The sequence below is a fragment of the Thiobacter subterraneus genome, assembly GCF_055379455.1.
Window position 1 is genome coordinate 2,205,001 of the sequence record NZ_AP042402.1, and the last position, 113,450, is coordinate 2,318,450.

At 67.7% G+C, this 113,450-nt stretch carries 99 protein-coding genes, 1 tRNA gene, 2 rRNA genes, 1 other RNA gene, 1 pseudogene and 1 riboswitch (2 of these 105 only partly in view); of the genes and pseudogenes, 77 read left to right on the forward strand and 27 right to left on the reverse strand.

The window, feature by feature from the left end; genetic code table 11:
* The 5 genes from ACZ42P_RS10925 to ACZ42P_RS10945 form a co-directional block, all read left to right on the forward strand.
* A 23S ribosomal RNA gene (locus tag ACZ42P_RS10925) occupies positions 1–296 on the forward strand (it extends 3,320 nt beyond the left edge of the window).
* Positions 297–388: 92 nt separating this feature from the next.
* Positions 389–502 (forward strand): 5S ribosomal RNA (gene rrf / locus ACZ42P_RS10930).
* 120 nt (positions 503–622) lie between these two features.
* Positions 623–1,606: a biotin--[acetyl-CoA-carboxylase] ligase gene (locus ACZ42P_RS10935; protein WP_464897569.1), complete on the forward strand. Its 984-nt coding sequence runs from the start codon at positions 623–625 to the stop codon at positions 1,604–1,606.
* Positions 1,607–1,616: 10 nt separating this feature from the next.
* Entirely contained in the window at positions 1,617–2,345 is a 729-nt protein-coding gene (locus ACZ42P_RS10940; protein WP_464897570.1) for a type III pantothenate kinase, read from the forward strand.
* On the forward strand, positions 2,342–2,962 hold the full coding sequence (locus tag ACZ42P_RS10945; RefSeq protein WP_464897571.1) for an SPOR domain-containing protein: 621 nt from the start codon (positions 2,342–2,344) through the stop codon (positions 2,960–2,962). Before ACZ42P_RS10940 ends, ACZ42P_RS10945 begins: the two co-directional genes overlap by 4 nt.
* On the opposite strand, the gene ACZ42P_RS10950 is transcribed toward ACZ42P_RS10945, so the two are convergent.
* The 7 genes from ACZ42P_RS10950 to ACZ42P_RS10980 all read right to left on the reverse strand — a co-directional run bounded on the left by ACZ42P_RS10950 (position 2,934) and on the right by ACZ42P_RS10980 (position 9,254).
* On the reverse strand, positions 2,934–4,346 hold the full coding sequence (locus ACZ42P_RS10950) for an FAD-binding oxidoreductase (RefSeq protein ID WP_464897572.1): 1,413 nt from the start codon (positions 4,344–4,346) through the stop codon (positions 2,934–2,936). The genes ACZ42P_RS10945 and ACZ42P_RS10950 overlap by 29 nt on opposite strands.
* A gap of 111 nt (positions 4,347–4,457) precedes the next feature.
* A complete protein-coding gene (locus tag ACZ42P_RS10955) occupies positions 4,458–6,050 on the reverse strand; it encodes a SpoIIE family protein phosphatase (RefSeq protein ID WP_464897573.1) in 1,593 nt (530 codons plus the stop codon).
* Positions 6,051–6,163: 113 nt separating this feature from the next.
* Entirely contained in the window at positions 6,164–6,658 is a 495-nt protein-coding gene (gene rfaE2, locus ACZ42P_RS10960; protein WP_464897574.1) for a D-glycero-beta-D-manno-heptose 1-phosphate adenylyltransferase, read from the reverse strand.
* Positions 6,658–7,227 carry a BON domain-containing protein gene (locus tag ACZ42P_RS10965; RefSeq protein WP_464897575.1) on the reverse strand — a complete coding sequence of 190 codons (570 nt, stop codon included), beginning with the start codon at positions 7,225–7,227 and terminating at the stop codon, positions 6,658–6,660. The genes rfaE2 and ACZ42P_RS10965 overlap by 1 nt, the downstream gene beginning before the upstream one ends.
* On the reverse strand, positions 7,224–7,814 hold the full coding sequence (locus ACZ42P_RS10970; protein ID WP_464897576.1) for a phosphoheptose isomerase: 591 nt from the start codon (positions 7,812–7,814) through the stop codon (positions 7,224–7,226). The genes ACZ42P_RS10965 and ACZ42P_RS10970 overlap by 4 nt, the downstream gene beginning before the upstream one ends.
* A 25-nt stretch (positions 7,815–7,839) precedes the next feature.
* On the reverse strand, positions 7,840–8,196 hold the full coding sequence (locus ACZ42P_RS10975; protein WP_464897577.1) for a YraN family protein: 357 nt from the start codon (positions 8,194–8,196) through the stop codon (positions 7,840–7,842).
* Positions 8,193–9,254: a penicillin-binding protein activator gene (locus ACZ42P_RS10980; RefSeq protein WP_464897578.1), complete on the reverse strand. Its 1,062-nt coding sequence runs from the start codon at positions 9,252–9,254 to the stop codon at positions 8,193–8,195. Before ACZ42P_RS10980 ends, ACZ42P_RS10975 begins: the two co-directional genes overlap by 4 nt.
* Between ACZ42P_RS10980 and rsmI the strand changes: the two genes are divergently transcribed.
* Positions 9,240–10,106: a 16S rRNA (cytidine(1402)-2'-O)-methyltransferase gene (gene rsmI / locus ACZ42P_RS10985; RefSeq protein WP_464897579.1), complete on the forward strand. Its 867-nt coding sequence runs from the start codon at positions 9,240–9,242 to the stop codon at positions 10,104–10,106. The genes ACZ42P_RS10980 and rsmI overlap by 15 nt on opposite strands.
* An 8-nt stretch (positions 10,107–10,114) precedes the next feature.
* Here rsmI and ACZ42P_RS10990 read toward each other — a convergent pair whose 3' ends face one another.
* Positions 10,115–10,573, reverse strand: coding sequence for a DUF302 domain-containing protein (locus ACZ42P_RS10990; RefSeq protein WP_464897580.1), 459 nt, complete (start codon positions 10,571–10,573; stop codon positions 10,115–10,117).
* The gene (locus tag ACZ42P_RS10995) at positions 10,570–11,619 is read right to left on the reverse strand and encodes a c-type cytochrome (RefSeq protein ID WP_464897581.1); all 1,050 of its coding nucleotides are present in this window, start codon (positions 11,617–11,619) and stop codon (positions 10,570–10,572) included. Before ACZ42P_RS10995 ends, ACZ42P_RS10990 begins: the two co-directional genes overlap by 4 nt.
* 142 nt (positions 11,620–11,761) lie before the next feature.
* Between ACZ42P_RS10995 and pyrC the strand changes: the two genes are divergently transcribed.
* A complete protein-coding gene (pyrC, locus tag ACZ42P_RS11000; RefSeq protein ID WP_464897582.1) occupies positions 11,762–12,820 on the forward strand; it encodes a dihydroorotase in 1,059 nt (352 codons plus the stop codon).
* Complete coding sequence (locus ACZ42P_RS11005) at positions 12,817–15,216, forward strand: Lon protease family protein (RefSeq protein ID WP_464897583.1); 2,400 nt, start codon at positions 12,817–12,819, stop codon at positions 15,214–15,216. Before pyrC ends, ACZ42P_RS11005 begins: the two co-directional genes overlap by 4 nt.
* Before the next feature lie 470 nt (positions 15,217–15,686).
* Here the strand turns inward: ACZ42P_RS11005 and ACZ42P_RS11010 are convergent, their stop codons facing one another.
* The 3 genes from ACZ42P_RS11010 to ACZ42P_RS11020 form a co-directional block, all read right to left on the reverse strand.
* Positions 15,687–17,270, reverse strand: coding sequence for a methyl-accepting chemotaxis protein (locus ACZ42P_RS11010; RefSeq protein WP_464897584.1), 1,584 nt, complete (start codon positions 17,268–17,270; stop codon positions 15,687–15,689).
* 132 nt (positions 17,271–17,402) lie between these two features.
* A complete protein-coding gene (locus ACZ42P_RS11015; RefSeq protein ID WP_464897585.1) occupies positions 17,403–17,852 on the reverse strand; it encodes a CBS domain-containing protein in 450 nt (149 codons plus the stop codon).
* A gap of 128 nt (positions 17,853–17,980) precedes the next feature.
* Positions 17,981–18,493: a DUF1269 domain-containing protein gene (locus ACZ42P_RS11020; RefSeq protein WP_464897586.1), complete on the reverse strand. Its 513-nt coding sequence runs from the start codon at positions 18,491–18,493 to the stop codon at positions 17,981–17,983.
* 223 nt (positions 18,494–18,716) lie between these two features.
* Here ACZ42P_RS11020 and ppc point away from each other — a divergent pair, with 223 nt between their 5' ends.
* The 3 genes from ppc (at position 18,717) to hepT (ending at position 22,583) form a co-directional block, all read left to right on the forward strand.
* Complete coding sequence (gene ppc, locus ACZ42P_RS11025; RefSeq protein ID WP_464897587.1) at positions 18,717–21,506, forward strand: phosphoenolpyruvate carboxylase; 2,790 nt, start codon at positions 18,717–18,719, stop codon at positions 21,504–21,506.
* Positions 21,507–21,718: 212 nt separating this feature from the next.
* Positions 21,719–22,135 (forward strand): type VII toxin-antitoxin system MntA family adenylyltransferase antitoxin, encoded by a 417-nt coding sequence (gene mntA / locus ACZ42P_RS11030; protein ID WP_464897588.1) that lies wholly within the window; start codon positions 21,719–21,721, stop codon positions 22,133–22,135.
* A gap of 217 nt (positions 22,136–22,352) precedes the next feature.
* Positions 22,353–22,583 carry a type VII toxin-antitoxin system HepT family RNase toxin gene (hepT, locus tag ACZ42P_RS11035; RefSeq protein WP_464897589.1) on the forward strand — a complete coding sequence of 77 codons (231 nt, stop codon included), beginning with the start codon at positions 22,353–22,355 and terminating at the stop codon, positions 22,581–22,583.
* Between the two features lie 167 nt (positions 22,584–22,750).
* Here the strand turns inward: hepT and ACZ42P_RS11040 are convergent, their stop codons facing one another.
* Positions 22,751–25,114, reverse strand: coding sequence for a sensor domain-containing protein (locus tag ACZ42P_RS11040; protein WP_464897590.1), 2,364 nt, complete (start codon positions 25,112–25,114; stop codon positions 22,751–22,753).
* A gap of 92 nt (positions 25,115–25,206) precedes the next feature.
* Here ACZ42P_RS11040 and rnpB point away from each other — a divergent pair.
* From rnpB to ACZ42P_RS11135, 19 genes are all read left to right on the forward strand, one after another.
* An RNA gene (rnpB, locus tag ACZ42P_RS11045) (RNase P RNA component class A) lies at positions 25,207–25,864 on the forward strand.
* A gap of 297 nt (positions 25,865–26,161) precedes the next feature.
* Positions 26,162–26,608, forward strand: coding sequence for a division/cell wall cluster transcriptional repressor MraZ (mraZ, locus tag ACZ42P_RS11050; RefSeq protein WP_464897591.1), 447 nt, complete (start codon positions 26,162–26,164; stop codon positions 26,606–26,608).
* The gene (gene rsmH / locus ACZ42P_RS11055; RefSeq protein ID WP_464897592.1) at positions 26,605–27,549 is read left to right on the forward strand and encodes a 16S rRNA (cytosine(1402)-N(4))-methyltransferase RsmH; all 945 of its coding nucleotides are present in this window, start codon (positions 26,605–26,607) and stop codon (positions 27,547–27,549) included. Before mraZ ends, rsmH begins: the two co-directional genes overlap by 4 nt.
* Positions 27,546–27,824 carry a cell division protein FtsL gene (ftsL, locus tag ACZ42P_RS11060; RefSeq protein WP_464897593.1) on the forward strand — a complete coding sequence of 93 codons (279 nt, stop codon included), beginning with the start codon at positions 27,546–27,548 and terminating at the stop codon, positions 27,822–27,824. Before rsmH ends, ftsL begins: the two co-directional genes overlap by 4 nt.
* A complete protein-coding gene (locus ACZ42P_RS11065; RefSeq protein WP_464897594.1) occupies positions 27,821–29,551 on the forward strand; it encodes a peptidoglycan D,D-transpeptidase FtsI family protein in 1,731 nt (576 codons plus the stop codon). Before ftsL ends, ACZ42P_RS11065 begins: the two co-directional genes overlap by 4 nt.
* Positions 29,548–31,062: a UDP-N-acetylmuramoyl-L-alanyl-D-glutamate--2,6-diaminopimelate ligase gene (locus tag ACZ42P_RS11070; RefSeq protein WP_464897595.1), complete on the forward strand. Its 1,515-nt coding sequence runs from the start codon at positions 29,548–29,550 to the stop codon at positions 31,060–31,062. The genes ACZ42P_RS11065 and ACZ42P_RS11070 overlap by 4 nt, the downstream gene beginning before the upstream one ends.
* Complete coding sequence (locus ACZ42P_RS11075; protein WP_464897596.1) at positions 31,059–32,435, forward strand: UDP-N-acetylmuramoyl-tripeptide--D-alanyl-D-alanine ligase; 1,377 nt, start codon at positions 31,059–31,061, stop codon at positions 32,433–32,435. Before ACZ42P_RS11070 ends, ACZ42P_RS11075 begins: the two co-directional genes overlap by 4 nt.
* A gap of 1 nt (position 32,436) precedes the next feature.
* Entirely contained in the window at positions 32,437–33,528 is a 1,092-nt protein-coding gene (gene mraY / locus ACZ42P_RS11080; RefSeq protein ID WP_464897597.1) for a phospho-N-acetylmuramoyl-pentapeptide-transferase, read from the forward strand.
* A gap of 4 nt (positions 33,529–33,532) precedes the next feature.
* Positions 33,533–34,903 (forward strand): UDP-N-acetylmuramoyl-L-alanine--D-glutamate ligase, encoded by a 1,371-nt coding sequence (gene murD, locus ACZ42P_RS11085; RefSeq protein ID WP_464897598.1) that lies wholly within the window; start codon positions 33,533–33,535, stop codon positions 34,901–34,903.
* Positions 34,900–36,066: a putative lipid II flippase FtsW gene (gene ftsW / locus ACZ42P_RS11090; protein WP_464897599.1), complete on the forward strand. Its 1,167-nt coding sequence runs from the start codon at positions 34,900–34,902 to the stop codon at positions 36,064–36,066. Before murD ends, ftsW begins: the two co-directional genes overlap by 4 nt.
* Positions 36,063–37,169, forward strand: a complete 1,107-nt coding sequence (gene murG / locus ACZ42P_RS11095) for an undecaprenyldiphospho-muramoylpentapeptide beta-N-acetylglucosaminyltransferase (RefSeq protein WP_464897600.1) — start codon at positions 36,063–36,065, stop codon at positions 37,167–37,169. Before ftsW ends, murG begins: the two co-directional genes overlap by 4 nt.
* 536 nt (positions 37,170–37,705) lie before the next feature.
* The gene (murC, locus tag ACZ42P_RS11100) at positions 37,706–39,118 is read left to right on the forward strand and encodes a UDP-N-acetylmuramate--L-alanine ligase (protein ID WP_464897601.1); all 1,413 of its coding nucleotides are present in this window, start codon (positions 37,706–37,708) and stop codon (positions 39,116–39,118) included.
* Positions 39,115–39,999: a UDP-N-acetylmuramate dehydrogenase gene (gene murB / locus ACZ42P_RS11105; RefSeq protein ID WP_464897602.1), complete on the forward strand. Its 885-nt coding sequence runs from the start codon at positions 39,115–39,117 to the stop codon at positions 39,997–39,999. Before murC ends, murB begins: the two co-directional genes overlap by 4 nt.
* Positions 40,000–40,096: 97 nt before the next feature.
* Positions 40,097–41,023 carry a D-alanine--D-alanine ligase gene (locus ACZ42P_RS11110; protein ID WP_464897603.1) on the forward strand — a complete coding sequence of 309 codons (927 nt, stop codon included), beginning with the start codon at positions 40,097–40,099 and terminating at the stop codon, positions 41,021–41,023.
* Positions 41,013–41,804 (forward strand): cell division protein FtsQ/DivIB, encoded by a 792-nt coding sequence (locus ACZ42P_RS11115; RefSeq protein WP_464897604.1) that lies wholly within the window; start codon positions 41,013–41,015, stop codon positions 41,802–41,804. The genes ACZ42P_RS11110 and ACZ42P_RS11115 overlap by 11 nt, the downstream gene beginning before the upstream one ends.
* A gap of 34 nt (positions 41,805–41,838) precedes the next feature.
* Positions 41,839–43,074, forward strand: a complete 1,236-nt coding sequence (gene ftsA / locus ACZ42P_RS11120; protein ID WP_464897605.1) for a cell division protein FtsA — start codon at positions 41,839–41,841, stop codon at positions 43,072–43,074.
* Positions 43,075–43,178: 104 nt separating this feature from the next.
* Entirely contained in the window at positions 43,179–44,345 is a 1,167-nt protein-coding gene (gene ftsZ, locus ACZ42P_RS11125) for a cell division protein FtsZ (RefSeq protein ID WP_464897606.1), read from the forward strand.
* A gap of 98 nt (positions 44,346–44,443) precedes the next feature.
* Positions 44,444–45,355 carry a UDP-3-O-acyl-N-acetylglucosamine deacetylase gene (lpxC, locus tag ACZ42P_RS11130; protein WP_464897607.1) on the forward strand — a complete coding sequence of 304 codons (912 nt, stop codon included), beginning with the start codon at positions 44,444–44,446 and terminating at the stop codon, positions 45,353–45,355.
* Between the two features lie 15 nt (positions 45,356–45,370).
* Positions 45,371–45,553, forward strand: a complete 183-nt coding sequence (locus ACZ42P_RS11135; RefSeq protein WP_464897608.1) for a hypothetical protein — start codon at positions 45,371–45,373, stop codon at positions 45,551–45,553.
* Here ACZ42P_RS11135 and ACZ42P_RS11140 read toward each other — a convergent pair.
* Positions 45,500–46,069 (reverse strand): DciA family protein, encoded by a 570-nt coding sequence (locus ACZ42P_RS11140; protein WP_464897609.1) that lies wholly within the window; start codon positions 46,067–46,069, stop codon positions 45,500–45,502. The two genes, ACZ42P_RS11135 and ACZ42P_RS11140, sit on opposite strands and share 54 nt — an antisense overlap.
* Between ACZ42P_RS11140 and ACZ42P_RS11145 the strand changes: the two genes are divergently transcribed.
* The 5 genes from ACZ42P_RS11145 (at position 46,056) to ACZ42P_RS11165 (ending at position 53,476) form a co-directional block, all read left to right on the forward strand.
* Positions 46,056–46,973 (forward strand): M23 family metallopeptidase, encoded by a 918-nt coding sequence (locus tag ACZ42P_RS11145; RefSeq protein WP_464897610.1) that lies wholly within the window; start codon positions 46,056–46,058, stop codon positions 46,971–46,973. The genes ACZ42P_RS11140 and ACZ42P_RS11145 overlap by 14 nt on opposite strands.
* Positions 46,974–47,060: 87 nt before the next feature.
* A complete protein-coding gene (gene secA, locus ACZ42P_RS11150) occupies positions 47,061–49,778 on the forward strand; it encodes a preprotein translocase subunit SecA (protein WP_464897611.1) in 2,718 nt (905 codons plus the stop codon).
* A 327-nt stretch (positions 49,779–50,105) separates the two neighbouring features.
* On the forward strand, positions 50,106–50,693 hold the full coding sequence (locus ACZ42P_RS11155; RefSeq protein WP_464897612.1) for a superoxide dismutase: 588 nt from the start codon (positions 50,106–50,108) through the stop codon (positions 50,691–50,693).
* Positions 50,694–51,123: 430 nt separating this feature from the next.
* Positions 51,124–52,407, forward strand: coding sequence for an OmpP1/FadL family transporter (locus ACZ42P_RS11160; RefSeq protein ID WP_464897613.1), 1,284 nt, complete (start codon positions 51,124–51,126; stop codon positions 52,405–52,407).
* A 148-nt stretch (positions 52,408–52,555) separates the two neighbouring features.
* Entirely contained in the window at positions 52,556–53,476 is a 921-nt protein-coding gene (locus ACZ42P_RS11165; RefSeq protein WP_464897614.1) for a hypothetical protein, read from the forward strand.
* A gap of 493 nt (positions 53,477–53,969) precedes the next feature.
* Here ACZ42P_RS11165 and metF read toward each other — a convergent pair whose 3' ends face one another.
* The 4 genes from metF to metK form a co-directional block, all read right to left on the reverse strand.
* Positions 53,970–54,806 (reverse strand): methylenetetrahydrofolate reductase [NAD(P)H], encoded by an 837-nt coding sequence (metF, locus tag ACZ42P_RS11170; RefSeq protein ID WP_464897615.1) that lies wholly within the window; start codon positions 54,804–54,806, stop codon positions 53,970–53,972.
* A 58-nt stretch (positions 54,807–54,864) separates the two neighbouring features.
* Positions 54,865–56,274 (reverse strand): adenosylhomocysteinase, encoded by a 1,410-nt coding sequence (gene ahcY / locus ACZ42P_RS11175; protein ID WP_464897616.1) that lies wholly within the window; start codon positions 56,272–56,274, stop codon positions 54,865–54,867.
* 14 nt (positions 56,275–56,288) lie between these two features.
* Positions 56,289–56,369, reverse strand: a riboswitch (S-adenosyl-L-homocysteine riboswitch).
* Between the two features lie 59 nt (positions 56,370–56,428).
* The gene (locus ACZ42P_RS11180) at positions 56,429–57,001 is read right to left on the reverse strand and encodes a Uma2 family endonuclease (protein ID WP_464897617.1); all 573 of its coding nucleotides are present in this window, start codon (positions 56,999–57,001) and stop codon (positions 56,429–56,431) included.
* Between the two features lie 279 nt (positions 57,002–57,280).
* Positions 57,281–58,441: a methionine adenosyltransferase gene (gene metK / locus ACZ42P_RS11185; RefSeq protein WP_464897618.1), complete on the reverse strand. Its 1,161-nt coding sequence runs from the start codon at positions 58,439–58,441 to the stop codon at positions 57,281–57,283.
* A gap of 81 nt (positions 58,442–58,522) precedes the next feature.
* On the opposite strand from metK, the gene ACZ42P_RS11190 reads away from it, so the two are divergent.
* The 17 genes from ACZ42P_RS11190 (at position 58,523) to ACZ42P_RS11270 (ending at position 75,024) form a co-directional block, all read left to right on the forward strand.
* Complete coding sequence (locus tag ACZ42P_RS11190; protein WP_464897619.1) at positions 58,523–59,380, forward strand: lysophospholipid acyltransferase family protein; 858 nt, start codon at positions 58,523–58,525, stop codon at positions 59,378–59,380.
* Positions 59,377–60,246 carry an LpxL/LpxP family acyltransferase gene (locus ACZ42P_RS11195; protein WP_464897620.1) on the forward strand — a complete coding sequence of 290 codons (870 nt, stop codon included), beginning with the start codon at positions 59,377–59,379 and terminating at the stop codon, positions 60,244–60,246. Before ACZ42P_RS11190 ends, ACZ42P_RS11195 begins: the two co-directional genes overlap by 4 nt.
* 9 nt (positions 60,247–60,255) lie before the next feature.
* Positions 60,256–60,930 carry a class I SAM-dependent methyltransferase gene (locus ACZ42P_RS11200; RefSeq protein ID WP_464897621.1) on the forward strand — a complete coding sequence of 225 codons (675 nt, stop codon included), beginning with the start codon at positions 60,256–60,258 and terminating at the stop codon, positions 60,928–60,930.
* Positions 60,927–61,340: a CoA-binding protein gene (locus ACZ42P_RS11205; RefSeq protein WP_464897622.1), complete on the forward strand. Its 414-nt coding sequence runs from the start codon at positions 60,927–60,929 to the stop codon at positions 61,338–61,340. The genes ACZ42P_RS11200 and ACZ42P_RS11205 overlap by 4 nt, the downstream gene beginning before the upstream one ends.
* 31 nt (positions 61,341–61,371) lie before the next feature.
* Positions 61,372–62,337 carry a tetratricopeptide repeat protein gene (locus ACZ42P_RS11210; protein WP_464897623.1) on the forward strand — a complete coding sequence of 322 codons (966 nt, stop codon included), beginning with the start codon at positions 61,372–61,374 and terminating at the stop codon, positions 62,335–62,337.
* 2 nt (positions 62,338–62,339) lie between these two features.
* The gene (dapF, locus tag ACZ42P_RS11215; RefSeq protein WP_464897624.1) at positions 62,340–63,170 is read left to right on the forward strand and encodes a diaminopimelate epimerase; all 831 of its coding nucleotides are present in this window, start codon (positions 62,340–62,342) and stop codon (positions 63,168–63,170) included.
* A gap of 64 nt (positions 63,171–63,234) precedes the next feature.
* Positions 63,235–63,903, forward strand: coding sequence for a DUF484 family protein (locus ACZ42P_RS11220; protein ID WP_464897625.1), 669 nt, complete (start codon positions 63,235–63,237; stop codon positions 63,901–63,903).
* The gene (gene xerC, locus ACZ42P_RS11225; protein WP_464897626.1) at positions 63,890–64,798 is read left to right on the forward strand and encodes a tyrosine recombinase XerC; all 909 of its coding nucleotides are present in this window, start codon (positions 63,890–63,892) and stop codon (positions 64,796–64,798) included. The genes ACZ42P_RS11220 and xerC overlap by 14 nt, the downstream gene beginning before the upstream one ends.
* 27 nt (positions 64,799–64,825) lie before the next feature.
* The gene (locus ACZ42P_RS11230; protein WP_464897627.1) at positions 64,826–66,007 is read left to right on the forward strand and encodes a class I SAM-dependent rRNA methyltransferase; all 1,182 of its coding nucleotides are present in this window, start codon (positions 64,826–64,828) and stop codon (positions 66,005–66,007) included.
* On the forward strand, positions 65,992–66,345 hold the full coding sequence (locus ACZ42P_RS11235) for a hypothetical protein (RefSeq protein ID WP_464897628.1): 354 nt from the start codon (positions 65,992–65,994) through the stop codon (positions 66,343–66,345). Before ACZ42P_RS11230 ends, ACZ42P_RS11235 begins: the two co-directional genes overlap by 16 nt.
* A gap of 852 nt (positions 66,346–67,197) precedes the next feature.
* Positions 67,198–68,544 carry an esterase/lipase family protein gene (locus tag ACZ42P_RS11240; protein ID WP_464897629.1) on the forward strand — a complete coding sequence of 449 codons (1,347 nt, stop codon included), beginning with the start codon at positions 67,198–67,200 and terminating at the stop codon, positions 68,542–68,544.
* The gene (locus ACZ42P_RS11245) at positions 68,475–69,740 is read left to right on the forward strand and encodes a T6SS immunity protein Tli4 family protein (RefSeq protein ID WP_464897630.1); all 1,266 of its coding nucleotides are present in this window, start codon (positions 68,475–68,477) and stop codon (positions 69,738–69,740) included. The genes ACZ42P_RS11240 and ACZ42P_RS11245 overlap by 70 nt, the downstream gene beginning before the upstream one ends.
* Positions 69,741–69,949: 209 nt before the next feature.
* Entirely contained in the window at positions 69,950–70,252 is a 303-nt protein-coding gene (locus ACZ42P_RS11250) for a hypothetical protein (RefSeq protein ID WP_464897631.1), read from the forward strand.
* Positions 70,253–70,321: 69 nt separating this feature from the next.
* Positions 70,322–71,656, forward strand: coding sequence for a hypothetical protein (locus tag ACZ42P_RS11255; protein ID WP_464897632.1), 1,335 nt, complete (start codon positions 70,322–70,324; stop codon positions 71,654–71,656).
* Positions 71,657–71,686: 30 nt separating this feature from the next.
* Entirely contained in the window at positions 71,687–72,589 is a 903-nt protein-coding gene (locus ACZ42P_RS11260; RefSeq protein WP_464897633.1) for a metal ABC transporter substrate-binding protein, read from the forward strand.
* On the forward strand, positions 72,586–73,332 hold the full coding sequence (locus tag ACZ42P_RS11265) for a metal ABC transporter permease (protein WP_464897634.1): 747 nt from the start codon (positions 72,586–72,588) through the stop codon (positions 73,330–73,332). The genes ACZ42P_RS11260 and ACZ42P_RS11265 overlap by 4 nt, the downstream gene beginning before the upstream one ends.
* 102 nt (positions 73,333–73,434) lie before the next feature.
* Positions 73,435–75,024 carry a hypothetical protein gene (locus ACZ42P_RS11270; protein WP_464897635.1) on the forward strand — a complete coding sequence of 530 codons (1,590 nt, stop codon included), beginning with the start codon at positions 73,435–73,437 and terminating at the stop codon, positions 75,022–75,024.
* A 6-nt stretch (positions 75,025–75,030) separates the two neighbouring features.
* Here the strand turns inward: ACZ42P_RS11270 and ACZ42P_RS11275 are convergent, their stop codons facing one another.
* The gene (locus ACZ42P_RS11275) at positions 75,031–76,257 is read right to left on the reverse strand and encodes a YihY family inner membrane protein (protein WP_464897636.1); all 1,227 of its coding nucleotides are present in this window, start codon (positions 76,255–76,257) and stop codon (positions 75,031–75,033) included.
* Positions 76,258–76,386: 129 nt separating this feature from the next.
* Between ACZ42P_RS11275 and ACZ42P_RS11280 the strand changes: the two genes are divergently transcribed.
* The 3 genes from ACZ42P_RS11280 to ACZ42P_RS11290 are packed head-to-tail and all read left to right on the forward strand — an operon-like array spanning position 76,387 to position 77,958.
* Positions 76,387–77,094 carry a HugZ family pyridoxamine 5'-phosphate oxidase gene (locus tag ACZ42P_RS11280; RefSeq protein WP_464897637.1) on the forward strand — a complete coding sequence of 236 codons (708 nt, stop codon included), beginning with the start codon at positions 76,387–76,389 and terminating at the stop codon, positions 77,092–77,094.
* Positions 77,091–77,438: a DUF2069 domain-containing protein gene (locus ACZ42P_RS11285; RefSeq protein WP_464897638.1), complete on the forward strand. Its 348-nt coding sequence runs from the start codon at positions 77,091–77,093 to the stop codon at positions 77,436–77,438. Before ACZ42P_RS11280 ends, ACZ42P_RS11285 begins: the two co-directional genes overlap by 4 nt.
* A 31-nt stretch (positions 77,439–77,469) precedes the next feature.
* Positions 77,470–77,958 carry a Mut7-C RNAse domain-containing protein gene (locus tag ACZ42P_RS11290; protein WP_464897639.1) on the forward strand — a complete coding sequence of 163 codons (489 nt, stop codon included), beginning with the start codon at positions 77,470–77,472 and terminating at the stop codon, positions 77,956–77,958.
* Here ACZ42P_RS11290 and ACZ42P_RS11295 read toward each other — a convergent pair.
* From ACZ42P_RS11295 to fdxA, 3 genes are read right to left on the reverse strand one after another with little or no spacing between them, the layout of a single operon-like run.
* Positions 77,948–81,172, reverse strand: coding sequence for a UvrD-helicase domain-containing protein (locus ACZ42P_RS11295; protein WP_464897640.1), 3,225 nt, complete (start codon positions 81,170–81,172; stop codon positions 77,948–77,950). The two genes, ACZ42P_RS11290 and ACZ42P_RS11295, sit on opposite strands and share 11 nt — an antisense overlap.
* Complete coding sequence (locus ACZ42P_RS11300) at positions 81,169–83,880, reverse strand: PD-(D/E)XK nuclease family protein (protein WP_464897641.1); 2,712 nt, start codon at positions 83,878–83,880, stop codon at positions 81,169–81,171. The genes ACZ42P_RS11295 and ACZ42P_RS11300 overlap by 4 nt, the downstream gene beginning before the upstream one ends.
* Positions 83,881–83,902: 22 nt before the next feature.
* Positions 83,903–84,226, reverse strand: coding sequence for a ferredoxin FdxA (gene fdxA, locus ACZ42P_RS11305; RefSeq protein ID WP_464897642.1), 324 nt, complete (start codon positions 84,224–84,226; stop codon positions 83,903–83,905).
* Between the two features lie 201 nt (positions 84,227–84,427).
* Between fdxA and trxA the strand changes: the two genes are divergently transcribed.
* From trxA to hslU, 6 genes and pseudogenes are all read left to right on the forward strand, one after another.
* Positions 84,428–84,754 carry a thioredoxin TrxA gene (gene trxA / locus ACZ42P_RS11310; protein ID WP_464897643.1) on the forward strand — a complete coding sequence of 109 codons (327 nt, stop codon included), beginning with the start codon at positions 84,428–84,430 and terminating at the stop codon, positions 84,752–84,754.
* A gap of 152 nt (positions 84,755–84,906) precedes the next feature.
* Positions 84,907–86,166: a transcription termination factor Rho gene (gene rho, locus ACZ42P_RS11315; protein ID WP_464897644.1), complete on the forward strand. Its 1,260-nt coding sequence runs from the start codon at positions 84,907–84,909 to the stop codon at positions 86,164–86,166.
* A gap of 852 nt (positions 86,167–87,018) precedes the next feature.
* Positions 87,019–87,219, forward strand: a pseudogene (gene rpmE, locus ACZ42P_RS11320) (50S ribosomal protein L31); the annotation flags it as partial.
* A gap of 266 nt (positions 87,220–87,485) precedes the next feature.
* Complete coding sequence (locus tag ACZ42P_RS11325) at positions 87,486–88,691, forward strand: STAS domain-containing protein (RefSeq protein WP_464897645.1); 1,206 nt, start codon at positions 87,486–87,488, stop codon at positions 88,689–88,691.
* 29 nt (positions 88,692–88,720) lie between these two features.
* On the forward strand, positions 88,721–89,257 hold the full coding sequence (gene hslV, locus ACZ42P_RS11330) for an ATP-dependent protease subunit HslV (protein ID WP_464897646.1): 537 nt from the start codon (positions 88,721–88,723) through the stop codon (positions 89,255–89,257).
* A gap of 22 nt (positions 89,258–89,279) precedes the next feature.
* Positions 89,280–90,617 carry an ATP-dependent protease ATPase subunit HslU gene (hslU, locus tag ACZ42P_RS11335; protein ID WP_464897647.1) on the forward strand — a complete coding sequence of 446 codons (1,338 nt, stop codon included), beginning with the start codon at positions 89,280–89,282 and terminating at the stop codon, positions 90,615–90,617.
* Between the two features lie 51 nt (positions 90,618–90,668).
* Here the strand turns inward: hslU and ACZ42P_RS11340 are convergent, their stop codons facing one another.
* Both ACZ42P_RS11340 and ACZ42P_RS11345 read right to left on the reverse strand, forming a co-directional pair.
* The gene (locus ACZ42P_RS11340) at positions 90,669–91,532 is read right to left on the reverse strand and encodes a pirin family protein (RefSeq protein ID WP_464897648.1); all 864 of its coding nucleotides are present in this window, start codon (positions 91,530–91,532) and stop codon (positions 90,669–90,671) included.
* 113 nt (positions 91,533–91,645) lie between these two features.
* Positions 91,646–93,601: a transglycosylase SLT domain-containing protein gene (locus ACZ42P_RS11345; protein WP_464897649.1), complete on the reverse strand. Its 1,956-nt coding sequence runs from the start codon at positions 93,599–93,601 to the stop codon at positions 91,646–91,648.
* Positions 93,602–93,727: 126 nt separating this feature from the next.
* Here ACZ42P_RS11345 and ACZ42P_RS11350 point away from each other — a divergent pair, with 126 nt between their 5' ends.
* Positions 93,728–95,116: an NAD-dependent succinate-semialdehyde dehydrogenase gene (locus ACZ42P_RS11350; RefSeq protein ID WP_464897650.1), complete on the forward strand. Its 1,389-nt coding sequence runs from the start codon at positions 93,728–93,730 to the stop codon at positions 95,114–95,116.
* On the opposite strand, the gene ilvA is transcribed toward ACZ42P_RS11350, so the two are convergent.
* Complete coding sequence (ilvA, locus tag ACZ42P_RS11355) at positions 95,113–96,630, reverse strand: threonine ammonia-lyase, biosynthetic (RefSeq protein ID WP_464897651.1); 1,518 nt, start codon at positions 96,628–96,630, stop codon at positions 95,113–95,115. The genes ACZ42P_RS11350 and ilvA overlap by 4 nt on opposite strands.
* Positions 96,631–96,722: 92 nt before the next feature.
* Here ilvA and rpiA point away from each other — a divergent pair, with 92 nt between their 5' ends.
* The 3 genes from rpiA to ppx are packed head-to-tail and all read left to right on the forward strand — an operon-like array spanning position 96,723 to position 99,641.
* Positions 96,723–97,379: a ribose-5-phosphate isomerase RpiA gene (gene rpiA / locus ACZ42P_RS11360; protein ID WP_464897652.1), complete on the forward strand. Its 657-nt coding sequence runs from the start codon at positions 96,723–96,725 to the stop codon at positions 97,377–97,379.
* Between the two features lie 59 nt (positions 97,380–97,438).
* The gene (gene phoU / locus ACZ42P_RS11365; RefSeq protein ID WP_464897653.1) at positions 97,439–98,140 is read left to right on the forward strand and encodes a phosphate signaling complex protein PhoU; all 702 of its coding nucleotides are present in this window, start codon (positions 97,439–97,441) and stop codon (positions 98,138–98,140) included.
* Positions 98,141–98,156: 16 nt separating this feature from the next.
* Positions 98,157–99,641: an exopolyphosphatase gene (gene ppx / locus ACZ42P_RS11370; RefSeq protein WP_464897654.1), complete on the forward strand. Its 1,485-nt coding sequence runs from the start codon at positions 98,157–98,159 to the stop codon at positions 99,639–99,641.
* Between the two features lie 10 nt (positions 99,642–99,651).
* Here the strand turns inward: ppx and ACZ42P_RS11375 are convergent, their stop codons facing one another.
* Both ACZ42P_RS11375 and ACZ42P_RS11380 read right to left on the reverse strand, forming a co-directional pair.
* Complete coding sequence (locus ACZ42P_RS11375; RefSeq protein ID WP_464897655.1) at positions 99,652–101,358, reverse strand: hypothetical protein; 1,707 nt, start codon at positions 101,356–101,358, stop codon at positions 99,652–99,654.
* A gap of 121 nt (positions 101,359–101,479) precedes the next feature.
* A tRNA-Thr gene (locus ACZ42P_RS11380) sits at positions 101,480–101,555 on the reverse strand.
* Positions 101,556–101,980: 425 nt separating this feature from the next.
* Between ACZ42P_RS11380 and ACZ42P_RS11385 the strand changes: the two genes are divergently transcribed.
* The 12 genes from ACZ42P_RS11385 to ACZ42P_RS11440 form a co-directional block, all read left to right on the forward strand.
* Positions 101,981–104,848, forward strand: coding sequence for a molybdopterin oxidoreductase family protein (locus ACZ42P_RS11385; RefSeq protein WP_464897656.1), 2,868 nt, complete (start codon positions 101,981–101,983; stop codon positions 104,846–104,848).
* 117 nt (positions 104,849–104,965) lie between these two features.
* Positions 104,966–105,661: a 4Fe-4S dicluster domain-containing protein gene (locus ACZ42P_RS11390; protein ID WP_464897657.1), complete on the forward strand. Its 696-nt coding sequence runs from the start codon at positions 104,966–104,968 to the stop codon at positions 105,659–105,661.
* Between the two features lie 79 nt (positions 105,662–105,740).
* The gene (locus ACZ42P_RS11395; RefSeq protein ID WP_464897658.1) at positions 105,741–106,673 is read left to right on the forward strand and encodes a dimethyl sulfoxide reductase anchor subunit family protein; all 933 of its coding nucleotides are present in this window, start codon (positions 105,741–105,743) and stop codon (positions 106,671–106,673) included.
* Between the two features lie 63 nt (positions 106,674–106,736).
* Positions 106,737–107,066, forward strand: a complete 330-nt coding sequence (locus tag ACZ42P_RS11400; protein WP_464897659.1) for a rhodanese-like domain-containing protein — start codon at positions 106,737–106,739, stop codon at positions 107,064–107,066.
* Between the two features lie 122 nt (positions 107,067–107,188).
* Positions 107,189–107,416: a sulfurtransferase TusA family protein gene (locus tag ACZ42P_RS11405; RefSeq protein WP_464897660.1), complete on the forward strand. Its 228-nt coding sequence runs from the start codon at positions 107,189–107,191 to the stop codon at positions 107,414–107,416.
* An 86-nt stretch (positions 107,417–107,502) separates the two neighbouring features.
* Entirely contained in the window at positions 107,503–108,012 is a 510-nt protein-coding gene (gene dsrE2 / locus ACZ42P_RS11410) for a sulfur carrier protein DsrE2 (protein WP_464897661.1), read from the forward strand.
* 159 nt (positions 108,013–108,171) lie between these two features.
* A complete protein-coding gene (gene gcvH / locus ACZ42P_RS11415) occupies positions 108,172–108,612 on the forward strand; it encodes a glycine cleavage system protein GcvH (protein WP_464897662.1) in 441 nt (146 codons plus the stop codon).
* 37 nt (positions 108,613–108,649) lie between these two features.
* Complete coding sequence (locus tag ACZ42P_RS11420; protein WP_464897663.1) at positions 108,650–109,738, forward strand: radical SAM protein; 1,089 nt, start codon at positions 108,650–108,652, stop codon at positions 109,736–109,738.
* Complete coding sequence (locus ACZ42P_RS11425; protein WP_464897664.1) at positions 109,731–110,804, forward strand: lipoate--protein ligase family protein; 1,074 nt, start codon at positions 109,731–109,733, stop codon at positions 110,802–110,804. Before ACZ42P_RS11420 ends, ACZ42P_RS11425 begins: the two co-directional genes overlap by 8 nt.
* The gene (locus ACZ42P_RS11430) at positions 110,801–111,856 is read left to right on the forward strand and encodes a geranylgeranyl reductase family protein (protein WP_464897665.1); all 1,056 of its coding nucleotides are present in this window, start codon (positions 110,801–110,803) and stop codon (positions 111,854–111,856) included. Before ACZ42P_RS11425 ends, ACZ42P_RS11430 begins: the two co-directional genes overlap by 4 nt.
* 196 nt (positions 111,857–112,052) lie before the next feature.
* Entirely contained in the window at positions 112,053–113,147 is a 1,095-nt protein-coding gene (locus ACZ42P_RS11435; RefSeq protein WP_464897666.1) for a radical SAM protein, read from the forward strand.
* A 197-nt stretch (positions 113,148–113,344) separates the two neighbouring features.
* A protein-coding gene (locus ACZ42P_RS11440) for an ATP-binding protein (RefSeq protein ID WP_464897667.1) crosses the window boundary here: on the forward strand, positions 113,345–113,450 show its 5' end (the start). 1,217 nt of this gene lie beyond the right edge of the window; 106 of the gene's 1,323 nt are visible here — the first part of the coding sequence; it begins with the start codon at positions 113,345–113,347; its stop codon lies beyond the right edge, outside the window.

Below are 113,450 nucleotides of genomic sequence, written 5' to 3' on the forward strand. Positions count from 1 at the left end.
CGCCGGGTAGCTAAGTGCGGAAGAGATAAACGCTGAAAGCATCTAAGCGTGAAACTCGCCCGAAGATGAGATCTCCCCGGGGGCCGGCTTTATGCCTCCTGGAAGGATTGGGCAGGCTTCGCCGCCGCGTGCACCCGCACGCAGGGCAAAGCATCCCTACCACCACCAGGAGACAGGGGGCATAAAGCCGGACCCCCCTGAAGGGTCGTCGAAGACCACGACGTTGATAGGCTGGGTGTGGAAGCGTGGCAACACGTTAAGCTAACCAGTACTAATTGCCCGTGAGGCTTGACCCTATCCCCTCAGGCAGCTTGCGAAACCGCAATCAAACCCGACTTCTTCCAAATTGGCTGTGACGTCCCCAAAAACGCCACAGCAACAAGTTACGCTTGGCGGCCATAGCAGCCTGGACCCACCCCTTCCCATCCCGAACAGGACCGTGAAACGGGCTCGCGCCGATGATAGTAGAGATCCCCTCTGCGAAAGTAGGTCACCGCCAGGCACCCCCACACACCACAAAAAGCCCTGATACAACATCAGGGCTTTTTGCTTTCCAGGCACCGGAAGCCCCTGTGCCACCCCTGTGCTACCATCGGCGCGTTTCCCCTTCGACGCTGCGAGTATGTTGCCCCTCACCTTTTCCGTGCTGCGCCGGTTGAGCCACGAGGAATTTCGCTCGGGGGAGGCCATTGCCGGCGAGCTGGGGGTCTCTCGCGCCAGTGTGTGCAACGCCCTGGGCAATGTCCAGCAACTTGGGGTGGAGGTCCACCGGGTGCGGGGCCGCGGTTATCGGCTGGCGCAGCCCCTGGACTGGATCGATCCCCAGGCGCTGGCGGCGCGGCTGGCGGGCCGCTTCAGCCTGTCGGTGCGGGACGTGCTGGAATCCACCAACAGCACGCTGGCGCTGGAGGCCGCGCGGGGCGCGCCCCACCGCAGCTGCCTGGTGGCCGAGCTCCAGACCGCGGGACGGGGCCGCCGGGGCCGCCGCTGGGAGAGTGCGCTGGGAGGCAGTCTCACGTTCTCGCTGTTGTGGCGGTTCCCCCATGGGGTGGCGCAACTGTCGGGGCTCAGTCTCGCGGTTGGCCTGGCGCTGCAGCGCGCCCTGGTGGCCCTGGGCCTTGGCGACACGGCCCTCAAGTGGCCCAATGACCTGCTGCATGGGCATCGCAAGCTGGGGGGCATTCTGGTGGAACTGCAAGGCGATGCGCTGGGACCGACGGCGGCGGTGATTGGTGTGGGCATCAACGTGCGCCTGGGAGCGGTCAGGGAGCGCATCGATCAGGCGGTGACCGATCTGGCCACGCTGCAGCCGGAACTGCCCTCCCGAACGGAGCTGCTGGCGAGCCTGCTTGGCCACCTCGACGAAGTGCTCTCCCAATTCGAGGCGACGGGCTTTGCCCCCCTGCGCGAGGATTGGCAGGCCGCACACGCCTACCATGAGCGCCCGGTGGCGCTGCTGCTGCCCTCGGGCGCGCGTGTCGAAGGGACGGTGGCCGGGGTGGCCGAGGATGGGGCCCTGCTGCTGCGCACCGGGCGCGGCATGGAGCGTTTCGCCAGCGGGGAGATCAGCCTGCGTCCGCTGCGGGACGTGGCGCCGGCGGCCTGAGGGAGCATGCATGCTGCTTGCCATCGATGCCGGCAACAGTTTCGTGAAGCTCGGCTGGCACGACGGGCGCGCCTGGCGCAGCGTGGAGCGTATTCCCCTGGCGCAGTTCGACACCTTTGCCGCAGCCTGGCAGGGACCATTGCCGGAGCGGGTGGTGATCGCGGACGTGGCGGGAGACCGTTTCCGCCAGCCCATGGAACGCCTCATGGCCACCTGGTCGCGGCCCGTGCTGTGGGTGCGCGCCAGGGAGCGGGAGTGCGGCGTGACCAATCGCTACCGACAGCCTGAACAGCTGGGGGTGGACCGCTGGTGTGCCCTGGTGGCGGCCCACCTGCTCACACCGGGGCCCAAGCTGGTGGTGAGCGTGGGTACGGCAGTCACCGTGGATGCGCTCACTGGGGCGGGGGTGTTCGAAGGAGGACTGATCCTGCCCGGGGTGGAACTCATGAAACGGGCCCTCGCCGCCCACACCGCCGGGCTGGGTGAGCTGCCGGGCAGCTTCACGGCCTTTCCCCAGGATACCGGCAGCGCCATGCACACGGGGGCCCTGCTTGCCATCGCCGGTGCGGTGGAGCGCATGGCCGCGCTGGTCGCCGGGCGCGAAGGGCTGGTTGAGATCCTGCTGACGGGTGGGGGTGCCGAAGCGCTGGAACCGCTGCTCACGGGCCCGGTGCGGCGCGCGCCCAATCTGGTCCTTGACGGCCTGCTGCGCATCGCGCAGGAGAGAGGGTTCGCATGAGGGTGGTGTTCTTCATTCTGCTGCTCGCCAATGTGGCGCTGTTGGGCTATTTCCTGGTCAAACCCCAGGCTGCGGGGAGCAGCCCACGGCCGCCTCTGCATCCGGAGGCGATCCGCATTGCGACCGTGGCGTCTGCCCCAGTCCCGAACGAACCGGCGCAAGCCGGCCAATGTTTGGAATGGACGGGCCTTGATGCGGCGGCGCTGGCGCGGGCCCGTGGGGCACTGGAAGCGCTGGGCCTGAAAGACCGCCTGGTGCTGTCCCCGGCGACGGATTACTGGGTGCACGTTCCACCCTTCAAGACCCGGGCCGAAGCGGAGAAGAAGCTGACGGAACTGCGCGGGCTGGGCATCGACGAGGCCACGCTGGTGGAGGAGGAGGGCCCCTGGCGCCATGCCATCTCACTGGCAGCGTTTGCCAGCCGGGAGGAGGCCGACCTCTACCTTGCGCAATTGCGCGAAAAGGGCGTGAAATCGGCGCGCGTGCTGGAGCGACAGCCTCCCGCCGGCACCATCACCGTGATCCAGGTGGACGAGGCGCTGCGCGCCAGGCTGGAACAGCTCGCCGCGGGCTACGACGGGACCGAACTCAGGCGTGTTGCCTGCCGCCTGCCGTGACCGCCGCTTCTTCGTCGGTTGGGAAGATCTTGCCCGGATTGAGGATGCCCCGCGGGTCGAACACGCGTTTCACGTCCCGCATCACCCCCAGGGTCACGGGATCGATCTCGCGGCCCACGTAGGGCCGCTTTTCCCGGCCCACGCCGTGCTCGCCCGACAGGGTGCCACGCAGGCGCAGCACCAGGTCGAAGATCCGGTCCAGACAGGCCTCACCGCGCCGGAGTTCGTCCTCTTGCTCCGGATGCACCAGCAGATTGACGTGGATGTTGCCGTTGCCGGCGTGACCGAAATTCACGTTGGCCACCCGGTATTCCCGCGCGAGTGCCGCCACGCCGGTCAGGAACTCGGGCAGATGGGACACGGGCACCACCACGTCCTCGTTGATTTTCTTCGGCGCGACGTCCCGCAGCAAAGGGGAGAGGGCCTTGCGGGCCGCCCACAGGCTTTGCGTGTCCGCCACCGGCCGGGCCTCGATCAGCTCGGGGTCGGCGCAGGCAGCGACAATCGCTTGCTGGGCCGTTTCGATCTCAGCGGGGCTGCCGTCCACCTCGATCATGAGCATGGCGCGCGTTTCCTCCGGGACCAGCCCAGGGTAATGGGCGCGAATGAGATCCAGGGCGCCCGCGTCCAGGAATTCCAGTGCACTGGGCACCCGCGGCTGGGCCATGATGCGCGTGATGGCGCGGGCGCAGGCAGCGAGATCCCGGTAGTGGGCGGTCACGCCGGCGCTGGCCTCGGGCAGCGGCGTGAGTTTGAGCACGGCCTCGGTGATCACCGCGAGCGTGCCCTCGGAGCCCACGATGAGTCGGGTGAGGTCATAGCCCACCACACCCTTGGTGGTGTAGGTGCCCGTGCGGATGATCTCGCCCTTGCCGGTGACGGCGGTGAGGGCCAGCACGTGGTCCCGGGTCACACCGTACTTCACCGCATGGGGACCGGCGGCGCAGGTGGCGAGGTTGCCGCCCACGGTGCAGTAGGCGGCGCTGGAAGGATCGGGCGGCCAGAAGAAGCCATGGGGGCGCGCGGCGTCCTGCACCTGCTGGTTGAGCACACCCGGTTGCACCACCATCACCCGGTTGGCCGGATCCACGGCGAGGATGCGGTGCATGCGTTCCAGGGAGAGCACCAGCCCGCCCCGCTCCGGCACGCTGCCGCCGGCGGTGCCGGTGCCCCGTCCCCGGGGCGTGAGTGGCACGCCGTGTTCATGGCAGGCCGCCACGATGGCCTGCACTTCCCCGGTGGTAACGGGAAAGGCCACCGCCTCGGGGACGGCGGGCCTGCGGCTGTTGTCGTAGGCGTAGGCCAGGCAGTCGGCGGCGCTGGTCAGGAAACGCTCAGGGCCGAGGAGATGCGCAAGCCGGGCGGTGAAGGCGGCGGGTAGCATGGGCTTCTCGCGGGAAACCTGGAATGTTAGCACCGAAGCCCGGCTGTGCCGGCGCGGCGCGTCGTTCCGAGGCTGGGGAAACCACGGTTCCCACCATGCCGCGCCAGGTTTTCAGGGCAGGCGGATCACGGCGAGCAGGATATCGTCTTCCGGCGGCCGGCCGGCGAGGTGCTGTTCGAGGCGCGCGAGCAGGGCAGGGAAGGGATTGCCCGGTGTGGCAGTGATGGTCTCCTCCAGGGCTGCCGCGCCCAGGGCCGAGGCGTGGACGTGGCCGGCCTCGGACAGTCCGTCCGAATAGATCACCAGCCAGCCCGGCTCGGACCAGGCGAGTTCCTCGCAGCTGTCCTCCGGCGCTTCCCCTTCATCTGCCGCGATGCCCAGGGGCAGCCGGCACCCACCCAGCGGCACCGGAGGCTGGCCGGCGAAGCAGAGCAGGGGCCGCGGCATGCCGGCGGTCCACAGGGACAGGCGTTTCTGGGCCTCGTTGACTTCCACCAGACAGGCGGCCACGAAATGGCCGGTGGGCACCAGTTCGCGCAGGCGCCGGTTCATTTCCCGGGCGATGAGGCCGATGTCCAGTCCCTTGCCGGCCATGGCCTGGAAAATGCCCGCCACCGGCAACAGGCTCACCGCGGCGGGGAGCCCGTGGCCCATGGCGTCGGCAGCGAACACGAACAGCCGGCCATCGGGCGCGCGCTGGCTCAGGATGATGTCCCCGCTGAAAGTCTCCGCAGGAATCACCTTCCACTGGAGCAGGGGGTCGTCGAGCTGGGCACGCGCCACCATGCGTTCCACCAGTTCACGCGTGACGCGCCGCTCTTCCTCGATGCGCTCGCGGTAACCCTGCAGCTCGGCCAGGGTATTGGCCAGGCGCTGTTCCTGGCGCTTGCGTTCCGAGATGTCCTCGATCACCGCCACGAAATGCCGCCGTCCCAGCCATTCCATTTCCGTGAGGGTCACCGAGATGGGCACCAGGCTGCCATCCTTGCGCTTGCCGAAGATGTCCCGGCCGCGGCCCATGACCGTGGCTTCGCCGGTGGCGCGGTAGCGGGCCATGTAGGCGTCGTGGCGATGGGCATCCGGCAGGGGCATCAGCATGGAGACGTTGCGCCCCACCACCTCCGCGGCCTGATAGCCGAAGATGCGTTCCGCCGCCGGATTGAAGCTTTCCACGATGCCCTGGGCATCGGTGGCGACGATCCCGTCCAGCACGTGATCGAACAGCGTTTGCAGGCGGTGCATGTCCAGCAGGCGCCGCTGCAGCGCCAGGCTCTTGCCCACCAGCAGCAGGCGGCTTTCCAGCTGCGACGTCTCGACGGGCTTGGGCAGCCAGTCATCGATGCCGGCACGCAGGCAGTTGCCGGGATCGGGCGGCGTATCGGTGAGGAGAAGAAGGGGCACCCAGCGTTGTGCATCGGTGATTGCCCGCAGGCGCGCCGGCAGGGGTGAGGCGTCCGCGACACACAGGGGCTGGTCCAGCAGCACGACGTCCGGTGGTTTGGCCTGAAACTGGCTCAACAGTTCCTGCGCGTCTGCCACGAGGCGCAGGCGGTGCCCCGCCGGAGCCAGGAGGCGTTCCAGGCTCGTGCGTGTCTCGGCGCAGGGACTGGCGGCGAGCAGGTCGAGATGGGCCGGATATTCCAGTGTTTCGCCGGCGACGCCGAAATCCGGCCCGGGCAGGCGGGTCCAGCCCCAGGCATTCATCGGTCGAGTGTCCTCCTCCAGTGGGCCCAAGGCCCTGCCGCCTGTTGCGGGCGGCTCGTTATTAACCATGCCAACTATATGGAAATGGGCGGCGGGGTGCAAGCGTGCCGGAGTCAGCTACGGGCGCGGATGCGCTGCACCAGGGCGGTGGTGGAACGGCTGTGGAGGAAGGGAATGGAATGGACCTGGCCGCCCCAGCCCAGGACCTCGGCGGCGCCGACGATGCGTTCCACGGGCCAGTCGCCGCCTTTCACCAGGATGTCCGGGCGCACGCGCAGAATGAGTTCCAGGGGCGTGTCGGCATCGAACAGGGTGACGGCGGAGACGCTCTCCAGGGCGGCGAGCACCGCCTGCCGGTCGGCTTCGTCGTTGATGGGCCGGTCCGGCCCCTTGCCCTGCCGGCGCACCGAGGCGTCGCTGTTCACGGCCACCAGCAGGCTTGCACCCAGGGCGCGCGCCTGGGCGAGATAGGTGACGTGACCGCGGTGGAGGATGTCGAAGCAGCCGTTGGTGAACACCAGCGGCCGCGGCAGCTCTGCAACCCGTGCCGCCAGTGTGTCCGGGGCGATGATCTTGCGCTCGAAGGCGGGTGGCGGGTAGTCCGGCATCAATCCAGATATTCGAACAGGCGCACCACCCGCTTCACGCCGGGCGTGGTGGCGGCGAGGTCGGTGGCGGCCTCGGCTTCGGCGCGCTTGACCAGCCCCATGAGATAGACCACGCCCGCTTCCGTCACCACCTTGACGTGGTTGGCGTTGAATTTGCGGGCCTCCACCATGCGCGCCTTGACGCGGGTGGTGATGTAGGTGTCGTTGCTGCGCTCGGGAAAGGAGCTGGGCTGGCCGATCACGGTCTCATTGAAGACCTGGCGCACGTTGGGCACACCCTTGGCGATGTCCGCCACGGCCGCACGGGTGGCCTCGTCCGGCACCTCGCCCGTGAGCAGCACCGCGAGGTTGTAGCTCGTGACATTGACGTGGGTGTTGCTGCCGAAGCGTTCCGCGATGCGGTTGGCCACCTTGAGCTCGATGTTCTGGTCTTCGATGTAGATGCCCGAGGTGCGGCGGTCGTCCGCCATCAGCACACCGGCGCCCACGCCGGTGGCCACCACCGGAAAGCAGCCGGGCAGAGCGGGCAGGCAGGCGAGCAGGGCCAGCAGACAGAGCTTGCGCATCATTCGGCTCCCAGAAGCAGGTAATCGATGGCGTCGCACAGACAGTGCAGGGTGAGCAGATGCACTTCCTGAATACGGGCAGTGACGCTGGAAGGCACGCAAATGTGGATGTCGTCCGGCGTAAGCACCTCCGCGATTTGGCCGCCGCCGTTGCCGGTGAGAGCGATCACGGCGATCTCCCGCTCGTGGGCGGCGTGCACCGCCTCCAGCACATTGCGCGAATTGCCGCTGGTGGAGATGGCCAGCAGCAGGTCCCCCGGCTGGCCCAGGGCCCGCACCTGTTTGGCGAACACCTGTTCGTAGGCGTAATCGTTGGCGATGGAGGTGAGGGTCGAGGTATCGGTGGTGAGGGCGATGGCTGCCAGCCCCGGCCGCTCCCGCTCGAAGCGGTTGAGCAGTTCCGAGGAGAAATGCTGGGAATCCGCCGCCGAGCCGCCGTTGCCGCAGGCCATGATCTTGCCGTCGCGCATGAGGCAGGCCACCATGCGCTCGGCCGCCTGGCCGATGGGTTCGGCCAGCACCTCCATGGCCTGCAGCTTGAGGTGGGCGCTGTCTGTGAAATGCTGGTGGATGCGGCTGGCAAGATCCATGGCGAAGGGAGAGGAAGGGCCGGCATCAGTCGGCGCTGAAGGCATTGCGCAGCCATTCTATCGTGGGGGGTTGGCCGGTGCCAAGCAACACCACGTCGAAGCGGCAGGGCGGCAGCGGCTTCTGGCTGGCGAGGAACTGGCGCGCGGTGGCGATGATGCGGCCCTGCTTTGCGCGGGTGATGCTGGCGGCGGCGCTGCCGAAGCGCTGGCTTGAACGCAGGCGCACTTCCACGAACACCAGGGTGGCGCCGTCGCGCAGAATGAGGTCGATTTCGCCGAAACGGGAACGATAGTGGCGCGTGACCAGTGTGAGGCCCTGCTCCAGGAGATAGGCCAGCGCCGCCTGTTCCCCCGCTTCGCCGGTTCGGCGGCTGTCGGTCATGGGTTGGCCAGTTCCAGCACCACCACCGTGTCCTGCTGGAACTCGGCGGGCACGCCGGTACGGTGCACCATCTGGTCCCCACCGATAGAGAGCCGGCCGGTGACGCCATCCAGGCTCAGGCCCGGGTGCGCGCCGCCCCGCCACATCAGGCTGGCCAGACGTTGCGCGTCGATGCCCAGGGCGTAGAGCCGTTCCAGCTCCACGTTGAGCGCCGGCTGCGGGCGCGGATAGATCATCACCGCCGGATGATCCGGCTGCAGCAGCCAGGGCATGTCCACAAAGCGCACGCTGCCGAGATCCACGTTGCGGGCATCCTGCAGCCGCCCGCCGAAGGCCTGGGAGGTGGCATAGACGGGCAGGAGCGGCGAGAGATAGGGACGCACCGCGCGCGCTTCCGGTGCCGAGGCGGCGAGGAAGATCATGTCCGCACCGGCCGGCAGCGCAGCGGCCTTGAGCGCGGCTTCCCGTCCCGGCGTGAAGCGCAACTGGGCGGCGAGACTTCCGCCGAGGGCCTGCCAGCGGGTGCGGAAGGCGGCCTGCATGCGTTGCGCAAGGGGCGAGTCGGCCACCACGATCAGGGCCTGACGGCGGCCGTCGCGCCAGGCGAGATCCGCCACCTGGCGTGCTTCCTCTTCGGCGGACAGGCCAAACAGCAGCAGTTCAGCCGGCAGAGTAAGACCTTCGCGTTCCGGCAGCGCAAGGCTCAGGGTGGGCATGCTGACCTGACCGCTGCGCACCAGGGCGCCCACGGCAGGGCGGGTGAGAGGGCCCACCACCACCCGCGCCCCGGCGGCGAGCGCCTGGCCGTAGGCCGCCGTGACGTCTTCCGGGTCCTCGCCGGTGGCATAGACGCGCCAGGGCGGTGCGCCATCTTGCGCGGCAGCCGCGGCGAAGCCCTGGCGCACGGCCTCGGCGGGCGGGCGCAGCGCGGCGCTTTTCAATGGCAGCAGGAGCGCGATGTGGGGGCCATTCTCTGGTAGGCTCCCATCCAGCGCCCACGCGGCGGGCGCAAGGCCCGACAGCGAGCAGAGCAGGATGAGGAAATGACGCAGGCCCATGCGGGGAGGCAGGAGGCAGGACGGGGCTCATTATACGTGGTGGCCACGCCCATCGGTAACCTGAGGGACATCACCCTCCGGGCCATGGACGTGCTGGCCGCGGTGGACCGCGTGGCGGCCGAGGATACGCGCGTGACCGCGCACCTGCTGGCCCACTTGGGGCTGTCCAAGCCGCTGTTTTCCGTGCGCGAGCACAACGAGCAGGCCGGTGCCCGCACCATCATCGGGGCGCTGGAGCGGGGCGAGTCGGTGGCGCTGGTCACCGATGCCGGCACGCCCGGGGTGAGCGACCCGGGCGCGCGGGTGGTGGCGGCGGTGCGTGCCGCCGGGTTCAGAGTGGTGCCCGTGCCGGGACCCAGTGCGTTGACTGCGGCCTGGTCGGTGGCGGGACTGCCGGATGAGCATCTGCTGTGGTATGGCTTTCTGCCCACCAGGGCCGCGCAGCGGCGCGGGGTGCTGGAGTCCCTGCGGGCGCTGCCCTATGCGCTGGCGTTCTACGAATCTCCCCACCGCATTGGCGACACGCTCGCCGACTTCGCCGCGCTGTTCGAGCCGGGGCGGACCCTGGTCATCGCGCGGGAACTCACCAAGCTGTTCGAGGAGATCCACGTCTGCCCCGTGGCACAAGGGCCTGCCTGGCTGCAGGCGGACGCGAACCGCAGTCGCGGCGAGTTCGTGCTCATCGTCTCAGGTGCCCCACGGCAGGCGGCGGATGAAACCGAGGCACGCCGGGTGCTGCAGGTCCTGCTCCAGGAATTGCCGGCCAGCCAGGCTGCGCGGCTGGCCGCGGCTCTCACGGGCATGAAGCGTCAGGCCCTCTACGAGCTCGCCCTGCGGCTCAAGGAGCCGTGACGGCGGCTTCAGCGCGTGGCGCGCACCTCGTCGAAGATCTCCGTGAGGTCCTTCTCCCAGCGTTCGAACACGGGCGCAAGGGCCGGCTGGGGGAAGAATTCCCGGAGTACCGTGGGACGTGCCGCGGTGAGGATAGTCTGGCCCTCCTCCGCAAAGATGGCCACGTTGAGGGGAAGGTAAGGAATGAGCTCCGGATGTTCCGCGGCGAGCCGTTCCACCTCTCCCGGCCGGCCGTAGAACACCACGCGGTAGCGGTCGGTCTTGTAGCCCTTCATTTCCAGTCCCACGTCCACCCGCTGCACCTTGGCCACCTTGTAGCCCCGGGCTGCGATGGCCGCCTGCAGGGTGGCCATGGCTTCCTCGAAATTCTGCGTCGAGCGCACGATGAGCAGCTGGTCGGCCCATGCCGACGCACCCAGCCCCAGCCAAAGGAAGAGGGTGAAGAGGCCGGTGACGAGTTTTTTCATAGGGCGGCCTCCTCCATGATGGTCTGGTAGAGCTTGGTCATCTGATCGCACATCTCGTTGAGCTCGCTGTTGTTGAAGATCCGGGCCAGCCGCTTGGGGTTGATGCTCATCATGCGCACCTTGCCATCCTGTTCCACCACCGTGATGCGGCAGGGCAGGAACAGCCCCACGCGCGGATCGATGGCGAGCGCCTGGTTGAGCATGCCGAAGTTGCAGAAATAGACGATGTGCTGTTTGGGATTTTCCTGGCCCTCGGGCACGATGCCCGCGTCGAGTTTCTGCTCCCGGATGAACACGAAATTGTTGGAAGTCGCCGCGCGCTTGACGTTCTCCACCGTGGTGGCCAGGTCATAGGGGGAATCCACGATGAACACCGGCTGGTCGCTATCCGCCACCGTGGCCGCCGGCGGATGCTTTTCCAGGCTGCGCACGAAGGCCACGATGTCGTTGAGATCGCGATCGGACAGGCCGCGCGGCTTGAACGCCACCATGGGGGTGCCGGCGCGACCCTTGACCAGGGTGTTGCGGATCTGCGCGTCGCTGGCCGAGGCGAGATAGCCGGGATTGTTGAGCGCCGGCGGCATGATGGGCAGGTCGCGCGGACGCGAGAAGGTGACGCCGGTGCCGTGGCTGCCTTCGCCATGGGCGCCATGGCAGCCGGCACAGTAGCGGCCGAACAGACGCTCACCCCGTGCGGCATCGCCCCTGACGGGTTTGCGGTCGAACACCGGCCGCTTGCCGGTATGCCACCGGCGCAGGTGGGCGATGATGGCATCCACCTCGGCATCGCTCAGGTGGGTGAAGGCGGGCATCACCCGGCCGGGACGGCCCAGACGAATGGTGCGGCGCAGATATTCGTCATCCACCGTGGCCTGGAAGGAAGGCAGGGCCAGGGGCACGCCAATGCCGCCGCGGCCGTCCTCGCCGTGACAGGCGGCACAGTGGCGGGAATAGAGGGTGGCACCGTCCACGGCATGGACGGGTGCCGCGAACCACGCGGCAAATCCCAGCATGAACGCGACACAGAGCCGGCGCAGGCGGATCATCAAAGGCTCCTTTTGAGGACAATTTTCTCCACAAATATAGCCGGGATCGGCCCGCCGTGCAAAAGCGGCGGGGAGGGCCTGCTGCGCTTGCCGCGCGGGCATGGGCTATACTGCCCGCCTTTCCTGCCTGCCTTCGCCTGCCATGGAACTCACTCTCACCCGCCCCGACGACTGGCATCTGCACCTGCGTGACGGGCCTGCGCTCGCCTCGGTGCTGCCGGACACCGCGCGGCGCTTCGCGCGCGCCATCGTCATGCCGAATCTGAAGCCGCCGGTGACCACCACGGAAATGGCGCGTGCCTACCGGCAGCGCATCCTAGCGGCGCTGCCGCCGGGCCTTGCCTTCGAGCCGCTGATGACGCTCTATCTCACGGACAACACGCCACCGGCGGAAATCAGCGCGGCGCGCGCCAGCGGCCTGGTGCACGGCGTGAAGTATTACCCGGCGGGGGCCACCACCCACTCCGATGCCGGCGTGACCGACATCAGCCGCTGTTTCGACACGCTGGCGGTGATGGAGGAGGTGGGCATGCCGCTCCTCATCCACGGCGAAGTCACCGATCCCGGGGTGGATGTGTTCGACCGGGAAGCCGTCTTCATCGAACGCGTGCTGATGCCGCTCCTTAAGCGCTTCCCCCGCCTGAAGGTGGTGCTGGAGCACATCACCACGCGCGATGCGGTGCAGTTCGTGGAAAGTGCGCCGCCCAACGTCGCGGCGACCATCACCGTGCATCATTTGCTCTACAACCGCAATGCCATGTTTGCCGGCGGCATCCGGCCCCACATGTACTGCCTGCCGGTGCTCAAGCGCGAGACCCATCGCCAGGCGCTGCTGGCCGCGGCCACCAGCGGCAATCCCAAGTTCTTCCTGGGTACCGACAGCGCGCCCCACGCCCGCCACGCCAAGGAAACGGCCTGCGGCTGCGCCGGCATCTATACCGCCCATGCCGCCATCGAACTCTATGCCGAGGTGTTCGAGGCCATGGGTGCGCTGTCACGGCTGGAGGTCTTTGCCAGCTTTCATGGTGCGGATTTCTATGGTCTGCCGCGCAACCGTGACCGCCTCACCCTGGTCCGCGAGACCTGGACGGTGCCCCGCGAGCTGGCCTTCGGCCAGGACACCCTGGTGCCCCTGCGGGCCGGCGAGACCGTGGCCTGGCGGCTGGTTTCCCCAGAATCAAACCAAGCGAACCCCACATGAGCCTGGAACCCCTGCCTCCGGAACGGCTGTTCCGTGCCTGCGACCCCGCCTGCTTTCCCTTCGAGACCACGGAGGAAGTGCCGGAACTCACGGAATTCATCGGCCAGGCGCGCGCGGAGGCGGCCATCCGCTTCGGCGCCGGCATGCGCCACGAGGGTTACAACGTGTACGCTCTGGGCCCGCCGGGGACCGGCAAGCGTTCCCTGGTGGAGCAGCTGCTGCGGGACAAGGCTGCCCAGGCGCCGGTACCGGACGACTGGTGCTATGTGTTCAACTTCCGCGAAACCCACCGGCCGCGGGCGCTGCGGCTGCCGGCCGGGCGCGGCGCACGGCTGCGCGCGGACATGGCACGGCTGGTGGAAGAGCTGCGCGTGGCGATTCCCGGTGCCTTCGAGTCGGACCAGTATCGGGCGCGCCTGGAGGCCATCCACACCGAATACAGCGAGCGCCAGGAGAAGGCCATCACGGAGCTGGGCGAGGATGCCGCGGCGCACGGCATCGCCCTATTGCGCACGCCGGACGGCTTCGTGTTCGCCCCCTTGCGCGAGGGGCGGGTGCTCTCCCCGGAGGAGTACGACAAGCTGCCGGACGAGGAGAAGAAGCGCATCGACGAGCAGGTGGCGGGGTATCAGGCGCGCCTGGAGGAAATCCTGCGCAACATCCCGAAATGGCGGCGGGAGATGCGTGATGCGCTCACGCGCCTGAATCAGGAAACGGCCGACCTGGCGGTGGGTCAGCTCATGGACGACCTGTTCGCCGCCTACCAGGACCTGCCCGCGGTGGCGGCCTATCTGCAGGCCGTGCGCGAGGACGTGCTCGCCCACACGGAACTCTTCCTCAAGCAGGAAGCCGCAGGTCCCGGCCCCGAGCTGTCCGTGTTCCACCGTTACCAGGTGAATCTGCTGGTGGATCACGCTGACTCCCGGGGAGCGCCCATCATCACCGAGGATCATCCCACCTACAACAACCTGATCGGCCGCGTGGAGCACCTCGCCCAGATGGGCGCGCTGGTGACGGATTTCACCCTGATCAAGCCCGGGGCGCTGCACCGCGCCAACGGCGGCTATCTGCTGCTGGAGGCCCATCGTGTGCTCGCCCAGCCCTTCGCCTGGGAAGCCCTGAAACGCGCGCTCTACGCCCGCTCCCTGCGCATCGAGTCGGTGGGCCAGCTGCTGAGTCTGGTGCCCACCGTTTCCCTGGAGCCGGAGGAGATCCCGCTGGATGTGAAGGTGGTGCTGCTGGGCGAGCGCTTCCTGTATTTCCTGTTGCAGGAACTGGACCCGGAATTTGCCGAGCTGTTCAAGGTGGCCGCGGATTTCGAGGATGCCCTGCCGCGCAACGACCACAATGCCCAGCTCTACGCACGCCTGATCGCCACCCTGGCGCGGCGCGAGGGACTGTTGCCCTTCCGGCGCGAGGCGGTGGCGCGGGTGGTGGAACACGCCTCGCGCCTGGCCGAGGACGCCGAAAAACTCACCGCCCACATGCGCAGCGTGGCAGACCTGTTGCGTCAGGCTGACCACTGGGCGCGCGAGTCCGGTGCCACGCAGGTGGAGGCGGGCCATGTGGATCAGGCCATCGCCGCCAAGGAGGCACGCAGCGACCGCATCAGGCGCCGCATCCAGGAGGAAATCCTGCGCGGCACGCTAATCATCGACACCGACGGCGCGGTGGTGGGCAGCATCAACGGCCTGTCGGTGGTGGAGCTGGGAGACGCCCGCTTTGCCCACCCCACCCGCATCACCGCCACCACACGCATCGGCGACGGCGACGTGATCAACATCGAGCGGGAGGTGGAGCTGTCGGGCGCCATCCACTCCAAGGGGGTGATGATTCTCGCCTCGTTCCTGGCCGCCCGTTATGCGCGCAGCCGGCCCCTGTCGCTTTCCGCGAGTCTGGTGTTCGAGCAGTCCTATGGTTTCGTGGAAGGCGACTCGGCCTCGCTGGCGGAGCTGTGCGCCCTGCTGTCGGATCTGGCGCAGGCACCGATCCGGCAGGCGCTGGCGGTCACCGGCTCGGTCAACCAGTTCGGCCAGGTCCAGGCCATCGGCGCGGTGAACGACAAGATCGAGGGTTTCTTCGACATTTGCGCGGCACGGGGACTCACCGGGGAACAGGGCGTCATCATCCCGGCGGCGAATGTGAAGCACCTCATGCTCCGGCGCGAGGTGCGCGAGGCCTGCGCCGCCGGCCGCTTCCACATCTACGCGGTGGAGACGGTGGACGAGGCGATCGAGCTGCTCACGGGCATTCCCGCCGGTCTGCCGGACGAGCAGGGCAATCTGCCCGAAGGCAGCATCAACTGGCGGGTGGCGGCCCAGCTCTACGAACTCTCCCTCATCCGCCAGGAATTCGCCGGGACGGCTGGCAGGAAGAAGCGCCGGAAAGAGGAGTGATCCGGCCGCGGCTTGGGTGCCGAAGAGCCTGCGACAGGTCCTGTCGCGGCTAAAGCCGCTCCCACAGGGTGCGGGGTCCTGGTTTGGTGGGAGGCGCTTTAGCGGCGAAGGCTTGCGAAAGGCATCATCGCGGCTGAAGCCGCTCCCACAGGGTGAGCGGCCCTTTGGTTGGTGGGAGGCGCTTTAGCGGCGAAGGCTTGGGAAAGGCATCATCGCGGCTGAAGCCGCTCCCACAGGGTGAGCCGCCTTCTGTTGGCGGGAGGCGCTTTAGCGGCGAAAGAGTCGGGAAAGGCTGTCATCGCGGCTGAAGCCGCTCCCACCGGGTGCGGGGTCCTGGTTTGGTGGGAGGCGCTTTAGCGGCGAAAGAGTCGGGAAAGGCTGTCATGGCGGCCAAAGCCGCTCCCACAGGGTGAGCCGCCTTGTCTCGGTGGGATGCGCTTCGGCGGCCAAAGCTCGCCTGTGAGCGCCCGTCAGGCGCGGAAGCGTTCCACGCTGCGGCTGAGGTTGCGCGCCATTTCCTCCAGCTGGGCGGTGAGGGCACAGGCCGCCTGCATGATGGCCACGGTGCGGTCGCCGTTTTCGGCGATGCGGCCGATCTGGGCCGAGATATCCTGGATGGCCTTGGCCTGTTCCTGGGTGGCATTGCCCACTTCGTCCATGCGGCCCGCGGCCTGGCGCACCGCATGACCGGAAATCGCCATGAGCTCGGCGAAGGCTTCCATGGCGTCCTGCATCTCGCTGAAGTGCCCGAGACCCTGCTGGACGGTCTGCTGCACGGTTTTGCTCTCCGTTTCGATGGTGTGCGTCACGCCGTCGATTTCCTGGGCGGTGTGGGCGGACTTCTCCGCGAGCTTCCTGACCTCGTCTGCCACCACCGCGAAGCCGCGGCCGGCCTCGCCGGCGCGGGCGGCCTCGATGGCGGCATTGAGGGCGAGCAGGTTGGTCTGGTCGGCGATTTCCTTCACCTGGCGGGTCATCTGGCTGATCTGGGCGGCGCGCGCCACGAAGGCTTCCACCGACTGGGCCATGCCCCGCACCAGGTTCTCCACCCGGTCGATCTGACCGGCCATGGCGGAGATGCCCTCGTTGGCGCGCTCCGTCTGTTCCAGGCTCTGGTGGGCGTCTTGCTGCACCTGCTGCCCCAGCTCCGCCACGGAGGCGACGCTGGCGGTGAGCTCTTCCACGGCCGCCGCACTTTCCTGGGCGGCAGCCGTCTGGCCTTCCACGCTGGCGCGTACGCCCTCTGCGCTCTGCAAAAGTTCCCGCGTCACCTGTTCCAGTGTTGCCGTGTTGCCGCGGATTTCCTGGGTGATGCCCTTGAGCATGAGCATGAGGGCGTTGTAGATCTTGGCCATTTGTCCCACCTCGTCGTCGCCGAACACCTGGGCGCGGCGGGTGAGGTCGCCGTCACCCTGGGTGGCCAGCATGGTATCCCGCAGGGCTTCGATGGGACGCACGATGCTGGCGATGGCCAGGGGCGCGAGCCCCAGGGTGAGGATGAGACTGGTGAGAGCGGTGACGTATCCCGGCAGGCCCGCCAGCCAGCCCACCACCGGCACGGCGCCGATCACCGCGGCCACGGTCCATATCTTGCTGCGCAGGCCGAGGGCGCGCAGCCGGCTAGACAGCCCGCCCAGGCGCGCCCGCCCGGCGTTGAGGTCGGCATAGAGCTTCTCCGCGGCGGCGATTTGCTCCCGGGTGGGCTTCACGCGCACGGACACGTAGCCGGTGATGCGGCCGTTTTCCCGGATGGGCGCCACGTTGGCCTCCACCCAGTAGTGGTCGCCGTTCTTGCGCCGGTTTTTGACGATGCCGTTCCACAGCTTGCCCTGTTTCACCGTGGCCCACAGGTCGGCGAAGGCTGCGGGGGGCACGTCCGGGTGGCGCAGGATGTTGTGGGGCTGGCCGATGAGCTCTTCCCGGCTGTAACCGGAGATCTCGACGAAATCGTCGTTGGCGTCGGTGATGATGCCCTTGGGGTCGGTCTTGGAGATGATCACCGCGCCCGGGCGGTAGTCGTATTCCTGCTGGGTCACCGGCAGATTGCGCCGCATGATGGTCTCCTTGCTGATCCGGAAGGGGGCCAAAAGGCCCGCTCCCGGCCAATAGCGGCGCAGCCGACGGATTCTTGAGGGCTCAAGCCCCCGCTGACCGGAGCGAACCCCGGTCCATGCCAACTGCATGGCTCAGCGGCGCAGGGTCGCCTCCACCTCCTGTTCCCGGGTGGTGATGCGGGCCAGGGCCGTCATTTCCTCGGCGAGCAGGGCGAGCAGGTCGTCCAGGGAGACGATCCCCACCAGGGCGCCGTCCTGAGCCACCACCGGCATGCGGCGCACCCCGTGCACCCGCATGCGCTGGATGGTCTCATAGACGCCGTCCTGCTCCCGCGCCGTGGCGAGCTCCCGCGTGACCAAATCGCCCACGCGGAACAGGGAGGGGTCCACTTCCTTGGCCATCACCTCGATCACCAGATCCCGGTCGGTGACGATGCCCACCGGCACCCGGCGGCCGTCCTTTTCCTCCACGATCACCACGTCGCCCACGTGGTACTGGCGCATGAGCTTGGCGGCTTCCAGGGCGTTTTCCCGGGCGAAGGCGATGACGACTTCACGGTTGCAGATCTCTCCGATGGGCATGATGGACTCCTTGCGGTCGAGGGTTGGGGACGCCCTCCAATGGTAGAGGTTTTTCGCCCACCCGTCGCGCTTGCCGCCAGGCAAAAAAAACGGCCCCTGCCGGGGCCGCGGCCGAGGGGGCGGCCGCATCAGGGGAAGGCCGGGATGGTGGGTTCCTGGCCGCCGCTGCCTGCTTCCGGATGGCGCCGGCTGACCAGTTCGCGGATCTCGCGCACCCGTGGGGCGGGCACGTCCACCATGAGCAGGATCTGGCCGTCGGCGATGGCCTTCTCGAAAGCCTTCAGCCGCGAGTTGGGGATGGAGCTGGCAATCATGCTGGAGACCCAGGCACCGAAGCCCGCCCCCAGCATGGTGGTGGCAAGCAAAGTCACGAGCTGCAGGGGCGTGTCGGTGGGCGGGAAGGCGAGCACCACCAGGCCCGCCACCACGCCGGCGATGGCGCCCACCACCAGTCCCGCCTCGGCCCCGTGGACGATGTCGGATTTCTGCAGGAGGGACGCCTCATGCAGCCCTTCCAGGGGAATGTCGTCCCGGGCCAGGACGTGCATGTGGCGTTCCTCGACGCGGGCCAGCAGAAGATCCTCCACCACCTGCCGGGCGCTGGCGGTGTCCGGCAACAGGAAATAGAGTCTGCGTCGCATGGCTGACCTCCTCGTGGCAAAGGGAGGCGGGGCTTGCGCGGGAGGGGCTGGTGCACTCGGCGGCCCGCCCCCCGGGGATGGACCAGGGCCGGCCGAGACGGCCCTGCATCTCCTTTGTCTAGTCGAATGGTCGGGAATTGTCAAAGGCCGCAAGGGGTGCCCAGGCGGCGCCAGCCATGGCAAGATTACAGGTTTTGCCGACTCCCGCCGCTCTTCGCCAGACATGGACACCGGTTCCTACGCCCGTGAGCTCAGGCAGCGCGAACGCCTGCTGAGCCTGCTTTTGTCGCGCATCCTCAAGCGCCAGCTGCCGCCGCCCGTGTTCGCGGCGCTGGGCGAGCTGCGGCGGGGCTTCGCCCGGCTGCGGGGACAGGATGACCCCCGCCGGCGCCAGGCCCTGCGTGCCCTCATCGAACGGCTGGATGCGGACGCGCTCACCCAGATCGTGCGTGCCGCCGGGGTGTATTTCGGGCTGCTCTACATCGCCGAGGAATTCGTCGCCCTGCGGCGGCGGCGCCAGGCGGTGCGGGCCCGCGCCCACATGTGGCCCGGCTCCTTCCACGACACCCTGTGGGCCCTCAAAGAGGCGGGAGTGGGGGCGGCCGAGGCGCAGGCCCTGATCAAGCGCCTGCGCTACATGCCGGTGATCACCGCCCATCCCTCGGAGGCGAAGCGGCGCACCATCAAGGGGGCGCTGCGCAACATCTTCCTGAGCGTGGAGGCGCTCGACGATGCCCGGCTGCGCGGCAGCTTCCGCGCCGAGGCGGTGCGCCGCCTGGCGAGCCAGATCCAGATCCTGTGGAAAACCGACGAGGTGCGCGCCACGCGGCTGGACGTGCGCGATGAGCTGCGCGCGGGGCTGTCCTATTTCCCCCTGTCCCTCTTCCAGGCCACGGTGCAGGTCTATCGCAACCTGCGCCGGGCCATGCGCGACGTCTATGGCGAGCAGGCCGCCGCCGGGCTGGAAGTGAGCCGCCTGCTGCGCTTCGGCTCCTGGATTGGCGGCGACCGGGACGGCCACCCCGGGGTGACCGCGGAGGTGACCGATCTCGCCTGGCAGATGCAGGCGCGGGTCGCCCTGGAGGAATACCTGCGCCGCCTGGAACAGCTCTCGGACCAGCTTTCCTATTCAATCCGCATGTGCCAGCCGTCGGCGGAATTTCTGGCGAGCCTGGAAGAGGATGCCCATTACGCCGCGCTGCGCTTTCCCAGCCAGCCCCACCGCTACCAGCAGGAGCCCTACCGGCGCAAGCTGGAGGTGATGCGTTACCGCCTCAAGCGCAATCTGGCCGCGGTGCAGGCGGCGATCGACGGGGCGCCCCTGGAAGGGGAGGAGGTGGGCTACGAGAGTGCCGAGGGCCTGCTGAAGGACCTCTATCTCATCCGCGACTCCCTGATCGGCCACGGCGACGAGGAAGTGGCGGGGGCGGAACTCACGGATCTCGTCCACTTGGTGGAGACCTATGGCTTCCACCTGCTTCAGCTCGACGTGCGTCAGGAATCCGCCGTGCACACGCGCGCCTGCGCGGAGATCCTGCGCGCAGCCCTGAACTTGGATTACCTGGCCCTGGACGAGGCGGCACGCCTGGCCCTGCTGGGCGACCTGGTGGGCCGCGCCCAGGCACTGGAATTCGACCCGGAAGCCTTGAGCGAAGAGACGCAGGAGACTCTGCGCGTGTTCCGTGTGATTGCCCACAACCGGCGCCTGCTGGGGCCGGCCTGCTTGGGGCGCTACGTCATCTCCATGACCCACGGCGCGAGCCACGTGATGGAAGTGATGCTCCTCGCCGCGCTGGCGGGACTGGTGGGACGGGTGGGCGAGCGCTGGTTCTGCCATTTGGGCGCAAGCCCCCTGTTCGAGACCATCGACGATCTCAACCGGGTGGAGCAGGTGCTGGAACAGCTCTATGCCCTGCCCGCCTATCGCAGCCTGATCGAGGCCTTTGGTGAAGGGCAGGAGGTGATGCTGGGCTATTCCGACTCCTGCAAGGATGGCGGCATCCTGGCTTCCGCCTGGTCCCTCTACCGCGCCCAGAAGCGCATCCTCGCGCTGTCCGAACGCTATGGCATTCCCTGCCGCCTGTTCCACGGCCGGGGCGGCACCCTGGGGCGCGGCGGCGGGCCCACCCACGAGGCCATCCTGGCCCAGCCGCCGGGCACGGTGCATGGCGAGCTCAAGCTCACGGAACAGGGCGAGGTGCTGTTCTACAAGTACAACAACATGGAGACCGCGGTGTACGAGCTCACCCTGGGCATTACCGGTGTGCTCAAGGCCAGCAGCCACCTGGTGGGGGGTGGCCGCACCGACCGGGAGGACTACGCCGCCGCCATGGACGAGATCGCCCGCGAGGGGGAACGCGCCTACCGCGCCCTCACCGAGGGCACGCCGGGCTTCCTCGATTATTTCTACGAAGCCACCCCCGTACAGGAGATCGGCCTCCTCAACATCGGCTCGCGGCCTTCCCACCGGCGCCAGGGGGACCGCTCGCGCGCCTCGGTGCGCGCCATCTCCTGGGTGTTCGCCTGGGCCCAGTCGCGCCATGCGCTGCCCGCCTGGTATGGCATCGGCTCGGCCCTGGCGGCCTGGCGCGGCGACGATCCGGCGCGGCTGGCCAAACTGCGGGAGATGTATCGCGACTGGCCGTTCTTCCGCACCCTGCTTTCCAACGCCCAGATGGCCCTGGCCAAGGCCGATTTCGGCATCGCCCATGAATACGCCCGGCTGTGCACGGACCCCGCGCTGGGTGAGCGGGTGTACGCCCTGATCGCTGCCGAATACGCCCGTTCCGTGCACGAGGTGCTGCAGGTGAGCGAAAGCGCGGCCCTGCTCGAGGACAATCCGGAACTGGCGCTCTCGCTTGCCCAGCGACGCCAGTATCTCGACCCCCTCAACCATCTGCAGACGGTGCTGCTCGCCAAATTCCGCGCCGACGGACGCGAGGACAGCCCGTGGCTGGAGCCGCTTCTGCGCTCCATCAATGCCATCGCCGCGGGCATGCGCAACACGGGCTGACCGGTCGCGTCCGCAGCAGGCGGCGGTTCATTTCCCGCTGCTGTCCGCGTGGAAGGGCCAGGTGGCGCGGCCGGGGTCGTTTTTCGCCGGACGGGCAGCTTGCCCGCACGCTTTTTCCCGGCCCGGGGAGGACATCGGGTTTTCGCAAGAAGCTCGGCGCCGGGTCCCGTGCCGATTTGCATCGGCCGGTGTCGTCCCTTATGCTGGCTTCCATGAACACCGCATCACTCGTGCCGGACGGAACAATCCGGGCCCTTCTCGCAGGGGTTCTCGACGCCCATCCGGAAATCCGGCTGGCGCTGGTGTTCGGTTCCCTGGCCCGGGGAAGAGCGCGCTGGGAGAGCGATCTCGACCTGGCCGTGGATGGGGGCCGGCCGCTGACCCGGGACGAACACATCAGCCTCATCGAAGAGCTGGCCCAGGTCCTTGGCCGCCCGGTGGATCTCATCGACCTGCACCGGGCCGGGCCCGGCCTGCTGGGCGAGATCCTGCGCGCCGGCGCCCGCGTCAAAGGCACGTCCGCGGATCAGGCGCGCTGGGCCGTGCGCTATGTCCTGGATGCCGAGGACTTCCTGCCCGGTCTGCGGGCACTGCTGGCCATACGGCGGAAACGATGGATCGGTGGCTGATCGAACGCAAACTGGAATCCTTGAGACGCTGCCTCGCCCGGGTTCGGGACAGGTGTCCGGCTTCGGCGGTCGCATTGGCGCAGGACCCGGACGCCCAGGACATCCTGGTGCTGAACCTGACCCGGGCGGTGCAACTGTGCGTGGACATTGCGTTGCGCCTTTTGTCGGAGCAGGACGTCCCACCACCCGAGAGCATGGGCGGCGACCACCCGAGAGCATGGGCGGCGCGTTCGAGCAACTCGCCCGGCTCGGTCTCATTTCCGCGGATCTGGCCCACCGGCTCAAGAAAGCCGTCGGCTTCCGCAATGTCGCGGTCCACAGCTACCAGGACATCGACTGGACCATCGTGCACGCCATCGCACGCGCCAGCTGGATGACTTCCGGGTGTTTGCCGCCGCCGTCTCGAACAAGCTGGAGACAGATGCAAGGGACTAGGCAGGGCGGGTGACCATCCCGGCGGCATGCTTCCCGGAAGCACAGGACCGATCCTTTGCCTGCGGGCACCCATTGCCGCGCACGGAACATCCTGCACCCGCCCCGTAAAACCGGTGTGGGTGCCATCGCCGCGGGCATGCGCAACACGGGCTGACCGGCCGCGCCCGCAGCAGGCGGGGGTCATTTGCCGCCGCTGTCCGAGTGGAAGCGCCAGGTGGCGCGGCCGGCGGCCTTGGCGGCGTACATGGCGTCATCGGCGCAGCGCAGCAGGCCTTCCGCGTCCGGTGCGTCGTCCGGAAAGACCGCAATGCCGATGCTGACGCCGATGTTCAGGGTGTGGCCCTGCACCTGGAAGGGTTCGTTCACGGTCTGCAGGATCTTGTCGCCGATGCGGGCCATGTCTTCCCGGTCGTGGATGCCCGGCAGGATGATGGTGAATTCGTCCCCGGCGATGCGTGCCACCGTGTCCGTCTCGCGCACGCAGCGAAAAAGCCGCTCCGCCACCGCCTTGAGCAGCAGATCCCCCACGGCGTGCCCATAGGTGTCGTTCACCGGCTTGAAGCGGTCCAGGTCCAGGAACAGGAGCGCCACCTTGTCTCCCTGGCGGCGGCTGCCCGCCAGCGCCTGGGCGAGCCGGTCGAAGAAGAGCGTCCGGTTGGGCAGGCCGGTGACGGCGTCGAAATGGGCCAGGTGCGCGATGCGCTGCTGCGCCGCCAGGGCATCCGAAATGTCCTCGTGGGTGGCGATGAAATGGGTGACTTCCCCCTCGCTGTCGCGGATGGGGGTGATGATCTGGCGCACGGTATAGAGGCTGCCGTCCTTGCGCCGCTCCGTGGTCTGGGCGGTGAACACCTCGCCTGCCAGGATGGTGGACCAGAGCTTTTCGTAATAGGCGTCATCGTGCACGCCGGACTTGAGCAGGCGCGGGGTCGCTCCGATGGCTTCCGCGGGCGAATAGCCGGACAGGCGGCTGAAGGCCTCGTTCACCCACTGGATGCGGCCGTTGCGGTCGGTGATGAAGACGGCATTGGCGGCGCTGGCCAGCGCCGCCGACAAGAGGCGCAGCTGCTCGTGCTCGAAGCTCGCCTCCAGCGCCACCGCGGCGCGCGCCGCAATGTGCTCCAGGGTGCGCAGCAACTGGGCATCGTCGAAGGCTTCGGGCTCGCCGGCATAGACGGTGAAGGCGCCCCAGATCTCGCCGCGGATGACCAAAGGCAGGCTGCAGGCGCTGCCGAGTCCCTGTCGGTGCGCTGCCGCCTGCCAGGGACGAAAGTCCGGCGCGTCCACCCGGGTGATCTGCATGCGCCCCAGGCGGATGGCACTCCCCGTGGGGCCGCGCCCCGTGGCCGCGTCATCCCAGCGCACGCCGACGGCCATCACCTCGTCGCGGAAGGCGGTGGCGGGGCCCGCGGCGGCCACCAGACGGACCGTGCCGTCCTTCTCCCGGCGGCCGAACCATACGAGCGCCAGGCCGAGCTCCTGCGCCACCTGCTCGCAGAGGAAGCCCATGATGGACTCCGGCGGCGTGCCGCGCAGGATGTGTTCGTCCGCCTCGCGCAGCAGCCGCTCCATGGCCTGCACCCGCCGGCTCTGCGTGATGTCCTGGGCGTAGGCCGCCACCAGCCGCACCCCCTTGGGCCCGGCGATGGGGTTGAGGGTGATGCGGTAATGGCGGCCGCCACGCTGGTCCTCGAACACCACCGGGCGTGCCGTGCGCACCGCCTCGCGGAGCTGCCGGCGCCGGGGCTCGGCCACTTCCGGGGGCAGGAAATCCCAGACGGGCCGGCCCACGATGGCGTTGGCTGTCTGCCCCAGGCGGGCCGCGCCAGTCTGGTTGATGGCCAGCACCCTGCCGTCGGGACTCAGCAGCAGGGCCGACTCGCCGATGGCATCCAGCAGGGCATGGGCGTTTTCCTCGCTCTCCCGCAGCGCCGCCTGCAGCCGCTCGTGGGCGGTGACGTCGTTGAGGGTGAGCAGCAGCGCTTCCACCCGGCCCCGCGCGTCCTTCAGCGGTTCCAGGCGCACATCCCAGTAGGTGACGCCGCGCTCGGGGTTGCGGGGATAGACGAAGGGCCTGGCGCGGTCTTCCCAAGGCTCGCCGCTTGCCACCACCTGCCGGAAAACGGCTTCGTTCTCGGCGTTGGGGTAGAGCTCGAAGTGGTTCCTGCCGATGAAGAAGGCCGGCTCCCTGCCATCGGCGCGGGCATAGGCGTCGTTTACGCGCAGGAAGCGGAATTCCCGGTCCAGGCAGGCCACGGGGCTTGGGAGGGCGTTGAACAATCGCTCCAGCAGGGCTGCGTTGCGCGTCAGGGCCCTTTCTGCCGCCGTGCGGGCAGGGCGCACGAACAGCCACCACAGAAGAGGCACCGCCAGGAGAGTCAGGGCGAGCACGTCCGCCGCCGTATGCAGCCACAGGGGTGTACTTTCCTCGGGCAGGACCCGGTGTAGGACGAGCATGACCCCGGTTTCGGTCAGGGCGATGAGGACCAGGGCCAGCAGCAGACGAAGGAGGGGCGGGCGGGGCGGGAAAGCGGCGAACAGCATGGTTTTTTCCGGTGGCAGCCGGCAATAGCGGCGCGTTGTGGTTTTTCTTGAGGGGGCGGGAACCTCGCGCCCCCCGGTTATACTAAGCAGCGGAAGCAGGCCAGACAGTCGCCGGCGCGTCCCCGCGCCGGAGGAAAGTCCGGGCTCCGCAGAGCAGGGTGCCGGCTAACGGCCGGACGCCGTGAGGCGATGGAAAGTGGCACAGAAAACAAACCGCCGATGGCCCGGACTTGCCGCCCGCAAGGGCGGCAAAGTCCCCCCAAGCAGAGCAGGGCACAGGGCACTGCGTAAGCAGGCACTGCGACAGCAGGGCACTGCGTAAGCAGGCACTGCGACAGCAGGGCACTGCGTAAGCAGGCACTGCGACAGCAGGGCACTGCGATAGCAGGGCACTGCGATAGCAGGGTGCTGCGATAGCAGGGTGCTGCGCAAGCAGGCACTGCGACAGCAGGGCACTGTGGAAGCAGGGTCCTGCGGGCAGCGCAGGCTGCACTGCCGGGGCAAGGCTCAGGCAAGGGTGAAAAGGCGCCCTCCGCAAGGAGGGGGCGGGCGCCCGCCCGCCGGGTAAGAGCCCACCGCGGACGTGGCAACACGGACGGCATGCCAAACCCCACCCGGAGCAAGACCAAATAGGGGAACCATGACGTGGCTCGCGTCGTTCCCGGGTAGGTTGCTCGAGCGCAGCGGTAACGTTGCGCCCAGATAGATGACTGTCCTCGACAGAACCCGGCTTATCGGCCTGCTTCCCTCCTCTCTCCGGCGCTTCCTGCCGCCCTGCCCTCCGGCGCTGGCCTGATCCGGCGCATTTCCAGGTGAATCAGTCCATTACGGCTTGAATCGCACAAGCCGCTTGAGGATATTGTCCTAGGCCATTCTTTTATCATACGAACGCCCTCGTAGGGTGCCTGCCGCTAAGTCCTTGTCCCGGCAAACAAAATTGCGCGGGCGGGGGCGGATTTTCCCTTGACCCCCCTGGTTTTTTTCCCTATAGTGGGCCGAAGTGGAGAAAAGTGGGAGATTGTGGGAGATGGCGCCCAGGGGGAGCGGATGTTTCGCGGCGCAACCGCGCTGAGTCTCGATGCCAAGGGACGGCTCGCCGTCCCGGCCCGGCATCGCGACGCCCTCCACGTGCAGGGCGGCGGGCGTCTGGTGCTCACCGCCCATCCCCATCGTTGCCTGCTTCTCTATCCCCAGCCCGAGTGGGAGCCCATCCAGCAGAAGATCATGTCCCTGCCCAGCCTGGACAGGCAGGCGAGCCTGCTGCAGCGCCTGCTGGTCGGCTTCGCCGAGGACGTGGAAATGGACGGGGCCGGGCGCGTGCTCATCTCGCCGGTGCTGCGTGAGTTCGCCGGCCTGGAAAAGCAGGTGATGCTGGTGGGCCAGGGCAGTCATTTCGAGGTGTGGAGCGAGGCCAGCTGGCGCGCCCAGCTGGAGGAAGCGCTCGCCCAGGGCGATCAGGTGCTGCCCCCGGAACTGGGGAACTTCTCCCTGTGAGCGGGGCGGCGCAGCACGTGACGGTGCTGCTCAAGGAGGCGGTGGATGCGTTGCAGGTCAAGCCGGACGGCATCTATGTGGACGCCACCTTCGGGCGGGGCGGACACAGTCGCGAAATCCTGCGCCGTCTGGGGCCGGGCGGCCGGCTCATCGCCTTCGACCGCGATCCCGAGGCCATCGAGGCGGCACGCATGATTGCGGATACGCGCTTCACCGCAGTGCACGCGGGCTTCTCCGAATTGAAGGACCGGCTGCGTGCGCAGGGGGTGGAACAGGTCAACGGTGTGCTGCTGGATCTTGGGGTGTCTTCGCCGCAGCTCGAGGGGGCTGCCCGGGGTTTCAGCTTCCGCATGGAAGGTCCGCTGGACATGCGCATGGACACCACCCGGGGGAGGACAGCCGCGGATTGGCTGGCCGAAGTCGACGAACGCGAACTGACGGAGGTGATAGCCGATTATGGTGAAGAGCGGTTTGCTAAACAGGTTGCAAGAGCGATTGTTGCGGCGCGCGCGCGAGGGCCAATCCGCGACACCCGACAGCTTGCCAAGATCGTGGCTGAAGCCGTGCCCACGCGGGAACCCGGCCAGGATCCGGCGACGCGCACCTTTCAGGCTATACGGATTTTCATCAATCAGGAGCTCGAGGAGCTTTCGCTAGTGCTGCCCCAGTGCGTGGAGGTGCTTGCGCCCGGCGGCCGCCTGGTGGTGATCAGCTTTCACTCCCTCGAGGACCGCATCGTCAAGCGCTTCCTGAAGCGGGAGGCGCGTCCCGACACCCTGCCGCCCAAATTGCCCGTGCGCGCCTATGAGCTGCCCCGGCCGCGGCTTGCGCTGGTGGGCAAACCCGTGCGTCCCGGCGCGGAGGAAATCAAGGCCAATCCGCGCGCGCGCAGCGCGGTGATGCGCGTGGCGGAACGCACGCCCTGGGGGCTTGCGGCATGACCCGGCTCAATCTGATCCTGCTTTCCATCGTCGTGGTGTGTGCCCTGGGGGTGGTGACCTCCCAGCACAGGGCGCGCCAGCTCTACGCCGAGCTGCAGCACGCCGAGGAAGCCGCCAAGCAGATGAACACGGAATTCGGCCAGCTCCAGCTGGAACAGAGCACCTGGGCCATGCACGCGCGCATCGAGAAGATCGCCAGCGAGCGCCTGCAGATGAAGGTGCCGGAGCCCGCACGCATCCACGTGGTGTTGCCGGCCGCGGAGGGGCGGCCATGATCGCGCCCGCCGCCGCCCTGCCGGTGAGGCTGCCCGTGTGGCGGGCGCGGCTGCTCCTGCTGGTGCTGGTGGTCTCCTTCCTCGTGCTGGTGGGGCGCGCCTTCTACCTCCAGGGCGTCAACAAGGACTTCCTGCGGCAGAAGGGGGAGGCCCGCTACAGCCGTGTCATCACCCTCAACGCCAACCGCGGCAACATCCTGGACCGCAACGGCGAACCCCTGGCCATCAGCACGCCGGTGGAATCGGTGGCGGCCAGTCCGCGCGACGTGGAGATCACACCCGCCCAGACGGTGAAGCTCGCGCGCCTGCTGGGCCTGCCGGTGGCGGAACTTAAGCGCAAGCTCGACGACAAGCGCGAGTTCGTCTATCTCAAGCGCCAGCTGCCGCCGGACCAGGCGGAGCAGGTGCTCAAGCTCGACATCCCCGGGGTGTTCCTGCAGCGGGAATACCGGCGCTACTACCCCTATGGCGAGCAGACCGCGCATCTGCTGGGCTTCACCGACGTGGACGACCGCGGCCAGGAGGGCGTGGAGCTGGCCTTCAACGACCGCCTCGCCGGCATCAACGGCAGCCGGCGCGTGCTCAAGGACCGGCTGGGCAACATCGTCGAGGGCGTGGAGAGCATCCGCGCGCCCCAGGACGGCCAGCCGGTGGTGCTCTCCATCGACCGCAACATCCAGTACCTGGCCTACCGGGAGCTGCAGAACGCGGTGATCCAGCACCGGGCCAAGGCGGGCGCCGTGGTGGTGCTGGATGCGCACACGGGCGAGGTGCTGGCGCTGGCCAACCAGCCCAGCTACAACCCCAACCGGCGCAGCAAGGACGTGCCGCCCGCGTACATGCGCAACCGGGTGGTGACCGACATCTTCGAACCCGGCTCCACCCTCAAGCCCTTCACCGCCGCCATGGCCCTGGAAGCGGACCGGGTGCGGCCGGATACGGTGATCCAGACCGCGCCCGGCTATCTCACCATCGGCCCCGCCACCATCCGCGACGCCCATGCGGCGGGCGCGCTCACCGTGGCCCAGGTGATCCAGAAATCCTCCAACGTGGGCGCCGCCAAGATGGCCCTGATGCTGCCGGCAGAGTACATGGCGGACCGCTTCCGCAAGCTGGGCTTCGGCGCGCCGCCCGGGGTGGGTTTTCCCGGCGAGGCCGCGGGCCGTGTGCGGCCTCCCCAAACCTGGCGGCCCATCGAGCAGGCCACCATGTCCTATGGCCATGGCATCTCGGTGAGCCTGCTGCAACTGGCGCGCGCCTATACCGTGTTCGCCAACGACGGTGAGCTGCGTGAGCTGTCCCTTTTGAAACTGGACCGGGCCGCGCCCAGCCGACCCGTCTTTTCCGCCGCCACTGCCCGTGCCGTGCGCGCCATGCTGGAGCTGGTCGTGCAGCCCGGGGGAACCGCGCCGCGCGCCCAGGTGCCGGGCTACCGCGTGGCCGGCAAAACCGGCACCGCCCACAAGCTGAACGCCAACGGCACCTATGCCGAAGACCGCTACGTCGCGTCTTTCGTCGGCATGGCGCCGGCGTCCGATCCCCGCCTCATCGTGGCGGTCATGATCGACGAACCCAGCGCGGGCCAGTATTACGGGGGCCAGGTGGCGGCCCCGGTATTCGCCCAGATCATGGCGGGGGCCCTGCGCATGCTGTCGGTGCCCCCGGATGCGCCGGGCGGCGCCTTCTTCTCGCCGGATGCGGCACCCGTGGTGGGAGAGGCGACATGAGGCACAGGCCCGCCATGGCGGACACCGGACGGGGCGGCGGTGGCCAGCTCGCCTTCGATTTCCGGATGCTGGACGCACTGGGCATTCCGGTGCGCGCGCTGGCCATCGACAGCCGCCGCGTCGAGCCCGGCGCCGTCTTCCTCGCCTACCCCGGGGAGCAGGCCGACGGCCGCCACTTCATTCCCCAGGCCATTGCCGCCGGTGCGGCGGCGGTGCTGTGGGAGCCGGAAGGTTTCGCCTGGGATCCCGCCTGGCGCGTGCCCCACCTGCCGGTGGCCGGCCTGCGCCACAAGGCGGGCTTCATTGCCGCGGAAGTGTATGGTCACCCCTCGCGCAGCCTGTGGGTGGTGGGCATCACGGGCACCAATGGCAAGACCTCGTGCTCCCACTGGGTTGCCCAGGCCGCCACGGCCTGCGGCCGTCCCACCGCCATCGTCGGCACCCTGGGCAATGGCCTGCCCGGCGCCCTCGGCCCGGCCACCCACACCACACCCGATCCCGTCAGCCTGCACAGGCTGCTGAAGGAATTCGTGGAACAGGGCGTCCGGGGTGTGGCCATGGAAGTGTCCTCCCATGCCCTGGACCAGGGGCGCGTCAACGGCGTGGCCTTCAATGTCGCGGTGCTCACCAATCTCTCCCGCGACCACCTGGACTACCACGGCACCATGGAACGCTATGCCCGGGCCAAGTCGCTGCTGTTCCAGTGGCCGGGCCTGGGGCACGCGGTACTCAACCTGGACGACGCCCTCGGGCGTGAACTGGCACAAACCTGTGAGCGGGCGGGCATACCGGTGCTGGGTTATGGCTTCGGGGCAGGCGAAGTGCGCGGCTCGCACCTCACGGTCTCGCCGCGCGGCCTCGCCTTCGACGTGAGCACCCCCTGGGGCGAGGCCCATGTGGAGTCGGGCATCCTGGGGCGCTTCAATGCCTCCAACCTGCTGGCGGTGCTGACCACCCTGTGCGCCGGTGGGATTCCCCTGGCGGACACCGTCGCCGCCCTGGCGCACATCGAGCCGGTACCGGGACGCATGCAGAAGATCGAACTGCCGGGACGGCCGCTGGTGGTGGTGGATTACGCCCACACGCCGGATGCCCTGGAAAAGGTGCTGGGCACGCTGCGCGAGGTGATTGGCGAATCCCGCTCGGCCGCCGCGGGCGCACGCCTCATCTGTGTCTTCGGCTGTGGCGGCCAGCGCGACCGCGGCAAGCGCCCCATGATGGGCGAGGTGGCCTCGCGTCTGGCGGACAGCGTGGTGGTTACCAGCGACAACCCCCGCAACGAGGATCCCCTGGCCATCATCGACGAGATCGTGGCGGGCATGGGCCCCAACTACCACGTGATCGAGGACCGGGCCGCCGCCATCGATTTCGCCATCCGGCAGGCGCGCCCCGGCGATGTGGTGCTCATCGCCGGCAAGGGGCACGAAACCTATCAGGAAATCCATGGCCAAAGGCTGCCGTTCTCGGATGTGGAAGTGGCGCGGCGCGCCCTGGAAGGCTGGAGATCATGACGGCAGACGACCCGATGCTGAACCTGAAACAGGCTGCCGCGGCCATCGGCGGCGAGGCCACCGGTGATGACGTCGCCTTTTCCTCGGTGAGCACCGATACCCGCAGCCTGCGTCCCGGCGCGCTGTTCGTCGCCCTGCGCGGGCCGCGCTTCGACGGCCATGACTTCCTGGAACAGGCACGCGCGGCCGGCGCCGTCGCCGCCATGGTGGATGCGGGGCTGCCCGCCAGCCGCGCGCCCCTGCCGCTGCTGCGGGTGGACGACACGCGCCTGGGCCTGGGGCGGCTGGCCGCGTTCTGGCGCCGGCGCTTCCCCATTCCGCTGGTGGCGATCACCGGCAGCAACGGCAAGACCACCGTGAAGGAAATGACCGCGGCCATCCTGCGGGAACACTGCGGGGATGCGCACGCGGTGCTGGCCACGGAGGGCAATCTCAACAACGACATCGGCGTGCCCCTCATGCTGCTGCGGCTGACACCCGCCCACCGCTACGCCGTGATCGAGATGGGCATGAACCATTTCGGTGAGATCGACTATTTGAGCCAGCTGGCCGGCCCCAACGTGGCCCTGGTGAACAACGCCCAGGCGGCACACCTCGCGGGGGTGGGCAGTGTGGAGGGCGTGGCGCGCGCCAAGGGCGAGATCTACGGCGGGCTGGCCGCCGACGGCATCGCCGTGATCAATGCCGACGATGCCTTCGCCGGCTATTGGCGGGGACTGGCGGGCGCGCGGCCCGTGGTCGATTTCGGTCTCGAGCAACCGGCAGCGGTGAGCGGCCGCTTCGAGATCACGCCCCAGGGCACCGGCCTTGAGCTGATCCTCCCGGCGGGCACCGCCCACACCCGGCTCGCCCTCCTGGGGGTGCACAACGTGCGCAATGCCCTGGCCGCCGCGGCCGTGGCGAGCGCGCTGGGCATTGCACCGGAAACGGTGGCGGCGGGGCTTGAGCGCATGACGCCGGTTAAGGGCCGGCTCAAGCCCCGGCGCGCCATCCTCGGCGCCACCTTCATCGACGACAGCTACAACGCCAACCCGGATTCCATGCGCGCCGCCATCGACGTGCTGGCCGCCATGCCGGGACGGCGGGTGCTGGTGCTGGGCGACATGGGGGAACTGGGGGAGGCCGCCTGGCAACGGCATGGGGAGATCGGCACTTATGCCCGCGACCGGGGCATCGATGTGCTGTTCTGTCTGGGCGACAACGCCCGCGCCATGGCCCAAGCCTTCGGGCGCAACGCCTGGCATTTCGAACGCATCGAGGAACTGCTTGCCGATCTGGAAAACCTGCTGGCGCCCGATGTCACGGTGCTGGTCAAGGGCTCCCGCTTCATGGAGATGGAGCGGGTGGTGAAAAGTTTCGCACTCGGGGACTAGCATGCTGCTCGAACTGGCCCAGTGGCTGGCCGCCGACCTGCAGATCCGCGCCTTCAATGTGTTCAACTACATCACGTTGCGGGCGGTGCTGGCGACGCTGACGGCGCTGATCATTTCCTTTCTCATCGGCCCGGCCATGATCCGCAAGCTCACTGCCTACAAGATCGGCCAGGCGGTGCGCAACGATGGTCCCCAGACCCATCTGGTCAAGGCCGGCACGCCCACCATGGGGGGCGCCCTCATCCTGGTGGCCATCCTCGTCTCCACCCTGCTGTGGGCGGATCTGTCCAACCGCTACGTGTGGATCGTGATGCTGATCACCGGCGGCTTCGGCGCCATCGGCTGGGTGGACGACTACCGCAAGGTGGTGGAGCGCAACCCCAAGGGGCTGTCGGCCCGGGCCAAGTTCTTCTGGCAGTCGGTGATCGCCCTGGCGGCGGTGTCCTACATTGCCTTCAACGTCACGCTGCCGGCCCAGACCGAGCTCATCGTGCCCTTCTTCAAGAGTGTGGCCATCCCCCTCGGCGCGACGGGCTTCATCGTGCTGGCCTACTTCGTCATCGTCGGCACCAGCAATGCCGTCAACCTCACGGACGGCCTCGACGGTCTGGCCATCATGCCCACGGTGATGGTGGCCAGCGCCCTGGCCATCTTCGCCTACGTGGCAGGCCACGCCGTGTTCTCCCGCTACCTGGGACTGCCCCACATCCCCGGCGCGGGGGAGCTTGCGGTGTTCTGCGCCGCGATGGCCGGGGCGGGGCTCGCCTTCCTGTGGTTCAACGCCTATCCCGCGGAAGTGTTCATGGGCGACGTGGGCGCACTCGCGCTGGGCGGTGCGCTGGGCGCGGTGGCGGTGATCGTGCGCCAGGAAATCGTGCTGTTCATCATGGGTGGCGTGTTCGTGATGGAAACCCTGTCGGTGATGATCCAGGTGGCCTCCTTCAAGCTCACGGGCAGGCGCGTATTCCGCATGGCGCCCCTGCACCACCACTACGAACTCAAGGGCTGGAAGGAGACCCAGGTGGTGGTGCGTTTCTGGATCATCACCATGATCCTGGTGCTGATCGGCCTGTCCACCCTGAAGCTGAGGTAGCCCCATGGAGCTGGCGGGCAAGACGGTACTGGTGCTGGGGCTGGGGGACACCGGCCTGTCCATGGCGCGCTGGCTGGCGCGCCGGGGGGTCCGGCTGCGTCTCGCCGACAGCCGGCAGGACCCGCCCCATGCCGCAACCCTCGCGGGCGAGCTGCCCCAGGTGCCCATCCACCTGGGGCCCTTCAGCGACGAGCTATTCACCCATGTGGACCTGGTTGCCATCAGTCCCGGCGTGCCCCTGGCGGAACCCCACGTGGCGCGTGCCCGGGCAGCCGGCACCCCGGTGGTGGGAGACATCGAACTGTTCGCGACCCACCGCCCGCGGGAACATACCCGACTCATCGCCATCACCGGTTCCAACGGCAAGAGTACGGTCACTGCCCTCGCGGGAGCCATGTGCCGGGGCGCCGGCCTGTCCACCGTGGTGGCCGGCAACATCGGCTTGCCCGTGCTCACCGCCCTGACCGCCATCGAGGCGGGGGAACCGGCTCCCGGGGTGTTCGTGCTGGAACTCTCCAGCTTCCAGCTGGAAACCACCTTCAGCCTCGACGCCGATGCCGCCACGGTGCTCAACCTGAGCCAGGACCATCTGGACCGCTATGCAAGCATGGCGGACTACGCTGCGGCCAAGGCCCGCATCTTCCAGGGCCATGGCGTGCAGGTGCTCAACCGCGACGACGCCATGAGCCGCGCCATGGCCCTGCCGGGCCGGCGCGTGGTGACCTTCGGCCTCGGCCCCCATGCCAGCGACTGGGGGCTTCACGAGTCGGCGGGGCAGCGCTGGCTGGCGCGGGGTTCCGAGTTGCTGATGCCCCTGGCCGAGCTGCCGCTGGCCGGCCTGCACAACGCGGCCAACGCTCTGGCGGCACTGGCCCTGTGTGAGGCCATCGGGCTGCCCGTCGCGCCGCTCCTCGACGCGCTGCGCGGTTTTCGCGGACTGCCCCATCGCGTGGAGCGGGTGGCCCAGATCGGGGAGGTGACCTTCTACGACGATTCCAAGGGCACCAACGTGGGCGCCACCGTGGCCGCACTGGAGGGTTTGGGCTGCCCGGTGGTGCTCATCGCCGGGGGCGACGGCAAGGGGCAGGACTTCACGCCGCTGGCACCGGCGGTGGCGCGCCACGCGCGCGCGGTGGTGCTGATCGGCCGCGACGCCCCCCTTCTGGCCCAGGCCCTGGCGGGCACGGGTGTGCCCCTGCTGGAGGCGCGCGACATGGAGGAGGCCGTGCGGCGCGCCCATGCCGCGGCCCGCCCGGGGGATGCGGTGCTGCTGTCGCCCGCCTGCGCCAGCTTCGACATGTTCCGAAATTACGAGCACCGCGCCCAGGTCTTCATCGACGCGGTGCGCGCGCTGGAGGAGGGCAGCCGGTCATGATGCTCTACTCCACGCCGTTCAAGGCCCAGCACGCCAAGCCCGACTACGATCGGCCCCTGCTCTGGACCGTCCTCATCCTGCTCGCCTTCGGGCTGGTGATGGTCTATTCCGCCTCCATCGCCATGGCCGGTGCCAGCCGCTACACCAATCACCAGGAAACCTACTATCTGGTGCGCCATGCCGTGTTCGTGCTGTTCGGGCTGGTGCTGGGTTTCATCGCCTTCCAGTTTCCCACGCGCGTCCTGCAGAAGCTGGCGCCCTGGCTGTTCCTGGCGGGCATCGTGCTGCTGGTGCTGGTGCTGGTGCCGGGCATCGGGCGCGAGGTGAACGGCTCGCGCCGCTGGATCTCCCTCGTCTTCATCAACCTGCAGCCCTCCGAGCTGATGAAGCTGTTCGTGGTGCTCTATGCCGCCGACTACACGGTGCGCAAGGCCAGTCACATCGAGAGCTTCACCAGGGGCTTCCTCCCCATGCTGCTGGTGATGCTGTTCATCGGCGCCCTCCTTCTGCGCGAACCCGACTTCGGTGCCTTCGCCGTGATCATCGCCATCGCCATGGGCATCCTGTTTCTCGGCGGCGTCAACGGCAGGCAGTTCGGCGCGCTGCTCGTCATGCTGGTGATCGGCTTCGTCATCGTGATCTGGAGCTCGCCCTACCGCATGCAGCGCATCATCGGCTTCATGGATCCGTGGGCGGATCCCTTCGGCAAGGGCTACCAGCTCTCCCACGCCCTGATCGCCTTCGGCCGGGGCGAATGGTTCGGGGTCGGGCTCGGCGCCAGCGTGGAAAAACTGCTCTACCTGCCGGAGGCCCACACCGACTTCCTGCTTGCCGTGGTGGCGGAGGAACTGGGCTTCGTGGGCGTGACGGTGGTGGCCGCCCTGTTTGCCTTCCTGGTGCTGCGGGCCTTCGCCATCGCCCGTCAGGCCGAGCGCCTGGAGCGCCCCTTCGCGGCCCTGGTGGCCTACGGCATCGGCCTGTGGATCGGCGTGCAGACGGTGATCAACATGGGTGTGAACGTGGGTCTGCTGCCCACCAAGGGTCTCACCCTGCCGCTGCTTTCCTTCGGCGGCTCGGGCATCGCCGCCAACTGCGCCGCGCTGGGCATCCTGCTGCGCATCGACTGGGAGTCGCGCCAGCTCATCAAGGGGTATGCCGTATGAGCGGGCCGGTGCGCACCATTCTCATCATGGCCGGCGGCACCGGCGGTCATGTCTATCCGGGGCTGGCCGTGGCCCAGGTGCTCATGGAGCGGGGCTGGCGCGCCGTGTGGCTGGGCACCCGCGCGGGACTGGAGGCACGCGTCGTCCCGGCCCAGGGCATCCCGGTCGCCTGGCTGAGCTTCGGCGGCGTGCGGGGCAAGGGGTGGCTGCGCAAGCTGTTCTTGCCGCTCGCCCTGCTCACCGCCTTCTGGCAGAGCGCGCGCGCCCTGTTCGCGCACCGGCCCGACGTGGTGCTGGGCATGGGCGGTTATGTGGCCTTTCCGGGCGGCATGATGGCGTCCCTGTTCCACCGGCCGCTGGTGATCCACGAACAGAACTCGGTGGCGGGGCTCACCAACCGGGTGCTGGCCTGCCTCGCCGACCGCGTGCTGGTGGGTTTCCCCAATGCCCTGCACGGCGAGGGGGATGCGCCCCTGCCCTGCCGCCGGGTGGACACCCTCTGGACCGGCAATCCGGTGCGCGCGGAAATCGCGGGGCTGCCCGATCCCGCCCAGCGCTACGGCGCCCGCAGCGGGCCGCTGCGCCTGCTGGTGGTGGGCGGCAGTCTGGGCGCTCAGGCCCTGAACGAGACGGTGCCGCGCGCACTGGCGCTGCTCCCCCCGGGCAGCCGTCCCCGGGTGGTGCACCAGACGGGGCGGGCCCATCTGGAGAGCGTGCGGGCGCACTACCAGGCGGCGGGCGTGGCAGCGGAGATCGTGCCCTTCATCGACGACATGGCCGCCCGTTATGGGGAAGCCGACCTGGTGGTGTGCCGGGCGGGCGCGCTCACCATCGCCGAACTGGCCGCGGCGGGGGTGGCCAGCATCCTCGTGCCCTATCCCCATGCGGTGGACGACCACCAGACCGGCAACGCCAGATTCCTGGCCGACGCCGGCGCGGCGCTGCTCCTGCCCCAGCGGGAGCTGAGCCCGGAAAGGCTGGCGCAACTCATCGGCGGACTGACACGGGAGCACCTGTCCGAAATGGCCCAGAAGGCGCGCACCCTCGCCAAACCGGACGCCGCCCGGATCGTGGCCGATGTGTGTGTGGAGGCGGCGGCATGAGCAGCAAGCAGGGGCCCCACGGCGTGGGGATGCGCGCGTGGCGAATGCCGCCGGCCGGCGACGGGGCGGGGCTGGCGCATGCACGGCGGTGGAGGAGCTGGCGGCATGAGCAGCAAGCAGGGGCCCCACGGCGTGGGGATGCGCGCGTGGCGAATGCCGCCGGCCGGCGACGGGGCGGGGCTGGCGCATGCACGGCGGTGGAGGAGCTGGCGGCATGAGCAGCAAGCAGGGGCCCCACGGCGTGGGGATGCGCGCGTGGCGAATGCCGCCGGCCGGCGACGGGGCGGGGCTGGCGCATGCACGGCGGTGGAGGAGCTGGCGGCATGAGCAGCAAGCAGGGGCCCCACGGCGTGGGGATGCGCGCGTGGCGAATGCCGCCGGCCGGCGACGGGGCGGGGCTGGCGCATGCACGGCGGTGGAGGAGCTGGCGGCATGAGCAGCAAGCAGGGGCCCCACGACGTGGGGATGCGCATGGGGCGGATGCGTCAGGGATGCCGCATTGCGCCGTTGCCCCTTGCTGCGGGCATAGGTAGGGCATGAAACACAAGGTCAAACACATCCATTTCGTGGGCATCGGCGGGGCGGGCATGAGCGGCATCGCCGAGGTGATGCTCAACCTTGGATTCCGGATCAGCGGCTCGGACCTGGCCGACAGTGCTGCGACCCGCCGGCTCGCCAGGCTGGGTGCCAGGGTGTTCCGCGGCCATGCCGCGTCCCATGTGGGCAAGGCGGACGTGGTGGTGATTTCCAGCGCAGTGCGCGAGGACAACCCGGAGGTGGTCGCCGCCCGCAGCCGCGGCATTCCCGTGGTGCCGCGCGCCCTCATGCTGGCCGAGCTGATGCGCTTCAAGCAGGGCATCGCGGTGGCCGGCACCCACGGTAAGACCACCACCACCAGCCTGGTGGCGAGCGTGCTGGCGGAAGGCGGGCTGGATCCCACCTTCGTCATTGGCGGCCGCCTGGAAGCGGCGGGCGCCCACGCCCGACTGGGCTCGGGGGAGTTTCTGGTGGCCGAGGCGGACGAGTCCGATGCCTCCTTCCTGCATCTGATGCCGGTGATCGCAGTGGTGACCAACATCGACGCCGACCACATGGAAACCTATGGCCACGACTTCGAGCGGCTGAAGCAGGCTTTCGTGGATTTCGTGCAGCGGCTGCCCTTCTGGGGGGTGGCCGTGCTGTGCCTGGACGACGCCAACGTGCGTGCCATCCTGCCACGCATCACCAAGCCCATCGTCACCTACGGCACGGTGGAGGATGCCGACCTGCGCGCCACGGCGATCCAGGCGGTGGGCGGACAGATGCACTTCGATGTGCTGCGCAGGGGGCGGCGCAGGCTGCCCATCCGTCTCAACTGTGCGGGCCGGCACAACGTGCTCAACGCCCTGGCGGCCATCGCGGTGGCCAGTGAGGTGGGCGTGCCGGACCGGGCGATCCAGAAGGGGCTGGAGGAATTCCGCGGTGTGGGACGGCGCTTCCAACGCTATGGCGAGGTTCCCCTGCCCGGCGGCGAGACCTTCACGCTGATCGACGACTACGGCCATCACCCGGTGGAAATGGCGGCCACCCTGGCCGCGGCGCGCGGCGCCTTTCCGGGCCGGCGTCTGGTGCTGGCCTTCCAGCCCCATCGCTATACGCGTACGCGCGACCTGTTCGAGGACTTCGTGCAGGTGCTCTCCACGGTGGACGTGCTGCTGCTCACCGAAGTCTATCCCGCGGGGGAGGCACCCATCGTGGCCGCCGACGGCCGCGCCCTGGCGCGGGCGGTGCGCGTGCTGGGGCGGGTGGAACCGATTTTCGTGGAGGACGTGCAGTCACTGCCGGAAGCCATCTGCAACGTGGTGCGGCCGGGCGACGTGGTGCTCACCATGGGGGCGGGCTCCATAGGCCAGGTGCCGGCCGTGGTGGCGCTGGGCTGTGGCATGCAGGGAGTGCGGGGTGAGGCGTGAGGGGCCGACTGCTCACCGACGAGCCCATGGCGCGCCATGTGAGCTGGCGTGCCGGCGGGCGCGCGGCGCGTGCCTACGTGCCGGCGGATCTCGCCGACCTGGCGGCCTTTCTGGCGGCCCTGCCGGCACAGGAACCGGTGCTGTTCGTCGGACTGGGTTCCAACCTGCTGGTGCGTGACGGCGGCTTCCGGGGAACGGTGATTCTGATGCATGGCGCACTCGGGGAAGTGAGGATGGAAGGGAATCGCATCTATGCCGAGGCCGGTGTGGCGGCGCCCAAGCTGGCGCGCTTCGCGGCGCGCCATGGCTACGAAGGCGCGGAATTTCTGGCCGGCATTCCCGGCACCGTGGGCGGCGCCCTGGCCATGAATGCCGGCTGCTACGGCGCGGAGACGTGGCAAATCGTGGACGAGGTGTTGACCATCGACCGGCACGGGACGCTGCGCCGGCGCGGTCCGGGCGATTACCAGATCGGCTATCGCCACGTGGCCCTGCGGGGGAGCCCGCCGGCGGGCGAGGAATGGTTCGCGGCGGCCTGGTTTGCCCCCACGCCGGGCGACGGCGCGGCGGCCCAGCAGCGCATCAGGGCGCTCCTTGAGAAGCGCATCGCTGCCCAGCCGCTCAGCCTGCCCAATGCCGGCTCGGTGTTCCGCAACCCGCCGGGCGATTTCGCGGCGCGCCTGATCGAGGCCTGTGGTCTTAAGGGCCGCCGCATCGGTCAGGCCCAGGTGTCGGAGAAGCACGCCAACTTCATCGTCAACCTGGGTGGCGCGACGGCGACGGACATCGAAGCCCTGATCGGACTGGTGCAGGAAACCGTGGAACGGGAAACCGGTGTGCGGCTGGAGCGTGAAGTGCGCATCGTCGGGGAGAAGGCATGAAAGGCGGCGGCATGGGTCGGAGAGCGGTGCGCGGCGCGCTGGCCGGGAAATTTGCCTGCCCGGTCGGGCGCAGCCGGCGCTGCAAAGGAGGCCTGAAATGACGGCAGACCAATTCGGAAAAGTCGCGGTGCTGTTCGGCGGAAGTTCGGCCGAGCGCGAAGTGTCCCTCAAGAGTGGCAGCGCGGTGCTTGCCGCCCTCAGGGCGCGCGGGGTGGACGCCCATGCCTTCGATCCCGCCGAGCGCCGCCTGGACGAACTCGCGGGTTTCGACCGCGCCTTCATCGCCCTGCACGGACGCCACGGCGAGGATGGCACCATCCAGGGTGTGCTGGAGTTGATGGGCATTCCCTACACCGGCAGCGGCGTGCTCGCCTCGGCGCTGGCCATGGACAAATGGCGCACCAAGATGATCTGGCAGGCGGCGGGCATTCCCACCCCCCGCTACGCCCTGCTCGAGGCGCACAGCGATTTCGATGCGGTGGTGCGCGAGCTGGGCCTGCCCCTCATGGTCAAGCCCGCGTCCGAAGGCTCTTCCATCGGTATGAGCAAGGTGACGCGTGCCGAGGAGCTGCGTCCCGCCTGGGAACTCGCCGCGCGCCACGACCGGCTGGTGATCGCGGAGGCCTTCGTCTCCGGCGCGGAATACACCGCGGGCATCCTGGGCGAGCGGGCCCTGCCCCTGATCCGGCTGGAAACGCCCCATACCTTCTACGACTACGAGGCGAAATACCTCGCCAACGACACCCGTTACATCCTGCCCTGCGGTCTGCCGCCGGAGCGGGAGCAGGCCCTCCAGGCGCTGGCACTGCGTGCCTTCCGCATCCTCGGCTGCCGGGGCTGGGGACGCGCCGACTTCATCGTGGACGCCGGCGGCACGCCCTATTTCCTGGAAATGAATACTGCACCCGGCATGACCGATCACAGCCTGGTGCCCATGGCGGCGCGCCAGGCGGGACTGTCCTTCGAGGATCTGGTCCTGCGCATTCTGGAACTGGCCCGGCTGGAGACCGACGATGTGGCGTAGGCGCGCAGACAAGGGCGATCTGGTGCGCCGGCCCATGGCCGCGCCCGGATCCAATGTCCTCGTGCTGTCCCTGTGGGACCGGGCCCAGCTCATGCTGTGGCTGGCCAATCTGCTCTATGCCCTGGCGGCCATCCTGCTCGTGTACGCCCTGCTGTTCCTGGTGATCCACCTGCCCGTGTTTCCCCTGCGCCATGTGGAGGTGAAGGGCGATCTGCGCCACATCACCTACGAACAGGTGAGTTACATCGTCACGCGCGAGTTCCGGGGCAATTTCTTCACCCTCGATCTCGCGCGCGTCACCCAGGCCTTCGAGAAGCTGCCCTGGGTGCGCCACGCCAGCCTGCGCCGGCAGTGGCCGGACCGCCTGGAAGTGACGCTGGAGGAACACGTGGCCCTGGCCCGCTGGGCTGCGGGGGGACTCGTGAACACGCAGGGCGAAGTGTTCCAGGCCGCCTCCGACGAGCCGCTGCCGGTGTTCGCGGGCCCGGAGGGCTCAGCCCGGGAAATGGCACAGCAGTACGAAGTGTTCCGCGCCACCCTGGCCCCGGCGGGACTGAAACCCGTGGCGGTGAGCCTCAATGCACGCCGCGCCTGGGAACTGAAACTGGACAACGGGCTGGTGGTGGCACTGGGGCGGGACCAGGTCACGGCACGGCTGGCACGCTTCGCGCGCCATTACGCCGCCACGGTGGGGCGCCTGCCCCGGGCGGTGGCCTACGTGGACCTGCGTTATCCCAACGGCTTCGCGGTGCGCCTGGGCGCCCCGGCCGGCAAGGTTTGAGCGGCACACAACGAGTTACGGAGAAGGCACAGGGATGGCCAAGGGGAAGGAACAGAAAAACCTGATCGTGGGATTGGACATCGGCACCTCCAAGGTGGTGGCGCTGGTGGCGGAAGTGCTGCCGGAGGGCCGGCTGGAAGTGGTGGGGCTGGGCGAAGCCCCCTCGCGCGGGCTCAAGAAAGGCGTGGTGGTGAACATCGATTCCACCGTGAATTCCATCCAGCGCGCCCTGGAGGATGCGGAGCTGATGGCGGACTGCAAGATCCGCGAGGTCTATACCGGCATCGCCGGCAGTCACATCAAGAGCCTCAATTCCCACGGGATGGTGGCCATCAAGGACAAGGAGGTGACCCAGGCCGACGTGGACCGGGTGATCGAAACCGCGCGCGCGGTGAACATCCCCATGGACCAGCAGATCCTGCACATCCTCACCCAGGAATTCATCATCGACGGCCAGGAGGGCGTGCGCGAGCCCCTGGGCATGAGTGGCGTACGCCTGGAGGCCAAGGTTCACATCGTCACCGGCGCGGTGTCCGCCGCGCAGAACATCATCAAGTGCGTCAAGCGCACCGGCCTCGAGGTGCGCGATCTCATCCTGCAGCCGCTGGCATCGAGCATGGCGGTGCTGTCCGAGGACGAAAAGGAACTGGGCGTGTGCCTGCTGGACATTGGCGGCGGCACCAGCGACATCGCCGTGTTCACCCACGGTGCCATCCAGCATACGGCGGTGATTCCCATTGCCGGCGACCAGATCACCAACGACATCGCCATGGCCCTGCGCACCCCCACCAAGGAGGCCGAGGACCTCAAGCGCGCCCATGGCTGCGCCCTGCGCCAGCTGGCCAGCCCCACCGAGATGGTGGACGTGCCCAGCGTGGGCGAGCGCGGCGCGCGCCAGCTGTCGCGCCAGACCCTGGCCGAGGTGATCGAGCCGCGCGTGGAGGAACTCTATTCCCTGGTGCAGGCGGAGCTCCGGCGCAGCGGCTTCGAGGACCTGATTTCCTCGGGCATCGTGCTCACCGGCGGCTCCAGCCTGATGCAGGGCATGGTGGAGCTGGGCGAGGAAGTGTTCCACATGCCGGTGCGTCTGGGTACACCCCAGTACGTGGGAGGCCTGCAGGAAGTGGTGCGCAATCCGCGCTACGCCACCGGGGTGGGCCTGCTGCTGGCCGGACTGGAGCAATACCAGCGGCACCAGCTCGCGCGCCTGCAGAGCTCGTCGCTGCAGCAGATTTTCGAACGCATGAAGGCCTGGTTCCAGGGCTTCTGAAGAAAGGGAAGGGGATGGCCATGAAGAAACGCTGTCGGCCGCCGTGAGGGCGGGGTGATTCGGGTTCCAGTGTCTTGTCCAGGCTAACGTTTGAGGAGGTGAGCATGTTTGAAATTATCGATAGTCAATCCCAGGATGCGGTCATCAAAGTCATCGGCGTGGGCGGTTGCGGCGGCAACGCCGTGGACCACATGATCGAAAGCGGTCTGTCCGGCGTGGAATTCATCGCCGCCAACACCGACGCCCAGGCTCTGGCCAAGAGCCGCGCGACTTCCAAGCTGCAGATCGGCGCCTCCATCACCAAGGGACTCGGGGCGGGCGCCAACCCCGAGATCGGCCGCGAGGCGGCGCTGGAGGATCGGGAAGCCATCGCCGAGGCCATCGACGGCGCGGACATGCTGTTCATCACCGCGGGCATGGGCGGCGGCACCGGCACCGGCGCGGCGCCGGTGGTGGCGGAAGTGGCCAAGGAGCTGGGCATCCTCACCGTGGCGGTGGTGACCAAGCCCTTCATGTTCGAGGGCCGGCGTCTGAAGATCGCCCAGCAGGGCATCGAAGCCCTGTCCCACAACGTGGACTCGCTCATCATCATTCCCAACGAGAAGCTCATGCAGGTGCTGGGCGACGACGTCTCGGTGCTGGATGCCTTCCGCTCCGCCAATGACGTGCTGCACGGCGCGGTGGCCGGCATCGCCGAAGTGATCAGCTCGCCCGGCCTGGTCAACGTGGACTTCGCCGACGTGCGCACGGTGATGAGCGAAATGGGCATGGCCATGATGGGTTCGGCGCGGGCCCAGGGCGCCCAGCGCGCGCGGCTGGCCGCCGAGCAGGCGGTGAAGAGCCCGCTTCTGGAGGACGTCAACCTGCACGGCGCCCGCGGCGTTCTGGTCAACATCACCGCCAACCAGTCGCTGAAGATGAAGGAGATCCACGAGGTGATGAACACCATCCGGGAGTTCACCGCGGAGGACGCGACGGTCATCTTCGGCGCGGTGTTCGACGAGAACATGGCGGACGATCTGCGCGTAACCGTGGTTGCCACCGGCCTGGGCATGCCCTCGGTGGCCAAGCAGCCCAAGCCCCAGATCCAGGTGGTGCGCACCGGCACCGACCCGGTACCTGCGGCCATGGCGGCGGATGCGGTGGACTACGGCGCGCTGGATCAGCCCGCGGTGCTGCGCCGGCGCCGGGACGCCACCGTGGAGGCCATGAAGGCGAGCGGCGTGGATCTGCTCGACATCCCGGCCTTTCTGCGCAAGCAGGCGGACTGAACGCCGCCAAGGCGTCATGGCACCGCCCCGGCGGACTGCGCCGGGGCGGCCATGCTAGAATTCGACGTTTTTATGGCCCTGCGCCACGGAAGGCGGCCGTGCTCAAGCAACGTACTCTCAAGACCCTCATCCGCGCCACCGGCGTCGGTTTGCATACCGGCCGCAAGGTGCAGATGACCCTGCGTCCCGCGCCGGCGGACACCGGCATCGTGTTCCGGCGTGTGGACCTGCCGGCGGCACCGGCGATCAAGGCCGATCCCTTTCTGGTGAGCGACACCCGCCTGTGTTCCGCGCTGGAGGCCCAGGGCGCCAAGGTGATGACCGTGGAGCATCTCATGGCCGCCTTTGCCGGGCTGGGCATCGACAACGTCTATGTGGAACTGGATGCCGCGGAAGTGCCCATCATGGACGGTTCCGCCGGCCCCTTCGTGTTCCTCATCCAGTCCGCCGGCATCGAAGAGCAGCCTGCCCCCAAGACCTTCATCCGGGTGCTGAAGACGGTGGAGGTCCGGGACGGGGACAAATGGGTGCGGCTCGCGCCCTACAACGGCTTTCGCGTCACCCTGAGCGTCGATTTCGCCCACCCCGTGTTCGAGGAGGGACGGCAGGTCACGGTGGATTTCGCGGACACGTCCTTCGTGCGCGAGGTCGCCCGGGCGCGCACCTTCGGCTTCATGCACGAGGTGGAGGCCCTGCGCAGCAGCGGCCTGGCCCTGGGCGGCAGCCTGGACAACGCCGTGGTGATGGACGAGTTCCGGGTGCTCAACGCGGAGGGCCTGCGCTACGACGACGAGCTGGTGAAACACAAGGCGCTGGACGCCATCGGCGATCTCTACCTGCTGGGACACCCCCTGATCGGCGCCTTCACCGGCCACAAGTCCGGCCACGCCCTGAACAACCGGCTCTGCCGGGCGCTCGCGGCCGACCGCAGCGCCTGGGAATACGTGCGCTTCGCGCGCGGGGAAGAGGCGCCGGCCGCCTTCCAGCGCCTCGCTGCCCAGCCGGCCTGAGGGCCGGCAGGCCCGGTGTTCCTCCTGCGTCTCTATCTCATCCTTGCCGGCCTGGCCCTGGCCGGCGCCCTGCTGCTCGGCCTGGTCATGCGCGACGCGCGCTGGTTCCGCTTCGCCTGGCAGCTCTTCAAGTTCTCCCTGGTGCTACTGGTGGTCATCCTCGGCCTGATGACCCTGGGCCGGCTGATCCTGCGCTAGCGCCTGACGCTGGTGGCGCAGCAGGTTGGTGAGTGCCTGCTTGAGTGGAGACGGCGCCAGTTGGCGTTCCAGCGCTTCGATTTCGGCGAGCCCTGCGGGCGGGATGCGGGGGGGCGGCCTCTTTCTGCGTGTCCGGCCTGACGGCATGGTCACTTGCACTTCCACCCGGATTGCAGTAAGGTCATGCCCCCGCTGACGAAAACTCGACAACAGGCGGGGCAGCTGCGGCCTCAGTTTCGCGGCGGCTGCGCCGTTATCGGCATACAGGGTCAGGACGCCATCCTTTACCGGGCCGACCCTTGAAAAACGCGCCAGCCCCGGCGGCGCGATCGCTTCCCAAACCTGCTGGAGGGTCATGAGCCGCCTCGCCTCGCGCGTGAGGCGGCCAAGACCGGATGTCGGCTCGCTCAAAAAGCCGGAGAGCTTTCGGGCCGTCATCTGTTCAGGTCCAGCGCCGTGGCACGCCCGTTGGGGCAGCCCGGCCCGCATGGAGGATGCGCTCATGAACATCATCATCGTGTCCGACCGGCTGACGCGCAGCCGCACCATCTGCCTCGGACGCTGCGGCACGGGGCTGCTTCTGGCAGGGATGCTGGGGAGCATCATCCTGCTCTCCAGCCTGATCGCCTGGCTCATGCTGTTTCACCTGGACGATGTGCCCGTTCCCTTCGTGCAGAAGCTGATTCTCTCCGCCCAGCAGACCGAGGCGGAAAGGAACCGGCTCCATCTGCAGCAAAGCCTCAACGCCATGGCGATCAAGGTGGGCGAGATGCAGGCCCAGATGCTGCGTCTGGACGCTTTGGGTGAGCGGCTCGCGCGCCTGGCCGGGCTGCGCCGGGAAGAATTCCAGTTCGACCGCAAGCCCGGTCAGGGCGGCAATCCTTCCAGTTTGCCCGGGCAGGCGGTCTCCCTGGACGAGTTTGCCGCTGAGCTCGACAAGCTCTCCCGCCAGCTGGACGACCGGGCGGAACGGCTGGCCGTGATGGAGTCCCTGCTGAGCCGCGAACGGGTGCGTCAGAGTGCGCTGCCCAGCGCGCCGCCGGTGCCCGGCGGTTTCTTTACCTCCAACTTCGGCTGGCGCATCGATCCCTTCACCGGTCTGCGCGCCATGCACGAGGGGGTGGACTTCATGGCGCCGGTGGGGGCCCCGATCCTGGCCGCGGCCGGGGGCGTGGTCGTGTATTCGGATTACCATCCCGGCTATGGTAATATGATCGAGATCGACCACGGCAACGGGCTCGTCAGCCGGTACGCCCACGCTTCGAAGCGTCTGGTCAGGGAAGGCGACGTGGTGTTGCGCGGTCAGAAGATCGGCGAGGTCGGCAACACCGGCCGTTCCACCGGACCCCATCTCCACTTTGAAGTCCTCAATCGCGGCGTTCCGCAGAACCCGACCCGTTATCTGCAGCCGGCAGGCTGAGTCCATCCCCCTGCAGGCGATGTCCGCCGAGGTGCAGCCGGAGTCCGGCTGCACCTCGTTTCACGTTCAGGCACGAGAAATCACACCATGATCGCTGGTTTGCTGAAAAAAATCTTCGGCAGTCGCAATGAGCGGCTGATCCGGCAATACACCCAGGTGGTGCGCGTCATCAACGACCTCGAGCCGAAAATGCAGGCCCTGTCCGACCAGGAGCTGGCGGGCAAGACCGCGGAATTCAAGCAGCGCGTGGCCAATGGCGAATCCCTGGACAGCCTGCTGCCGGAAGCCTTCGCCGTGGTGCGCGAGGCCGGGCGGCGCGTGCTCAACATGCGCCACTTCGACGTGCAGCTCATCGGCGGCATGGTGCTGCACCAAAACAAGATCGCCGAAATGCGCACCGGCGAGGGCAAAACCCTGGTCGCCACTCTGCCGGCCTATCTCAATGCCCTCACCGGCAAGGGCGTGCACATCGTGACCGTCAACGACTACCTGGCCCAGCGCGATGCGGAGTGGATGGGACGCATCCACCGCTTCCTGGGCCTGTCCGTCGGCGTCAATCTTTCCCAGATGGATCACGCGGCGAAGCAGGCCGCCTACGCCGCCGACATCACCTACGGCACCAACAACGAGTTCGGCTTCGACTACCTGCGCGACAACATGGTTTACAGCCCCGGCGACCGGGTGCAGCGGGGGCTTCATTACGCCATCGTGGACGAGGTGGACTCCATCCTGATCGACGAGGCCCGCACGCCGCTCATCATTTCCGGCCAGGCCGATGACAACACGGAACTCTACGTGCGCGTCAATGCCCTGGTGCCCAAACTGGTGAAGCAGGAAGAGGAAAACGGCCCCGGCGATTACAGCGTCGATCTCAAGGCGCATCAGGTGATCCTCACCGAGGCGGGGCACGAGAAGGCCGAGCGTCTGCTCACCGAGGCGGGGCTCCTGCCACCCGGGACCAGTCTCTACGAGCCCGCCAACATCGCCCTGATGCACCACCTCTACGCGGCCCTGCGGGCCCATGCTTTGTATCACCGCGACCAGCACTACGTGGTGCAGAACAACGAAGTCATCATCGTCGACGAGTTCACGGGCCGGCTCATGCCGGGACGGCGCTGGTCCGACGGCCTGCACCAGGCGGTGGAAGCCAAGGAAGGGGTTCCCATCCAGAAGGAAAACCAGACCCTGGCCTCCATCACATTCCAGAACTACTTCCGCATGTACGAGAAGCTGGCGGGCATGACCGGCACCGCGGATACCGAGGCGTACGAGTTCCAGCAAATCTATGGCCTGGAAACGGTGGTGATCCCCACCCACCGGCCCATGATCCGCAAGGATTACCTGGATCTCGTCTATCGCACGGCGGCTGAGAAATACCGTGCGGTGATCGCCGACATCCGCGACTGTCACACCCGTGGTCAGCCGGTGCTGGTGGGTACCACCTCCATCGAGGTCAACGAGTATCTGTCGGGGCTGCTCAAGAAGGAGAAGCTGCCGCACCAGGTGCTCAACGCCAAGCATCACGCGCGCGAGGCCCAGATCGTGGCCCAGGCGGGCAAGCCCGGCATGATCACCATCGCCACCAACATGGCGGGTCGCGGCACCGACATCGTGCTGGGCGGCAATCCCCAGCCGGAAATCGACGCGGTCCTCAGCGACGACACCCTCACCGAGGCCCAGAAGGAAGAGCGCATCAACGCCATCCGCGCGGAATGGCAGAAGCAGCACGACTTCGTGATCGAGCAGGGCGGGCTGCACATCATCGGCACCGAGCGTCACGAGTCGCGCCGGGTGGACAACCAGCTGCGCGGCCGGGCCGGGCGCCAGGGCGACCCGGGCTCCAGCCGCTTCTACCTCTCCCTGGAAGATCCCCTGCTCAAGATCTTCGCTTCCGACCGCGTGGCCGCCATCATGCAGCGGCTCAACATGCCGGAGGGTGAGGCCATCGAGCATCCCTGGGTGACGCGCGCCATCGAGAACGCCCAGCGCAAGGTGGAGGCCCGCAACTTCGACATCCGCAAGCAGCTGCTGGAGTACGACGACGTCGCCAACGACCAGCGCAAGGTCATTTACGAACAGCGCAACGCCCTGCTCGAGGCGGAGGACATTTCGGACACCATCCGCGCCATGCGCGAAGACGTGATCCGGAGCATCTTCTACCAGCACCTGCCGCCGGAGAGCGTGGAGGAACAGTGGGACGTGGCCGGCCTGGAAAAGGTACTCAAGGCCGAGTTCACCCTGGAGGTGCCCGCGCGCCGCTGGCTCGAGGAGGACAGCAGGCTCGATGCGGAGGGTTTGCTCGCGCGCATCCTGGAAACTGCCCATGCCCATTACCAGGCCAAGGTCGATGCGGTGGGCCGCGAGGCCATGCACCATTTCGAGCGCGGCATCATGCTGCAGAGTCTGGATACCCACTGGCGCGAGCACCTCGCGGCCCTGGATCACCTGCGCCAAGGCATCCATCTCCGTTCCTATGCCCAGAAACAGCCCAAGCAGGAATACAAGCGCGAGGCCTTCGAGCTGTTCTCCTACATGCTGGACACCATCAAGCACGAAGTCACCCGCATCACCCTCTCCGTGCAGATCCGCAGCGCCGAGGAAGTCCAGGTGGTGGACAGCCACGCCGCCCCCGCGAATGTCCAGTACCACCATGCCGACTACGACGAGGTGCTGGGGCAGGGCGCCCAGCCCGCGGCGGCCGCCCCGGCCCCCTTCGTGCGGGCCGGCGAAAAGATCGGCCGCAACGACCCCTGCCCCTGCGGCTCGGGCAAGAAATACAAGCACTGCCACGGCAGACTGACCTGAAGCGCGGCGCGCCGGCCGGGACAGCGCCCGCGCTTCGCGCCAGGGGCTTGACAGTCCTGTCGCGGCTGAAGCCGCTCCCACACAGGCGGCGCCGCGGTGGGAGGCGCTTCAGCGGCGACCGCGGGCGCTGATGGGCATGACGCAGCTCAAGCTGTTCCCGCCTGAATCCCTCCCCCTCGATGGGGGAGGGCTGGGGTGGGCGGGAGCGGCTTCAGCCGCGATTCGGGCCGGGCAATATTCGAGCGAATTTGTCAACATTGCCCGATGCCGCCGCACCGCATACAATCTCGCCCTCCCAATCATCAACGCAAGCAGGAGAGTCTCAAGATGGAACACCAACTTCCTCCGCTTCCCTACGCCAAGGATGCCCTCGCGCCCCACATGAGCGCGGAAACCTTCGAATATCACTATGGCAAGCACCACCAGGCCTATGTGACCAACCTCAACAACCTGATCAAGGGCACGGAGTTCGAGAACAAGAGCCTCGAGGACATCATCCGCACCGCGCCCGCCGGCGGCATCTTCAACAACGCCGCCCAGGTATGGAACCACACCTTCTTCTGGAACAGCATGAAGCCCAACGGCGGCGGCAAGCCCGGCGGCGCACTGCTCCAGGCCATCGAGAAGAAGTGGGGGTCCTTCGATGAATTCAAGAAGGCCTTCCAGGCAAGCGCCGTGGGCAATTTCGGCTCCGGCTGGACCTGGCTCGTGAAGAAGCCGGACGGCTCGGTGGACATCGTCAACACCAGCAACGCCGGCACACCCCTCACCACGGCGGACAAACCCCTGCTCACCGTGGACGTGTGGGAACACGCCTACTACATCGACTATCGCAACGCCCGGCCCAAGTTCGTGGAAACCTTCCTCGAGCACCTGGCCAACTGGTCCTTCGCCGAGGCCAACTTCGCCGCCTGATGTGCGGCCGCAGGGCGGCGAGGGCGGCCCCCGGAAGCCTGCACCGGCAACCGGCGCTGTCGGGCAGATCGCGGCTGAAGCCGCTCCCACTGACCCCCTCCCTTTGAGGGGGGGCTGGGTGGGGCTGTCGGAGGCGTTTGCGCGGCCTGTCGCGGCTGAAGCCGCTCCCACAGACATGGACTTCCGCCAGCGGTCTCCTTCCCCCTCGAGGGGGGAGGCCTGGGGTGGGGGTGAGTATCCTGGGGACCATGCCCGCCTCCCCCAGGCGGCCTAATTTGTTGCATTTTTGCAACAGCCGGATGAAAACCCTGGTCAATTTCTACCAGAAAGCTTTGCCACGCCCGAACCCTTGTGTATGATCGGCCCAGCGACGCAAGGCGTTGTTCGCAGTATCCAATTGATCAACAACCGCTCCCAAGGAGGAAAACAAATGAAGCTTCGTGCTCTCGCAGGCGCGCTGGTGCTGGCCGGCGTGATGGCGCCCGCCTTCGCCACCAACGGTTACTTCTCCCATGGCTACGGCATCAAGTCCAAGGGCATGGCCGGCGTGGGCTACGCGCTGGGCCAGGACGCCCTCGCCGCCGCCACCAACCCCGCCAACATGGTGCTGGTGGGCAGCCGCTGGGATGTGGGCCTCGACTACTTCCGTCCCCAGCGGGAAAGCACGCTTAGCGGGTTTCCCCTCGGTAACGGTACCTATGATGCCAACGACACCGAGAACTTTTTCATCCCCGAGTTTGGCTACAACCAGATGATCTCCAACAACATGTCCCTGGGGGTGTCGGTGTACGGCAATGGGGGCATGAATACGGACTACGGCAAGCTTAACTCGGGTACAGCTGGATTGGGGTGCAATGGGATGTGCCCGCCTAATGGAATTTTTGGCACCGGCAATGCTGGGGTGGACCTCATGCAGCTGTTCATTTCCCCCACCCTGTCCATGAAGTTGAACGAGAACCACGCGGTGGGCGTGAGTCTCAAGATTGCCTACCAGCGCTTCAAGGCTTATGGCCTGCAAAATTTTGCTTTCCCGGCGCCAATGAACGCCTCCTCGTCTCCGGACAACGTAACGAACAAGGGGTACGATGATTCCTGGGGTTACGGCATCGGCCTGGGCTGGACGGGGCAGCTGACCCCCACCTTCAGCGTGGGTGTGGCCTACCAGTCCCGCACCTGGATGCAGAAATTCGACAAGTACAAGGGCCTGTTCGCCGAGCAGGGGGATTTCGACATTCCCGAGAACTACGGCATCGGCTTTGCCTGGAAGGCCACGCCCCAGCTTACAATCGCGGGTGACGTCCAGCGCATCAACTATGGCGGTATTAAAGCCATCGCCAACAAGATGGATTGCGCCATGACGATGACCTGTTTGCTCGGCAGCGATAATGGTGCGGGCTTCGGTTGGGAGGACATCACGGTGTACAAGCTGGGCGCGTCCTATGACGTCAACAAGAACCTGACCCTGCGCGCGGGCTACAGCACCACCGACGAACCCTACGCGTCCAGCCAAACCTTCTTCAACGTCCTTGCTCCTGGCGTGGTCACGGATCACCTGACCCTCGGGGCCACCTACCGGCTGGCCAATGGCGGCGAGCTTTCCTTCGCCTACATGCATGCCTTCAAGAATACCGTCACCGGGACCGGTTTCAGCGCAGGTGTCAGCAACCGCATGTACGAGGACAGCTTCGGCGTGGCCTACGGGATGAAGTTCTGACGCCCGCCGGCGCCGGTTCACGAAAGCTGAAAGTTGCCCAGACTTTCAGCTTTTTTTTGGCCGGGGCCGGTCGTTTCGGACCAGAAACGGCCGGTCCCTTCCACACGAAGCCGCCTGCAGGCGGCCTGCAACGAGAGGAGACCCCAGCATGAAACGCATTGCCCAATGGTTTGCCGTGCTCTGCCTGGCCGTGATGGCCAGCATGGCGCTGGCCGACGACCTGCTCAAACCCTTCGTCCTGGCCTACAAGGGACCGGGCGACCAGGCGGCCAAGGTGGAGGAGGTGAAGAAGGCCCTCACCGCCAACGGCTTCCAGGTGGTGGGCAGCTACACGCCCTATGCCGGCACCACCATCATTGCCGTCACCAATGACGAGCTCAAACGCACGGCCGCGCAAAGCGAGCATGGCGGCTTCGGGGCGGCCATGCGCGTGGCGGTGGTGAAGGCGGGTGACGAGGTGCAGGTGTCCTACACCAACCCGCCCTACTGGGCCAACGCCTACCGGATGAAGAACGACCTGCCCGGCGTGGCCGCGGCGCTGGAAAAGGCCCTGGGCAAGGTGGACACCTTCGGCGCCAAGGGGCTCACCGCGGCCAAGCTGCGCAAGTACAACTACATGTTCGGCATGGAGAAGTTCGACGAGCCCTCGGAGCTTGCGGAATACAAAAGCTACGAGGAGGGGGTGAAGACGGTGGAGGAAAACCTGGCCAAGGGTGTGGCGGGTGTGACCAAGGTCTACCGTATCGACATCCCGGGCAAGAAGGAAACCGTGTTCGGCGTGGCGATGAAGGGCAAGACCGAGGCGGACAAGTACATGGACGACAAGTACATCATGTCCGAGATCGACTTCAAGGACGTGAAGTCCGCGGCGCACCTGCCCTACGAGATCCTGGTTTCGGGCAACAAGGCCTATGCGCTCTATGCCCGCTTCCGCATCGCCATCAGCTTCCCGGACCTTTCCATGATGGGCAAGAACAGCTTCATGAACATCATGAAGAGCCCGGAAGCCATCCGCAAGGCGCTGGTGCAGGCCGCGGGCGGCAAGGAAGAGGAAAAATCCAGCTGGTGATGGTCCCTCTCTCCTGAAGGGAGTGGGGGCGCTCGAGCGGCCACTCCCTCACTGCCGGGAGTGTCGCGGCTGAAGCCGCTCCCACCAGTCTGACCACTCCCCCGCTGGGCTCCGCGCCGCCAAAGGACCGCCTCCCCCTGGATGGGGGAGGGCTGGGGTGGGGGTGAATGCGGGAAGCACTGTCGCGGCGAGGCTTGCCGCCGGCAGCCTCATCGCGGGTCAAGCCGCTCCCACCGGTTCATTTGCCTCCCCAGGTTTGGCTGCCCTCAACAGGGGCCTGGTTGCCTCCAGAAGCCTCTCCCATCACTGGGGAGGGTGGGAGGCGCTTTAGCGGCGAGCTTCGGCGCTCCCAGGCTCATCGCGGCTGAAGACGCTCCCACCTGCAACTGCCTTCACCCCTGCACTTGCCCGCACAGATTCAGCTGCTGCCAGCGGCGTCGCCGCGCCCGACAGCCCGCCTTCCGGCCAAAGACGCTTTCGCCGCCGGCCGGGCTCAGCTCAAGCCCAGCCGCTGCCAGATGGTGGAGGTGGGGCCGGCCTGGTTGAGGGTGTAGAAGTGCAGGCCGGGTGCGCCGCCCTGGAGCAGCCGGTCGCACAGGTCGGTGACCACGTCCAGTCCGAAGGCCCGGATCTGGTCCAGGTCGTCGGCCATGCCTTCCAGACGCTTGCGGATCCAGCGCGGGATTTCCGCCCCGCAGGCATCGGAGAAGCGGGCGAGCTGGGCGTAGTTGGTGATGGGCATGATGCCCGGGACGATGGGAATGGTGACCCCCAGCGCCTCGCAGTCCTCCACGAAACGGAAGTAGGCATCGGCATTGTAGAAGTACTGCGTGATGGCCGCGTTCGCGCCCGCTTCCACCTTGCGCTTGAAGTTGAGGAGATCGTCGCGCGCGCTTTTCGCCTGGGGGTGGAACTCGGGATAGGCGGCCACTTCGATGTGGAACCAGTCCCCGGTTTCCCGGCGGATGAATTCCACCAGCTCGTTGGCGTAGTGGAACTCGCCCGGATCGGCCATGCCGGAGGGTAGATCGCCGCGCAGGGCGACGATGTGACGGATGCCGTGGGCCTTGTAGGTGGCGAGTACCTCCCGGATGCTTTCCCGGGTGGAGCCAATGCAGGACAGATGGGGTGCGGCATTGTAGCCCTCCGCCTGGATTTCCAGCACCGTTTCCAGGGTGCGGTCGCGGGTGGAGCCGCCCGCCCCGAAGGTGACGGAGAAGAATGCGGGCCGCAGCTGGGCGAGCTGCCTGCGTGTGGCGCGCAGTTTCTCCACACCTTCCGGTGTCTTGGGCGGAAAGAATTCGAAGCTGAAATTGCGTGAGGTCGCCATGGCGGTACCCCGACGCAGGGGCGCACGGCGCCCCTGCGTGGTTGCGGTTGGGGAACGGTCAGTAACGGTAGTGCTCGGGCTTGTAGGGGCCTTCGATGGGCACGCCGATGTAGGCCGCCTGTTCCGGGGTGAGCACCGTGAGTTCCGCGTTCAGCTTCTTGAGTTGCAGCCGCGCGACTTTTTCATCGAGGTGCTTGGGCAGGGTATAGACGCCGACCGGATATTTGTCCGTGTGGTTGAAGAGCTCGATCTGGGCCAGGGTCTGGTTGGCAAAGGACGAGCTCATGACGTAGCTGGGATGGCCCGTGGCGCAGCCCAGGTTCACCAGACGGCCCTTGGCCAGCAGGATGATGCGCTTGCCATCGGGGAAGATCACGTGATCCACCTGGGGCTTGATTTCCTCCCACTGGTATTTCTCCAGGCTGGCCACGTCGATCTCGTTGTCGAAATGGCCGATGTTGCACACGATGGCGTTGTGCTTCATCTTCACCATGTGGTCGTGGGTGATCACATGGTAGTTGCCGGTGGCGGTGACGAAGATGTCGGCCTTGTCGCAGGCGTAGTCCATGGTCACCACGCGGTAGCCTTCCATCGCCGCCTGGAGGGCGCAGATGGGATCGATCTCGGTCACCCACACCTGCGCCGAGAGCGCGCGCAGGGCCTGCGCCGAACCCTTGCCCACGTCCCCATAGCCGCACACCACGGCGATCTTGCCGGCGATCATCACGTCGGTGGCGCGCTTGATGCCGTCCACCAGAGATTCGCGGCAGCCGTACAGGTTGTCGAACTTGCTCTTGGTGACCGAGTCGTTGACGTTGATGGCGGGAAACTTGAGCTCCCCCCGGGCGTGCATCTGATAGAGACGGTGCACGCCGGTGGTGGTCTCCTCGGTCACACCCCTGATGTGCCTGATGCGCGTGGAGTACCAGGTGGGGTCCTGCTTGAGCCGCTCGCGGATGGTGGCGAAGAGGATGCGCTCCTCCTCGCTGGTGGGGTGGTCCAGCACGGCGGGGTCCTGCTCGGCGCGCGTGCCCAGATGCAGAAGCAGCGTGGCGTCGCCGCCGTCGTCCAGGATCATGTTTGAGTAGCCGCCATCGGGCCATTCGAAAATGCGGTGGGTGAACTGCCAGTAGTCTTCCAGGGACTCGCCCTTGTAGGCGAAGACGGGAATGCCGCGCGCGGCAATGGCGGCTGCGGCGTGGTCCTGGGTGGAGAAGATGTTGCAGGAAGCCCAGCGCACCTGGGCACCCAGGGCGGTGAGGGTTTCGATCAGCACCGCGGTCTGGATGGTCATGTGCAGGCTGCCGGAAATGCGCGCGCCCCTAAGGGGCTGGCTTGCGGCGTATTCCTCGCGGATCGCCATGAGGGCGGGCATCTCGCTTTCCGCGATGGCGATCTCCTTGCGGCCCCAGTCGGCCAGGGAGAGATCGGCCACCTTGAAATCGCTGAAGTTGGCAGGTGCGTTCATTACGGTCTCCTGAAAATGAACGGGCGCCGTTGTTCAATGAAATGCCCGGCCGAGCCTGGCCCGCCCTGTGGCGGGTCGCAGCGCCCCTCGGCGGGCGATGGAAAGCTTTGCGTGCATGCGCCTGCGGATCGGGACGGGATCACCGTGGCTGCGCTCACGCGGAGACATCCGTCCCGGCGTAGAGTTCGTCCATGGCGAGCGAGACGCCCACCGACTCGAAGCACACCGTATCGCCGGGTTCGAAGGTCACGTAGAGCCAGCCGATGTCGCCCTGCCGGCGATAGATCTCCACCTGCCGCCGGTCCTGGCTCACCAGGGCGTACTCCTGGAGGCTCGCGAGCTTGCGATAGGCCGCGAGCTTCTCCCGGCGGTCGATGGTCTCGGTGGCCGTGGAAAGCACCTCCACCACCAGCACGGGCGCTTCCACCACCAGTGCCTCACCCGCGGCCACGGGGGCCTCGCTGCAGGTGACCATGACATCCGGGTAGTAATAGGCATCGGCAGCGGCGACGTGGAGTTTCACATCGCTCATGAAGACCTGGCAGGGCTTCCCGGCCAGCCGGCCGAGGAGGGTCGCCGCAAGGTTCAGGGCGATGCGGTTGTGCCGCTGGCTGCCGCCGGCCATGGCATAGACCTCCCCGGCGACATACTCATGCCGCTGGGTGCTTCCGGCTTCCAGGGCCAGATACTCTGCCTCATCGAGGAGGCGGCGTTGAACCGTCTGCATCCCTACTCCATTCGGGGTCAGGTCTTTACCTTATAGGGGGGCCAGGGGTCGCCGCTGAAGCGCCTCCCACGGCAGGGGCCAAGCCTGGGGCAGCGGCTTCAGCCGCGGTAAGCCCCATCAGTGCCTTCGGTCGCTGCTGAAGCGCCTCCCACGGCAGGGGCCAAGCCTGGGGCAGCGGCTTCAGCCGCGGTAAGCCCCATCAGTGCCTTCGGTCGCTGCTGAAGCGCCTCCCACACCCGCATCCCCATGTTCCCCCATGAAGGGGGCATGCGGGAGCGGCTACAGTCCCGCGTCCGCGCGCAGCGCCTCGGCCTTGTCGGTATTTTCCCACGTGAACTCCGGTTCGTCGCGCCCGAAGTGGCCGTAGGTGGCGGTGCGGGTGTAGATGGGCCGCAACAGGTCGAGGGTCTGGATGATCCCCTTGGGGCGCAGGTCGAAATGTTTCTCGATCAGCTTGACGATACGCTCGTCGGGAATCCTGCCGGTGCCGTAGGTATTGACCATCAGCGACACGGGTTTGGCCACGCCGATGGCATAGGCCACCTGGACCTGGCATTTGCGGGCGAGTCCCGCGGCAACGATGTTCTTGGCCACGTAGCGCGCGGCATAGGCCGCGGAGCGGTCCACCTTGGACGGGTCCTTGCCGGAGAAGGCGCCGCCGCCATGGGGGGCTGCGCCGCCATAGGTATCCACGATGATCTTGCGCCCGGTGAGACCGGTGTCCCCGTGGGGCCCGCCGATGACGAAACGGCCGGTGGGGTTTACCAGATAGCGCGTATCCCGGCGCATCACCTCGGGTATGACCGGCTTGACGATTTCCTCGATGACCGCCTCGGTGAGCACGGCATGGGACACTTCGGGATGGTGCTGGGTGGAGATCACCACGGTGTCCACGGTGCTGGGCCTGCCGTCCACGTAGCGGATGGTGACTTGGGATTTGGCGTCCGGACGCAGCCAGGGCAGCCGTCCGTCCTTGCGCAGCTCGGCCTGACGCTCCATCAGACGGTGGGCGTAGTAGATGGGCATGGGCATGAGCTGGGGCGTTTCGTCGCAGGCGAAGCCGAACATGAGGCCCTGGTCGCCGGCACCCTGGTCCAGGAACAGGCCTTCCCCTTCGTTCACGCCGATGGCGATGTCCTGGGACTGTTTGTGGATGGTGGTGAGCACCGCCGCGGTCTCGTAATCGAAACCGATGGCCGGATCGTCATAGCCGATGCGCTTGATGGTCTCGCGCGCGATCTGGCTGTAGTCGAGCACCGCGCCGGTCGTGATCTCGCCCGCCACCACGCACAGATTGGTGGTGACGAGGGTCTCGCAGGCTACGCGGGAATGGGGGTCCTGGGTTAAGATCGCATCCAGAATCGCGTCGGAAATCTGGTCGGCCACCTTGTCCGGATGACCTTCGGACACCGATTCGGAAGTGAACAGGAAATCGCTCATTTTGCGGCTTCTTCTCTGGAAGTTCGTCAGAATTCAGCAGGATATCACATTGCCCCGGCTCCCCAAAGGCGCGTTTCGGCCATGGCCGTGCTGATGCGGCTGGCCGCGCGTGTGCCCCTGACGCTCCTGCATGGGCTGGGTGTGCTGCTGGGCTGGCTCGTCTATGCCGTTTCACCCACCTATCGCCGCCGGCTGCGGGACAACCTCGCGGCCAGCGGTGTGGCGCCCGATGCCCGCGCGCTGCGCCGCCTGCGTCATGCCGTGATCGCCCATGGGGGCAGGGCCGTCGCGGAACTGCCCGTGATCTGGGGCCGCCCCTTGCCGGAAGTGGCGGCACTGGTGCGTGCCTGTGACGGCTGGGCCCTGGTGGAGGCGGCGCAGGCGGCGGGACGCGGCATCATTTTCCTCACACCCCATCTGGGCTGCTTCGAAGTGGCCGCCCTCTACGCTGCCCAGCGCATGCCGCTCACCGTGCTCTACCGTCCGCCGAAACTGCGCTGGCTGAGTGGAGTGATGGAAAGCGGGCGCGCCCGGGGGGGGCTGAGGCTTGCGCCCACCGATGTCACGGGCGTGCGCAGGCTGCTGGCCGCCCTGCGGCGCGGCGAGGCGGTGGGTCTGCTGCCGGATCAGGTCCCTGCCGCGGGCGAGGGCGTGTGGGCGCCCTTCTTCGGGCGTCCCGCCTACACCATGACGCTGGTGGGCCGTCTTGCCGCCAGGACGGGCGCAGCGGTGCTGCTCGCGGTGGCACGCCGGCTGCCCCGGGGACGGGGCTATCACCTGACGCTGCGTCCCCTGCCGTCGCCCTTCACCGGTGAGCCCGCGCACGATGCCCGTCTGCTCAACGAAGTCATCGAGGGTCTGGTGCGCGAATGTCCCGGCCAGTATCTGTGGAGTTACAACCGCTACAAGCGTCCGCGCGGCGCGGGGCCCGCCGCATGATCGCCCGTCTTGGCATCTTCGCCGTCTGGCTGCTGCACTTCCTGCCCCTGGAGCTGCTCAATCCCCTCGGCCAGGCTCTGGGGCTTCTGTTCTACGGGCTGGGGCGGGAGCGCCGGCGGGTGGCGCGCATCAACATCGGGCTGTGCTTTCCCGAGCTTACGCGCGCCGAGCGGGAAAAGCTGGTGCGCCGGCATTTCCGTGCCTTCGGCCGCAGCGTCCTGGAGCGGGGCATACTCTGGTGGTCGTCGGCCCGGCGCATCCGGCGTCTGGTGCGCATGGAAGGCGTGGCACACTGGCAGGCGGTGCGCGGCCGGCCGGTCATCTGGTTCGCGCCCCACTTCGTGGGACTGGACATGGGCGGGACGCGGCTTGCGCTGGAGGCGAATGCCGCCTCGATGTACAGCGCCCAGAAGAATCCGGTATTCGACCGGCTGCTGCTGCGCGGCCGTACGCGCTTCAACGAGCAGCGCCTGTTCTCGCGCCAGGATGGCGTGCGCGAGGTGGTGAAGGTGATCCGACAGGGCGTGCCCTTTTACTATCTGCCGGACATGGACTTCGGTCCGCGGGATTCCATCTTCGTTCCCTTCTTTGGGGCGCGCGCGGCCACCATTACGGGACTGTCGCGCCTGGCGAAGCTCGGGCACGCCGTGGTCGTGCCCGTGGTCACCCGGCAGCTGCCGGGCGGGCAGGGCTACGTGCTGCGTTTCCATCCGGCATGGGAAAATTTCCCGACTGATGATGTGGAAGCGGACACCCGGCGCATGAATGCCTTCATCGAGGACCGCGTGCGGGAAATGCCGGAGCAGTATTTCTGGCTGCACAAGCGCTTCAAGACCCGACCGCCCGGCGAGCCGCGTCTCTATTGAGGAGTCGTCATGGAACGCACACCGGAACCGGAACTGATGGACGACCTGGAGCAGGCGCGGGCCTACGCCGAGGCCGATTTCTCCGAACCCCACCAGGCCTTCGTGGAGCATTTCCGCGCGCGCTTTCCCGATTTCCGGGGTGGCCGCGTGCTCGACCTGGGCTGCGGACCGGCGGATGTCACCGTGCGTTTCGCCCGCGCCTTCCCCGACACGCACATCACCGCCCTCGACGGCAGCGCGCCCATGCTGGAGTTCGCGCGCCGACGGCTTGCGGCCGAGGATCTCGCGGGACGCATCGAGCTCGTCCTGCGGCGCCTGCCCGCAGCCGTCGCCGGCGGCTACGATGCCGTGATCTCCAACAGCCTGCTCCATCATCTGGCCGACCCGGCGGTTTTGTGGGACACCGTCCGCATGGCCGGACGGCCCGGTGCATGCGTGCTGGTGATGGATCTCATGCGGCCTTCTTCCATCGCCGAGGCGGAGCGTCTGGTCGCCTGCCACGCCGCGGAGGCGCCGGCGGTGCTGCGCCGGGATTTCTTCAATTCGCTGCTGGCCGCCTATCAGCCCCGGGAAGTGGCGGCCCAGCTCGCCGCGGCGGGCCTGGGCCATTTCCGGGTGGAGGCGGTGAGCGACCGCCATCTGCTGGCCTGGGGCCGGCTGCCCGAGGGAAAGGACGCGCCATGAGTTTCGTCAATCCGCCGCCGGAGGTGATCCGCGATCTGCTTGGGCGGGTGAAGACCATTGCCGTGGTGGGCCTGTCACCCAAGCCCGACCGGCCCAGCTATCAGGTGGCGCGTGCCATGCAGGGCTTCGGCTACCGCATCATCCCGGTGCGCCCGGGCGTGGCCGAGATCCTGGGCGAGAAGGCCTATGCCCGCCTGTCGGACGTGCCCGAACCCATCGATCTGGTGGACGTGTTCCGGGCTGCCGAACATTTGGATGCCATCGTGGACGAGTGCATCCGTCTGAAGATCCCGGCCCTCTGGATCCAGGAGGGCATCGTCAACGAGGCGGCCGCCCGGCGGGCGGTGGAAGCCGGCATCACCGTGGTGATGGACCGCTGCCTGTACAAGGACTATGTGGCGAATCTGTAGAGGCCCCGTTCTCGCACTCACTGCGGCGGCATTGGGCCTCGGTGTCGGGGCGGCGCGCGGCGACGATCTCGCCCAGGGCCAGGCGGCCTATCAGGCGCGCGACTATGCCCAGGCTTTTCTCCTGCTCGCGCCGCTGGCGGAGCAGGGGGTGCCCGAGGCGGAGTATGTGTTGGGGGAAATGTACCGCAAGGGCGCGGGGGTGGTGGCGGACCGGGGGGAAGCCCTGGTTTGGCTTGCGCGCGCGGCCGAAGCGGGTCACGTGCCGGCGCAGATCGCCCTTGCGCAACTCTACGAGGCCGAAGGCGAAGGCCGGGATCAGGAACGGGCGCTCCACTGGTTTCGGCGCGCGGCGGAGAGCGGTCAGGCCGAAGCCTGTTTCCATCTGGGACTGCATTACATCCGCACGGAAGCCCACCGGGACTTTGCGCAGGCGGCCCACTGGATGCGCCGCGCCGCCGCGCAGGGACATGCCGAGGCCCAGTATTTCCTGGCGCGCCTGCTGCTCGACGGGCGTGGCCTGCCGGCCGACGAGGCGGAAGCCCGCAGCTGGTTCCAGCAGGCGGCGCTTCAGGGCCATGGGCGGGCCCAGCGTTTCCTGGCACTGCTGGCGTGGCCGGACACACCGGACCGCGCCCTGGAGCTGCGCGAACTGCGGCGGCATCTCGCCGCGGGCACCGCGCGGCTTGCCGGCGTGAGCAGCGACCCGAGCTACGGCACACGGGACAACCCCATCCGTGCGGGACGCGATTATGGGGCCCAGTGGGCCTATCTCAACGCCCTGCGCGGCCCGCGGGGCGAGCTGGTGCATTACCGCAGCCTCGGGCCCTGCTGTTTCTTCAACCATCCAGACGCGGCGCGCGGCAAGGGCTTTCTCGACCGCTACGAAGTCCAGTATGCAGGCAGTGCGCCCGCTATACTGTATTTCACCCTGTTTTCCGACGACGTCCGGCTGGAAGCCCCGGCCGGCTTCGGCGTCGCGCCAGCCACCACGGATTAGCCATGCACCTGCGCTTCACCAAAATGCACGGCCTGGGCAACGATTTCGTCGTGTTCGACGCCATCCACCAGGACGTGAAGCTTTCCCGCGAGCAGTGCCGCTTCCTCGCCGACCGGCATTTCGGCGTGGGCTGCGACCAGATCCTGCTGGTGGAGCGGCCCACCGTGGCGGATGCCGACTTCCGTTACCGCATCTTCAATGCCGACGGCGGCGAGGTGGAACAGTGCGGCAACGGCGCGCGCTGCTTCGTGCGTTTCGTGCACGACAAGGGTCTCACGCAGAAGAAGCAGATCCGCGTCGAGACCCGCGCGGGCATCATCGTGCCGCGCCTGGAGGAGGACGGCCAGGTCACGGTGGACATGGGGATGCCCCGCTTCGAACCGGAGGACATCCCCTTCCTCACCGACAAGCGGGCCGTCACCTATCTCCTGAGCGTGGGGGCGAAGATCATCGAGGTGTCGGTGCTGTCCATGGGCAATCCCCATGCGGTGCAGGTGGTGGATCGGGTGGAGACCGCGCCGGTGGCCCACGATGGGCCTCTCATCGAACATCACCCCAGTTTCCCCAACCGCGTCAACGCCGGTTTCATGGAAGTGGTGAGCCGCGACCACATCCGGCTCAGGGTGTGGGAACGGGGCGTGGGCGAGACCCTGGCCTGCGGCACGGGCGCCTGCGCGGCGGTGGTGGCGGGCATCACCCGCGGGCTGCTCGACCATCGTGTGCGCGTCACCACACGCGGCGGCGACCTTACCGTGCGCTGGGCGGGGGACGGGCACCACGTGTTCATGACCGGGCCGGCGGTGACGGTGTTCGAGGGGGAGATCGATCTTTGAACGGCAACCAGGGGCTTGCTTTATACTCGGCATTTCCGAGGGACGGAACACGCAAAGGATCACGATGAAACTCGAAGCGGAAGACGTGGCGCGCTACCTGCGGGAACATCCGGAATTCTTCGAAACCCACGCGCACCTGCTCACCGAAATCAACATCCCCCATCCCCACGGTGGCCGCACCATTTCCCTCGCGGAACGCCAGCTGCTGGCCCTGCGCGACAAGAATGCCCTGCTCGAATCCAAGCTGCGGGAGCTGATCCAGTTCGGCGAGGAGAACGACGCCCTCGGGGAGCGCGTGCACCGCTTCAGCCTGGCCCTGCTCATGGCCACCAGCCTGGAATCCACCCTGCACGCCATCCACTACAACCTGCGCGAGGATTTCGCCGTCCCCCACGTCGCCATGCGCCTGTGGGAGGGCATGGACAGCCATCCGGGCCTCACCGAATTCTCCGGCACCAGCAAGGAACTGCGCGTGTATGCGGAAAGTCTCGCCAATCCCGTGTGTGGGCCGCACGCCCTGTACGAGACCGGCACCTGGTTCGGCGAGGACAGTGCCCGCCTCAAGTCCTTCGCCATGGTGGCCCTGCGTGCGGAACATGCCTTCGGCTTTCTGGTGCTGGCGAGCGAAGACCCCCAGCGTTTCTATCAGGGCATGGGCACGCTGTATCTCAAGCGCCTGGGGGAACTCATCAGCGTTGCCCTCAAGCGCTACCTGCCGGGTGAAACCGCTTGAGCTCCCAGCCGGCGCGGCGTCCCTGCTGGCCGGCTTCCTGTCCCATCTGGCCCACGAACGGCGGCTTTCCCCCCACACGGTCGCGGCCTACCGGCGCGACGTGGAAGCTTTGCTCAGGCAGGCAGGGGCGACGCCGCTCGATGAACTGAGCGTGCACCACATCCGGCGCTTTCTGGGTCAGCTCCACGCCCGGGGGCTTGCCGGCAAGTCCGCCGCGCGCGTGCTTTCCGCCTGGCGCACCTTTTTCCGCTGGCTTGCCCGGGATCACGGTTTTGCACGCAATCCCTGCGACGGCCTGCGTGCGCCCAGGGCGGAAAAAAAGCTGCCCGCGGTGCTTTCCCCCGATGCGGCCAGCCGTCTCATGCAGGTGGAGGGTGACACGCCTATCGCCCTGCGTGATGCCGCCATGCTCGAGCTGTTCTATTCCTCTGGCCTGCGCCTGTCGGAGCTCACCGGGCTCAAGGTGCAGGACGTGGATTTCGCGGGCGGAGAGGTGCGGGTCACGGGCAAGGGCGCCAAGACGCGGGTGGTGCCGGTGGGACGCTTTGCCCTGGAGGCGCTGAGCCGGTGGCTCGCGGTGCGAAACGCTTGGGCGGGGCCGGATGTGGCGGCCCTGTTCGTCAGCCGCCAGGGGCAGGCACTCCATCCACGCACCGTGCAGGCACGCGTGGAATACTGGGCGAAGCGGCTGGGTCTGGGTCAGCACGTGCATCCCCACATGCTGCGCCATTCCTTCGCCTCCCACGTGTTGCAGTCCAGCGGCGATCTGCGCGCAGTGCAGGAGATGCTGGGCCACGCCAACATCTCCACCACCCAGGTCTATACCCATCTCGACTGGCAGCATCTCGCGCAGGTGTACGACGCCGCCCACCCGCGTGCCAGGAAGAAGGGCTAGGCGCGCGGCGGGGGAGCGGTGCCGGCCATGGCCAAACTCATCCTCAAACCGGGCCGCGACAAGTCCCTGCGCCGGCGCCATCCATGGATCTTTTCCGGCGCCGTGGCACGGGTGGAGGGTTCTCCCCAGGCCGGTGATACGGTGGCCGTGGTGGATGCCCAGGGCACGTTCCTGGCCTGGGCGGCCTACAACGGCAGATCGCAGATCAGCGCGCGGGTGTGGAGCTGGGACGCGGCGGAACGGGTGGATGCGGCCTTCTTCCACCGGCGTGTCGCGGCGGCGGTCGCAGCGCGGGATCACCCGGATCTGGATCCCGCCTGCTGCCGCCTGATCCATGGCGAGTCCGACGGCCTGCCGGGCGTGATCGCCGACCGCTATGGTGACACGGTGGTGCTCCAGCTCTCCACCGCCGGTGCGGAGTGCTGGCGGGAGGACATTGCCGATGCCCTCATGGGCCTGCCCGGTGTGGCGCGCGTGTTCGAGCGCTCCGATGCCGAGGTGCGCACCCTGGAAGGACTGGCTGCGCGGGTGGGCGTATTGCGCGGCGACGAACCGCCGGACGCGATCGAGATCCGGGAGTACGGCGTGCGCTTCCTGGTGGACGTGCGCCGCGGCCACAAGACCGGTTTTTACCTCGACCAGCGTCTCAACCGCCAGGCCGTGGCGCGGCTGGCGCGGGGGCGGCGTGTGCTCAACTGTTTCTGCTACACCGGCGGCTTCACCCTGCATGCCCTGGCGCAGGGGGCGGCCCACGTCATCTCCATCGACAGTTCCGCCGAAGCTCTCGCCTGGGGCCGGCGCCAGCTCGCCCTCAATGGCCTGGATGCCACGCGTGCGGAATGGGTGGAAGGTGACGTGTTCCGCCTTTTGCGCGAGTACCGCGATGCAGGACGGCGCTTCGGTCTCATCGTGCTGGACCCGCCCAAGTTCGCCCCCACCGCGGCCCAGGCGGCGAAGGCCGCGCGTGGCTACAAGGACATCAACTGGCTGGCCTTCCGGCTGCTGGAACCCGGTGGCTGGCTCGCGACCTTCTCCTGTTCGGGTGGCGTGTCCGAAGACCTGTTCCAGAAAATCGTCGCAGGTGCCGCGCTCGACGCAGGTGTGGAAGCAAACATCGTCGCCCGTCTCCATCAGGGACCCGATCATCCCGTGGGGCTGTCCTTTCCCGAGAGTGCCTATCTCAAGGGACTGCTATGCCGCGTGAGCTGAGCCTTCCGCTGTCCGCCCGTGCCTGGGGCCGTGACGATTTCGCCGCTGTGCTGAAAAGCGAGCTGGAGGCCCTGCCGCCCCACGAACTGCCCTTGCAGGAGGCCCTCTCCGGCACCAGTCATCTGGCACCGGAACCCCACCGGGTGCGTGTGATTCACGTCGAGCAGGTGGGCCCGTCCGTGCGGTTGCGGGTGGGCGTGTTCTACGCGGGCGTCGTCGCCGGCTGCAGTTGCGCCGACGATCCCACCCCCGTGGAACCCCAGCCGGAGTACTGCGAGCTCGATCTTGTCCTGAATCCCGCCAACGCCCGCGCCTCGGTCACTCCGCGCGACGGATGACATCCCAGACCTGCTTCCAGCATAACCCGCAGTTATAGACAACGGCCGCCTCGAACGAGGCGCCCATGGATCTGTCCTTCTGCTTGCGGACTTTGCCAGCCCTTTCCTCGATCACAGCCGGCGGTTCGCCTTGCGTGCCGCGCCGGGCGTGTGAATAGCTGTAACCGGGCTTATCGCTGCAGGCGGCTGCTTATCAGGCCATCGTGCGCGAGCGCCTCGACTGGCAGGCACGGCGTTACGCCTGAACGTCGCGAAGGCGCCTCTTGCCGGATTACTTCCCCCACCCTGTTGCGCAAGCGTGTGGACTGCTCGCCGTCCCCGGAAAGCGGCGCCACTCGTGCGCCCCCGCAAACACGGGCCCGTGGCAACCCAGTGGTCTGCCCTCTTGCGAGCTATGTCTTCGTCATGGATACTGTATGCTTTCTGCATAGCCAGGAAGCTGCATGGGAACGGTCAACCCCTTAGCCACCCGGCGTGTGGCGCTGTGCTTCGATGAGCGGGGCAATCCGCAATTCCACTCCACCTTGAGCCCGGAGGACTTTTGCCAGCGGGCCCTGTGTGTCGCCCCACCCCGCCACGTCATCCCCATCGTGTTCGTGCCGGGCATCATGGGGAGTAATTTGCGGTCGTTGAAGCGGATAACCGGTAAAACCGTCCCTGCCTGGCGGCCGCCCAACGGGTTATGGGAAAGCTTGGGCGAAGTACGCATGCGGTTAAAACAAAAACCGGAGGCCCGGCAGCTCCAACTCCACCCCAGCCGGGTCGAAGTGGACGACGGCGGCTTTGTCTCGATCCCCCGCGACTGCTACAACCTGGACACCCGGGAAGCCCGCCGGCGCGGCTGGGGGGGAGGTGCACTGGGAGTCCTACGGCCCCTTTCTGCTCACCCTGGAACGCGCCCTCAACGACCAGTACGAAGACTGCGGCCGCCCCACCGCCACGCCGCTTGCCGTCTGGCAGCGGGCCCAGCGGCTCGATGAGGACACCCGCCGCCGCTGGGGCGCCCGGGGCGAGGCCCCCCCCCTGAGCCCGGCGGCCTTCCAGCGCCTGGACGACTACTACTACCCCGTCTGGGCCTGCGGCTACAACTGGATGGAAAGCAACGAGCGCTCCGCCCGGCGCCTGCTCGAACGCATCGAGGCCATCCTGACGCACTACCAGGCAAGCGACTTCTTCATCCCGGAAGGCCGGGTGATCCTGGTGACCCACTCCATGGGCGGGCTGGTGGCGCGGCGCGCCGCCCAGCAGGCCCCCGAGCGCATCCTGGGGGTGGTGCACGGGGTGCTGCCCGCGCTGGGGGCGCCCGTGACCTACCGCCGCTTCCGGGCGGGCACGGAAAGCAATGGCCTGTTCGACCTCGTGGGCAAGCTCACGGCCGTGGTGCTGGGCTGGAGTGCGGCGGACACCACCTGCGTGCTGGCCCACTCCCCCGGCGCCCTGGAGCTTCTGCCCACCCGGGACTATCCCCCGGGCTGGCTCCGGGTGAAGGCGGGCACCCACACCCTCCTGAGCCTGCCCGAAACCGACCCCTACAGCGAGATCTACGCCAAGCGGGTGCAGGACGTCTGGTGGGGCATGGTGGACGAAACCCTCATCGATCCGGCCAAGTTGCTTGACAAAAGCCTCCCCCCCTTCCACGCATATCTAATTGCGCTGCGGGAAGCACGCAAATTCCACGACACCCTCGGCCTCTATTTCCACCCCCAGACCTATGCCTATTTCGGGGTGGATCCCTGTCTGCCCACCTTCCACACGGTCTGCTGGGAGGCCACATCCCGCTTCGAGGACGGCCCCGTGAAACTCGGCCCGGAAGCGGGCGAGCGGCTCCGCCAGGCCCGGGCCACGGACTGGGACGGGCTGGGACGCTGCGAGGTGGCCCTGGGCGAGGACACCGTGCCCTTCCGGCTGGGGGCCAAGGACGGCCCCGGCGATGGCACGGTGCCCGAGCCCTCGGGGGCCCAGGTGGAACGGGCCGGCCTCAGGGCCAGCTTCCGCCTGCAGGGCGTGGAGCATGCCTCGAGCTACCGCCATCCCGAGGTGTGGGACAACGTCTGCTACTGCATCGCCCGCCTGGTGGCGCAGGCCACACCCGTGACTGAACTGCCCCAATCGAAGAAGGAGCGCTTCCCATGTCCCGATGGCTCTGCTGGCTCGTCCTCTGCCTCCTCGGCCCCCTCGCCTGGGGCGCTGATGACATGACCGGCATGCGCACCGTCTGTTTTGGGCGCTTTCTCATCGACGTGCCCCAGGAGGCCGTGGTGAGCGGCCAAAGCTACGAGTACATGTTCGGAGAGATCCGAAGCGAGCGGCTGGGCGGTGGCCCCGCCCTGTTCGAGCAGCGCATGGCCGAGCGGGAGGCGCTGTTACGCAAAAGGAAGCCGGAGGACGATTTTGCTCTGGTCGAGACGCGGCGGCTTTTTCCGCAGGCCAGGCTCTTCAAACTCACGAGCCAACTCATCACATTGCGCAGTTTCGGCTTCGAGGGCTACCGCCTGGACAAGGGTATGTTGTATTCGACCGCGGTAAATGGCGTCAGCGCCAGCGGAATCGACTCGGTGCTCCAGGCTCTGGAAACCAAACTCCTCCCCAAGCTGCGCTACCGCCTGCCGGAGGAAATCCCCACCGAGCCGGGCTTCTGCCTCGAGGAGGGCTTCATCGCCGATGCCGGCGATGAGTTCCACTACGAGCGGGCAGGCATCAGCTTCCGCATCCCCCGCTGGCCGGATGTGCTGATCTCGGTGGAAACCCTTACCAACCGCGACAAACTCAGCGAACCGCTGCTAACCCGCATCAGCAGGCCTTTCCCCGATTTCCTCGCCCAGGTCGCGTTGCAGCTGCGCGTGTTGCGCAAGGGAGAACGGAACGTGGGACCCATTGCCGGGCAGGAGGTGCTCGACGCGCTGCCCAGCGGCAAAGGCTATGCGATCCACCATTTCGTCTGGGAAGCGGGCGGGGAACCCCGCTCGGTGTTGCGTCCTTCGATCAGCCTGGAATTTATGACCGGCGACGGACGCGAGACGGGCGAGCGTTATGTCCCCCCCTCCCTCACCGACGAGCAGGCCATCCGCCTGTTCGACGCCATCGTCAATTCCATCCGCCTGCGGCCCACGGGGCCCGGCAAGGGCGCGGCCGCCACCCCGCCGCCGCGCCTGCCCCTGGGCACCCGGGTCACCAGCCGCGCCCTCTGCCCCGAAAGCGGCCTGTGGCAGTGCCTGAACGAAGACGTCAGTCTCACCCCCCGCCGCCGCTTCATCCCCCGCGGCGCCCCCATGCCCTATGGCCTGGCCAGCCGCCCCGCGCCAGGGCTCAGGGGGCTTTTGGGCGGCACGGAAGACACCCCCGTCGAGGTCACCTGGCAGCTGGTGGACTACGGCGATGATCCCCCGCAAGGCTGAACCGGTGCCAGGCATGGGGCATCTGCAGCCGCTATCGGCATAAGTGCAGAACCCTTTGTCACTCCTTTGCGGAGGAAGGCGCGCGATGCGGATTCCGCACATGGGGCACAAGATTTGGGGGGCTGCCGGATAAGGTACTGGACGAATACAGTGTCTTGTCGCTGCAACACGGCGCTGCTAGCATGGCGAGCTTTCCCGGGGGAGGTTCCGTGGGTCGTGGCTGGTTTGCCTGGCTGCTGAGCTTCGCGCTGCTGTTCGCGCAGCAGGGTGCGCTCGTCCATGCGCTGGGGCATTTGACCGCCAGCCGCGCCCCGGCGGAAAAGCAGCTTCCCCATTCCCCGGCCTGCGAGCAGTGCGTGGCCCATGCGCCCCTGGGTGCGGGACTTGCTTCCCAGCCCCCGCAGGTCGCGCCTGCTGCGCCCGCGCTGCCGGCCCTGTCTGCGCCGGCGCGCAGCTTTTCGCCACGTTTCTTCACCGCCACCCGTTCCCGCGCGCCGCCCCGCCTCGCCTGAAGTATTCCCAGTCGGTGTCCGGGCCCGCGCCCGGCCATCCATGTGAACTTCGTTTTGCGAGGAGTCATCATGTTCCTGCGTCACTGCATTGCAGGCGGCCTGCTGGCCGCCCTGCCGGCATTCGCCTGGGCGGTGGATGCCGACATCGCCGCCCTGCGTGCGGAAATCGAAGCACTGCGCGCTCAGTACGAGGCCCGCATCGCCGCCCTGGAGGCCAGGCTCGCCCAAGCCGAACAGAGTCGAGCGGCCGCGCCGGCCCAACCGGCACCCGTCAACACCGCCACGGCCTTCAATCCGGCCATTTCCCTGATCCTGTCTGGCACCTATGCCAACCTCAAGCAGGATCCGGCGAGCTGGCGCCTGGATGGGTTCGTGCCCAGCGGAGGCGAGGTGGGCCCCCCTCCGCGCAGCTTCAGTCTGGGTGAATCCGAGCTGATGCTCGCGGCCAACATCGATCCCTATCTGCGCGGGGAATTCATGCTGGCCGCAGCCCTGGACAATTCGGTGGCCGTGGAGAACGCCTACCTGCAGACCCTGGCCCTGCCCCAGGGTCTCACCCTCAAGGCGGGGCGGTTCTATTCTGGGATCGGCTACATCAACGAGCAGCACCCCCATGCCTGGGACTTCGTGGATGCGCCCCTGGCGCAGCAGGCCTTCCTGGGCGGCCAGTATGCCCAGGACGGGGTGCAGCTTAAGTGGCTGGCGCCCACCGAGACCTTTTTGGAACTCGCTGCGGAGTTGGGGCGCGGCCACAACTTCCCGGGTGCGGAACGCAACAAGAACGGTGTGGGTGCATGGTCCCTGGGATTGCGCGCCGGGGGCGACCTCGGGACGAGTCATTCCTGGCTCGCGGGTCTTTCCTATCTGCACACCAGGCCCCGCGACCGCCGTTTCGAGGCCGAGGATGTTTCGGGCAACTCGGTCAGCAACGCTTTCGACGGCCGCTCCAATCTTCGGCTCGCCAGTCTGGTCTGGAAATGGGCGCCCGGGGGCAACCCTGCCTACCGGAATTTCAAGTTCCAGACCGAGTACTACCGCAGCCGCGAGCAGGGCAGCTTCACCTACGACGTGGATGGCGCGGCGCTCACGGACGCCTTTCGCAGTGTCCAGTCCGGCTGGTATGCCCAGGGGGTGTATCAGTTCATGCCCCGCTGGCGTGTGGGAGTGCGGTATGACCGGCTGAATGCCGGCACCGTGGATGCCGGCGCCAACAGCGGCCAGCTGCCCATCCTCGCGCCCTACGACCCCCACCGCACCAGCGTCATGGTGGATTACAGCCCGTCGGAATACAGCCGCTTCCGGCTGCAGTTCGCGCGCGATGCGGCACGGCGCGATGCCACGGACAACCAGATCTTCCTGCAATACGTGATCTCCCTGGGAGCGCACGGGGCCCATGCCTTCTGAGCCGGGGCCTGCCCTCAACGGAGATGGATCATGCTGAAGAGACTGTTTGCATTCTGCATTTTGTCGCTGGCCTGGCCTGTCCACGCGGCACTCAACGTCTTCGCCTGCGAGCCCGAGTGGGCCGCCCTGGCGCGGGAACTCGGCGGTGATCGGGTGAGCACCTACGAGGCGACCACGGCGCTGCAGGATCCCCACCGCATCCAGGCCCGTCCGAGCCTGATTGCCCGCGCCCGCACTGCCGATCTGGTGGTGTGCACGGGCGCCGACCTGGAAGTGGGGTGGCTGCCCATGGTGCTGCGGCAGGCGGCCAACCCCAACGTCCAGCCGGGCCGGCCCGGCTACTTCGAGGCCGCCGCCTTCGTGCCCCTGCTGGAGGTGCCGGCCCGCCTGGATCGTGCCGAGGGCGATGTCCATCCCCGGGGCAATCCCCACATCCAGCTCGATCCCCGCAACCTGTTGCGGGTGGCGGAGGCGCTGGCCGCGCGCATGGGCGAACTGGATGAGGCGAACCGCGCCCACTATCAGGCCCGGCTGGCGGATTTCAGAAGCCGCTGGCAGGCGGCCATCGCCCGCTGGGAACAGCAGGGTGCCTCCCTGCGGGGCATGCCGGTGGCGGTGCACCACAAGGTGTTCACTTACCTCTTCCACTGGCTGGGCCTGAAAGAGGTGGCGGTGCTGGAACCCAAGCCCGGCATCGAGCCTTCCGCCGCCCACCTCGCGGCGGTCCTGGAGGACCTGAAGCGGCAGCCCGCACGCATGGTGCTGCGCGCCAGCTATCAGGACGCGCGCGCCTCCCAGTGGCTGGCCGAACGCGCGGGCATTCCCGCTGTGGCCTTGCCGGCCACCGTGGGGGGCACGCCCGAGGCAGGCGACCTCACGGGACTGTTCGATGCCATTCTCAACCGCCTGCTGGCGGCCCAGGGCCAGCGATGAGCGGGCTCGAGTGGACGCTGCTCGCGCCGGCCTTCGTGGCCGGTTGCCTGGTGCTCGCCACCCACGTGCCCCTGGGCCTGCAGGTGCTCGCCCGGGGCATCGTGTTCATCGACCTGGCCGTGGCCCAGCTTGCGGCCCTGGGGGTGCTGGGCGCGGAGCTGGCCGGCTGGGAACCCCACGGGCTGGCCATGCAGGGTGTGGCGGTGGGTGCGGCGCTTCTGGGCAGCTTCGCGCTCACCCATGCGGAACGACGCTGGCCCGAGGTGCAGGAGGCGCTGATCGGCGTGCTGTTCGTGCTGGCGGCGAGCGCGGGCATTCTCCTCGTCGCCCACAATCCCCATGCCGGGGAACACCTGCAGGACATGCTGGCGGGCCAGATCCTGTGGGTGGGCTGGCCCCAGGTGGCGGCGCTGGCGGCGGTCACGGGGGTGCTCGTTGCCGTGCTCTACCTGGGTCGCGCCAGTCGCGCGCGTTTCCTCTTTTACGGCGTGTTTGCCTGCGCCGTGACGGCCTCGGTGCAGATGGTGGGTGTGTATCTGGTGTTCGCCAGCCTCATCATTCCGGCGCTGGCGGTGCGCCGCCTGCCGAAGGCAACCGCCGTGCCCCTGGGGCTGGCCTGCGGTGCGGCGGGCTACGCCCTGGGACTGGTCGCCTCGGCCCTGTGGGATCTGCCCGCGGGCGCGGTGATCGTCTGGGCGCTGGCCCTGTGCGCCCTGGCGCTTGGCCTGCGCCCCCGGCGCTGAGTCCGGCTCCCATCCCGGCGGCATGGCGCGATTGCCGTGCGCTTCGCCGCTGTGTCACAATCCCCGCGATCCATCCACTGCCACGGGCGGGGAGCACGCTGCATGAGCCTCAAGCTGTCCATTCCACCGGTTGCCGGGAGCTCGGGTGTCGTCCTGGAGACCCGTCCCCGGCAGGTGAAGGAATGGCTGGAGGCCCTGCCCCTGGCCAATGGCTTCGAGGCGGCGCGCAAGCTGGCGGATGCCCTGGTGGCGAGCCGCGGCGTGCGTCTTTCGGAAGAGGCGCGGCTGCGCTTCCTCGGCCAGTATCGCCAGACCATCCACGCCCTGCTGCCCGCCCTGCGCCAGGAATACGAGGGGCGGCCCCTGCCCCTGAACGGGCGCCCCAAACAGGCGGCGCAGCTCGCCCGGGAACTGCTCACCGAGCTTTCCAACGGCTACAAACTCGCGCTGATGGAACTCGCCCAGCGGCGCTTCGTGCTGGGGGGCCAGAAACTCGCGCCCCTGGCGGCCCAGCGCATTCTCGAGGGCCTGGGGGACCTGCTCGACATCTGCTACGAGACCTATGCTCCCACGCCGGCGGGACTGTGGGCCGAGCTGCACCAGGTGTACTGGTACGCGGCCCGGGAACAGCATCACGAGACTCCCCTGCCGGCGGAGGAAGGTGGCGGCAGCGTCAACGAAACCTACAAGCGCATCCTGCTCACCGCGCTGGCCGATCCCTACCGCCTGTTGCAGGGCCAGCTCAGGGTGGTGCGCATGTATCTCACACGCAACGCGGGGCGCGCCCTGCTGCAGGCCCTGGCACCGGCCGAAGCCCCCCATGGCCTGTTCCTGGTGCGGCTGGACGAGGACCGACCCCCCCGGCCCCTGGCCCATCACAGCGGCGCCACCGATGCCCGCAGCGACATCCTTCTCAACACGCTGCCCTTCGTGCGTCAGCTGCACGAGCAGCTGCAGGCGGTGGAGGCGGGCACGCCGGCTGCGGATGCCGGTCTGCCGGAAGCCGCCGATCCCGCTGCGCGCGCCCTGTTGAAACGCCTGCTGCCCCAGTGGGGGCTCGGGCCGCGGCGGGTCTTCCAGCGCCTCGCGGCGGATCAGGATGCCTACATTTGCACAGGGCTGTCGGCGCTCTACCACACGCTGGCGGGCGCGGGCGATCTGCTCGCGGAGGCGGCGCCGGAGCAGCACGAGGAAATGGAAATCACGGTGCAGCTTGCCCGGGCGGGCGACCGCACCGGCCAGCATGCCACTTACAACTGCGCCACCTGGCACGTGGTCAATGAAAGCGCGGGCGGTGTTGCCCTGGTGAACGCGCCGGAGAACGTGAGCCGCATCCGGGTGGGCGATGTGATCGGCCTGCGCACCGCCCACGGCGAGTGGGGCATCGCCGCCGTGCGCTGGATCCAGGCCGAGAGCGCCGAGCGCCTCCATGTGGGCGCCCAGTTCATCGCGCCGCGGGCGCTTGCCGTGGCCGTGCGTCCCACCATCACCGCGGCGGATGCTCCCTATCAGCCGGGGCTGCTGTTGCCCGCCGTACCCAGCCTGAGACAGCCGGAGCGGCTGCTGGCCGCGCGCGGCACCTTCCACCCCCAGCGCGAGCTGGAACTGCGCGGCGCCGAGGGCACCCGCATCGTGCGCGCCGGCCAGCTGCTGGAGCAGACCGACAGCTTCGAGATTTTCCTGTTTGCCTGAACTGGTTCAGGCACCCGCGCCGCCGGCGAGATCGGCCAGGGTGGTGTTAAGGACCGCTTCGCCACTTTGGGCCAGGGCCTCCAGAAAATGCGCGATGCCCGGATGGCGGCTCGCGGCGGCCTGGTCATCCCAGAGGAACAGCCGGTACACCTGCCGCAGCACGATGTGCGTCGGGGCACGGGCCAGCAGCCAGCCACCCTGCTCGGTTTGGGCGACGAAGCCTGCCGCGCCCAGGGTCTCGAGGAGGGCTTCCGTCTCCGCGGCATCGGTCGGCAAACCACGTTGCAGCGCATTCAGTGACGGTGTCTCGCCCCGTTCCTGGGCTGCCGCCAGCGCAAGCAGCAATTCCAGCGCGGCGACGAAATTCGAGCCGGGCCGGTGCGTTCGCGCGCCGGCGCCCGCGACCCAGGCGGGCAGGGCAGCCGTGATCACCGCACCGCCCAGCACCACCAGCCACGAGAGATAGATCCAGAGCAGAAAGATGGGCAGCGCCGCGAAGGCGCCGTACACCAGCCGGAAAGTGGGAAAGCTGGTCACATACCAGGCGAAGCCCTTCTTCATGAGTTCGAAGGCGAGCCCCGCCGTGAGCCCGCCCACCAGAGCGTGGCGGAACGACACCCGGCGGTTGGGCACCAGCAGGTAGAGCAGCGCGAAGGCAAGGGACACGAGCAGCAGGGGCACCGGCCGCAGCAGGTGCACGCCCACCAGCGGGATGTGTCGGGCATAACCCAGCGAGAGGGTCATCAGGTAGGAGGTGATGGACAGGCTGGCGCCCAAAAGCAGAGGCCCGACGGTGAGCACGGCCCAGTAGGTGACGATGCGCTGTCCGAGGGGTCGCGTCTGGCGCACGCGCCAGATGGCGTTGAAGGCTTCCTCGATGGTTTGCATGAGCATCAGGGCCGTGAGCACCAGAAAGGCGATGCCCACCAGGGTGAGGCGCGCCGCCTTCTCCGAGAACTGCACCATGTAAACGGTGATGATCTTGCCTGCGATCTCCGGCACCATGTGGGTGAGCAGGAAGATCTTGAGTTCGGTCATCAGATCCCCGAACACCGGGAAGGCCGCCAGCACCGCCAGCGCCACCGTGATCAGGGGCACGAGGGACAGGAGTGTGGTGTAGGCGAGCGCCGCCGCAGTCTGGGGGCAACGGTCTTCGAGGAAGCGCCGGGAGACGAAGCGCACAAAGGCCGGGCTGCGCCTGAGCGCGCGCCACAGGGCGGGGCGGGGAAACATGGGGCGGACGGTAGCACCCGCCCTTCGCGAGCGTCAAGGTTGCCGCCGGCGGCAGCGAAATACGGGATAATCGTCACGCCCAGGGAGACACAGCTCCAGAGACATTGCTCCCGAGACAGTGGAGGAAACATGAATCCAGCAGAACGCGCACGGCGGCTCGTGCGCCGCTGCCATGCCGGCGTGATCGCCACCCAGTCCCACGACATGCCCGGCTTCCCCTATGCCTCCTTCGTGGAATTCGTGGCCGACCACCAGGGGCGGCCGGTGATGCTCATCAGCGCCCTGGCCGAGCACACCCGCAACCTGCATTATCAGCCACGGCTCAGTCTCGCGGCGGCCGGGGCCATTGAAACCAACGTGCTGGCCGCGCCGCGCTTCACCTGCGTGGGCGAGGCCCGGCTGGTGCCCGACGGGGAGATTGCCGCCTGCCGGGCGCGCTATCTGCGCTACCTGCCCCACGCGGCGGATTACCTGTCCCTGGATTTCGCCTTCTGGCGCATCGAGCCGGTGCGGCTGCGCAGCATCCCGGGCTTTGGCGCGGCGGTCTGGGTGACCGCGGGCGACTATCTCGCCCTGGGCAGCCGCCTTGGCGAGGTGGAGGACGAGATCCTCACGCACATGAACCAGGAACACCGCGATGCCCTGGCCGTCTATGCCCGGGGGGCGGGGGTGGCACGGCCGGGCGAGGTCGCCATGGTGGGCATAGACTGCGATGGTTTCGATCTGCGCGTGGACGGGCGCCTCCTGCGCATCGACTTTGCCGAGCCGGTGTGGGATGCGAAGGGTGTGCGCGACGCCCTGGTCAGGCTGGCCCAGGGCGGGCGGGGTGCAGCGTGAGGCTGGCCGTCGCCCATTACGGCGCCATCGTCAGTCTGACGGCCCTCATCTTCCTCTGCCTGGGGTGGGAGCTCCTCTGGGCGCCGCTGCGTCCCGGCGGCTCCTTCCTCGTGCTCAAGGTGATCCCGCTGCTTTTGCCCCTGTTCGGCATTCTGCGCGGCAGGCGCTACACCTATCAGTGGTCGGCCATGCTGATCCTGCTCTATTTCACGGAGGGCGTGGTGCGCGCCTGGTCCGATGGCCCGCCGGCCTCGTACTTCGCTCTCGCGGAAGTGGCACTGTCCCTGGCCTTCCTGTTCAGCGCCACTGCCTATGCCCGACTGAGCGCGCGCAGCCCGGGCTGAACCCGGCGGGTGGCCTCATGTCTCACGCTGCATGGAAGAACCAAGCCTGCCCCGTTTCCTGTGCGACGTGATGCTGGCGCGGCTTGCGCGCTGGCTGCGTGCCGCGGGCTATGACACCGCGCTGGCCGCGCCGGATGCACCGGACGACGCGCTGGTGCGGCGGGCGGTGCTCGAAGACCGCTGGCTCATCACCCTGGACCGGCAGATTGCCGACCACCGGGCGGGGCGCGGCCGGGTGATCGTGCTGGAACATGGTCCGGTGGCCGTCCAGGCGGCGCGGCTTGCCGAAACCCTGGCGCTCGACTGGCTGGCCCGGCCCTTCAGCCGCTGCCTGCTGGACAATGCGCTGCTCACCCCAGCCTCACCCCATGCCGTGAGCCGGCTGCCGGCGCGGGTGCAGGCGGAGGCTTCCGGGTTTGCGGCCTGCCCTGCCTGCGGCCGCCTCTATTGGGCCGGCTCCCATCACCGGCGCATGCACGCCACCCTCACGGCCTGGCAGGACGCCGCCCTCAGCCGCTGACTTCCACCAGCCTGCCGTCGGCGTAAACCAGCGCGCTGCGCACGCGCCGTCGGGGATACAGGGGAGCGACCGCCGCGCGGTAGGCGGCGAGCTGGGCGCGGTAGGCGGCAGGCGGCGGCTCCTGCGCCTGTTCTCCCATCTTGTAGTCGAGGATCCACACCTCGTCGTCGAATTCCACCAGGCGGTCGATGCGGCGCAGCTCGCCGTCCAGGTTCACGCAGGGCACTTCGTTGAGGGCGCGGCGAAACCGGCTGGCATCGAAGAAGCGGGCAAGCTGCGGGGCGGTCACCAATGCCTCGGCCTCCTGCCAGAGGGCATCGAAATCCGCCGAAGCCAGTCCCAGTTCCCGCCGCAGGCGCTCGCGCGGGGGCGGTGCGCCCGGTGTGGTGAGCACTTCCAGCATGCGGTGCAGGGCGATGCCCCGCCGGATGGCGGGCGTGTGAACCTCGGCCACTCGCCTGCCCACGGGTGTGGGGGAAGGTGGGGACGTGGTGACCGGCGCGGCCGCGGGGGTCAGGCTTGTCTGCACAGGGGGCGGCAGCTGGGCAAGATTCAGGGGATGGTCGCAGCCGGCCGCGACGATGCGGCCATAACCGCTTTCCCTCTGCTCACTGCCGGAGGCGCTCACGATCAGGTATTGCTTGGCCCGTGTGAGCGCCACGTAGAGCAGGTTGAATTCCTCGGTGCGTGCCAGCGCCGCCTCTTCCTCCAGAAGCCCAAGGCGCGCCCGGCCCCGTTCGTCCTGACGGGTGTAGAAGGAGAAATGCACCGGCGCGTCGGCTCCCGGCGGCCAATGCACCAGCACCCGGTAGCTGTCGTTGGCATTGGGCTTGTGCTGGGCATCGATGAGACAGACGATGGGGGCCTCCAGTCCCTTGGCCCCGTGGATGGTGTGGATGCGCACCGCATCGCCGCCGGCGTCCACCGCGCCCTCGTCCGGCGCCTCCTCACCCGCGTCGCGCAGCGCGGCCAGCTCCTGCAGGAAGCGGGGCAGGGAAGGATAGCGGCCGCCCTGCACCTTCAGGGCGAGTTCCAGGAAGGCGTTCAGATTGGCATGCACGCCCGCCTGTTGCGTTGCCGGCACGGCCGCGGCGTAGCGGGCGTGGATGTCGCCCTCGAAATAGATGCGGTCGAGCAGGTCGTGCACCGGCAGCCGGTCGGTGAGGGCGCGCCAGCGATCCAAGAGCTCTGCGGCGCGCGTGAGCGCCGGCGACGCCTCCCCCGCCGCCACCAGTGCGGTGAGCCGCTGCCACCAGGTGCGCTCGGGACGGCCCGCCAGTTGGAGCAGATCCGCGTCGTCGGCGCCGAACAGGGGGCTTTTCAGAACCTGGGCCAGACGCAGGTCGGCAAAGGGCAGCACCAGGAATTCCAGCAGGGCACCGAGATCCGCGGCTTCCAGGGTCTCCAGCAGCCCGCCCTGGCGCGCGGTCAGGTACGGAATGCCGGCGGCCTTGAAAGCCTGCTCGAAGTGGATGAGGGGCGTCCGCGTCCGGGTGAGCACCATGATGTCGCCGAAGCGGGCGGGCCGCTCGCCCTGTTCATCGCGCACCGGCAGCCGGCCCACCAGTTCCCGCAGGGTGGCCGCAAGCTGGCGCGCTTCCCGGGCCTGGGCGCGCTCGTCTTGGGGCGGGGCTTCCTCCAGGGGATTGCGCAGCCTGGTGGCGGGCGCGACTTCGCGTTGTTCGCCTTGCACCAGGGGCAGGATGAGCACGCCGCCGGGCCGGTCTGCGTCGTGGGCCGTATGGGGCCGGAAATGGGGAAACTCGGCCACCTCCCGGAACACGCGGTTGACCAGGTCGATCACCGCCGGGGCGCAGCGCCGCGACTGGTCCTGGGTGAGATACACCGCGCCGTAGTGCTGCCTGAGCCAGTCCCGGGCCAGATCGAACAGGCGCGGCTCCGCGCCCCGGAAGCGATAGATGGACTGCTTGGGATCGCCCACCAGGAACACGGTGGGACGACGGTCCGCGGCTTCGCTCGCCGCAAGCCAGGTCCTGAGGATTTGCCACTGCACCGGATTGGTGTCCTGGAACTCGTCCAGCAGGATGTGGCGATAGCGGGCATCCAGCTTGTATTGCAGATACTCGGCGTGATCGCCTTCGGCCAGCAGCTGCCAGGCAAACAGCTCGATATCGGCGAAATCCAGGACGGCCTTCGCTTCCTTGAGACGCTGGTAGTGCCCGAGATAGGCCACCGCGCAGCGCAGGGCCGCCTCGTTGAGATGCTGGATGCGGGCTGCCAGCCGGGCTTCCTCGGTGTCGAGCAGGCGCTCGACCAGGGCCTGGCAGCGTTCGAGGGCGCCGGCGCCCCCATGGCGCTCGGCGAGCCGTACCCACTCCGCGCGCAGCTTGCCCTCGCCGGTGAGAGCGGTCTTGCGGATGGCCTCGAAATATTCCTCGTCGCCGCGCCCGTTGCGCGCCAGGTTGGCGGCCAGCCCGCGCTGTCTTTCCGTACCTCGCGCCAGCAGCTGCGCCAGGAAGCCGGCTTCCGTTTCCCCGCCGGCGGCGAAGAACTGCGCCACGGGATCGAGGCCGGGCACGTGGCCCAGCTGCTGCCGCAACTGCTCTACGGCATGGGCCAGGGGATCGGCGCAACCCCGGGTGTAGGCCTGCCATTCGGTGCGCCTTAGCAGGAAATCGTCCAGGGCGCGGCGCGTGTTGTTTAGCCCCCATTCCCGGAACAGCTCGCCAAGGGCCTGGGCTTCCGGTCCGTCCGGCGCGTCGGCCAGACGGTCGGCGAAGGCCTGCCAGGCTTCCTCCCGCAGCGCCGCCGTGTGTTCCAGCAGGGAGACGTTGCCCGCTGCAGCGAAGGCCAGCGGCGCATGGCGCAGCAGCTTGAGAAACCAGCCGTGGAAGGTGTCGATGGTCAGACCCGGTTCCGCGGCGAGTACCTGCTCGAACAGACCCCGCGCCCGTGGCAGCAGGTCTTGCAGGGCATCGGCGCTCACGCCGCGCTGGAGCAGAAAGTCTTGCGCCTTCTCTTCCGGCAGGGTGGCCAGCAGGCGCAGCCACTCGTTGAGGCGGGCCTGCATTTCCTGTGCGGCCTTGCGGGTGAAGGTGATGGCGAGAATCTCGGAAGGTTTTGCACCCGCCAGCAGGAGGCGCAGGATGCGCGAGACCAAAAGCCAGGTCTTGCCACTGCCCGCGCAGGCTTCCACCACCACACTGGCCGTGGGATCCAGCGCCTGGGAGGTGAGGGCGTCCGGAACACTCATGGCACTGGCGCCCAGAACGCGCGCCGGCACAGGCCTGCCATCTCGCAGTGACCGCAGGTCTCCTCCCGTCCCTGGGCGCGCAGGGGCGCGCCGGCGCGCAGGGCCCGGACGAGCTCGATGAGCCGTGCCTCGACCGCAGCAGCCTCTTCCCCGATGTCCCGGGGGAAGGCCACCGTTTTCGGACCGTCCCTGCCCAGCGTGAGATAGGCGGCGTGCGCTACGGGTTCACCTGCCAGCAGGGCATAGACCGGCAGCTGCACGTCCTCGCCCGGCTCCTGCAGCCGTTCGCGCAGCCTGGTGGGGTGGCCGGTCTTGTAGTCCAGCACGGCCACACGACCCCCGGCTCGGTCCAGCCGGTCCAGGGTGCCCACCAGTTCCACGGCGGCTCCATCGTCCAGGGTGAGCAGGCGGCGGCGTGGGGCTTCCTGTTCCGCCACCGTCCATCCGTCCTGCTCCCGTTCCTGCTGCCAGGCAAGGTATGCGGGCAGAACGGCCTCCCAGGCAAGCTTCCAGGCGTGGTTGATGTAGTTCTGCGCCAGGAGCGGCGCGAACACTTCGTCGGTGATCCCGCGCAGGATCCGTTCGGCCTCGGCCATCCCCAGCCGCGTAATGGCGGCATGGCGCGCGTGGAAGCGCGCCAAAATGGTGTGGACCACTTCGCCGAAGTCCTGCTTCTCCATTTCCACCGTGACCTCGTCCTCCTCGTTGAGGCCGAGCACGTGTCGGGCGAAATACTGGTAGGGACAGGCGAGCAGACTGTTGTAGCCGCTGGCGGAGATCCGGGCCGGCACCTGGGCGGGCGCGAGACGCGGCGCCGGGCAGGGTGTGGCGCCGGAAGCCAGGGGGGGCGCCGACGCGCCGTCGCGCAGGACGAGGTCATCCTGCCAGGCCATTTCATGCAGGGTGGCGAGCACGTCCAGCCAGGGACTGGGCAGATGGGTTTCCCCGTCCACCTCGCTCTGCCAGATGGCGAGTACCCGATCGGCCGCCGACAGCAGCGCGGCGAGATCCCTGCGCTGCCATTCCAACACGTCGCTGCTCGTGGGCAGCCCAAGTTCGGCGCGCACTGCCTCGTTGAAGAAGACATTGCCCTCGCCGCGGGCCGGCAGTTCCTCTGCGCCGGCCCCCAGCAGGATGACGCCGTCGAAACGGCGCAGCCGGGTGGCGGCCAGATGGGTGAACACGACCGGACTTTCGATGCCCGCATCGCGAAAGGTCGCCGCTTCCAGCTGTGCGTCGAGCAGCCGCCGCCATTCGGCCAGGGTGAAGCGGCCGGGGGTTTCGCGTGCATCCTCGGCCAGGGTGGTGAGCAGGGCAAAAAGCTGGGCGCCTGCGAGATCCGCCCGCAGCGCCTCGCTGACGCCCAGGCCGTCCAGGGTCTCCTGGAGGACGGCGAACCAGTGGGCGAGGGGCTGCGCCTCCCGCGGCCAGGGCCGGCGCGCCGCCTCCAGGCGCTCCAGGAGGGGCAGGCTCGCGGAATCGGTCTCCCGCGCCGCCGCCCGGTAGTGGGCGAGCCGGGAGACCAGATTGCGGCGGCGGATGAGCCGCTCCAGCTCGTACACGGCTTCCCGCCGCTGGGGTGCCGGAATGTCCGCGAACACCATGGGCGACTTGAGGAAGTCGAGGAGTTCCCGGTGATGGAAGTCGCTGGCCAGGAGATCCAGCCAGCGCATCACCACCGAGGCGGCCGCGGCGGTGGAAAGTGTCCAGCCCGTCTCGTCCGCCACCAGGATCTCCCGGCGTTCCAGCAGCGCACGCAGCCGCCGCGCCGCCAGCCGGTTCTGGGCCACGACGGCAATGGACTGGCGGCCCTCGGCGAGCCACCGGCGCACCTGGGCCTCGGCTGCCTGGGCGGCCTGTTCCAGGCTGGGCGCGCCCAGCAGGTGTAGCCGCTTCGAAACGGGACTGGCCGGGAAGCACCGGCGCAGCCGGTGGGCCCGTTGCGCCAGCGTGTCCGCGCCCGCCAACCAGGCTGCGGCCAATACCTGCTGGAGGGGCTCCCCGGCGGAATCCAGCACCGCCGGGACGAACAGCCGCACCGGCGCACGTTCGGCATAGCGGATGAGGCATTCCGCTTCCACCGGCGCAAGCTGGCTGACACCCACGGCATAGAGGGGCGCGCTGGCCTCGCGGGCGAGGCGGGCCAGCCGCAGGACATAGGCGGTGGTGGCATCCGGCCGGTCGGCCAACACCGTGTTGTGTACCTGCCAAAGACTGTGCACCAGCCGGGCCTCGAAGCGCAGCGATGCGCCTTCCCGGGCGCCGTAGGCGGCCGCCAGGCGCCGGGCAAAATCCGCCTCGTCCCAGGGCAGGCCCACTTGGTGCAGGGTGATTTCGTCGAACAGGGTGGTCAGCGCCCGGGCCATGCCCCAGCGGTCCTGCTCGCGCAACCAGCCCCGCTCGCGCAGGGCGCCGTAGAGCAGGGCCTGACGGGCCAGCTCCGGGGTCTCCGGCCGTTCCAGAGGCACCTGGGCCGCCAGCTGGGGCAGGGTGGTGAGGCGGGGGAGCAGCAGGGTGGGCCGGCCGGCGGCCCGGGCCAGGGCGCGGGCGAAGGGGGCGGCGGCGTGCAGGCTGGGCAGGAGGACGATGAGTCCCGACAGATCCGGCAGGGCATCGCCGTGCAGCTCGACGAGGCGCCGTGCCGCCTGGTCCAGGGCGGCGGCGGGGGAAACGGTCTCGGTGAGGGAGGCCAGGGCGTCCGGGATCACGCGCGGCGGGCGCCGGGGGGCTTCAGCGGATGAGCTGGTCGCGCTTGTTCTTCACCTTCGCCCATTCGTCCGCGTCCGGCAGGGGATCCTTGCGCTCGGTGATCACCTTCCAGACCTTGGCGAGCTCGGCATTGAGGGCGATGAAATCGCGCTGATCCTCGGGCACGTCGTCTTCCGCATAGATCGCCTCCACCGGGCACTCGGCCACGCACAGGGTGCAGTCGATGCACTCGTCCGGGTCGATGACCAGGAAGTTGGGACCCTCGTGGAAACAGTCCACGGGACAGACGTCCACACAGTCGGTGTATTTGCAGCGGATGCAGGCTTCGCAAACGACGTAGGCCATGGCAGATGTCCCGAATCAGGCGCAAGAGCTTCGATTGTAGCTTCGGCGCGGCCCCGGAGCAAAACCGGCGCACCGCTTCCCAAGGCCCCGGATTTTCGCTAGCATAACTCCAGCCAGTCCAATATCAACCCCAATAAATCAACGCATTAGCCCATCACCCAGACCGCCGCACCGGCGGCTTTTTCGTCTAGCGAGGATGTCATGAGCGAACACATTCACTACGTCACCGACGATTCCTTCGAACAGGAGGTGCTGCAGTCCGAGCTGCCCGTGCTGGTGGATTTCTGGGCGGACTGGTGTGGGCCGTGCAAGATGATCGCCCCCATCCTGGACGAGGTGGCCCAGGAGTACGCCGGCAAGATCAAGGTGGCCAAGCTCAACATCGACGAGAACCAGGCCACGCCGCCCAAATACGGGATCCGTGGCATCCCCACCCTGATGATCTTCAAGAACGGCAACGTGGAAGCCACCAAGGTGGGGGCCCTGTCCAAGTCCCAGCTCACCGCCTTCATTGACAGCAACATCTAAAGCGTCTATTTTTCCGTCTAAAGTTCTCCGGCCGGGTCCCCGATAATCCCCAGCAAGGGGGCCCGACCACTTCGCCGGCGGCAGGTCGGCAGCCCGCCGGGTCCACTCCGCGTTTCGACTCCTTCCTCAACCGTTCTCTGCCCCACGAGTTTATGCATCTTTCCGACCTCAAAAGGCGTCACGTCTCCGAACTGGTGGAGATGGCCGTCGCCAACGAAATCGAGAATGCTGCGCGCATGCGCAAGCAGGACCTGATCTTCGCCCTGCTCAAGAATCAGGCGCGCAAGGGTGAAAGCATCTACGGCGAAGGGACCCTGGAGGTGCTCCAGGACGGCTTCGGCTTCCTGCGCTCGCCTGACAGCTCCTATCTGGCCGGTCCCGACGACATCTACGTCTCTCCCAGCCAGATCCGCCGCTTCAACCTGCACACCGGCGACACCATCCAGGGCGAGATCCGCACGCCCAAGGACGGCGAACGCTATTTCGCCCTGGTGAAGGTGGACACCGTCAACGGTGAACCGCCGGAAAACGCCAAGAACAAGATCCTGTTCGAGAACCTCACGCCGCTGCATCCCACCGAGATGCTCACCCTGGAGCGGGACATCAAGGCGGAGGAAAACATCACCTGCCGCGTGATCGACATGATCGCGCCCATCGGCAAGGGGCAGCGCGGGCTCCTGGTGGCGCCGCCCAAGACGGGCAAGACCGTGATGCTCCAGCACATCGCCCATGCCATCACCGCCAACCATCCGGACGTGGTGCTGATCGTGCTGCTCATCGACGAACGGCCCGAGGAAGTGACGGAAATGTCGCGCACGGTGCGCGGTGAAGTGGTGGCCTCCACCTTCGACGAACCCGCCACCCGGCACGTGCAGGTGGCGGAAATGGTGATCGAGAAGGCCAAGCGGCTGGTGGAACACAAGAAGGACGTGGTGATCCTGCTCGATTCCATCACGCGCCTGGCGCGCGCCTACAACACGGTGCAGCCGGCTTCCGGCAAGGTGCTCACCGGTGGCGTGGACGCCAATGCCCTGCAGAAGCCCAAGCGCTTCTTCGGCGCCGCGCGCAACATCGAGGAAGGGGGGTCGCTCACCATCATCGCCACCGCCCTCATCGACACCGGCAGCCGCATGGACGACGTGATCTACGAGGAATTCAAGGGCACCGGCAACCTGGAGATCCATCTCGACCGGCGTATGGCGGAGAAACGCATCTACCCCGCCATCAACGTCAACCGCTCCGGCACCCGGCGCGAGGAATTGCTCATCAAGCCCGACGTGCTCCAGAAGATCTGGATCCTGCGCAAGCTCCTGTATCCGATGGACGACCTGGAAGCGATGGAATTCCTCCTGGACAAGATCCGGGCCACGAAGAACAACCAGGATTTCTTCGACAGCATGCGGCGGGGTTGAAGGGGCTTCCAGGCCTGCCCCGCTGCGGGGTCGCATCCCCGCTGGTGCGGGGCCCCTGCTCCGCCCTGCGCGGGGCGACCTTCCAGCGATGGCATACCTCCTCGACAAGATCCGGGCCACGAAGAACAACCAGGATTTCTTCGACAGCATGCGGCGGGGTTGAAGGGGCTTCCAGGTCCGCCCCGCTGCGGGGTCGCATCCCCGCTGGCGCGGGGCCCCTGCTCCGCCCTGCGCGGGGCGACCTTCCAGCGATGGCATACCTCCTCGACAAGATCCGGGCCACGAAGAACAACCAGGATTTCTTCGACAGCATGCGGCGGGGTTGAAGGGGCTTCCAGGTCCGCCCCGCTGCGGGGTCGCATCCCCGCTGGCGCGGGGCCCCTGCTCCGCCCTGCGCGGGGCGACCTTCCAGCGATGGCATACCTCCTCGACAAGATCCGGGCCACGAAGAACAACCAGGATTTCTTCGACAGCATGCGGCGGGGTTGAAGGGGCTTCCAGGTCCGCCCCGCTGCGGGGTCGCATCCCCGCTGGTGCGGGGCCCCTGCTCCGCCCTGCGCGGGGCGACCTTCCAGCGATGGAATTCCCCCTGGACAAGATCCGGGCCACGAAGAACAACCAGGATTTCTTCGACAGCATGCGGCGGGGTTGAAGGGGCTTCCAGGCCTGCCCCGCTGCGGGGTCGCATCCCCGCTGGTGCGGGGCCCTTCCCATCGGGCGGGCAGGCAGCCGATTCCCCCGGGGTTCTTGCGCGGGGCCGGCTTTTCCCCCATAATTGCCAGCTTTCCCTGCCAGGGCGCGCCCCGGGCGCGTCCGGAAATCACGCATTTGCGCAGACTTCAAGGACTTGCGATGAAACCCGAGATTCATCCCGCCTACGCTGAGATCACGGTGACCTGCAGCTGCGGCAACACGTTCAAGACCGGCTCCACTCTGGGCAAGGACCTGCACATCGAGGTCTGCTCCCAGTGCCATCCCTTCTACACCGGCAAGCAGAAGATCGTGGACACCGCCGGCCGCGTGGAAAAATTCCGCCAGAAATACGGCCGCAAGTAAGTGTCCGGGCGGGAGAAAAAAAGCGGCTTCGGCCGCTTTTTTTTCGTCCCTGCAAACCTTCTGCCCGGGCTGGCAGGAAACTTGCTCGCGATATTGCTGTGGCCGAGTCTTTGGCCGTATCATGGCCCTGTCACCTCTGGTTTTCGCGGCTGGCCGCGGCCCATTGCGCCGCCGGGCTGACGCGGACAACCCGAAGCGGGCCGGTTCCGGCGACGATTTCCTGTCACCTTTGACAACTGACGCAGACAGCAGGTCCATCGGTGGTGTTTTCCTTTTTTCGCAGGGGCAAGAACCAGGACGGGCCGCCCACCGTGACGCCGCCGCGCCCCGTGGTGCCGGCGGGGGCGACCCCCCAGCCGGCTGCGCCGGTGGCTGGCGAGCCCCCGCCGAAGGCCGAGCCGCCGGCCGAGGCGCCCGAGACCGACTGGGATGATCTGCTGGTGGCTTCCACCCCCACGGCGGAGTCCTACTCGGCGGTGGAAGAGGCCGCCGTGCTCTACGCCAACGAGCGCGTGGCCGAGGCCATCACCACCCTCGAGACCTTCCTGCGGGAGAACGCCGGTTCGCGCGACTTGCAGCCCTGGCTGCTGCTGTTCGATCTGTACCAGTCCCAGGGCATGAAGCAGCAGTTCGACGAACTGTCCATGGAGTTCGTGGTGCGCTTCGAGCGTTCCGCGCCGGTCTGGGAGCCGCCCAGCATGGCCGCGCCGGCGGCGCCCGCTGCGGCCAGGACGGCTGCGGGCCCCACGGTGGCCCTCAAGGGGACGGTGGACGCGCGCGCGGAGCCGGCCATCCAGCGCCTGCTCAAGCTGGCAGAGGGCCAGAACGTCGTCCGGCTCGACGTCACCGAAGCGGAAGGAATCGACGCCTCCCGCGCCCAGCTCCTCGCCGAGGTGCTGCTGATGATCCGCAAGGCGGGCAAGCGCGTGGCCCTGATCGGGGGAGGCGAGTTCACGGCCCGGATCCGGGCGCTCACGGCAGGCGCGGGCCGGCAGGAACCTGCCTACTGGCGTCTCCTGTTCGAGCTCTATGAGTTCCAGAACCGTGTGCAGGAGTTCGAGGACGCAGCGGTGGACTATGCGGTGACCTTCGAGGTCTCGCCGCCGTCCTGGGAACCGGTGGCGGATCTGCCCGTGGAGGGAGAGGAGGGAACCGGCGCCGCTCCGCAGAACGTGCAGGAAGCCGAGGGCGACGTGTTCCGGCTGGAAGGCGTGCTCGATTCCGCGCACGAACACCGGCTCAAGGAGTTGGAGCGTTTTGCGGAAGGGCGCAGCGAGATCACGGTGGATCTGAGCCGGCTGGTGCGGGTGGATTTCATGACCATCGGCTCGGTCATCAGCACGCTCATCAATCTCAACCAGGCTGGCAAGAAAGTGACGCTTTCCGGCCAGAACGAAATGGTGCATGCCCTGTTCGAAGTGATGGGCGTGCGCGATTTCGCCACGCTGGCCCGGCGCAAGGCGCGCTAGCGCCCGGGCCGGCTTTCTCGGGACTCCCTATGGAACAGTTTCACGGCACGACCATTCTTTCCGTGCGGCGCGGCAGCCGCGTGGCCATGGGCGGCGACGGACAGGTCACGCTGGGCAACGTGGTGGTGAAGGCCTCCGCGCGCAAGGTGCGCCGACTCTATCACGACCGGATCCTGGCCGGTTTTGCCGGCGGGACGGCGGATGCCTTCACCCTGTTCGAGCGTTTCGAGGCCAAACTGGAAAAGCACCAGGGGCATCTGCTGCGCTCGGCGGTGGAACTCGCCAAGGACTGGCGCACCGACCGCATGTTGCGCCGGCTGGAGGCCATGCTGGCCGTGGCGGACCGGGAAACCTCGCTCATCCTCACCGGCAACGGCGACGTGCTGGAGCCGGAGCACGGCCTGGTGGCCATCGGCAGTGGCGGACCCTACGCCCAAGCCGCCGCGCGCGCCCTGCTGGACCACACCGATCTCGCGCCGGAGGAAATCGTGGGCAAGGCCCTCACCATCGCCGCGGACCTGTGCATCTACACCAACCAGAACCACGTGATCGAAACACTCGACTGACGCACTGCCTCTTACCGATGCCATGCAGATGACCCCGCAGGAAATCGTCCACGAACTGGACAAACACATCGTCGGTCAGCAGGCGGCCAAGCGCGCCGTGGCCATCGCGCTCCGGAACCGCTGGCGGCGCATGCAGGTGGCCGAGCCGCTGCGGCAGGAAATCACACCCAAGAACATCCTCATGATCGGGCCCACCGGCGTGGGCAAGACGGAAATCGCCCGTCGCCTGGCGCGCCTGGCCAACGCCCCGTTCATCAAGGTGGAAGCGACCAAGTTCACGGAAGTGGGTTACGTGGGGCGCGACGTGGACACCATCATCCGCGACCTGGTAGAACTGGCAGTGAAACAGACGCGCGAAGAGGAAATGCGCAAGGTGCAGTTCCGCGCCGAGGAAATCGCCGAGGAGCGTATCCTGGACGCCCTGCTGCCGCCAGCGCGCGACACCGGCTTCGGCTTTGGCACGGAGGGCGCCGCCCAGGAGGAGTCCGGCACGCGCCAGAAATTCCGCAAGATGCTGCGCGAAGGCAGGCTGGACGACAAGGAAATCGAGATCGAAGTGGCCGCCGCCACCCCCCACATGGAGATCTTTGCGCCGCCCGGCATGGAAGAACTCACCAGCCAGATCCAGGGCCTGATCCAGAACCTGGGCGGCGCCCGGCGCAAGCTGAAGAAAATGCGCGTGAAGGAAGCCTTGCGCAGACTCACCGAGGAAGAAGCCCTGAAGCTCATCAACGAGGAGGAGATTCGCCAGCGGGCGGTGGCCAGCGTGGAGCAGAACGGCATCGTGTTCATCGACGAGATGGACAAGATCGCCAGCCGGGCGGAGGTGAGTGGTGCCGACGTCTCGCGCCAGGGCGTGCAGCGCGACCTGCTGCCCCTCATCGAGGGCACCACGGTTTCCACCAAGTACGGCATGATCCGCACCGACCACATCCTGTTCATCGGCTCGGGAGCCTTCCACCTGGCCAAGCCCTCGGACCTCATTCCCGAGCTGCAGGGCCGTCTGCCCATCCGCGTGGAGCTGGACTCCTTGTCCGTCGAAGATTTCGAGCAGATCCTCACCGGCACCGATGCCTGCCTCACCAAGCAATACCAGGCGCTGCTCGCCACCGAGGGCGTGACGCTAGAATTTGCCCCGGATGGCATCCGGCGCATCGCCGAGATCGCCTACGAGGTAAACGAACGCACCGAAAACATCGGCGCACGCCGGCTGCACACCGTGATGGAGCGCCTGCTGGAAGACATTTCCTTCGCCGCCGACCGGCAAGCCGGCAGCACTGTGGTGATCGACGCCGCCTACGTGGACGCCCGCCTCAAGGATCTCGCCCGCAGCGAAGACCTCGCCCGCTACGTGCTATAACGCCCACCCCGTCGCCCAGGCAGAAGAAGAGACTGGGGTCAGGTCTTTACTTTATAGTGCGCCCGTCCCCCGACCGCCTGGCGGACGCACCAGCGTGCCCGCGCGGTAATCCCGGATCGCCTCCTCGATCTCCTCGCGCGTGTTCATCACGAACGGCCCGTATTGCACCACGGGTTCGCGCAGGGGCCGTCCCGAGACCAGGAGGAAGCGCGCGCCCCCTGCGCCGCCCACAATCTGCACCTGCCCGCCGGGGGAGAGCACCGCCAGGGTGTGCACGGGCAGCGCCGCCTCCCCCACGTGCGCTTCACCCTCGAACACGTAGACGAAGGCCGTGTGGGCGGCAGGCAGGGCGTGCTCGAGCCGTGCACCGCCGTCAAGCTGCACGTCCAGATAGTGCACTTCGGTCGTGTGGTCCTCGATGGGCCCGCGTACCCCGGCGTACTCGCCGATCAGAATTCGCACATGCCGTCCCGGCGCACTGATTTCGGGAATGGCCTCGGGCGGGAATTCCTGATAGGCGGGTTCGCTCATTTTCTGCGCCGCGGGCAGGTTGATCCAGAGCTGGAAGCCACGCATCCGTCCGGCCGTCTGCTGCGGCATCTCCGAGTGAATCACGCCGCTGCCCGCCCGCATCCACTGGGCGCTGCCGGCACGCAAATCACCCGCGTTGCCCATGCTGTCCCGATGCAGCATGTGACCGTCGAGCATGTAGGTGAAGGTCACGAAGCCCCGGTGGGGGTGATCCGGAAATCCGGCGATGTACTGGTCTGGATCGTCGCTGCCGAAATGATCCAGCATCAGGAAGGGGTCGAGATGGCGCAGCGCAGGCAGGCCGATGCTGCGGTACACCGTCACACCGGCGCCTTCAGTGACCGGCCTGGCCACGATCTTTTGCACCACGGTACGCAAGCGCATGATGGCATCCTCGCGGGATGGAACCGCGCAGTGGGGGGTGCGCACATTGTGCCCGAGTCACGGTCGCCTGGCGATGGCACTGATGTTTGTGTCGCGCGCTCAGGCTGGGCTGATCAGGGCTCGTTGGCGAAGTCGGCTTCGGTGCGGTTGCCCCTGCCCGGCACGGTGCCCAGCCGTTCGCGCAGGGAGGTGAGACGCTCGCCCAGACGCACGGCGTAGTAGGCGGCGTTGGACATCACCTTCTTCACGTAGTCGCGGGTTTCCGTGAAGGGAATGGATTCCACGTACACCGCGCCTTCCAGCGGCCGCGCGGCCTGCCAGCGCCGGGCGCGTCCGGGCCCGGCATTGTAGGCTGCCGTGGCGAGCACCGGGCTGCCGTCGAGGCTGTCGTACACGTGCCTGAGGTAGTAGGTGCCCAGGCTGAGATTCGTTTCCAGCTCGTTGACCAGCCCCAGATGGAAACGGTCGAGGCCCAGGCGTTTGGCCACCCATTTGGCGGTGGCAGGCATGAGCTGCATCAGGCCCGAGGCGCCCACGGCGGATTTGGCCACCTGCACGAAGCGGCTTTCCTGGCGGATGAGGCCATACACCCAGGCGTCGTCCAGGCCCAGCCGGCGGGTGAAGCCTTGCATGACTTCCCGGTGGGGCGTGGGGAAGCGCAGTTCGAAGTCGTGCAGCTGCTGGGTGCGCTCGGCGCTGGCGATGGCACGGTCGTACAGTTCGTTGCGGCGGGCCAGTTCCGCGGCGGCAAGCAACTGCCGGTCATCGAAGCGGCGGATGGCCCATTGCCATTCCCGCGTCCCTTCGCTGCGCAGGCCTGCCCGGAACAGGGCGAGGGCGCGCGCAATGCCCGGCAGGGCAGCGATGGCGCGGATTTCCTCCTCGCTGGCTTTGTAGTTGGTGGCGGGTGGGGCCATGACGGTGCCCAGTTCCTCCAGGGCGAGCTGGCCGTAATAGGAATGCTCGCGGGACAGGGGCACCAGGATTTCGCCGGCCGCGACGGACCGACCCAGCGCCTTGAGGGCGCGCGCCTTCCAGTAGCGCCATTCGGGCTGGCGGGCAGCCTCGGGGCTCATGGACTCGATGGCCTGCAGCAGCGCCCGCCAGTCACCGTCGCGCAGGGCGGCGCGGGCCTTCCAGGCGAGCTGGGAGTCCGTGAGGGGTGCGCCCTGGGCGCGGGCAAACCAGGCCAGGCTGGCGGGATCGTGGCGGCGCGCAGCCTGGGTGGCGATCTGCCCCCACAGCCAGGCCCGGTCTTCCGGCGCGAGGCGCTCTCCGAGTTTTTCCAGACGCTCCGCCGCCTGGGCGGGATCGTTGCGGGCGATGCGCTGCACGGCGAACAGGACCATTTCCCGCTGGGCGCGGTCGGAAAGGGTCCAGCCACCGCGATCCAGGAAACGCTGGGGATTCTCCGCAATGGCCTCCAGCGACCGGAGACCCGGCTGATGGCGTTCCGGCAGGTAGCGGGCGATGTAGCGTGCCACACTGACACGGCCTGCTTCCAGCGCCAGCCGCAGGCGGACGAAGACGTCGTCCACGGTCAGGCGTCCCTCCTGAGCCAGCCGTTCGAACAGGGGATCGCAGCTCGCCGGCAGTTCCGCGCCATGGAACCAGAGGCGTTTGGCTTCCTCCAGCGGGCTCGAATCCCCGGGCAGGAGTGCGAGCCGCGCCTGCAGCGCATAGCAGGTGACCTCCCGGTCCTCGTTCACCAGCAGGGGATATTCCGCGCTGAAGGTCTTCCAGTCCTGGCGCCTGCCCAGCACCTTCAGCCACTCGCCGCGCAGACGGTCCGACAGGTAGGAATCCGGGTAAGCCGCGAGGAATCCCCGCACCTCGTCGGCGGAGGCCTTGTCCAGATCCAGCATGAGCTGCCAGTAACGGGCCAGGGCGGCGAGAGGATGGCCTTCGAGGCGCTGGGCGGCCTGGGCGAGCCGGGCGGCATGGCGGGCATTGTAGGCATCCCGCGCCGCGAGGATGTCGTCCTCGGGAGCAGCCGGTGCCGCGGGCGGCAGGAGGAGGATGGCGAGGAGGGCCACGACTCGGCCGATGTTCCGGGCCTTGCTACGCATGAACCATGCTGCCCCTGAGTTGCTATAGTGAGAGCGCCGCGCGGCGCACGTCTCCGCGCTGGCGCGGCGCCCTCCGGGAAAAACGCTTCGTGGAAGACCTGCGAATCAGCTTTGGGATCATACACCATGCCCTATGTGAGCCTTAATCCTGCCACCAACCAGGTGCTCGCCAGTTACCCGAGCTGGGACAGTCACCGCCTCGCCGAAGCCCTGGAACGCGCCGCCGTGGCCCAGAGGGACTGGGCGCGCAAAAGTTTTGCCGAACGGGCCGCGGTGTTGCGCGAGGCGGCGATCCACCTGCGCCTGCATCGGGACCGCTACGCCGAACTCATCACCCGCGAAATGGGCAAGCTCCTCCGGGAGGCGCGCGCGGAGGTGGAGAAGTGCGCCACCGCCTGTGAGTACTACGCCCAGCACGGTGCCCTGTTCCTGCAGGAGGAGCCGGTGGAAACGGACGCGGGCAGGAGCTTCGTGGCCTATGCACCCCTGGGAGTGGTGCTGGCGGTCATGCCCTGGAATTTCCCCTTCTGGCAGGTGTTCCGGGCGGCCGCGCCGGCGCTCATGGCGGGCAATGGCGTCGTGCTCAAGCATGCCTCCAACGTGCCCCAGTGTGCCCTCACCCTGGAGCAAATCTGGCGTGAAAGCGGCCTGCCGGCGGGCGTGTTCACCACCCTCATGATCGAAGCGGGCGACGTGGCCGATGCCATCGCCAGCCATCACGTGCAGGCGGTGACCCTCACCGGCTCGGAGGAGGCGGGGCGGCGGGTGGCGGCGGCGGCCGGCCAGCATCTCAAGAAATGCGTGCTGGAACTGGGCGGCTCGGATCCCTTCATCGTTCTGGCCGACGCCGATCTGGATTTCACCGTGGAGCAGGCAGTGGCCTCGCGCTTCCTCAACTGCGGTCAGTCCTGTATCGCCGCCAAGCGTTTCATCCTGGTGCCGGAGATCGCCGAGGATTTCCTGGCGCGCTTTGTGGCGCGTGTCGAGGCACTGGCGGTGGGCGACCCCATGGAGGAAGGCACCCAGATCGGTCCCATGGCGCGCCTGGATCTGCGCGAGACCCTGCACCGCCAGGTGACGGATTCCATCGCCCAGGGGGCGCGCGCCCTCACCGGCTGCCGCCCGCTCACGCGGGAGGGGGTATATTACGCGCCCTCCGTCCTGGACCAGGTCACCTCGAAATGCCGCGCCTATCACGAGGAACTGTTCGGGCCGGTGGCCAGCATCATCCGCGCCGCCAGCGAGGAGGATGCGCTCCGCATCGCCAACGACACGCGCTTCGGCCTGGGGGCCTCCCTGTGGACACGCGATCTCGCGCGCGCGGAGCGGCTGGTGGGGTCGTTGCAGGCCGGCTCCGTTTTCATAAACGGCCTGGTGAAGTCCGATCCCCGTCTGCCCTTCGGCGGCGTGAAGGCTTCCGGTTTCGGCCGGGAACTGTCCTACCACGGCATCCGGGAGTTCGTGAACGTGAAGACCGTGTGGGAGCGCCAGGTGCGCGCCACACCACGCGTCTAGCCGAGGAACAGCCGATAGGCCGGGTTGTGGGACTCGTCCCACCAGGGATAGCCCAGCCGCTCCAGGAAGTTCTGGAAGGCCGCCTGGTCCGCGTCCGGCACCTGTATGCCCACCAGCACGCGCCCGTAATCCGTGCCATGGTTGCGGTAGTGGAACAGGCTGATGTTCCAGCCGTGGGACATGCTGTCCAGGAACTTCATCAGCGCCCCCGGGCGCTCCGGGAACTCGAAGCGGAACAGGCGTTCGTCCCGGACCTGGGGCGCATGGCCGCCCACCAGATGGCGCACGTGCAGCTTGGCCATCTCGTTGTCCGTGAGGTCGAGCGCCCGGAGTCCGGCCGCCCTGAGCTGGCTGATGATGTCCGCCACCTCGTGCCGGTCCTGTACCTGCACGCCCACGAAGACATGGGCCTCGCGCGGGTCGGCATAGCGGTAGTTGAACTCCGTGATGTTGCGCGGCCCGAGCAGGGCACAGAAGCGCCTGAAGCTGCCGGGTGTTTCGGGAATGGTCACGGCCAGGATGCCTTCGCGCTGCTCGCCCAGCTCCGCGCGCTCCGCCACGTGACGCAGGCGGTCGAAGTTCATGTTGGCGCCGCTGGCGATGGCCACCAGGGTCTTGTCCTTGAGCCGGTGCCGCGTGGCGTAGGCCTTGGCACCGGCGATGGCCAGCGCCCCCGCTGGTTCCAGGATGGAGCGGGTGTCCTCGAACACGTCCTTGATGGCGGCGCAGATGGCATCGGTGTCGCACAGCACGATCTCGTCCACCAGCTCGCGGCACAGGCGGAAGGTTTCCTCGCCCACCTGTTTCACCGCCACGCCGTCGGCGAACAGCCCCACCTGCTCCAGCACCACGCGGCGGCCCGCCTTCAGGGAACGGTACATGGCGTCGGCGTCCACCGGCTCCACGCCGATGATGCGGGTTTCCGGGCGCAGGGCCTTCACGCACGCCGCCACACCGGCGATCAGGCCGCCGCCCCCCACCGGCACGAAGATGGCGTGGATGGGGTCGGCATGCTGGCGCAGGATTTCCATGCCGATGGTGCCCTGACCCGCGATCACCTCCGGGTCGTCGTAGGGATGGACGAAGGTGAGCCGGTGCTCCTTTTCCAGCCGGCGCGCATGGGCGGAAGCCTCGTCGTAGGAATCGCCGTGCAGCACCACCCGGGCGCCGCGGTTCATGACGGCCTGTACCTTGATCTGGGGAGTGGTGGCAGGCATGACGATGGTGGCGTGGCAGCCAAGACGCTGGGCCGCGAGCGCCACACCCTGGGCGTGGTTGCCTGCCGAGGCGCAGATCACGCCGCGTTTGAGGGCCGCCGGCGGCAGGTGCGCCATCTTGTTGTAGGCACCGCGCAGCTTGAAGGAGAACACACTCTGCATGTCCTCGCGCTTGAGCAGGACGCGGTTGCCGGTGCGGCGCGACAGGCCCGGCGCCAATTCCAGCGGGGTTTCGATGGCCACGTCATAGACGCGGCTGGTCAGGATCCTGCGCAGGTAATCGGGAACGGCGTTCATGGGAATTATTGTCCGGAAACGGGCATTTTAATTGAGAAAATCCCTGTCCGGCGCTATGCTTGGAAGCTTTCTGGCGATCGGGAAAGCACACCATGACGCAGGACGAACTCAAGCAGGCCGTGGCGAAGGAAGCGGTGAGCTTCGTCGAGCCCGGCTTGATCGGCGTGGGCACCGGCTCCACCGCCAACTATTTCATCGACGAGCTGGCCAAGATCAAACACAAGATCGATGCCGCGGTGGCGAGCTCCGAGGCCACCGCGCAGCGGCTCAGGGAGCGGGGCATCCGCGTCATCGACCTGAACGAGGCAGGCCAGCTGCCCCTCTACGTGGACGGTGCCGACGAGATCACCGAGCACCTCGCCATGATCAAGGGCGGCGGCGGCGCGCTCACTCGGGAGAAAATCGTCGCCGCGGCGAGCGACAAGTTCATCTGCATCGCCGACCACACCAAACTCGTGGACGTGCTGGGCAAGTTTCCCCTGCCCATCGAGGTGATTCCAATGGCGCGCAGCTACGTGGCACGGGAACTCGTCAAGCTGGGCGGGCAGCCAAAACTGCGCGAGGGGTTCGTCACGGACAACGGCAACGTGATCCTGGACGTGCACAACCTCAACATCCTCAACCCGGTGGAGCTGGAGAGCACGCTGAACCAGATCGTGGGCGTGGTGACCAACGGTCTGTTCGCGCGCCGCCCGGCGGATCTGGCGCTGATCGCCACCCCGCAGGGGGTGACTGCCCTCAAGCGCTGAGGTGTCGCCGATTCTTCACAATTCCACGGTATGCTGGGCCGTTGGCCCGGGAGACAAAGATGGCTGAACACACTTCCAAGCAATTCGATGCCGAACTGGAGTCGGTGCGCTCGCGCGTGCTGCAGATGGGCGGCCTGGTGGAGGAGCAGATCATCCATGCGGTGGAGGGCCTGATCAACGGCAACCTGGAGCTCGCCCAGACGGTGATCCAGAACGATCACCGGGTGAATGCCATGGAAGTCTCCCTGGACGAGGACGTGAGCCACATCATCGCGCGCCGCCAGCCCACTGCCGGCGACCTGCGCATGCTGATGATGGTCATCAAGACCATCACCGATCTGGAACGCATTGGTGACGAGGCGGCCAAGATCGCGCGCATGACCAAGCTCATCTACGAGTCGGACCGCATCACCCAGCCGCGCTTTTCCCAGATCAAGCACATGAGCGAGATGGTGGTGGACATGCTGCGTCGCGCCCTGGATGCCTTCGCCCGTTTGGATCCCACTGCCGCCACCCAGATCGCCCGTCAGGACATGCAGGTGGACGAGCAGTTTCGCAGCGAGCTGCGCCACCTCATCACCTACATGATGGAAGATCCCCGCACCATCAGCATGTTCATCGACATCATGTTCGCCGCCAAGGCCATCGAACGCATCGGCGACCACGCCAAGAACATGTCCGAGTACGTGGTGTACATGGTCAAGGGCAAGGACGTGCGCCACACCAGCGTGGAAGAGATGGAACGCGAGGTGCTGGAATGACGCCGGTCGGCCTGTCGTGAGCGAGCACGCCGTCGTCGCCGCCGTCGATCTCGGCTCCAACAGTTTCCGCCTGCAGGTCGCCCGCGTCATTGGCGACCAGATCTACCCCCTCGACGCGCTGAAGGAAACCGTGCGCCTCGCGGCCGGACTGCGCGAGGACAAGACCCTGGACGAAGCGGCCCAGGCGCGGGCGCTGGCCTGCCTCAGGCGCTTCAATGAGCGTCTGCGCGGCCTGCCGGCGGAGGCAGTGCGCGCCGTGGGCACCAATACCTTCCGGGTCGCCAAGAACGCCAAATCCTTTTTGCGCGCCGCAGAGGAAGCCCTGGGGTTCCCCATCGAGGTGGTGGCGGGCAAGGAGGAGGCGCGGCTCATCTACCTCGGCGTCTCCCACAGCCTGCCGCCCTCCAGCGCACCGCGCCTGGTGGTGGACATCGGCGGCGGGTCTACCGAGTGCATCATCGGCGCGGCCTACGAACCCAGGCAGATGGAAAGCCTCTATATGGGCTGCGTGAGCTTCAGCCGCCGCTTCTTCGCCGGCGGGCGCCTGGGCAAGGCGGCATTCCGGGAGGCGGAACTTGCCGCGCGCGCGGAACTGCAGGCGATCGCCGCAGAATTCGGCGCGGGCCACTGGCAGCAGGCGGTGGGTTCCTCCGGCACCGTGCGCGCCCTGGCCGACATTTGTCGCGAAAACGGTCTCACGGACGGCGTCATTACCCCGGAAGCGCTGGATGCCATCCGCGCCATGCTCATCGAGGCGCGGGAAGTGAAAAGACTCAGGCTGCGCGGCCTGTCCGCCGACCGGGCGCCGGTGATCGCCGGTGGCTTCGCCATTCTCGCGGCGGTGTTCCGCGAGCTGGGCGTGACCCGCATGGAGGCGGCCAATGGTGCCCTGCGCGAGGGCATCCTCTACGACCTGGTGGGCCGCTTCCACCACCACGACACCCGGGAGCTCACCGTGGAGGAATTCCAGCGCCGCTACCACGCCGACCGGCGTCAGGCGGAGCGGGTGGCGCGCACCGCGGCCCGGCTGCTGGCAGATGTGGCAACGCGCTTCCATCTGGAGCCGGAAGCGGCGAAACATCTGGAATGGGCGGCACGCCTGCACGAGATCGGCATCTCCATCGCGCACTCGGGTTACCACCGGCATTCCGCCTATATTCTGGCCAATGCCGACATGCCGGGTTTCTCGCGCAAGGATCAGGAGCGGCTCGCCCTGCTGGCGCGCGCCCACCGGGGGGCGCTGGCCAAGGTCGTGCCCCTGGTAGGCGCGCCCGAGGACTGGCTGCTGATCGGCGTGCTGCGCCTGGCAGTGCTGTTCAACCGCAGCCGAAGCGACCAGCCGCTGCCGCCGCTGGCTTTGGAATGGGATCAGCGGGGGTTCCGTCTGCGACTGGATGCACGGTGGCTGTCCGACAACCCCCTGACCGAGATGCTGCTCCACAAGGAGCAGGAGGAGTGGCGTTCCGTGGGCGTGCGGCTGGAGCTGGCCGACCCCGCCTGATGGCGGCGGGTTACGCCGGCCGGCGTTGCGGAATGTCGGCGAAGATCACCTGATCGACGTCGCCGTAGCTGGCGAGGCGGTCCAGGAGTTTCACCGTGCGCCGGCCCTCTCCCACGAACAGCTCGTATAACTTGTGCAGCTGGTAGCTGCCCGCCTCCAGGAGCAGACATTCGTCATCGTGCAGCCCCGGTTCGGGGGGAAGCAGGATGGCGGGCGTGTGGTAGTAAGTCTGGGTGTCAGCCGCGGTCTCCCACACGGAGAGCTGGGATTCGGCCGGACGCATCATGGCGGCATGCGGGGCGCGGGAAAGCACTTCCAGACCCACCTCCGCGGTCTCGACACTGGGCCGCTCCACGCGGCGGATGATGCCGATCTCCCACGCCCCCGAATCGTGATGAAGGCCCACCGCGACGTTGCGCGTGACCCAGTCGCCCGGGCTGCTGGTGATTTCCACGCCGTAGCCCTTCTCACTCACGTCGCGTACCACCCAGCTTTCGCAGGCCTCGCTCTCCGCCGGCATGGGCGTGGCGGCCAGGGCCTTGAGACGTTCCTGCTGCTGGCGCGTCCGGTCGCGCACGAAACCGAAGATATGGGTGTCCACCTGTCCCTCGTAGGTGAGGGTGTCGGCGAGGGAAGCGGGTTTCTGCGGCGGGATCTGTTCCTGGCTCATGCGCCGGTACACGTCGCTGAAACCGTGGATCACGCAGATGTTGAGGAAGGAGCGCCGCCGCTCGTCGCGGCGCTTGTCGAAGTGCTGGTGTTCGGCCACCGGGCGCGCCCGGCTCAGGCTCTGGGCCAGTCGTGCCAGCACTTCCAGCAGATCTGCCCGCCGGTAGGCGGTGGGATCGGCCAGCCCCAGCAGGGAAGGCATGGCGCCCTGTTCCACCTGCTTGAGGGCCGTCACCAGACGCGGCACGGCGGCACCCGGCCCGAAGCAGCGCGCCATGAAATGGCGCTCCGAGGTCTGGCTGATGCGCGCCGGCGGCTCGCGCCTGGAGAAATCCACATGGAACACCGTGGTCGCGCCCGGCATGTCCTCCCATACGAAATCGCCCGAGACGGCATTGATCACGTGCCGCGCGAGGGCGAGCTGGGGCTTGGTGAACTGGCGGGGATCGGTCACGGTGGGCATGAGCAGCTTGAGCAGTTCCTGGACGAAGGTGGTCTCGCTGCCCAGACTCGCGTTGAGGGTCACCGTCACGCGCATGAGCCCGCGTTCCTCGGCGAGCTTGATCAGGGTGTAGACCTGGTCCCACCAGGCTTCCGGCAGGGGTTGATAGCGCAGCTGGAACCAGTGGCCCTCCAGGTCCAGCCGGCGCACGGTGCGCACCGCCAGCGCCGCCAGATCCGCCACCGCGCGCCGGCTTTCGAGAAATTCGGCGATGCAGCGGTAATGGGCGTTGATGGACGCTTCCAGGAATTCATGGACGGTGGTCCAGATGCGCTGCTCGATGGCCTTGTGTAGCCGCGCCGACCGGGTGTACTCCTCGCGCAGCTTGCGCTCCGCCACCTGCCCCGCCTGGTCGAGACGGAACAGCTTGGTGGAACGGTTCTTGAGGGGCGCTTCGCCGGCGAGCTGCAGCAGCCAGTGGGTCAGCTCCTGCAACACCTGTGTCGGGTCGTTGACGGGCAGCCCGGCCAGGACGGTGGTGAGCTCCTCATCCCGGGCGAGGGGGTGGTCGGAGCCCTTGGAGAAGAATTTCCGGAACGCAATCATGGCTATGGCCGCTCGAGGGGTGGGGTGGCGATCGGGCCACCCGGGTCACCGCGCAGGCGCGGTGGCAGCATACGAGCAAGTCCCATGCCAGAAACCCTGTCCGGAAAGCCTGCGATGGAGGTGGTGCCGACAGTAGGATTCGAACCCACGACCTTCTGATTACAAATCAGCTGCTCTACCAGCTGAGCTATGCCGGCCAGACCGTCATTATCCCAGATTTCGCCGGGGAAGAACCGGCCCGGGGGCCGTCTCTCCCGCGCGGCTGACCGGCGGCCCGCCCGCCGACCCGCCGTGGAGGAAACCCTTCTTCTTTAAGGCCTTCCGGCCAGAAACGGAGAAAGCGGCCGCAAAAACCCCGGAAACCAGACAAAAAAGTCCTGTATCAGAAGGACTTATCTGGGTAATCAAAATTTCTGTATTGCTACATTATGGAATTCTTATGTAGAGTCCGCGCCTTCCCGCGCAGGCGGCCGGCGCCGGGTGATCCGCCGGATGCATTAGCAGTTCAGCATGTTGTGATGCTTGGCGGCTGGCCGCATCCATCGGCTATGGTGGGAAAACGCCGGGAAACGGCGTGACGGCCGGGGCGGCTTCGCGGGTTGCCATTGACGAGGACGGGTTCATGAGCGCAGTGATCAAGACCGAAAACCACGACCGGCAGGAAGTGAAATACACGACCTGCTATATGTGCGCCTGCCGGTGCGGCATCAAGGTGACCCTGGAGGACGGCAAGGTTCGCTTCATCCAGGGCAACCGCAACCATCCCACCAATCAGGGCGTGCTGTGCGCCAAGGGCAATGCCGGGATCATGAAGCAGTACTCCCCGGCCAAGCTGAAGAAGCCCCTGATGCGCAAGCCGGGCGCGCCCCGCGGTGCAGGGGAGTTCGTGGAGATCGAGTGGGAGCAGGCCCTGGATCTGCTCACCGACCGGCTCGAGCTGATCCGCTCCACCGACCCCTCCAAGCTGGCCTTCTTCACCGGCCGCGACCAGATGCAGGCCCTGACCGGCCTGTGGGCACAGCAGTTCGGCACGCCCAACTGGGCGGCCCACGGCGGCTTCTGCTCGGTGAACATGGCGGCGGCGGGTCTTTACACCATCGGCTTTTCCTTCTGGGAATTCGGTGCCCCGGACTGGGATTACGCCAAGTACTTCATCCTGTGGGGGGTGGCGGAGGACCACTCCTCCAACCCCATCAAGATCGGTCTGGAAAAGCTCAAGCGCCACGGCGGCAAGTTCGTGTCGGTGAATCCGGTGCGCACCGGCTATTCGGCCATCGCCGATGAGTGGGTGCCCATCCGCCCGGGCATGGACGGGCTGCTCGCCCTGTCCATCGTGCACGTGCTGCTCTCCCGGGAGCTGTTCGACTGGGAATTCCTGGTGCGCTACACCAATGCGCCCTGGCTGGTGGTGCAGACGCCGGGGCAGAAGGGTGACGGGCTGTTCCTGCGCGACGAGGCGGGCAATCCGCTGGTGTGGGATCTGGAAAAGCAGGCCTTCGTTTCGGCACTGGATGCGGACATCGCGCCCGCAATGTTCGGCGAGTTCGTCGCGCCGGACGGCCGGCCGGTGAAAACCGTGATGAGCCTGGTCGCGGAACGCTATCTCGATGAACGCTACGCGCCGGAAAACGTGTCCCGGGAATGCGGGGTGCCGGCCGAGCAGATCGAGCGCCTCGCGCTGGAGATGGCTCATGTCGCCTTCAAGGAGCAGATCGAGCTCGATATCGAATGGACCGACGTCTGGGGCCGCAGGCACGACAAGGTGATCGGCCGTCCGGTGGCGATGTACGCCATGCGCGGCATCTCCGCCCATTCCAACGGCTTCCATGCCTGCCGGGCGATCCATCTGATCCAGATCCTGCTGGGGGCGCTGGACGGCCCGGGCAACTTCCGCGCCCGCGCGCCCTATCCGAAGCCCATTCCGCCCCACCAGCTGCCCGAGAACAACCTGGACATCATCCATGCGCCCAACACGCCCCTGGCGCGTCCGCCCCTGGGCTTCCCCACCCGACCCGAGGATCTGGTGATCGACGCCGAAGGCCACCCGGTGCGCATCGACAAGGCCTATTCCTGGGAGTCGCCGCTGGCCTCCCACGGCCTGATGCACATGGTCATTACCAATGCCACCAACCATGACCCCTATGCCATCGACACCCTGATCCTGTTCATGGCCAACATGGCGTGGAACTCCACCATGAACACCAAGGGCATCCAGGAGATGCTGGTGCAGGAGGATCCGGAGGAGTTCGGGCAATACAAGATTCCGTTCCTGGTGGTGGTGGACGCCTTCCACTCGGAGATGGTGAACTTCGCCGACCTGGTGCTGCCGGACACCACCTACCTGGAGCGCCATGACTGCATTTCACTTCTGGACCGTCCCATCTCCGAACCCGATGCGGCGGCGGATGCCATCCGTCACCCGGTGGTCACGCCGGACCGGGACGCGCGTCCCTGGCAGGAAGTCCTGGTGGAGCTGGCCTCGCGCCTAAAATTCCCGGCTTTCACCAACAAGGATGGCACCCGCAAGTTCAAGGACTACAAGGACTTCATCGTCAACTTCGAGCGTTCGCCGGGTGTCGGCTTCCTGGCCGGCTGGCGCGGCAAGGACGGCACCAAGTCCCTCAAGGGCGAGCCCAATCCCAATCAGTGGGAGAAGTACATCGAGAACCAGTCCTTCTTCGCCCACCACTGGCCCGACAGCCAGAAGTACAACCGGTTCGCCAACAGGGACTACCTGGAAGTGGCGGCGGACGCGGGCTTCGTGGGCAAGGTGGAGCCCATCATCATGCAGATCTATTCCGAGCCGCTGCAGAAATTCCGGCTTGCCGGCATGGGGCTGTACGATGGCCCCCAGCCCACCAATCCGGCGGACCGCGAGCGGCTCGTGAAGTATTTCGATCCGCTGCCCCTGTGGTATCAGCCCCTGGAGCAGCAGCGCGTGAACGCGGAGGAATATCCCTTCTACGCGATCACCCAGCGGCCCATGTTCATGTACCACTCCTGGGATTCCCAGAATGCCTGGTTGCGCCAGATCATGGCCCAGAACTATCTGCACATGAACGCGAAAAAGGCGGCGGAGCTGGGGCTCAAGGACTACGACTGGGTCTGGGTGGAATCCCACAACGGGCGCATCCGCTGCCAGATCAAGACCATGGAAGGCTGCGAGGAAAACACGGTGTGGACCTGGAACGCCATCGGCAAACAGGCCGGCACCTGGGGCCTCGAGCCGGACGCCTCGGAGGCGAGGAAGGGCTTCCTGCTCAATCACCTCATCTCCGAGCTTTTGCCGGAAAAACCGGGCGAGCGGCGCATCACCAACTCCGACCCGGTGACCGGCCAGGCGGCCTGGTTCGACTTGCGGGTGAGAATCTACAAGGCCGAACCGGATGAAGTGGGCAGCTGGCCCCAGTTCCCGGAGGTGAAGCCGCTGCCCTGGGATGACGGCAGGCGTCCTGCGGTGCTGCGCTACAACGCCCGGAGTGACAAGTAATCCACGTGACGAGCACGGGGTGGACAGGACGGGGCAGGCGGTGAGCACGATGTCATTGCGGCTTTCTGCGCCCGCCTCCCCGGTCACCCTGCAACCATAGAGACAGAGCGAAAACCCATGAGACTAGGTCTTGTTATCGACTTGGACGTTTGCGTCGGCTGCCATGCCTGCGCCATCGCCTGCAAGCAGTGGAACGCCTCCGGCACCACCGGGCCGCTGTCCGACTACGACCCCTATGGTGCGGAGCCCTCGGGCGTGTGGTTCAACCGCATCCGCCATTTCGAGGTGGGCGAGTATCCCAACAACAAGACCATCAACTTCCCCATGTCCTGCATGCACTGCGAGGACGCCGCCTGTGTCACGGTGTGTCCCACCGGCGCATCCTACAAGCGTGCCGAGGATGGCATCGTGCTGGTGGACCAGGACAAGTGCATGGGTTGCAACTACTGCTCCTGGGCCTGCCCCTACGGTGCGCGGGAACTGGACCGCGCCTCCGGCACCATGAAGAAGTGCACCCTGTGCGTGGACCGCATCTACGATGAATCCATTCCCATCGAGGAACGCCAGCCGGCCTGCGTGCTCACCTGTCCAGCCCATGCGCGCATGTTCGGCGACTTCGATGATCCGGATTCCGCGGTGTCGCGCGCGGTGCGCGAACGGGGCGGCTACCAGCTCCTGCCGGAGCTGGGCTACAACCCCACCAACCATTACCTGCCGCCGCGCAAGGCGCCGCCCATCCCCACGGAGAACCTGGGCAAACCCGGGTTCAGGGAGCGGCTGAAGACGTTCGCCAACAAACTGGTCAAACGGTGAGAGGGCGGGCGTGAGGAGCGCAGGCCCGCCCGCCGCCACCCACGCCTTCCCTCGCACCCCTCGCTTCACGGAGACACACATGCATCCCGCATTCAGCGTCATCTTCTTCACCGTCAGCTCCGGCGCGGGCTTCGGCCTGTTCGCCCTGCTGTATCTGGCCGACCTGCTCAAGTTGGGCGGCGGGCTTGCGCCGCAGCAGGTCTGGGTGGCGGGCGCCATCGCCCTCGTGCTCATCATCGCCGGCCTGCTCTCCTCGGTGGGCCACCTGGCCAATCCCAAGAATGCCTGGCGGGCCTTCAGCCGTTGGCGCACCTCGTGGCTATCGCGGGAGGGTGTGTTCGCCGTGGCCTTCTTCCCCTTCGCCTTCGGTTACATGGGCCTGTCCTTCCTCGATCTCGGGCTGGAGGGGTTGCGTCTCGCCCTGGGTGCGCTGGCCACTTTGCTGGCGTGGATCACGGTGTTCTCCACCAGCATGATCTATGCGTGCCTCAAGACCATCCGCCAGTGGAATACCCCGCTGGTGCCCGCCAATTACCTGGCCCTGGGGCATTACACCGGCGCGCTGATCCTGATGCTGGTGGCGGCCCGGGGCGATGTGGAGCTCGCGCCCTACTATTTCCTGGTGCTGGCCTTCCTGGTGGCGGCGGCCTTCCTGAAGGGGCTCTACTACTTCTGGATCGGCAGCCCGGTGGCCGTGTCCACCATCAACACCGCCACCGGCTTCACCCGCGCCCAGGTCAAGCTGTTCGACGCGGGCCATACCCACGGCACGTTCCTCACCCAGGAATTCGGCTTCCAGCTCGCGCGGCGCTGGGCGCTGGCGCTGCGTGTGGTCGTGTTCCTTGCGGGCTTCGTGATCCCCTTCCTCTGGCTGGTGCAGGCCGGTCCCCAGGCCGGCGGCGGCGCAGGGGTGGCCCTGGTGGCCCTGCTGGGGGTGCTCGCCGAGCGCTGGCTGTTTTTCGCCGAGGCGCGTCATGTGGTCAATCTGTACCATGGCGCCCAGCGCTGTTGAATCTTGAAATTCGCTTGCCTGCCTGTATATTAGCGGGCGCTAATATACTTTCGGAGGGTTCCCATGTTTGGAATGTATGGCATCAAGGAAGTGGACCCGCACACCGTCCAGCGTATGCAGGCGGAGGGCGAGGTGGTGCTGGTGGACGTGCGCACCGAGGCGGAATATGCGGCGGGCGCCATTCCCGGCGCGAAGTTCATGCCCCTGCACCTGCTGCCCCTGGCGGGCGATCAGTTGCCCAAGGACAAGCCGGTGGTGTTCTACTGCCGCAGCGGCGCCCGTTCCGCCCAGGCCTGCGCGTTCATGGCCAACAAGGGCTATGACCAGGTCTACAACCTGGCCGGCGGCATCATCAATTGGGCGCGCGCGGGGCTGGCCCTGGCCGCGGCCTGACGCCGCCACGCGGCCCGCCCGGGCGCGGGAGTTGCCAGCCGCGGGCAAGTGGATTATAAATAGCCGTTTCATGCATATTCGTTGTTGCGAATTTTTTCATAAACCCCTTCTGGAGGCTCACCATGCACTTTGACAAAGAACTCGACGCCCGCGGCCTGAACTGCCCGCTGCCCATTCTGCGCACCAAGAAAGCCCTCGCCGAGATGTCCAGCGGCCAGGTGCTGAAGGTCATCGCCACGGATCCCGGTTCCGTCAAAGACATGCAAGCCTTCGCCAAGCAGACCGGCAATGAACTGGTGTCCTCCGCCGAGTCCGGTGGCGAGTTCACCTTCTTCATGAAGAAAAAGTAAACCCCGCAACCCTCACGCCTGCACATAACGATAACGACGGTTGGACAGAGACGGGCGCGACTCAACCCTGAGAGGAGGCACCCACGATGGATGAAAAGAAACTGGCGATCATCGCCACCAAAGGCACGCTCGACTGGGCCTACCCGCCCCTGATCCTTGCGTCCACCGCCGCGGCCCTGGGTTATCAGGTCCAGGTCTTCTTCACCTTCTACGGTCTGCAGATCCTGCGCAAGGACATCAGCGGCCTCAAGGTGAGCCCCCTGGGCAATCCGGGCATGCCCATGAAGATGCCCTTCGGACCGAAGTGGTTCCAGAGCATCAACTGGAACATTCCCAATGCCATCCAGGCCATCGTGCCCGGTTTCGAGTCGCTGGCCACCGCCCTCATGAAGAAGACCATCGCCAACAACGGCGTGGCGACCGTCGAGGAGCTGCGCACCCTGTGCCGGGAAGCCGACGTGAAATTCATCGCCTGCCAGATGACCGTGGAGCTGTTCGGCTTCGAGCACGATGACTTCATCGATGGTATCGAGTACGGGGGCGCGGCCACCTTCTTCGAGTTCGCGGGCGAATCCGACATCTGCCTGTTCATCTGAACCGGCCTGCCCCGCAAAACCGGCGTTGCCCTTCGGCCGCCGGTTTTTTCATGCCCGTTTCCCTGATCGTTTCGGGGTCGAGATGGGTGACGCGCTGGGTTAAAATCGCGTTACCCGAATTTTTCCGGCAGGCGCGCCGCCGGCGCGCCGAAAGCGATGATGAGCACGGTACGCGGCTGCCCCTTCCCGGACGATCTCTATTACGACGTGGAATCCAACGTATGGTGCCGCCGTGAGCCGGACGGCAGCGTCACCGTGGGCATGACCGCCTACGCCACCGCGCTGGCGGGGCCCATCGTGGCTTTCACACCCAAGGCGGTGGGCCGGCGCGTGGAGCAGGAACGTTCCGTGGCGACGGTGGAATCGGGAAAATGGGTGGGCCCGGTGAAGGCACCGGTGAGCGGTGAAATCATCGCCGTGAACGAAGCCCTGGATACCCAGCCGGGCCTGGTCAACGAAGACCCCTACGGGGCCGGCTGGATGGTGCGCATGCAACCCAGCGAGTGGGACGAGGAAGTGGGGACGCTGCTCACCGGCGAGGCTGCCCTCAACGCCTTCGAAGTGAAGATGGAGGCGGAGGGCTTTGCGGGCTGCGCCTGACGGCCGGCTTCACACCGGGCGCAGGACATTCGTCGAGATGGGCGCGCCACTTCCCACCGCAGGCATCGAAGCCTTCGATGCCGTCCCCCTCGATGCCGCACTCACGCAGGAACTGCTGGCCCACGGGCCAGCCTCCGCGGCCATCCGTTTCCATGTCCCCAGCTTCAAGGCCTACCGCTCCAGCGAGATTGCTTCCTGCGGCGTCGCACGCTGGCCCGCGGTATCCATCACGGGAGGCGACTGCGCTCTCAACTGCGATCACTGCAGGGCGCAAATTCTCGCGCCCATGATTCCCGCGCCCACGCCCGAGGACTTGTGGCAGGTGGTGAACCGCGAGATTGCCCGCGGCGCGCGCGGCATGTTGCTCACCGGCGGCTCCAACCGGCGCAACGAGGTCGAGTACGGGCCGTATCTCGCGGTGCTGCGCCGCATCAAGGACACCTTTCCCGCCTTTCGCATCGCGCTGCACACGGCGCTCACCGACGCGGCGCGGGCGCGGGCCCTGCGCGATGCGGGCATCGACGTGGCCATGATGGATGTCATCGGCGCCCAGGACACGCTGACCCAGGTCTATCACCTCAAGCGTCCGGTGGCGGATTTCGAGGCGAGTCTCGCCGCCCTCATGGCCAGCGGTCTGCGCGTGGTGCCCCACATCGTGCTCGGGCTGCATTACGGCCGTCTGCTGGGGGAATGGCAGGCGCTGGAAATGGTGGCGCGCCACCGCCCCCATGCGCTGGTGCTGGTGGCGGCCATGCCCTTCTATGCGCCGCCGACGCGGCCCTTCGTCACCCCGAATCCCGAGGAGGTGGGGCGCTTCTTTCTCGACGCACGGCGCGCCCTGCCGGACACCCCCATCCTGCTGGGCTGCGCACGGCCGCCCGGCCGGGCCCGTGTGCGCATCGATGCCTACGCGGTGCTCGCGGGGCTCGATGCCATCGCCCATCCGGCGGAAGGGGTGGTGGAACTCGCGCGCCGTCTGGGGCGGGAGACCCGGATCGTCGGGGGCTGCTGCTCCCTGGCCCAGGACGCCGCGCTGGAAATGGAGGCGCTTCTGGCGGATGGGGCGGGCGTGCCCGAGGCGGCGCCGTCTGCGTCCTTTCCACTGCCGGTGGTGACCCATGGCTGAGCGCTGGCGGCTGCTAAATACCGGTCTGCGCAGTGCGGCGGAGAACATCGCGCTGAACCGCGCGCTGCTGGAGGCACGGGCCGCGGGGGCGGGCGCCAATACCCTGCGCTTCCTGCGCTTTACGCCCAGCGCCCTGGTGGGCTTCCATCAGGACCCGCGCCAGGAACTGGACCTCGATTATTGCCGGCTTCACGGCATCGAAGTGCAGCGGCGCATCACGGGAGGCGGCGCCATCTATTTCGACGCCGGCCAGCTGGGCTGGGAACTCTATCTCGCACGCAGTGTGCTGGGTGTCGCCGATCTCGCCCTGATCGCGCGGCGCATTTGCGAGGCGGCTGCACAAGGCATCGCCAGCCTCGGGGTGGATGCGCGCTTCCGCCCCCGCAACGACATCGAGGTGGCGGGGCGCAAAATCTCCGGCACCGGCGGCGTGTTCGAGGGCGATGCCCTCATGTACCAGGGCACCCTGCTCATCGAGTTCGACGTGGAACGCATGCTGCGGGTGCTGCGCATCCCCGCCGAGAAACTCGCGGACAAGGCAGTGGCCTCGGCCCGCGAGCGGGTGACGAGCCTCGCCGAACTGCTGGGTCACACGCCCCCTCTCGACCGTGTGCAGGCGGCGCTCATCCAGGCTTTTGCCGACACCTTCGGCGTGGACTTCCAGCCGGCAGGACTCACCGCAGACGAGGAACACCGCTTCGCCGGGGCGCTGGCGGAGATCGCTACACCGGACTGGGTTTACGGGGAGGGCGCGCGGCAAGGGGCGGCGCGGGTGGAGGCGGTGCACAAGTTCCCGGCGGGGCTGGTGCGCGTGGGGCTCGCCTACGATGCCCGCCGGGACCGCATCGAGCAGATCCAGTTCACGGGCGATTTCTTCGTGCATCCCCGGCGCACCATCCCCGATCTGGAAGCCGGGCTGCGGGACGTGGGGGCGGCGCAGCTCCAGGCAGCCGTGCAGGCGTTCTTCGCACAACGCGAAGTGGACATGGGGGGCCTCACACCGGGCGACCTCATCGCGGTGGCGCAGGCGGCCCTTGCCCGCGCGCGGGGGGCGGGTACGGCATGAGCCCGGAGGCCGTGGACGTGCTGGTGGTGGGCTGCGGGCCGGCCGGTGCCAGTGCCGCGGCCGCCGCTGCGGCGCGGGGCCTGTCGGTGCTCGTCCTCGAGCGACGGCGTCGGGTCGGTCTGCCCGTGCAGTGCGCCGAGTTCATTCCCCTGCCCCTTGCGGGCCTGGCGCAGGGCGCGCGGGCGGTGCGCCAGCGCATCGTTGGCATGCACACCTGCCTGCCCTCCGGAACATGGTTCCGTGCCGACCTGCCGGGACTCATGATCGACCGCGCGCGGTTCGATCAGGCCCTGGCGGGCCGCGCCGTGGCGGCGGGGGCACGGCTTGCCACCGGCACCCTGCTGGCAGGGCTCGAGGCGGCCACGGGGGTGGCGACTCTCCGGAACGGTGCAGGCATGCGTGTCCTGCGCTTTGGCGCCTTGATCGCAGCGGATGGTCCCCACTCCTCCGTGGCGCGGCTGCTGGGCCTGCCACCGCTGGCGACCCTTGCCACCCGGCAGTACACCGTGCCCCTGTGCACGCCCGGGCCGGACACCGAAGTGTGGCTGTCGGACGCCTATCCCGGCGGCTATGCCTGGCTGTTTCCGCGGGGACAGGAAGCCCATGTGGGCCTGGGGCTCGAGGGTTCCCCCCGGCAGATGAAGGACGCGCTGGATGCCCTGCACAGACGGCTCGTTCAGGCGGGCAGGGTGGCCCCCACCATCCTGCGCCGCACGGGCGGCGCGATCCCCATAGGCGGCATGCGGGCGCGGCTTGCCCTGGGGCGCGTGCTGTTCGCAGGGGATGCGGCGGGACTCACCCATCCCGTGACGGGGGCCGGCATTGCCGCGGCCGTGATTTCCGGCGAGCGCGCGGGGGCGGCGGCGGCGGACTGGCTGGCGGGCCGCGCCCAGGCCCTGGAGGACTATGAGGCGGAACTGCGCGATACTTTCGGCTCAAGCCTTGCGCGCGCCGTCGCCCGCCGGCAGGGCCTGTGGCAGGCGGCAAGACGCGGCGATGCCGAATTCCGTCGTGGCTGGACCGCCTTTCCGGAATACTTCCGCGACGGCTGACGCACCGGCAACCCCCCTGTGGGAGGCGCTTTGGCGGCGACCCGGGGGATCCAGCGGCTTCGCGGCTGAAGCCGCTCCCGCGGCGCGGCTGGCCGCGACGGGCGCCACCCCTCGATGGGGTGGCCACAAATTCCCCTCGCGTGGCGGAGCAGGCACCACCGAAGGAGCAGGTTTTCGCGGACACGGGCGACGAACCATGGAGCAGACCATTCATTTCTACCGGCCCGACGTGCGCCGGCGCACACCACAGATGCGCTCCCCCGAGTACGTGCAGATGAGCACGGCGGCGGCCATCACCCTGGGGCTCGTGCCGGGGCGGATGTACCGCACCGACTGCACCCACTGCCTCAATTTGCTGGTCACCTATCCCGAAGGCTGCCGCGCCAACTGTGCCTACTGCGGCCTTGCGCGGCATCGCGAGGAGGCGCGCGATTACGCCGACCGCAACTTCATTCGCGTGGACTGGCCCACCGCCCGCTACGACGACGTCATCGCCAGGGTGCGGGCCGGCGCCGACCGGGGCCGCTTCCAGCGCATGTGCATCTCCATGATCACCCACCCGGATTCCGACGCCGACACGCGCGTGCTGCTGGAAAAATGGGTGCGCGCCGTACCCCACGTGCCGGTCTCCATTCTTTCCAACCCCACCACCATGACACGGGACGATCTGGTGGAGCTCAAGGCCCTGGGGGCGGAGATCTTCACTGTGGCGCTGGACGCGGTCACGCCCCAGATCTTCGAGCGCACGCGCGGCCGCGCGGTGGACAGCCCCCACCGCTGGGAGAAGTACTGGCAGGCCATCGAATGGGCGGCGGAGGTGTTCGGACCCGAGCGCTTCGGCGTGCATCTCATCTGCGGCATGGGCGAGACCGAACAGGAAATCCTCGGCGTCTGCCAGAAGATCCGTGACCTGGGCGGCCACAACCACCTGTTCGCCTTTTTCCCGGAGCGCGGCTCCCTCATGGAGGACTGGCCCGCCTGCGATCCCGGCCAGTGGCGGCGGGTGCAGCTGGGGCGCTACCTCATCGACTATGGCGGCGGCCGGGTCGAGCACATGCGCTTCGACGACGCCGGCCGTGTCACCGACTTCGGCGTGCCGCGCGACGTGCTGGAAGCCATCATCGCCGGCGGCAAGCCCTTCCGCACCTCCGGCTGCCCCGGCCCCGAGCCCGACGTCTCGGCCTGCAACCGGCCCTACGGGGATTCACCGCCTTCCGACATCCGTTCCTATCCCTTCGCCCTGGAGCCGGCAGACATCGAAACCGTCCGCCGGCAGCTCGAGGGCGCCTGACTGCCGCCGCGGGATCCTCCGGGGGGCGCCCCTGAATGGCTTTTCACTGATCCCCACGCTCCCCCATCAAAAGGGAGCCCTCCAGCCGCCCGAAAGTACAGCCCTGACTTCAGTCTTCTCGACGGTTCCTGCGACCAAATGCCGCAGGCGGACTCCTGCGGGGGCGGCGCTACAATTGCACTTTTTCGTCCCAGGCCATGCCTTCGCACACTGCCGACCAGAGCCTGCGCCGGCTGCACGTCCTGCGGCTGATCGAGATCGCCGGCCAGCTTGCCGCCATCGCTATCGCCCGATACTGGCTGG

Coding starts and splice junctions, on each gene's coding strand:
- ACZ42P_RS10935 (WP_464897569.1), top strand. CDS start 623: ATGTTGCCCCTCACCTTTTCCGTGCTGCGCCGGTTGAGCCACGAGGAA.
- ACZ42P_RS10940 (WP_464897570.1), top strand. CDS start 1,617: ATGCTGCTTGCCATCGATGCCGGCAACAGTTTCGTGAAGCTCGGCTGG.
- ACZ42P_RS10945 (WP_464897571.1), top strand. CDS start 2,342: ATGAGGGTGGTGTTCTTCATTCTGCTGCTCGCCAATGTGGCGCTGTTG.
- ACZ42P_RS10950 (WP_464897572.1), bottom strand. CDS start 4,346: ATGCTACCCGCCGCCTTCACCGCCCGGCTTGCGCATCTCCTCGGCCCT.
- ACZ42P_RS10955 (WP_464897573.1), bottom strand. CDS start 6,050: ATGAATGCCTGGGGCTGGACCCGCCTGCCCGGGCCGGATTTCGGCGTC.
- rfaE2 (WP_464897574.1), bottom strand. CDS start 6,658: ATGCCGGACTACCCGCCACCCGCCTTCGAGCGCAAGATCATCGCCCCG.
- ACZ42P_RS10965 (WP_464897575.1), bottom strand. CDS start 7,227: ATGATGCGCAAGCTCTGTCTGCTGGCCCTGCTCGCCTGCCTGCCCGCT.
- ACZ42P_RS10970 (WP_464897576.1), bottom strand. CDS start 7,814: ATGGATCTTGCCAGCCGCATCCACCAGCATTTCACAGACAGCGCCCAC.
- ACZ42P_RS10975 (WP_464897577.1), bottom strand. CDS start 8,196: ATGACCGACAGCCGCCGAACCGGCGAAGCGGGGGAACAGGCGGCGCTG.
- rsmI (WP_464897579.1), top strand. CDS start 9,240: ATGACGCAGGCCCATGCGGGGAGGCAGGAGGCAGGACGGGGCTCATTA.
- ACZ42P_RS10980 (WP_464897578.1), bottom strand. CDS start 9,254: ATGGGCCTGCGTCATTTCCTCATCCTGCTCTGCTCGCTGTCGGGCCTT.
- ACZ42P_RS10990 (WP_464897580.1), bottom strand. CDS start 10,573: ATGAAAAAACTCGTCACCGGCCTCTTCACCCTCTTCCTTTGGCTGGGG.
- ACZ42P_RS10995 (WP_464897581.1), bottom strand. CDS start 11,619: ATGATCCGCCTGCGCCGGCTCTGTGTCGCGTTCATGCTGGGATTTGCC.
- pyrC (WP_464897582.1), top strand. CDS start 11,762: ATGGAACTCACTCTCACCCGCCCCGACGACTGGCATCTGCACCTGCGT.
- ACZ42P_RS11005 (WP_464897583.1), top strand. CDS start 12,817: ATGAGCCTGGAACCCCTGCCTCCGGAACGGCTGTTCCGTGCCTGCGAC.
- ACZ42P_RS11010 (WP_464897584.1), bottom strand. CDS start 17,270: ATGCGGCGCAATCTGCCGGTGACCCAGCAGGAATACGACTACCGCCCG.
- ACZ42P_RS11015 (WP_464897585.1), bottom strand. CDS start 17,852: ATGCCCATCGGAGAGATCTGCAACCGTGAAGTCGTCATCGCCTTCGCC.
- ACZ42P_RS11020 (WP_464897586.1), bottom strand. CDS start 18,493: ATGCGACGCAGACTCTATTTCCTGTTGCCGGACACCGCCAGCGCCCGG.
- ppc (WP_464897587.1), top strand. CDS start 18,717: ATGGACACCGGTTCCTACGCCCGTGAGCTCAGGCAGCGCGAACGCCTG.
- mntA (WP_464897588.1), top strand. CDS start 21,719: ATGAACACCGCATCACTCGTGCCGGACGGAACAATCCGGGCCCTTCTC.
- hepT (WP_464897589.1), top strand. CDS start 22,353: ATGGGCGGCGCGTTCGAGCAACTCGCCCGGCTCGGTCTCATTTCCGCG.
- ACZ42P_RS11040 (WP_464897590.1), bottom strand. CDS start 25,114: ATGCTGTTCGCCGCTTTCCCGCCCCGCCCGCCCCTCCTTCGTCTGCTG.
- mraZ (WP_464897591.1), top strand. CDS start 26,162: ATGTTTCGCGGCGCAACCGCGCTGAGTCTCGATGCCAAGGGACGGCTC.
- ftsL (WP_464897593.1), top strand. CDS start 27,546: ATGACCCGGCTCAATCTGATCCTGCTTTCCATCGTCGTGGTGTGTGCC.
- ACZ42P_RS11065 (WP_464897594.1), top strand. CDS start 27,821: ATGATCGCGCCCGCCGCCGCCCTGCCGGTGAGGCTGCCCGTGTGGCGG.
- ACZ42P_RS11070 (WP_464897595.1), top strand. CDS start 29,548: ATGAGGCACAGGCCCGCCATGGCGGACACCGGACGGGGCGGCGGTGGC.
- ACZ42P_RS11075 (WP_464897596.1), top strand. CDS start 31,059: ATGACGGCAGACGACCCGATGCTGAACCTGAAACAGGCTGCCGCGGCC.
- mraY (WP_464897597.1), top strand. CDS start 32,437: ATGCTGCTCGAACTGGCCCAGTGGCTGGCCGCCGACCTGCAGATCCGC.
- murD (WP_464897598.1), top strand. CDS start 33,533: ATGGAGCTGGCGGGCAAGACGGTACTGGTGCTGGGGCTGGGGGACACC.
- ftsW (WP_464897599.1), top strand. CDS start 34,900: ATGATGCTCTACTCCACGCCGTTCAAGGCCCAGCACGCCAAGCCCGAC.
- murG (WP_464897600.1), top strand. CDS start 36,063: ATGAGCGGGCCGGTGCGCACCATTCTCATCATGGCCGGCGGCACCGGC.
- murC (WP_464897601.1), top strand. CDS start 37,706: ATGAAACACAAGGTCAAACACATCCATTTCGTGGGCATCGGCGGGGCG.
- ACZ42P_RS11110 (WP_464897603.1), top strand. CDS start 40,097: ATGACGGCAGACCAATTCGGAAAAGTCGCGGTGCTGTTCGGCGGAAGT.
- ACZ42P_RS11115 (WP_464897604.1), top strand. CDS start 41,013: ATGTGGCGTAGGCGCGCAGACAAGGGCGATCTGGTGCGCCGGCCCATG.
- ftsA (WP_464897605.1), top strand. CDS start 41,839: ATGGCCAAGGGGAAGGAACAGAAAAACCTGATCGTGGGATTGGACATC.
- ftsZ (WP_464897606.1), top strand. CDS start 43,179: ATGTTTGAAATTATCGATAGTCAATCCCAGGATGCGGTCATCAAAGTC.
- ACZ42P_RS11145 (WP_464897610.1), top strand. CDS start 46,056: ATGAACATCATCATCGTGTCCGACCGGCTGACGCGCAGCCGCACCATC.
- ACZ42P_RS11140 (WP_464897609.1), bottom strand. CDS start 46,069: ATGATGATGTTCATGAGCGCATCCTCCATGCGGGCCGGGCTGCCCCAA.
- secA (WP_464897611.1), top strand. CDS start 47,061: ATGATCGCTGGTTTGCTGAAAAAAATCTTCGGCAGTCGCAATGAGCGG.
- ACZ42P_RS11155 (WP_464897612.1), top strand. CDS start 50,106: ATGGAACACCAACTTCCTCCGCTTCCCTACGCCAAGGATGCCCTCGCG.
- ACZ42P_RS11160 (WP_464897613.1), top strand. CDS start 51,124: ATGAAGCTTCGTGCTCTCGCAGGCGCGCTGGTGCTGGCCGGCGTGATG.
- ACZ42P_RS11165 (WP_464897614.1), top strand. CDS start 52,556: ATGAAACGCATTGCCCAATGGTTTGCCGTGCTCTGCCTGGCCGTGATG.
- metF (WP_464897615.1), bottom strand. CDS start 54,806: ATGGCGACCTCACGCAATTTCAGCTTCGAATTCTTTCCGCCCAAGACA.
- ahcY (WP_464897616.1), bottom strand. CDS start 56,274: ATGAACGCACCTGCCAACTTCAGCGATTTCAAGGTGGCCGATCTCTCC.
- ACZ42P_RS11180 (WP_464897617.1), bottom strand. CDS start 57,001: ATGCAGACGGTTCAACGCCGCCTCCTCGATGAGGCAGAGTATCTGGCC.
- metK (WP_464897618.1), bottom strand. CDS start 58,441: ATGAGCGATTTCCTGTTCACTTCCGAATCGGTGTCCGAAGGTCATCCG.
- ACZ42P_RS11190 (WP_464897619.1), top strand. CDS start 58,523: ATGGCCGTGCTGATGCGGCTGGCCGCGCGTGTGCCCCTGACGCTCCTG.
- ACZ42P_RS11195 (WP_464897620.1), top strand. CDS start 59,377: ATGATCGCCCGTCTTGGCATCTTCGCCGTCTGGCTGCTGCACTTCCTG.
- ACZ42P_RS11200 (WP_464897621.1), top strand. CDS start 60,256: ATGGAACGCACACCGGAACCGGAACTGATGGACGACCTGGAGCAGGCG.
- ACZ42P_RS11205 (WP_464897622.1), top strand. CDS start 60,927: ATGAGTTTCGTCAATCCGCCGCCGGAGGTGATCCGCGATCTGCTTGGG.
- dapF (WP_464897624.1), top strand. CDS start 62,340: ATGCACCTGCGCTTCACCAAAATGCACGGCCTGGGCAACGATTTCGTC.
- ACZ42P_RS11220 (WP_464897625.1), top strand. CDS start 63,235: ATGAAACTCGAAGCGGAAGACGTGGCGCGCTACCTGCGGGAACATCCG.
- ACZ42P_RS11230 (WP_464897627.1), top strand. CDS start 64,826: ATGGCCAAACTCATCCTCAAACCGGGCCGCGACAAGTCCCTGCGCCGG.
- ACZ42P_RS11235 (WP_464897628.1), top strand. CDS start 65,992: ATGCCGCGTGAGCTGAGCCTTCCGCTGTCCGCCCGTGCCTGGGGCCGT.
- ACZ42P_RS11245 (WP_464897630.1), top strand. CDS start 68,475: ATGTCCCGATGGCTCTGCTGGCTCGTCCTCTGCCTCCTCGGCCCCCTC.
- ACZ42P_RS11255 (WP_464897632.1), top strand. CDS start 70,322: ATGTTCCTGCGTCACTGCATTGCAGGCGGCCTGCTGGCCGCCCTGCCG.
- ACZ42P_RS11260 (WP_464897633.1), top strand. CDS start 71,687: ATGCTGAAGAGACTGTTTGCATTCTGCATTTTGTCGCTGGCCTGGCCT.
- ACZ42P_RS11265 (WP_464897634.1), top strand. CDS start 72,586: ATGAGCGGGCTCGAGTGGACGCTGCTCGCGCCGGCCTTCGTGGCCGGT.
- ACZ42P_RS11270 (WP_464897635.1), top strand. CDS start 73,435: ATGAGCCTCAAGCTGTCCATTCCACCGGTTGCCGGGAGCTCGGGTGTC.
- ACZ42P_RS11275 (WP_464897636.1), bottom strand. CDS start 76,257: ATGTTTCCCCGCCCCGCCCTGTGGCGCGCGCTCAGGCGCAGCCCGGCC.
- ACZ42P_RS11280 (WP_464897637.1), top strand. CDS start 76,387: ATGAATCCAGCAGAACGCGCACGGCGGCTCGTGCGCCGCTGCCATGCC.
- ACZ42P_RS11290 (WP_464897639.1), top strand. CDS start 77,470: ATGGAAGAACCAAGCCTGCCCCGTTTCCTGTGCGACGTGATGCTGGCG.
- ACZ42P_RS11295 (WP_464897640.1), bottom strand. CDS start 81,172: ATGAGTGTTCCGGACGCCCTCACCTCCCAGGCGCTGGATCCCACGGCC.
- fdxA (WP_464897642.1), bottom strand. CDS start 84,226: ATGGCCTACGTCGTTTGCGAAGCCTGCATCCGCTGCAAATACACCGAC.
- trxA (WP_464897643.1), top strand. CDS start 84,428: ATGAGCGAACACATTCACTACGTCACCGACGATTCCTTCGAACAGGAG.
- rho (WP_464897644.1), top strand. CDS start 84,907: ATGCATCTTTCCGACCTCAAAAGGCGTCACGTCTCCGAACTGGTGGAG.
- hslV (WP_464897646.1), top strand. CDS start 88,721: ATGGAACAGTTTCACGGCACGACCATTCTTTCCGTGCGGCGCGGCAGC.
- hslU (WP_464897647.1), top strand. CDS start 89,280: ATGCAGATGACCCCGCAGGAAATCGTCCACGAACTGGACAAACACATC.
- ACZ42P_RS11340 (WP_464897648.1), bottom strand. CDS start 91,532: ATGCGCTTGCGTACCGTGGTGCAAAAGATCGTGGCCAGGCCGGTCACT.
- ACZ42P_RS11345 (WP_464897649.1), bottom strand. CDS start 93,601: ATGCGTAGCAAGGCCCGGAACATCGGCCGAGTCGTGGCCCTCCTCGCC.
- ACZ42P_RS11350 (WP_464897650.1), top strand. CDS start 93,728: ATGCCCTATGTGAGCCTTAATCCTGCCACCAACCAGGTGCTCGCCAGT.
- ilvA (WP_464897651.1), bottom strand. CDS start 96,630: ATGAACGCCGTTCCCGATTACCTGCGCAGGATCCTGACCAGCCGCGTC.
- rpiA (WP_464897652.1), top strand. CDS start 96,723: ATGACGCAGGACGAACTCAAGCAGGCCGTGGCGAAGGAAGCGGTGAGC.
- phoU (WP_464897653.1), top strand. CDS start 97,439: ATGGCTGAACACACTTCCAAGCAATTCGATGCCGAACTGGAGTCGGTG.
- ACZ42P_RS11375 (WP_464897655.1), bottom strand. CDS start 101,358: ATGATTGCGTTCCGGAAATTCTTCTCCAAGGGCTCCGACCACCCCCTC.
- ACZ42P_RS11385 (WP_464897656.1), top strand. CDS start 101,981: ATGAGCGCAGTGATCAAGACCGAAAACCACGACCGGCAGGAAGTGAAA.
- ACZ42P_RS11390 (WP_464897657.1), top strand. CDS start 104,966: ATGAGACTAGGTCTTGTTATCGACTTGGACGTTTGCGTCGGCTGCCAT.
- ACZ42P_RS11395 (WP_464897658.1), top strand. CDS start 105,741: ATGCATCCCGCATTCAGCGTCATCTTCTTCACCGTCAGCTCCGGCGCG.
- ACZ42P_RS11400 (WP_464897659.1), top strand. CDS start 106,737: ATGTTTGGAATGTATGGCATCAAGGAAGTGGACCCGCACACCGTCCAG.
- ACZ42P_RS11405 (WP_464897660.1), top strand. CDS start 107,189: ATGCACTTTGACAAAGAACTCGACGCCCGCGGCCTGAACTGCCCGCTG.
- dsrE2 (WP_464897661.1), top strand. CDS start 107,503: ATGGATGAAAAGAAACTGGCGATCATCGCCACCAAAGGCACGCTCGAC.
- gcvH (WP_464897662.1), top strand. CDS start 108,172: ATGAGCACGGTACGCGGCTGCCCCTTCCCGGACGATCTCTATTACGAC.
- ACZ42P_RS11420 (WP_464897663.1), top strand. CDS start 108,650: ATGGGCGCGCCACTTCCCACCGCAGGCATCGAAGCCTTCGATGCCGTC.
- ACZ42P_RS11425 (WP_464897664.1), top strand. CDS start 109,731: ATGGCTGAGCGCTGGCGGCTGCTAAATACCGGTCTGCGCAGTGCGGCG.
- ACZ42P_RS11430 (WP_464897665.1), top strand. CDS start 110,801: ATGAGCCCGGAGGCCGTGGACGTGCTGGTGGTGGGCTGCGGGCCGGCC.
- ACZ42P_RS11435 (WP_464897666.1), top strand. CDS start 112,053: ATGGAGCAGACCATTCATTTCTACCGGCCCGACGTGCGCCGGCGCACA.